Source organism: Bacillus sp. FSL H8-0547 (assembly GCA_038002745.1).
Classification (GTDB): domain Bacteria; phylum Bacillota; class Bacilli; order Bacillales; family Bacillaceae; genus Bacillus_P.
In genome coordinates this window covers 3,161,069-3,273,944 of the sequence record JBBODD010000001.1, presented here as the reverse complement: position 1 = coordinate 3,273,944, position 112,876 = coordinate 3,161,069, and the positions used below count along the sequence as shown (strand labels likewise).

The following is a 112,876-nucleotide window of genomic DNA, read 5'->3' as shown; positions in this document are numbered from 1 at the left end:
CTTGCAGCCTTCACAGAATCTGCAAAGGGCAGATACCTGATTTCAAATGAAGAGGCCTCCCTGCTTGATATGGCACGGATATTTGAAGAGAACCGCCCAAATCACTATTCTCTTCCTAAACGAGAAGTGCCAAAACCGCTCATCTGGCTGATTGCACCTAAAGTAGGTCTGACTCGGAAGTATGTCAACAAAAACGTTGGAGTAAACGCCCGCTTTGATAACAGAAAAAGCATAAATGAATTGGGCATGACTTACAGAAGCCTTAAAGAGACTTTGATTGATCAGAACGAGCAGCTTGAGGCTGACGGCCTGCTGGCATAAAAAGACCAAAAAAGATGATTTCATAATGAAATCATCTTTTTTAATTCATTATTACCCTTAAAGGAAGGAAGAGGAAATAGTCTTATCAGGTTCTATAAATCTTACATACTTTCTCAAAGTAAAAGAATACACCCCTGTACCAATCAATATAACGGAAGACAGCACAAACAGGATGGTAATGCCGTAAGCTTCAGCTATCATGCCGTACAGCAGACTGGAAATGCCGAAAACACCAGTTAAGATAGCGTCTCTGGCTGCAAACACTTTCGGCAGAAGCTTTTTTTCTGAGTGATTTTGTATAAGCGTGATTTGTCCGATCAACTTGATTTCACTCCCTATTCCCACAAGGAATGAAATCAGAAGCGCTGCGGTCCCCGCTGTTGTGAAGCCGAACAAAAGGGTTAAGATCCCCCCGGCTGTTGAACCTGCAATGATTGCATAGCGAATTGACTTTTTTAGAATGGATTCAAATCTTATACATAAAAGCCCGCCTAAAATCAAACCCGCAAAGTATGCTGAGTTCAAATACCCCCACCATGCTTCACCTTTGCTCAGCACTTCTTCCACATAAACAAGTAGAACAGCAGCAATCCATACGACTTGTGTTATAGAATCGAAGAAATCAACGACAGAAATGACCCGCAGGGACGGGGTTTTCCAAATCGCTTTCCAGCCCTCCTGCATGGAACTCCACTTCGTTTTTCCTTTCTTTTCGTTTCTGCCTTCATTGATATGCGGCATCTGTATGAATGACATCATAATGGTTGATCCGGCAAAAAGCAGCACAGAGAAATATAATACTTCTTTTCCGCCGACAAGCGAAACCGCGATACTTCCAAGCGGCCAGCTCCCAAGCTGAACAAGTTGATCTACAACCGCCATAAATCCATTCACGCGGACGATGCGGTCCTCTGGAACTAAATACGGAATGAGCGAATTTCTGATCGGCACAGCCCACCCGTCGAAAAAAGCTATGACTGAAATTAGAGGAAAAACCGTAAGGATCCTTTCCCCCGGAAACAGAGTTAAGCAAACAGCAAGCATGAGTAAGAACAACGTCTTAATCAGTTGAGAGTATACAAGAATGGTTTTATAAGAGAATCGGTCAATAATGAACGGAGCTGTCACCCCGCCTGCGAACCTTGACAGCGTTACAGCAAACGGAACAGCTGCTGTCATTGCGATTGAGCCTGAGACGGAATACATGTAACTTAACAAGGCTACGATATAGAATACATCTGCAGCATTGGCAAAACCCTGGCCAATCCACAAAAAATGAAACGAATGGTTTTTCACCTGTCAATCACCTTCACTTGTCTTAAAATATGTTTAAGTAGTAAGTGAAAGTGTGTTTACAATGGAACTCATCCTTTCCAGATAAAGAAATCCTTCTATTTTCAGCTTTTTCCGAGAAAGTAATTGACCATCGGAGACTTCCCATTTTTTCCTGCTGGCAGGTCCCCGGCAATTTGTCTGCGGTCAATCTCAAGAAAATAAGCAGCTTTACTAAGTGTGTCATAAAAAAGAGGAACTACTTCCATTTCTCTGAAAACATACACCTGTATATGCTGATAGCCCGATTTATAGGCTTCAGTCAGACGGTGGTTTCCATTTATGCAATAAGGTTTACCGTTTGTCAGCAAACTGCTTTGAAGGATCATGACAGGATTTTTGTGATTGGGCTTTATCCGCGCAGGATCAGTATTTACATTCCCTTGATCAACTGCGTGGATGATGCGGGAAGGCTCAAAAATTTCTGCTTTAAGTCCATTTTTAATTATATATGATGTTGCTCCATCTATGTCTAGAGCGTATTCAAATACTCCAGTTTCATATTCCGCATACAGTGAAAATGTTTCTTGGCCAATTGGGTGGACAACAGGGTATTCTTCTTTAGCCAGGATGCGGGTAAATACATCCAGCCATTTCTCAGCAATGTCAGCACCGTGCTGCGAGACGCCCTTCATTTCTTCCATACACAAATGAAAATGACGGGCTGGCTGGAACATCCTTGATTCTTTTTCGTACAACTGAATGTTAGATTCCACATGTATCTCCACGCGATCATTGTGATTTTTCACTTTATATTATCACATATTGACCACGTTAAATGCAGATAATTTTGAAATTTTCAGAGGTGACACTTCGCTGAATGACGCCACAAATGAGGATTCACTTCTGTATAAAGTGGCGGCACTCCGGCTGTGGCATCAGAATTAAGGGTCCAGGTCAACAACCTAAAAGTCCATCAAGACAAAAAAACGAACTAGTTACTTCCTAGTTCGTTCATCTTAACTATTTCTCAGTCTCGCTGCACAGCGCTATCATCTATTCAGCTGTGCTGCAGTTTTCTATCTTTTCGAACATACGATAAGAAAAGCACGCTTGAAGCTCCGATCAGCAGCGTCATTCCCCAAAAGATGTTCGTATAAACAGATGCAGCCGGGACATTCTGCTGCCATCCTATCAATAAACCTGACAGCGCGACTCCGAAGGCACCGCCGAAAAACTGGATCAGCTGCATGAGTCCCATGCCTGATCCAATTTCATCTTCAGGAAGAATTCGGGATGCCTCATTGGCAATGCTCGACGTCAGGCTTGAGAATCCTGTGCTCATGAACATGTATGCAATCATAATGGCATATGGTGATAATCCTGCGAATAAAGACAAAATCAGCAGTGAAATCAGCAGCATCACATGACCAAAGGAGATAAGCGGAATATTTCCGAATTTGTCAATCAGCCGGCCAATAAACTGTGCTGCAACTGCCGAGAGTATGGCACCGGGAAAAATGATCAGTCCAATGGCGGCAGGATCTTTTTCATACAGTTCCGTTAAGATCATCGGCATCATAAAGAGTGCTGAAAAGTGCAGGATAAATCCTGCAAAGGCGGATGCGGCAAGCTTTACATACTGTCTGTTTTTGAACAGCGAAGGCTGTACAAACGGCATGCTTACTTTATGGACATGCCTCCACAAGAGATACAGGACCGCAAGCGAACCGATCAGAAGAGGCACAGACAAGGTGGATAAAAAGAGCAGCAGGCCTGTTACTCCAAGACCTGTCAGCAATCCGCCGACAGAATCAAAGTGCACCTTCTGTACATCTTCTTTTGGAAGAAGATTCTTGAAAACCGGTAGAAACAGCACAACAAATGCCGTGATCACAAATAGATAATTCCATCCAAGATAGGTGGTAATGGCTCCACCGATGACCGGACCAAGTCCAAAACCAAGCGATGCGGCAGAAGAAATCAGCGACATCGCCTTGCCTCTTCTTGAAATCGGAATATATTTTCCGGCAAGAACCATGGCAAGTCCCGGTACGGCTCCCGCTCCTGCAGCCTGGAGAACCCGGGCAAACAAGAGAAGATAAAAACTTTCAGAGAAAAATCCAATGACAGAGGCTGCACCAAGCATCGCAAGTCCGATTGCGAGAAGCCTCGAAATGGGAATGAAATCCGACAGTCTGCTGTAAGTCAGCGTCGAAATGGCAAAAGCAATGGAATATCCGGAGACAATCCATGAAGCTGTAGCAGATGAGAGACTCAGATCACTCAGTACGCTCGGCAGCGCCACGTTAAACATGGTCGTATTCATGACGACAAGCCAGACTGTTAAGCTCCAGAGCCAGACAATTTTATTTTCATGTTTTAAGCCAGGAACTGCCGGCGGTCTTTCTTCAATTTTCGTTGACACACTATCCCGCCTTCAGTTTATTATTTCGTATACCTAAAGAAATATATACTCTTACAGCCTGTACAGTCAAACGATTTGCTTTAATCATTCCTGTATAAAGAAGAAAACCCTTCTTAACCAAGAAGGGCTTTCTTTTAGGCTTATTATTCGTTTTCTTTAACAGCAGATACTTGCCATTCAACACCATATTTGTCTTTAACCTGTCCGTATGCCGGACTCCAGAATGTTTCCTGTAGAGGCATTGTGACATTTCCGCCTGCAGAAAGCTTTTCAAATACATCTTTGGCTGCGTCTGCTGAATCGATATGAATCGCGATGGAAAGCTGCGAACCGAGAGTATAAGGCATTCCAGGGAACGTATCTGACAGCATCATGAGTGTATTGCCGGTCTTAAACTGTGCATTCATCACACGGTCCTTTGCATCAGCGGGAATGGGATGATTCGGATCCTCCGGCATTTCCCCGAATGTTTGAATCGAAACAAGTTCAGCATTTAATGCATCCACATAAAACTTCACTGCATCTTGACCATTTCCATTTGTTACAATGTAAGGATTTACTGATGTGATCATGTTACACCTCATCGTCATAATTTTAACAAGAACACTTGTTCGTTATTATCATAGCATGATTCCTTTTCGCTTGCCACACATTTTTTAAGGAAGCAAATTAAGCCCGCCACTCTATTTCTCTAGAGGCGGGCTAATTTCCTGCAAAGTCAGCATTTTTTTTAAGTTACCTCACTCCGTACTTTTTCATCCGCTTTTCATCCTTTGCATCCTTCACGACGAGCACGGCGTGTATGGCTCCAGGAAGATAAAAAATGAGTGTTAAAATCAGGTTAAGCAGCGCCTGAAACGGTCTGCCGACAAACAGCACAGCCACAGGCGGCAGTAAAATTGCCAATAAATAAAGCATCACTATTCACCCCGTTCTTTTCTTATCCGTAACATTTTACCCCGATTCACCGGTTTAGAAACAGTAAAAAACACGGAGCACAAGGCCCCGTGTTCTGTTTTTACTTAGACATCCATTCTGTATGGAAAATGCCTTCTTTGTCTGTACGCTGGTAAGTGTGCGCTCCGAAGTAGTCGCGCTGCGCCTGAATAAGGTTGGCAGGCAATGTAGCCGTGCGGTAGCTGTCGTAATAGGAAAGGGCAGCCGAGAAGCTTGGTACCGGAACACCCTGCTCAATAGCAACTGTCAGCACTTTGCGTAGAGCTCCCTGGTAGCTTTCTGCGATCTCTTTGAAGTAAGGGTCAAGCAGAAGATTCGCAAGCTCGCCGTCGCGGTCATACGCATCTTTGATTTTTTGAAGGAAGGCTGCACGGATGATGCATCCGCCTCTGAAAATCATCGCGATGTCGCCGTACTGAAGATCCCAGTTGTATTCCTCAGAAGCTGCTCTCATTTGGGCAAAACCTTGTGCATACGAGCAGATTTTACTCATATAAAGCGCTTTGCGGACAACTTCAATCAGTTCTTTTTTGTCGCCTTCAAATGGTGTAACAGAAGGACCCGAAAGAATGCCGCTCGCTTTTACACGCTCATCTTTCATGGCAGAGATGAAGCGGGCAAACACGGATTCCGTAATAATCGGAAGCGGAACACCTAAATCAAGGGCACTTTTGCTTGTCCATTTTCCAGTTCCTTTTTGTCCTGCTGTATCAAGAATCACATCAACAAGCGGCTTGCCTGTTTCATCATCTGTTTTTGTGAAAATGTCAGCCGTGATTTCAATCAGATAGCTGTCAAGCTCGCCTTTATTCCACTCGGCAAATACTTCATGCAGTTCCTGTGCAGATAGGCCAAGAACATTTTTAAGGATGAAATACGCTTCTGAAATCAGCTGCATATCGCCGTACTCAATGCCGTTATGCACCATTTTCACATAATGGCCGGCACCGTCCGGACCGATATAAGTTGTACATGGATCTCCGTCCACTTTTGCAGATATCGCTTCAAAAATCGGCTTTACAAGCTCAAATGCTTCCTTTTGTCCGCCAGGCATGATCGAAGGTCCTTTAAGGGCTCCTTCCTCTCCGCCTGAAACGCCGGTGCCGATAAAGTGAATGCCGCTTTCAGCAAGCTCTTTGTTTCTGCGCTGTGTATCTGTGTACAGCGTATTTCCGCCGTCGATCAGAATATCGCCTTTATCAAGATGTGGAAGAAGCTGCTCGATTGTTGCATCTGTTGCAAAACCGGCTTTTACCATAAGAAGAATTTTGCGCGGTGTTTCAAGAGACTGAACAAATTCTTCAATGCTGTATGTACCTGTCAGGTTCTTGCCGCTGTGTTCTTTCAGCATTTCTTCTGTTTTATCTGCAGAGCGGTTATATACGGATACCGAATAGCCGCGGCTTTCTATATTAAGAGCGAGGTTTTTGCCCATGACGGCTAAACCGATGACGCCAATTTGCTGTTTAGACATGTTTTTACTCCCTTTCTGTCCCAAATATCGTTGTTCGCATGAATATGCATTCCTTCTGTAAAATAACACAGTGCCCTTGCTTTTATCAAGGATAGCGCCTTGTCTCATTCCCTTAAAAAATCTTTATTGAAACTTGTCCCGCCCGTATTATCATCTTCCAGGCGGACCGCTTTCATCCCGCGTTTAATGACACTTTCTCCAAATTTTTTCTGAATGTCCTCAATCGTTTTAAATAGAGGCTCTTTTTTTGCATCCTCCTGAAAAGAAAACAGATCCAGCTGTTTATAGGCAGCTCCTTTTGGCACAAGGTCCTGGCACGTAACCCCAAGCAAACGTACGGGATCTCCCGTCCAGTGCCTGTCAAAAATCTCTTTTGCGTGAGTGTACAGCTCTTCCTTTTCACCAAGTGGATTATTGACTGTCCGGCTGCGGGTAAATGTGCTTCTGTCTGAGTAGCGGATCGTAATAAAGATCTTTGTTCCAAGCACCTCTTTCCGTTTCATCCGCATGCTGACGGACTGGGAAAGGCGGTTCAGAGTATCGTACAGGACGCGAACATCACTTGAATCTTTGGAGAGAGTGGTAGAATTCCCAATGCTCTTAAAATCATGGATGCTGTCCGGGTTGACTTCCCTGCTGTCTATACCGTTTGCCCTTTTTTTCAGCCGTTCACCGTTAATGCCCAGGAGCTGTTTCAATGAAATCGGATCAGCTTCAGCCAGATCTTTGATCGTCTGAATGCCAATGGTGCGGAGTTTTTCTGCCGTTTTTTCTCCCACTCCGTGCATCTCGCCTGCTGGAAGCGGCCACAGTGTCTCGTGAAGCTCCCGTTTTCTGAGGACGGTGATGCCCAGTGGCTTTTTCATATTGGAAGCCATCTTGGCAAGGAACTTATTCGGGGCAATGCCAATACTTGATGGCAGAAGCAGCTCTTCAAGCAATCGCTGCTGAATCGTTTTTGCCACTTGAAGCGGATTGCCTTCCTTCAGATATTCCGTCAAATCCATATACCCTTCATCAATAGAGACAGGCTCAACCAGCTCGGTAAATTCTCTTAACAGGTCGAACATCGCTCTTGATGCCTTCCGGTACCGGTCAAAATTCGGCTTCCTGACAATCAGTTCGGGACAATGGCGCTTCGCCTGCCACAACGGCATGGTTGTTTTCACGCCCCTGGCTCTTGCCTCATAACTGCACGTGACAACAATCCCCTTACGTTCTTCCACATTTCCGGCAATGGCGAGCGGTTTCCCCCTCAGCTCAGGCTCAAACGCCATCTCAACTGATGCGTAAAAACTGTTCATATCCACATGGAGAATCACTCTTGGACCGCTTCGTCCGTTCATTTCCATTCAACTTCTTTCAAGGCTCTTTTATGTTAAAAGTTTACCATAACCCTAATGAGAAGTACCAACTGAGCGTATCGTCCAGGCTGAATGCTAGTAAAAAACAATTGACAACTTGTCTGCATTCAGAGTAAATTATATCTTGTGTGATTTTATAAACAGACAAAACTTCATAATAAGCTTAATCTTTTCAGAGCGGGGGAATCATGCATTTGGTAAGGCTCTTACCTTGGGGTGAATCCGTAAATGGAAGGGAACTCTCAATCCCGAATCCGACAGTTAACCTCGTATGCTTTATTGGGAGAAAGACTTTAATTGTGTATTAAAGACCTTTCTTACTTTAGATTGGTCTTTTTTTGTATTTTCAGAATTCTTACATCAAAGAGGAGGTTCATCTATGAAGAAATTTCGTTTGGGACTGGCTTCCCAAATTTTCATTGGTTTGATTTTAGGTATTTTAGTTGGTGTCGTCTGGTTTAATGACCCTCGCCTTGCAGCTGTGCTGCAGCCGCTTGGTGACTTGTTTCTCCGTTTGATCAAAATGATCGTGATTCCGATTGTTATCTCCAGTCTGATTGTTGGAGTTGCGGGTGCCGGGAATGGAAAACACGTTGGAAGACTCGGCGGAAAAACCATTCTCTATTTTGAAATCATTACAACCGTAGCAATTGTCCTCGGTGTATTGCTTGCAAACGTCTTTCAGCCGGGACAGGGTGTTGACCTTGAATCTGCCCAAAAGACAGATATCCAGCAGTATGTCGACACATCTGAGGAGCAAAGTGAAAAATCGGTTGCCGAAACGTTCCTTCATATCGTGCCGACGAACTTCTTTAAATCCGTCGTAGAAGGCGATATGCTTGCCATCATCTTTTTCTCCGTCCTCTTCGGCCTTGGCGTAGCAGCCATCGGAGAACGCGGAAAGCCCGTCCTGCAATTCTTTGACGGTGTTTCACACGCGATGTTCCACGTCGTAAATCTCGTAATGAAAGTGGCTCCACTCGGCGTGTTTGCCCTGATTGGAGTAACCGTTTCGAAATTTGGAATTGATTCACTGCTGTCTCTTGGAAAATTGGTTCTATTAGTATACGCTGCACTGATTTTCTTCCTGATTGTCGTGCTGGGTGCAGTGGCAAAATGGGCGGGCGTCAATATCTTTATGCTGCTGCGCTACATTAAGGACGAGCTGCTGCTTGCATTTAGTACGTCAAGCTCTGAAACCGTCCTTCCCCGCATCATGGAAAAGCTTGAAAAAATGGGATGCCCTAAAGGAATTGTGTCTTTCGTCGTTCCGATCGGATACACTTTTAACCTTGACGGATCAGTGCTTTATCAGGCCATCGCTGCCTTGTTCCTCGCACAGGTCTACGGCATTGAATTAACGATCGTTCAGCAATTAACGCTGATCTTAGTCTTGATGGTTACGTCTAAAGGGATGGCTGCCGTTCCTGGAACATCCTTTGTCGTTCTGCTTGCCACTCTCGGAACGATTGGTATTCCTGCAGAAGGACTTGCCTTCATTGCAGGTGTTGACCGCATCATGGATATGGCCCGTACAGTCGTCAACCTTGTCGGCAATACACTCGCTGCCATTGTGATGTCAAAATCCGAAGGCCAGTACAACCGGATTAAAGCGGATGAAGTTATGAAAGCAAGTGCATAAATAAGTTGAGCCCCCGGAAAATGTTCCGGGGGTTTTGTTAGTTCTTATTGTACTCCTTGAAACCATATGTAAGCACTCCTCCAACAATCCCGATCATGGCAGCAACCGGTGCTGAAAACACGAAACCAAATGCCACTGCAAATCCAACTCCGGCACCTACGGACGGGTCTTCATTAGGATAAAATTCTGCAAAGAGCGCCAGGCCCAATACGATCAGGAGAAATGATCCAAACCCTGAAATTAAAAACCCCAGAAAAAAATGTTTCATGTTATACTCCTCATGATTTTTATAGACTTTAAGCAGAACACGGTTTATATATTTGCTTACCCTCGCAGATCGTTTCTCAATTTCGGAGGGTACGATTCGCCACTTTGCTTACCCACCCACATCGTTTCTCAGTTTCCGAGGGGACGATTCATCCATTTGCTTACCCACCCACATCGTTTCTCAGTTTCCGAGGGGACGATTCATCCATTTGCTTACCCTCCCACATCGTTTCTCGGTTTCCGAGGGGACGATTCATCCATTTGCTTACCCACCCACATCGTTTCTCAGTTTCCGAGGGTAGGATTCGCCACTTTGCTTACCCTCCCACATCATTTCTTGATTTACGAGGGTAGGATTCGCCTCTTTGCTTACCCTCCCACATCGTTTCTTGATTTACGAGGGGACGATTTGCCTCTTTGCTTACCCTCCCACATCGTTTCTCAGTTTCCGAGGGTAGGATTCGCCTCTTTGCTTACCCTCCCACATCGTTTCTCGGTTTCCGAGGGTAGGATTTGCCTCTTTGCTTACCCTCCCACATCGTTTCTTGATTTACGAGGGTACGATTCTCACTATAAATTGACTCGCGTTCCCGAAATTCAAAAACACACCATCCCTTACAAGAATGATGTGCTCTGCTTGCCCCTGATTACTTGCATTCTACCTTATCAAATCCAAACCGCTCCAGAAATTCATTGTAGGCTTCCATTCTGCCGAGGATTTTTCCTCTTTCCAGCTCTTCCATGTTCTCCTGGAGGAGTTTGCAGTTTTCTTCGGCTCTTGTTCTCACGTACGATGCAATGGCACTTTCATTGAATGTATTCATTGTAATCACTCTCCTTAATATGGAAAATACCCATTGCAGACCTTATACAAACACAGAGCCGAACATCGATAAAGCCCTCCGTCCAGATGAACAGAGGGCTTGCTTGCTTTATTTCTTCCAGTTGTTCCGGATAAACTCTTCTCTTCCGGATTCTTCTCGTTCCTGCTTGTATTTTTCAGGGTTTTTCGCATAGAACTTCTGATGGTATTCTTCTGCCGGATAAAATGGGGAAGCAGGCAGGATCTCTGTCACGACAGGCTTTTGAAAGCGTCCGCTTGCGTCAATTTCCTGCTTTGTTTTTTCAGCCTTCAGCTTTTGCTCTTCTGTGTGATAGAAAATGGCAGTGCGGTACTGGCTGCCGCGGTCGAAGAACTGGCCGCCGTCATCTGTCGGATCAATCTGCGGCCAATAGAGTTCAAGCAAGGTGTCATAGGAAAAGACATCCGGATCAAAGGTAATTTCAACCGCTTCCCTGTGTCCTGTTTCACCTGTTTTGATTTGTTCATATGACGGATTTTCAAGTGTTCCCCCCGTATAGCCCGAAACGACATCAATAATGCCCGGCTGTTCGTCGAACGGCTTCACCATGCACCAAAAACAGCCTCCTGCAAATGTTGCCTTTTCTCTTCTTCCCATGATCTGCACCTCTTTCTATGATGTAAAACAGCAGACACAATCTATGTGCCTGCCATTTTTTCAATTATTCGCTTTTAGCTACTTCTTTAATTATTGATACCACAAGCTCGGCTGTTTTGACAAGTTCTTCGATAGGCATCTTCTCATTTGTCGTGTGGATGTCTTCGTATCCGACAGCAAGGTTGACAGTCGGGATGTCAAAGCCGGCAATCACGTTGGCGTCGCTTCCGCCGCCGCTTGTCTGAAGTTCGCTTGTACGGCCGATGTTTGCTGCCGCGCGCTTTGCCACTTCTACAACGTGATCTCCCTCTCCAAACTTAAAGCCCGGATACATCACTTCGATTTCAACTTCTGCACGGCCTCCCATTTCAGCCGCCGCACTTTCGAATGCTTCTTTCATTTTAGCTGTTTGAGCTTCCATTTTTTCCGGAACGAGTGATCTCGCTTCAGCCAGGATATTCACTTGGTCGCACACAATGTTTGTTTGCGTGCCGCCTTCAAATCGGCCGATGTTGGCTGTTGTTTCATGGTCGATTCTTCCAAGCGGCATTTTTGCAATGGCTTTTGAAGCAATTGTAATCGCAGAAATGCCCTTTTCCGGTGCAACGCCTGCGTGGGCGGTCTTGCCGAAAATAGACGCTCTCACTTTTGCTTGTGTCGGAGCAGCCACAATAATGGTTCCTACTTTTCCGTCACTATCAAGGGCATAGCCGAATTTAGCCGTCACTTTAGATCCGTCCAACGCTTTTGCGCCTACTAGACCGGATTCTTCTCCAACTGTGATGATGAATTCAATTTTCCCGTGAGCGATGTTGTTTTCTTTCAGCACACGCACAGCCTCAAGCATGGCTGATAATCCCGTTTTGTCATCTGCCCCAAGAATCGTTGTGCCGTCTGTTACAATGTATCCGTCTTTAATAGAAGGTTTTATTCCTTTTCCCGGAACGACCGTGTCCATATGGGATGTAAAATAAATCGGATCAATGCCGTCCTGCACAGCATCCAGCGTGCAGATCAGGTTGCCCGCACCATGTCCAGTAATACTTGTTGTATCATCTTCTTCAACGCGCACGCCAAGTGCTTCAAACTTTTCAGTCAGGACTTTGGCGATTTTTGTTTCGAATTTTGTTTCAGAATCAATTTGAACAAGCTCTAAAAACTCATTCACTAAACGTTCTTGATTAATCATGTTTGTTTCCTCCTAGGCTTAAAGCGGAATGTTTCCATGTTTTTTGGCAGGACGCTGCTCTTGCTTTGTGCGCAGCATCTCGAGAGCCTGAATAAGCTTTATTCTTGTATCGCGGGGGTCAATCACGTCATCGACCATCCCTTGGCTTGCTGCAACATAAGGATTGGCGAATTTTTCGCGGTACTCCTCTATTTTGGCTGCCCGCGTTTCTTCCGGATTCTCGCTGTTTTCAATCTCTCTGGCAAAAATAATATTCGCAGCACCCTGAGGACCCATAACAGCGATCTCGGCATTCGGCCATGCAAAAACCAGATCCGCTCCGATCGACTTGCTGTTCAGCGCCACATATGCTCCGCCGTATGCTTTGCGGAGAATGACCGTAAGCTTTGGCACCGTCGCCTCTGAGTATGCATATAAGATTTTTGCCCCGTGGCGGATAATTCCCCCATGCTCCTGTTTAATTCCCGGGAAAAAGCCTGTTACATCTTCAAATGTAATAAGCGGAATCTGGAATGAATCGCAGAAGCGAATGAATCTGGATGCTTTATCGGATGAATCAATATCAAGCCCGCCTGCCATATATTTGGGCTGATTGCAGACAAGGCCCACAACCTCTCCTTTAATGCGCGCAAACCCGACAACAATGTTTTTGGCAAAGTCTTTTTGAACCTCGTAAAAAGATCCTGCATCCGCGACTTCCTCAATAACCACTCTGACATCATAGGGTCTAAGAGCATCAAACGGGATGCAGTCCGTCAGATTCGGCCTGTAGTCAGACTCTTCTTCATGCGGCAAAACCGGCGTTTTTTCCTGGTTGTTCTGCGGCAAATATGTAAGTAATTTTCGCACCTGGGAAAGCACTTCTTCCTCCGTCTGTCCGGAAAAATGGGCATTCCCGCTGATCGTATTATGTACTTTGGCCCCGCCCAGATCCTCCGAGCTGATTTTTTCTCCGGTCACGGTCTCAATGACCTTAGGCCCTGTAATGAACATCTGGCTTGTTTTCTCGACCATGAACACAAAATCGGTGATTGCCGGAGAATATACGGCTCCCCCGGCACAGGGGCCGAGAATGACAGATATTTGCGGAATGACTCCCGAATAGATGGTATTCCGGTAAAAGATCTGCCCGTAGCCATCTAATGATACCACACCTTCCTGAATCCTGGCACCTCCGGAGTCATTCAGGCCGACGAACGGCGTTCCGCTTTTTGCGGCAAGATCCATGACTGCAGCAATCTTTTTGGCGTGCATTTCTCCGAGTGCTCCCCCAAAAACCGTGAAGTCCTGTGAGAACAAATAAATCGGACGGCCGTTTACTTTACCATAGCCGGTAACGACACCGTCGCCCGGTCCTTTTTTCCCGCTCAGCCCGAAATCATTGCAGCGGTGCTCAATGAAGGGATTCATTTCAACGAACGTGCCTTCATCAACCAAAAGGTCTATTCTCTCCCGTGCAGTCAGCTTGCCCTTTTCGTGCTGCTTTTCAATGCGCTCATCCCCGCCGCCCATCTCAACTTCCCGTCTCCGGTCATACAGCTCGTTGATTTTATCAAAGATATCGATGTTCATGATATCGTTCCTCCTTTCTTTTCACATAGTTCAACCAGCACTCCATTTGCAGCTTTAGGATGCAGGAAAGCAATGGAGGCACCGCCTGCACCGTTTCTTGGAGTCTCATCTATCATTTTGATTCCGTGTTCTTTCAATTCATGAATCCTCATTCCTATATCATCTACTGCCAAAGCCAAATGATGTATGCCTTCTCCGCGCTTTTCAATGAACCTGGCTACAGCACTTTCTTTTGAAACCGGCTCAAGCAGCTCGATTTTCGTTTCTCCTGCTTTCAGAAAAGCCACTTTGACTCCCTGTTCTTCTACCGTTTCCATTCCTTCAAGCTTTAACCCGAGTGTTTCCTGATAAAAAGGAAGCACCGCTTCAATTGAATGGACGGCTACCCCAATGTGATCGACCTTTTTGACCATTTCTTCCCCTCCTCATGATGAAAACGCTTAACATCGTGAACATGACATACTTCTTTGCCAATCGACGAAATTCCTTCTTTTTCGGGCAAAAATGTCCATCTTTGTTCATATCTCCTCCCTTGTCCGTACCTCCTATCCGCGTTAGAATAGAAGGACAAACCCTCTGAAATGGAGTGAAAGACATGTCTAAACGATTTCAAAAAGTCATTATCTATCTCATGCTCTTCGTCATGCTGGCAACTACTCTTTTAGCTGGGATGAGTATGTGGTTCTAATAAGAAAAGCGGAGCCGCCCGTTCAGCTCCGAAAGTCAGATTAAAGGACGCAAAAAAGGTGATTCTCAGGAATCACCTTTTTTAATTGCCCCTTTTTCAGCTGCAATCTCTTCAAAGGACTTGCCGTTTTTTGTGATAAACACTTTGGTTCCAACCGGAATGTGTTCAAAGAGGATCTCGACTTCTTCGTTGTACATGCGAACACAGCCCTGAGTGACGAAGGATCCGATGGAATCCTCGTTGTTTGTGCCGTGGATGCCGTATATCCGTCCATCTGTGTTTTCGGCGTCAAAGCCGATCCACCTTGTGCCAAGAGGATTTTTCGGATCTCCGCCGGGGATATCTTTTTTCCGGTAATAGGGCTCTGCCGCTTTAACTGTGATTGTAAATTCTCCCTCAGGCGTCAGATCATCGTTTTTTCCTGTTGCCACATCAAAGGTTTTAATAATCTGCCCGTTATCAATGTAAGCAAGTTCGTTCGTCTGCTTATTAATGATGAGGTACGGATCGCCGACTGATGGATTTTGTCCGAGCGGCCAAAGCGGAGACAGGAACATTATGAGCAGGAACAGCATTTTCAAAGTCTATCACCCTTTTTGAATTATGATGCTCCTGCAGGCTTCATTTCATTCTTGCGGGACATGCCTTTAAATTGACTTTTTATCACAAGATATTGTTCCATCTCACGGACAAAATGCAAGAGCGCGGCCCGTGCCTCGAATTCTTCCCGGGTTTCCGGGAGCGGCATTTCTTCAAACATTTTTCTCATCTCAGCAAGCTTTATAAGAAATTTGTGAGCGGTGTTGCCGGGGTGGATCGCTTCTCTCACTTCCCGGATAAAGTCCGCCACAATCTCCGCCTGATCGACCGTTACTTTGATTGAGGCAATGATTGGGAGTACCCTCTCAATGATTTCAAACTGTTTTTCCCTCATTTTAAAATAATGATAGTAGAGGTTTTCATGTCTCATAAAATGATTTTCTACATCTCTGAACGCGAGCGTTTTTGCTTCGTTGATGATGGCGGCTGTTTCTGTGATTTCCTTTCCATCCCACGAACTGTCATGCGAAAGCAGGTATTCCTCAATCTCAAGGAAGATTTTCGAGAGGCGGTCCTCAATTTTCAGCTGATATTCTTTCAGCTTTTTATCTACACTCGGCATGTAAAGGTTCATGATAAGCGCTACTCCTATGCCGGTTGCAATCAGCGCAATCTCATTCAAGACCAGATCAAATGTAATGTGCGAGGCTGTGTAGAGATGGAGAATAATGACCGAGCTTGTGACAATTCCTTCTTTAGCTTTTAAAAGAACGGTAACGGGAATAAAAAATAAGAGTAGCAGGCCGATCACTAACGGATGATAGCCGATTCCTTCGAAAAAGACAAAGGAAAATAAGATGGCGATCAGGCAGGCAAAAAAACGTGCCCATGAGGTCTGAAGCGATTTTTTCTTCGTCACCTGGATGCATAGAATCGTCAGGATGCCGGCAGATGCAAAATTCTGCAGTCCGAAAAGCTCGGCAAGACTGATGGCGATTGCTGCACCAAGTGCTGTTTTGAGTGTGCGGTAACCAATTTTAAACATGTGTCTTCCCCTTGCGTTTCATGTGATATGAGGTTTCATATCCTTTTTTCATACGGTGCCCAATTGAAGGCACAAAGATAAAAAAGATGATCATGATGATCATCTTTTTCTAAAAAGCTATTATAGCATTTTTTCAAGAAAGTTTTGAGCACGCTGTGTTTTTGGATTCGAAAAGAACTCTTTTGGCGCAGCATCTTCTACAAGTCTTCCTTCATCAAGGAAAAGAACCCTGTCTGCAACTTCTCTGGCAAAGCCCATCTCGTGCGTGACGATCGCCATCGTCATGCCTGAAAATGCGAGGTTCTTCATGACCTCGAGAACTTCCTTGACCATTTCAGGATCAAGAGCGGATGTCGGTTCATCAAACAGCATGACTTCAGGATTCATCGCCAGTGCTCTTGCAATGGCAACACGCTGTTTCTGTCCGCCGGAGAGTCGGTTTGGATATTCATGCGCTTTTTCAGCGAGCCCGACTTTCTTAAGCAGTTCATGCCCCTGTTCCTCTGCTTCTTTTTTTGAAGTTCCTTTAACGGTAAGAGGAGCATACGTTAAATTCTCAAGAACCGTTTTATGAGGGAACAAGTGAAAATGCTGAAACACCATTCCGACATTCTGGCGGACTTTGTTGATGTCTGTTTTCGGATTAGTAATATCCTGGTCTTTAATATAGATATGGCCGCTTGTCGGATCCTCAAGCCTGTTCATGCACCGTAAAAAGGTGGATTTTCCTGAACCGGACGGGCCGATGATGGCCACAACTTCTTTTTCTGCAATGTGTGTAGAGATGCCTTTCAGCACTTCTAATTTTCCGAATGATTTATGAAGGTTGTCCACTTTAATCACTGCGCGCCATTCTCCTTTCAACAAGTTTGCCAAGAACGGTTAAAATAATAACCATGACATAATAGATGAGTCCGGCAATTAAGATCGGCTCGAAATAACGGTACGTCTGGCCGCCGACAATGTAGGAGCTTCTCATAATATCCTGTACTCCGATAATCGTCACGATGGCTGATTCTTTTGTAAGGGTGATAAATTCGTTCATTAAAGCAGGCAGAATGTTTTTGATGGCCTGCGGGAAAATAATGTCTTTCATCATCTTTGAATAAGGAACGCCAAGAGCCATTGCCGCTTCACGCTGTCCTTTATCAATGGCCATGATGCCTGCTCTTATTACTTCTGAAATATAGGCTCCTGAGTTAAGAGCGAATGTTGCGACTGCAGCCGGATATGGATCAATTTCAAATCCCAGTATCTGAGGCGCACCGTAATAAATAATCAATAATTGCAGGATAAGCGGTGTACCGCGGAAAATGGATGTATATGCATCCGCAAACCACATCAGCGGCTTGATTCTGCTGATTTTAAAGAGAGCAAGAATGACAGCCAGTGTAAAACCGAGCAGTGCAGAAAGGCCGACAATCTTAAGTGTTACCGGAATCCCCTGAAGGATAAACGGTATCGAGGGCGCTATCGCCGGAAAATCCAGATTCATTGATTTCGACACTCCTTTCTCATGTTAAACAAAAAAACGTTCAACATTCTTGTGTTGAACGTTTTCCTGAATGGACTGCTTATTCTTCTCCGCCGAACCATTTCAAGACAAGCTTTTCAAGTTCGCCGTTTTCTTTCATTTCGTTCAGCACTTTGTTGAATTCCTCAGCATATTTGCTGTCTTTCGGGAATGCGATTGCTGAACCTGCTTCTTCTGTTTCACCGTCTTCAATGACTGTGCCTTCAAGCTCTTTGTCATTTTTGAAGTAGCCTTTTGCTACAGTATCTTCGATAATCGCTGCATCAAAGCGGCCGGCTTTCATTTCCTGGATCAGCTCAGGGATTCTGTTGCGGTTTTCTACTTTGATGTTCACTGTTTCAGCAATTTCTTCTGCTTTGCCTTCTTGAATGGATGCAAGCTGTACACCTACTGTCTTGCCTTCAAGGTCTTCAACTGACTTGATGCCGCTGCCCTTTTTAGTCACAATCATGTGCTTTGCCGTGTAGTAAACGTCTGAGAAATCAACGCTCTTTTTACGTTCTTCAGTAGGCGTCATTCCTGCAAGAACCAGGTCAGCTTTGTTGGCCTGAAGCGCAGGGATCAATCCTGTGAAATCCATGTCCTGAACTTCAATTTCATAGCCAAGCTCTTTGCCGATTGCTTTTGCAAGATCGATGTCAAACCCGATAATTTCGCTTCCTTTTGCTGTGTCAATGTACTCAAATGGAGGATAATCGGCTGATGTTGCCATTTTTAGGACTTTTTTCTCCTCTTTGCCTGATGTTTCCGAAGAACCGCAGGCAGCAAGAACTCCAATCACCAAAATCGAAATCAAAAATAGTGCAAACTTCTTCATTTCTACTTCCCCCTTGTTATTTTCTTAAAATTCTAAATTTAATAATATTATCTTCTATAGAATAATAATTTACAAGACTTTTTTCGCGAATAAATATCCGAATAAATGTATTTTAACACAGACTTATAATTATGCAATATATCTTTTAATAATTTATTTTTATGCAAGATTATTATAGTAAGAAAGAATGTTAAACTATGGAAAAATATAATTACACACAAAAAAACTGCCGCATAAGCGGCAGTTTAGATTTCTTCGCAATATTGGTCAAATGCTTCCTGAAGCTTTGCTACAACACTCATCGGGTCATGTCCTTCAATTTCGTGGCGCTCGACCATAGTCATGAGTTTTCCATCTTTTAGCAGGGCAAAAGACGGAGATGATGGCGGATACCCCGTAAAAAAGTCTCGGGCGTATGCAGTCGCTTCTTTATCTTGTCCGGCAAAAACCGTTACAAGTCGGTCAGGACGTTTATCATAATGCACGGAATGCGCAGCTGCCGGTCTTGCAATTCCACCGGCACATCCGCAGACGGAGTTGATCATAACAAGCGTTGTTCCCTCTTTTTTGAACGTTTCTTCAACGTCTTCAGGTGTTTTCAGCTCTGTATAGCCTGCAGCCGTAATCTCTTTTCTTGCCTGAGCAACGACATCGTTCATAAACATATTAAAATCAATATTCATTGGTTGCATCTCCTTTATACACACTATACATCTATTCTACCAGCAGATTTTGAAAAAAACTACTGTAATGCAAGACTCACCTTTCTAAAAAGGCTGCAATCAGCTCTTTGACACTTCCAGAAACCGGGCGTTTTCCGCTGATGACCTCCTGTTCGAGGACAGGCATCGTTCCTTTAATCGAAGGATGCTGAAAAAAGTGATGCTTCAGCTGTTCCTGAATCATCTCATAGAGCCACTCTTTTTGCTGAAGCTGTCTTCTTTTTTCAAACACGCCGCTTTTCTTTGTTATGTCCAGAAAAGCCGTAACCGTGTCCCAGATTTCTTCAATTCCTTTTTCCTGAATGGCAGAAGCCGTGACAGCCTTTGTTTCCCATCCTCTTGTGTAGGATGTCAGAAAGTGAAGAATCTGATTATATTCATGTCTTGCTCTCTCTGCATTCTTTACGTTATCTCCATCCGCTTTATTGACGACAACCAGGTCCGGCAGCTCCATAATCCCCTTTTTCATCGTCTGAAGCTCGTCACCTGCACCGGTAAGGACGAGGAGAAGGAAAAAATCAACCATGCCTCTGATTGCAAATTCCCCCTGGCCGACACCCACTGTTTCGACCAGGATCACGTCATAGCCAGCCGCTTCGCAGACAATGATAGATTCTCTCGTTTTTCTGGTTACTCCCCCCAGGGTTCCGCCAGACGGGGAAGGGCGGATAAAGGCATCCGGATTTCTGGACAGCCGCTCCATTCTCGTTTTATCTCCAAGAATGCTGCCTTTGGACACCTTGCTGCTCGGGTCGACAGCAAGTACAGCCACTCTATGGCCCTTTGTGCACAAATACGTTCCGAAGGCATCTATGAAAGTGCTTTTTCCGGCCCCAGGTACGCCTGTAATCCCGATCCGGACGGACTTGCTTGTCCGCTGCTGCAGCACTTCAATCATCTCCTGGGCCGTTTCGAAGTGCTTTTCCGCATTGCTTTCTACGAGCGTAATGGCTTGGGCAACCGCGACTTTATTTCCGCTTAGCACGCCGACTGCATACTCGTTTGCACTCTTTTCAGCTTCTCCTGCCTTTTTTCTTCGTTTAGGAGCGTCGGTCATTCTTCTGCTGCCTCATAGCCAAGACGTTCATACACTTTTTCAAGCATGATTTTTGCAGCATTCGGAATCACCGTTCCAGGACCGAAAATAGCAGAAGCACCGTTGCTCAGAAGGAAGTCGTAATCCTGATACGGAATCACGCCGCCGACGATGACCATGATATCTTCTCTTCCCAAAGCCTTCAGTTCCTGAACAAGCTGCGGCAGAAGGGTTTTGTGTCCGGCTGCAAGCGAGCTCATCCCGACGATATGCACATCATTTTCAACAGCCTGTGCCGCCGTTTCTGCAGGAGTCTGAAATAAAGGGCCGATGTCAACGTCAAAGCCTAAATCTGCATAAGCGGTGGCGACTACCTTCGCTCCGCGGTCATGTCCGTCCTGACCCATTTTCGCAATCAGAATACGGGGCCTTCTTCCTTCCAGCTGTGAAAATTCATCGGTCATCCTTCTGACGCTTTCAATTTCTTCTTCATTTGAAAACTCTGAACTGTACACGCCGCTGATTGACCGGATCACTGCCTGATGGCGCTTAGACGCTTTTTCAACAGCATCTGAAATTTCACCGAGAGTGGCTCTGGCCCGCGCCGCTTCCACCGAAAGCTCAAGGAGGTTCCCCTCTCCCGTCTTAACGGCTTCTGTGAGAGCCTGAAGCGCTTGATCCACCTGCATCTGATCACGCGATGCCTTAAGCACTTGAAGTCTCTCAATCTGCTTGCGCCTTACCTCGGTATTATCAATAGAAAGAATTTCTATCGGATCCTCTTCCTCGACTTGAAATTTATTCACGCCGATTATCGTTTCTGATCCTGAGTCAATTTTCGCCTGGCGTTTTGCGGCAGCTTCTTCTATTTTCATTTTAGGAAGACCGGTCTCGATCGCTTTTGCCATACCCCCGAGATTTTCAACCTCTTCAATGTGTTCCCATGCCTTATCCATCAGCTGCTTAGTCAGTGACTCCACATAATGGGATCCTCCCCATGGATCAATCACATCGCAGATGCCTGATTCCGCCTGAAGATAAAGCTGAGTATTCCTAGCAATCCTCGCAGAGAAATCAGTAGGCAGGGCAATCGCCTCGTCAAGCGCATTTGTATGCAGAGACTGGGTATGGCCCATGGCAGCGGCATGTGCTTCAAGGCATGTCCGGATGACATTGTTAAATGGGTCCTGCGCAGTCAGGCTCCAGCCGGATGTCTGGGAGTGTGTCCGGAGCGCGAGTGATTTCGGGTTTTTCGGGTCAAACTGTTTCACAATCTGAGCCCACATTAATCTCGCCGCTCTCATTTTGGCCACTTCCATAAAATAATTCATGCCGATTGCCCAGAAGAACGAAAGCCTCGGCGCAAACTGATCGATTGTAAGACCGGCTTTCAACCCCGTACGGATATATTCAAGTCCGTCGGCAAGCGTGTAAGCAAGCTCTATATCCGCCGTTGCCCCAGCTTCCTGCATATGATAGCCAGAAATACTGATGCTGTTGAACTTCGGCATATGCTTTGCGGTGTACTCAAAAATATCCCCTATGATTCTCATGGATGTATCAGGAGGGTAAATGTACGTATTTCTCACCATGTACTCTTTTAAAATATCATTCTGAATTGTACCTGCAAGCTTCTCTTTAGAGACCCCCTGTTCTTCCGCTGTCACAATATAAAAGGCCATAATTGGAAGCACAGCCCCGTTCATTGTCATCGACACTGACATCTGATCGAGCGGAATGTCCTGAAAGAGAATTTTCATATCCAGGATTGAGTCAATGGCAACTCCCGCTTTCCCGACATCTCCTTCGACTCTTGGATGGTCAGAATCATATCCTCTGTGCGTGGCAAGGTCAAAGGCAACCGAGAGGCCTTTTTGCCCCATGGCAAGATTCCGGCGGTAAAACGCGTTGCTGTCTTCAGCGGTTGAAAAGCCGGCATACTGCCTGATTGTCCACGGTCGGTTCACATACATCGTGGAATACGGGCCTCTTAGAAAAGGAGCAATGCCCGGATAGCTGTCCAAAAATGGCATCTCTTTTCTGTCTTCTTTTGTATAGACTGGTTTAAGCGGAATCCCTTCGTTTGACAGAAACGCTTCTGTGGAGGCTGTCTGTCTTTCTGCACTCTTTTGTTCAGACCATTCTACATTTGCAAAACTGATCCGGCTCATTTACTTCACCCCCAAATAACTATGAAGATTTTTTAAAAACTCATGCACATTCATCCCCTTGTACAGGGCAGAAGCATATTCGGTCTTAAAACGCCCTGCAAGGAAGAGCGGATGTTTTTCCGACAGGCTTTTTACGTCCAGCAATCCGTATTCTTCGTCTGTTCCGCATAAGATGACAGGCTTTTCTGCCTCTGCCTCATCCATGGCCGTGATTTTTGCTTCCACGCCTCCTGCAGCAAGCAGGCCTGCTGTAAAATCAAGTCTTGCTTTATAATCAATCGGATTACCAAGCACGACCACATGGATGAAAGGAAAGCTTCCTGTTTCTTTTTTAAATCTTGACGAAGCAGCCCTGAGCTCTTCAAACGGCTCGGAAAGCCTCTTTTGAAGCAGCGGTTTTACCCCGTCCTGAAGTTCATCCCTGTACATCAGGCTATTGATTTCTGTTGCTTTGAATGTATAAGCTTCCTGTATCCATTTCGCAATGTCAGGCGCAGAATTGGTTGTGCTTATCCCAGGATTCACTCTTTCTTTTGCCTTTGCCTCGTTAGCTGATTCCTGAAGATTGGCATAAACGTTCGTTCCAATCAGCTGCACGGTCCGTTTGCTGATATCCTCCAGGCGCTTCTCAAGCAGACTGCTTAAATGGTTCTGGATATACTCGGTCTTTGCAGCCTCTGCAAAGCCTCCAAGCGTTTCAATTGCCTGAATTTCCTTCCATGATTGCTCTGCAAGCTCACTTGTCAGTTCTTCAATGTACCATGAGCCGGCTGCAGGGTCCTGCACCTTTGAAAGATGGCTTTCTTCTTTCAGCACGTAATGCGTATTTCTCGCCACCCGTTCTCCGGTTTTGCCGGGCTTGCCAAGCACTTCATCAAATGGAGAAATTGACAGGCTGCTGACTCCACCGACAGCAGCAGAAAATGCTTCTGTCGCTGCCCTCAGCATATTAACGTGAATATCGTGTCTCGTTTTCGTGATCATTGATGTGGACGCATGCAGATCAATCGGGAACTTCAGAGGATCTGTACCAAACCCGCTTAAAACAGCAGCCCACAGTTTCTTAGCTGCTCTGAACTTGGCAATTTCCATAAAGAACGGCGCCGCTGCCGAAAATGAAAATGCCGTTCTGCCGGCAATCACATCAACAGGCACACCCCGTTCTTTTAATGCATTAAACAGGTCAATGGCATTGGCAAAAGTATAAGCAAGCTCCTCTTTTGCAGAAGCTCCGGCATTCCGGTAGATCTGCCCGTCCAAAAGGATGGTTTTGACGTCCGGCAGGTTTGCTTCTTCCAGCGCCTTCATCATATCAGCCGCAGCATCCAGTTTTTCTGAAAGCGGCATATGGCTTCCCCCGCTCTCAATCCACTCCCCAAGCGGATCAAAAGCAAACCGGCCGCTTCCATTCCGGTTTTTCAGGAAGGCTGTGAAAATCGGAAAAAATCCGATGTTTTCTTTAAGCGAAATGTGAAACGGGGTTACACTTAAATCAGTGTTTTCAAACGCAATTTGAATATCTTCATATGTATTGAGAAAAGAGACATCCTCAAGATGAATGGCATCCTGCCCGCATTTCAGCGCCTCATGAATTTCCGCTTTCAGTTCTTCAGGCGTTTTTGATTTCTGAAGTTTTTGGCTCACTTCCCAGCCGTTTTGCTTCTCCTGATGCCCTGGAATCTGATGCGCACCCCGGCTGTTTTGCTCTGTATAAACAGGACGCAGTGTAATTCCTTCATATGTTTTTCTTGAAAGGGTCTCAATGCTTTTTCCTTTCAGCGCTCTTTCTGCTTCTTCCACCCACATTTGTTCAGTTGCTTTTTCAAAATCATATCTTTCCCTGCTGATTCTTTGCTTCATTCTCCCGCTTCCCTGAAGGAAGCACACCCCCTCGACGCAAAAGAATGCGTTTACATTTTTGAAAATAATAAAAACTTAGTTTCTTTTATTTTAGTACACCTTGCAGAAGTCAGCAAATGTAATTCATAATTGAAACCAGAGCTTGTTTTGAAACGTATAGGAAGAAAGATGTTTCATTTAACAGAAGAGAGGATAATTTAATGAAGAAGAGACCATTCGGATTAAAAAAGAAGCGGAAAAAAAGAAGCAGCAAATGGCTTGATTTCCTGTTCGATCTCCTTGAACTGGCCGAATTGCTGATCCTTCTTCCTTTCCGCATCATCCATTATTTGCTCCGTGCTGTGTTTAAGGCAGTCGGAGATCTTTTTAACTTTTAAATGACTTTTGCTCGTAAGGGGTTTTTTTATGGCTGAATTTAAAAAGGGCATTCTTATCTACAATGGCAATGCCGGTCAAAAAGATGCGGAAAAGACGCTTGGCGTTTGCGTTCCCATTATCTCGCAGCATGTGGAGCAGCTGTTGCTGCTGCAGACGAAAAAACCACTGGACGCCCTGGAATTCTGCCGGGAGCATGGCGAAGAAAGTGATATCGTCATCATTCTTGGGGGTGACGGAACCGTTCATGAGTGCATAAACGGTCTTGGGGGACTTGTAAACAGACCTGTCATTGCCATCCTTCCGGGAGGCACCTGCAACGATTTTTCCAGAACACTGGGCATTCCACAAAACCTGAGAAAAGCTGCAGAAAGCATGTTTGAAGGCGAAGTGCGCGGAGTAGATGCAGCCGAATCCACAAGCGGTTATTTCCTCAATTTCTGGGGCATCGGCCTGATCGCCGAAACATCCGAAAATATTAACGACACCGAAAAAGCACTGCTTGGCAGAGTCAGCTACTTTCTAAGCGCACTTAGAACAATCAAAAGCATGAAGCCATTTACCTTTAAACTGGAGCTTGATGACAGAGTCATAGAAGACGAAGCCATCATGGTCCTGCTTGCAAACGGACGGATGATCGGAACAAACGAGCTTCCTTACCCTGACATACAAATAGATGACGGCCTTGCAGATATCTTTATTATAAAAGAGGCTAGCTTCACGGTATTAAAAGAAATCTTCACCATGAAAGACAGCATCGACTGGGATCATCTCGATTCACAGCTCCAGCATTACCGGACAAGCATCATGAAAATTGAAACAGAGGACGAAATGAACTGCGACACCGACGGAGAAGTCTACTCCTCCACTCCCGAATCCATCCGCATTCTGCATAAGCATTTTCGGATGCTGGTTCCAAAAGCGGTTATTTAAAAAGTGTTCTGCAGCTTTTGCTGTTGGAGCACTTTTTTTGTAGGGTGGTTTGGTGGAGGGGTTGGGGGGTGGAACACTTTGCTGGCTTTTTGGCCTCTGCAAAGTGTTGTTAAAGCCAGGTTAGAGCACTTTCCGGGCTCTTTGTCCATTGCAAAATGTTGTTAAAGCCAGATTAGAACACTTCCTGGGCTTTCTGGCCTCTGCAAAATGTTGCTAAAGCCAGGTTAGAACTCTTTCCGGGCTCTCTGGTCACTGCAAAGTGTTGTTATAACACATTTAGAACACTTTCCGGACTTTCTAACATCTGCAAAAGAACCCTGCTGGCCTCCCACTTCTCAAAACAAAAAAACAGGCAGAAAAAACCGAAGTTTTCCTGCCTGCTTATTTTTTAATAGATCGATGTTGTTTCTTTTGATGTTTGTTCGATGATTTCTTTCACCCGCGCCAAAAATCTTCCGCATATCAATCCGTCGAGTACGCGGTGATCTAGGGACATGCAGAGGTTGACCATGTCTCTTACAGCGATCATGCCGTTGTTCATGACAACCGGGCGCTTCACGATGGATTCGACCTGAAGGATGGCAGCCTGCGGGTAATTGATAATGCCCATGGACTGGACAGAGCCGAATGATCCTGTGTTGTTAACCGTGAAGGTGCCGCCTTTCATATCGTCTGCAGACAGTTTGCCGGCACGGACTTTTCCTGCAAGCTCTGATATTTCGCGGGCAATGCCTTTGATGGTTTTTTCGTCCGCATGTTTGATGACAGGGACAAAAAGCGCATCATCTGTTGCGACTGCAATCGAGATATTGATGTCTTTTTTCTGGATGATGCTGTCGCCCGCCCACATGGAGTTGATTTGCGGGAATTCTTTCAGTGCCTGGGCAACTGCTTTGACGAAGAAGGCAAAGAACGTCAGGTTAAAGCCTTCTTTTTGTTTGAATTCGTTTTTAAGACTGTTGCGGTATTCAACGAGATTCGTTGCATCCACTTCCATCATCGTCCAGGCGTGCGGAGCTTCATGCTTGCTGCGAAGCATGTTCGCTGCAATGGCTTTGCGGATGCCAGTAACCGGAATTTCCACGTCTCCCGGCTGCGCGGAGACAGATGCACCCGGAGCAGGTTTGGCCGGAGCAGGAGCTGCCGTGGTTTCCTTCTGTGCTGAAGGCGCCTGCTTCTCTGCGGCAGCCGGAGCCTGCTTGCCTGCTTCTGCAGCTTTAGGGATATTTCCGCTTTCGATCAGCTGCTGAACATCTTTTCTTGTGATTCTGCCGCCTGCCCCTGTGCCGTTCACTTGGGAAAGATCAATGTCATTCTCCTGGGCAAGGCGAAGGACAGCTGGTGAATATCTCTTTTTATTAGACTGATCCTGTTCCTGTTCCTGTGCTGGCTCCTGAACTGATTTTTCAGCTTCAGGTGTTTCAGCTTGAGCCGGTGCTTCTGTTTCAGCACTGCCTCCGACTTCTACTTTGCAGATAATTTCTCCTACAGCAAGCGTGTCTCCCTCTTCAGCTGTCAGTTCCTTGATGACGCCTGAAAAAGAGGACGGGACCTCTGCATTTACTTTGTCTGTCATAACCTCTGCAATCGGGTCGTACTTATTAACGGTATCTCCAACGGATACGAGCCATTTGCTGATGGTGCCTTCTGTTACACTCTCCCCAAGCTGGGGCATGGTCATCTGTTCAACTGCCATGAAAGTTCCCTCCTCAACTAGAACGTTTCTTAAAACTCCGCAAGCTTCCGCATGGCTGATTCGACTTTGTCAGGGTTGATCATAAAATGCTTTTCCATTGTCGGGGCATAAGGCATCGCAGGAACATCAGGACCTGCAAGACGCATGATTGGAGCATCTAGATCGAACAGGCAGTTTTCAGCGATGATCGCTGACACTTCACTCATGATGCTTCCTTCTTTATTGTCTTCAGTGACAAGCAGGACTTTTCCTGTTTTTGATGCCGCTTCAATAATCGCTTCTTTATCGAGCGGATAGACTGTGCGCAAATCAAGAATATGAGCTGAAATGCCGTCCTGGGCAAGTTTTTCCGCAGCCTGAAGGGCGAAATGAACGCAAAGGCCATATGTGATGATGGTGATATCTTCGCCTTCCCGTTTCACATCCGCTTTCCCGATCGGCAGAACATAATCATCCTCAGGGACTTCTCCTTTGATTAGACGGTACGCCCGCTTATGTTCAAAGAAAAGAACAGGATCTTCGTCTCTGATGGCTGCCTTCAGCAATCCTTTTACGTCATAAGGAGTTGACGGCATCACAATCTTAAGACCCGGTGTATTGGCAAAAAGAGCTTCAACTGACTGGGAATGATACAGAGCGCCATGCACTCCGCCGCCGTAAGGGGCACGAATGGTAATCGGACAGTTCCAGTCGTTATTGGAACGGTATCTGATTTTCGCCGCTTCTGATACGATCTGGTTGACAGCCGGCATGATAAAATCAGCAAATTGCATTTCGGCAATCGGTCTCATGCCATACATGGCCGCTCCGATACCTACTCCGGCAATCGCAGATTCTGCAAGCGGCGTATCAATGACGCGTTCTTCTCCAAATTTATCGTAGAGTCCTGCTGTAGCTTTAAAGACTCCGCCTTTTCTGCCGACATCTTCGCCAAGGACAAACACCTTCGGGTCGCGTTCCATTTCTTCGCGAATGGCCATTGTTACTGCATCTATATAAGACATGACTGGCATTGTACTTCCCCCTTACTCTGCGTATACGTATTTGAGTGCTGATTCCGCTTCTGCATACGGTGCATTTTCAGCGTAATCCGTCGCTTCATTGACAACCTTCATAATCTGATCAAGGATCTCTTTTTCCTTTTCTTCTGTCAGGACGCCTGTCTCCTTCAAATAAGAGGCAAACGTTAAAATCGGATCCTTTTTCTTCGCTTCAGATACCTCTTCCTGACCGCGGTATGAACGGTCATCATCATCACTTGAATGAGGTGTCAGACGGTATGAAACGGCCTCAACAAGAGTCGGCCCCTCACCGCGGCGTCCTCTGTCTGCTGCTTCCTTCACCGCTGCATAAACTTCAAGCGGATCGTTTCCGTCCACTGTCACGCCAGGCATGCCGTATCCAACTGCACGGTCGGAGATTTTTTCGCACGCCACTTGCTTCTCATACGGCACACTGATCGCGTATTTGTTGTTTTCGCACATGAAAATAACCGGAAGTTTATGAACACTTGCAAAGTTTGCGCCTTCATGGAAGTCACCCTGATTGGATGAGCCTTCTCCGAATGTTACGAACGTCACGATGTCCTTTTTCTCCATTCTTCCTGCAAGGGCAATGCCGACAGCATGCGGCACCTGCGTGGTTACAGGAGAAGAACCTGTTACGATGCGGTTTACTTTTTGTCCAAAGTGACCGGGCATCTGGCGTCCGCCTGAGTTCGGGTCTTCCGCTTTTGCAAACCCTGAGAGCATCAATTGCTTGGCTGTCATGCCAAATGCAAGAACAACGCCCATATCTCTGTAGTAAGGAAGTGCGTAATCTTTCTTGCGGTCAAGGGCAAAAGCAGCTCCAACCTGTGCCGCTTCCTGGCCCTGACAAGAGATGACAAACGGAATTTTTCCTGAACGGTTCAACAGCCACATGCGCTCATCAATTTTACGGGCCATAACCATAGTTTCATACATTTCAAGAACATCCTGATCTGTCAGACCAAGAGTTTGATGACGATTTTCAGCCATTTTGCTGCCTCCTAAAAATCAGTATGTAAGGGAAGTCGTTCCCCTTAAGAATGTATTGCGCTGCCATCCACTGCAAGAGCAGCTTCGCCGATTGCTTCAGAAAGCGTAGGATGCGGATGGATCGTGTGCCCGATTTCCCACGGGGTTGCATCCAGCACCATGGCAAGACCGGCCTCTGAAATCATATCTGTCACGTGCGGTCCGATCATATGAACGCCAAGAAGGTCATTTGTTTTAACATCTGCCACTAATTTGACAAACCCGTCCGACTCTCCAAAAACAAGCGCTTTGCCGATTGCACGGAAAGAAAATTTCCCTGTCTTCACGTCAAAACCGGCATCTTTTGCTTCTGCTTCCGTGTAGCCCACACTTGCGATTTCAGGTGTGCTGTAGACACATCTTGATACGTTTCTGTACGTGATGGCAGAAGGATTTTTCCCGGCAATGTGTTCAACGGCGGTAATGCCTTCGTGTGAAGCTACATGAGCAAGCTGCATGCCGCCGATTACATCCCCGATTGCGTAGATATGTGATTCCTTCGTCTGCATAAATGCGTTTGTCTTAATAAATCCGTTTTCAATCTGGATGTCGGTGTTCTCAAGGCCGATGCCTTCAACATTTGCCTGACGGCCGACGGATACAAGAATTTTTTCTGCCGAGAAGGTTTTTACTTCTCCTTTATGCTCTGCAGATATGGAGACTGCTTCTCCTTTTTCAAGTGTTTCAGAAAGCACCTTTGCACCTGTCACGACCGTGACGCCCTTTTTCTTCAGCAGGCGCTGCATTTCTTTTGAAATATCCGCATCTTCTGTAGGGAGTATTCTGTCTGCATATTCAAGGACCGTTACGTCAAGGCCGAAATCAGAAAGCATGGACGCCCACTCAATGCCGATCACGCCTCCGCCGACAATGATGATGGACTTCGGCAAAGACGGAAGGTTTAATGCCTCATCTGAAGTAAGGACTGCTTCTCCGTCAATTTCAAGGCCGGGAAGGCTGCGCGGTCTTGAGCCTGTAGAGACAATCACATTCTTCGGGATCAGCATTTCATTTTCCTCCCCGTTGTTCATTTCTACGGAGATGGTTCCAGGCATAGGAGAAAAAATCGACGGTCCAAGGATTCTGCCCGTTCCTTCGTATACATCAATTTTCCCCTGTTTCATTAAATGCTGCACTCCATTATGTAGTGTATCGATAATGGACTGCTTCCGTTCCTGCACTTTGGCAAAATCAAGCTCGACTCCGGAAGTGATGACGCCGAATTCTTCGCTTCGCTTAGCTGTTGCAAAAACCTCCGCGCTTCTAAGCAATGCTTTGCTTGGTATGCAGCCTGCATGCAGACATGTGCCGCCAAGCTTCCCTTTTTCAACAATAGCTGTTTTTAAGCCGAGCTGGCTTGCACGGATGGCTGCGACATAGCCGCCTGTGCCTCCGCCGACAATCACGAGATCATATTCAGTTGCCATAGGGTCATGCTCCTCTCTTAAAAAGAAGATCTATTTTGTGCTCAGCCTCTGCTGAGCGGTTTCGCACTTACAAGTGAAGGGTTAGGATATTCCTTCGGCTCTTCTTCTCCCCGAAGGACGCGCAGTGCACCTTCTGTTAAAGCCTGCAGCTCATTTTCACCCGGGAATACTGTAATGTCTGCAATCCAGTCAATATAAGACGAGATTTCTTTTACAAACCTCTTCCCGTATGCGAGGCCTCCGGTAAGGATAATGGCATCTACTTTGCCTTTGAGGACTGCACTTGCAGCACCGATTTCTTTGCCGATTTGGTATGCCATTGCATCAAAAACCAGTTTTGCCCGCTCGTCACCTGCTGCAATCATGCGTTCAACCTTTTGTCCGTCATTTGTTCCAAGGTAGCCCACAAGGCCTCCGCGGCCGACAAGCATTTTCATAATTTCCTCGCGGTAGTAGTTCCCTGAAAAACACAGGCTGACAAGATCTCCTGCAGGAACCGTACCCGCTCTTTCAGGGCTGAACGGTCCGTCACCATGAAGACCGTTGTTCACATCAATCACTCTTCCCTGCTTATGGACACCTACTGTAATCCCGCCGCCCATGTGAGCGACGATCAGGTTCATTTCTCCATACGATTTCCCGTACTGCCTGGCCACTTTTCTGGCAACTGATTTCTGGTTCAGTGCGTGAAAAATACTTTTCCTTTCGATTGAAGCAACGCCTGATACTTTTGCAATCGGTTCCATTTCATCTACAACGACAGGATCCACAATGAATGCAGGGATATTAAGGCCTCCCGCTATTTCATAGGCAATGATTCCTCCAAGATTTGAGGCATGCTGGCCTGCATAGCCTATCCGGAGATCTTGAAGCATCTGCTCATTGACATGATACGTTCCGCCTTCAATCGGACGAAGCAGTCCGCCTCTTCCGCAGACGGCACTTAATTTAGAGATATTAATGCCTTCTTCATCAAGCGTCTCAAGAATCGTTTGTTTTCTAAATTCGTATTGATCAATGATTTGAGAGAAAGATTGAATCTTTTCTGCATCATGACGGATTGTTTTTTCAAAAATAGAACGCTCATTATCAAATACACCAATTTTCGTAGAAGTTGAACCAGGGTTGATGACGAGTATCCGATATTCTTTTTCTTGCAACTTTCATAACCTCCAGGTAAGAGAAGGATCTGATCAAGCAGCTCCTTCTCCTTGTATTTCCAAATTAGCGGCGGCTTAAGATATGGTGGCCGTTTTGCAGGAACTGGCTGCGTGAGTTTCTCATTCTTTCAATCCGCTCTTCTGCCAGACGGTCAGCTGCCATATAAGTAGGAATGCCGTCACGCTTTGCAATTTCAAATACACGCTCAATGTTCTGGTAGATGCCTTCTACTTTTTTCATCGCTCTTTCGCTGTTGTATCCAAGAAGTTCGTCAGCTACATTGATAACTCCGCCGGCATTGATGACATAATCAGGTGCATAAGCGATGCCCATTTCATGAATCGTATCGCCGTGGCGCGTTTCTTTCAGCTGATTGTTCGCAGCACCTGCAATGACTTTTGCTTTAATTTGCGGAATAGTATCATCGTTAATTGTCGCTCCAAGTGCACATGGTGCATAAATGTCACAGTCAACAGAATAAATCTCATCAGGATCGACAGCTTTTGCTCCAAATGCTTCAACGGCTCTTTGAACCGCTTCTTTATGGATGTCTGTTACGATCAGCTGCGCACCTTCTTCATGAAGATGTCTGCAAAGGTTAAAGGCAACATTTCCGACACCTTGTACAGCTACTGTTTTCCCTTCCAGTGAATCTGTTCCGAATGCTGCTTTAGCTGCTGCTTTCATTCCGCGGTATACACCGAATGCAGTGACAGGAGACGGGTTGCCTGAAGAGCCGAATGCAGGAGAAATACCTGTTACGTAATCTGTTTCCTCATGAATCAGGTCCATATCTTCTACTGTAGTCCCTACATCTTCTGCTGTAATATAACGGCCGTTCAGCCCTTGAATATAGCGTCCGAATGCACGGAACATTTCTTCATTCTTATCTTTTCTAGGGTCTCCGATGATGACCGTTTTCCCGCCGCCAAGGTTAAGTCCTGCTGCAGCATTTTTGTAAGTCATGCCACGTGCAAGACGAAGGGCATCTTCAATGGCATCCGCTTCAGAAGCATATGTCCACATGCGCGTTCCGCCAAGAGCCGGTCCAAGCGTTGTATCGTGAATGGCAATGATCGCTTTTAGTCCTGATTGTTTATCCTGGCAGAAAACCAACTGCTCATAGTCGTATTGTTCCATGTATTTGAAAATTTCCATCTGTAAATCCTCCTAGTGGTATCATTTTTGCTTTTTCTGTTCTCAGCTTGTGCAAATGGCAAGCGCCAGTGAATAAAGCTTGCTTTCAGCTGAATCTGCACGGCTTGTCAGTACGATTGGCGCTTTTGCTCCTGCAATGACAGCCCCAACCTTTGCCCCTGCGAAATAAATAAGTGATTTATATAAAACATTGCCAACTTCAATGGTTGGTACCAATAAAATATCCGCCTGTCCCGCAGCCCCGCTCTTTATGCCCTTATGCTCCGCAGCTTCAATGGAAACGGCGTTATCAAGAGCAAGCGGTCCGTCTACAAGACAATGTTTGATTTGCCCGCGGGTGTTCATCTGCGTTAGTGCAGCAGCATCAAGTGTGGCCTGCATGGCCGGGTTGATGACTTCAACCGCTGCAAGCGGTGCAACTTTCGGCATCTTAATGCCAATTTTCCTAGCTACCGTCACGGAGTTTTCAAGAATCTGCTTTTTTTGCTGAAGATCCGGCGCAACGTTCATAGCAGCATCTGTCACGATGGTGTACCGGTCGTAGCCTGGCACATCAAAAACGGCCACGTGTGAAAGGATGTTTCCCGTGCGGAGACCGAACTCTTTGTTCAGCACAGCTTTTAAAATCACAGCAGTCGGAACATTCCCTTTCATAAGAACATCCGCTTCATTTTGAAAAACGGCTTTTACGGCTGCTTCTGAAGCCTGTTCGGCGGATCTTGCGTGATGGATTGTGACTCTTCTGGAATCCATTTGTTTTTCAAGAAGCATTGTTTCAATGACTTCTTTGTTGCCAAACAGCATAAAATCAGCCATTTCCCGTTCTAGAGCAAGCTTCACAGCTTCAAGAACTTCGCCATCTTCTGCCGCTGCAACAGCAACCGTCTTATTTTCCAGCTGTGCCGCATTTTCCAGCAGGTCGTCTAATGTCATGTATCGTTCAACCCTTTCTTGATGTAATCACAGCACCCGATTATTTATAATGCAAGAAGCGTGCCAAATGAAAAAACGTGAAACCGCTTCATCTGTCATTTTATTACCGTGCAAAATATTGCATATCACGCAAGATATTGCATGCATTATTTTTCAATTCCGTATTTCTCCATCTTATAATACAGGTTTCTTAATGAAACACCTAATGAAGTAGCGGTTTTTGTCCGGTTATAGCCGTGTTTAATAAGTGCGTTCTGTATCAGGTTTTTTTCAACTTCTTCTACAGCTTCGGCTAGCGTGATATTTCCGGAATCTTCTATAAGGACATTCCCGGTATGTCTTTCTTTTTCAGAACTCTGGATTAGTTCAGGCAGATGGCGGGCTGTGATTCTCAGTTCATGATAATGCATAAAGATCATTGCTCTTCCGATAACATTTTCAAGCTCTCTCACATTACCCGGCCAGCTGTATCCCATCAGTGCCGCTGCTGCTGATTCATCAATTCCTTCAATGCTCCGTCCATAATCCTGATTCAGCTTTCTGATCAGGTGTTCGGCAAGCATGGGAATGTCACTTTTCCTGTTCCGCAGCGGAGGAATGGATATTGGGTACCTGTTTAATCTGTAATATAGATCCTCCCTGAACGTACCGTCAGACAAGGCTTTTTCAATATTGATGTTTGTCGCGGCAATTACCCTTACATTGATGGAAATCGATTTCGCCGACCCTACTCTGACAATTTCTTTTTCCTGAAGAACACGAAGCAGCTTTGCCTGTACACTGGCTGACAGTTCACCGATTTCATCAAGGAAGATGCTTCCGTTATTCGCCTCTTCAAAAAACCCGCGCTTTCCTCCGCGTTTTGCGCCTGAAAATGCTCCTTCTTCGTAGCCGAACAATTCACTTTCAAGCAGGGTTTCTGAAATAGCTGCACAGTTTACTTTAATAAATTTGTTGTATTTTCTGTCGCTCGCATTATGTATAGCGTGTGCAAATAGCTCTTTTCCCGTCCCCGATTCTCCCCTCAGGAGTACGGTTGCAGGTGTTTTTGCCCCAAGTTTTGCCTGTTCAATCGCAAGCTTGATTTCTTCACTTTCTCCGACAATGTCTTCAAAGGAATATTTCGCTTCGAGGGTTCTGATAATTTGCCTTGCCCGGTTTAATTCTGTAGTCAGCGTCTGAATCTCAGACATATCGTGTATGACGCCGACGCTTCCCTTTAATTTGCCGTCGACGATAATCGGGGCCACATTGACGATGACGTCTTTTTTAGAAGGGCCGACTTTCATTCTCGCTCCGCGGACAGGCCTTCTTGTTTCAAGTACTTTCATATGCATGCTCTCACCCTCTGAGATGTCCGCTGTAGCAGGCATTCCGAGGACCTCGCCCTCAGTCAGGCCGGTCATGCGGGAGTAGGCAGGATTAATCATGATGCCTCTCCCTTCTTCGTCCACCACAGAAATCGCTTCATCCGAAGACTGAATAATTGCCTGAAGCATGGTCTGAATTTCTTTCAGGTTCGTCATCTCTTCAGCAAGATTCACAATTTCCGTTATATCTTTAAAAAGCGAAAGCGCACCAATCAGAGTGCCCGAGTGATCAAAAATCGGGATTCGGGTTGTAATGATTTTCAGGCCGTTCTCAAGAACCTGCTCCTGGTTCATTTCAACTTCCTTCGTTTGGAGAATTCTCGGCAGTTTGCTTGATGGCATGACTTCCCTGACAAGCCTGCCGATGACATCCTCCTTTTTTAAGCCTGTCATTTCTTCGGCCATTTTATTAAAAAGAATGAGCCTCTCTTTGTCGTCGATGACAATCATGCCGTCATTCGTTGCGTCAAAAATGGTTTCATGCTTATATGTAATTTCTTGAAGAGCTGTAATCAGATCTTCTTTCTGATTAATCAGATTTGTTATGATATGAGCCACGCTGCCCGGTATGATGACTGTGCTCCTGCTTCTTTGCTGAAGCAGTTCTTCAAACACTTCAGAACTCCCCGTTGCTTCTATGACAATGTTAATCTGATCAGACAGAAGCGGCTTCCAGTCTGAGCTGGTCAGAATTCCTATTTTTTTGGCATATTCGATACCCGGTGCTTTTGAATCGATATCAACAACAGCCATAATTTCCATCGCTTTGATCTCAAGCAGCATTTTAAGGAGTGCAGTCCCGCCTTTGCCCGCACCAACCAGCAGCACTTTTTGCATCAATCTATCCCCTTGTTTTTTATAAAATCAAAAAATACTTCATATAAAAAGCCTATCCCATTCCCTCATTAGTGTACTCGAACAGTTCCATTTATGCAAAAAATTGCACGATTTCAACATCCACTTTTGCTCACTTGACAAAAAGGCTCATTCACTTGACAATTTAGAAAGAACAGGGAAAGGACAAGGGGAAATATGAGGATAGTTGCTCTGATTATAATGGTCATACCTGGCGTTTTGGCAGGCTATGGCATCAAACTCATGCGCGATATGCTGTTTGGCATTCTTCAGCCGCCATTTCCGGCATTATGGATGCAGTTCATAGGAGGCCTGCTATTGTTTATAGGAGGATTAAGCTTTGTCGCAGGATTCATCTTCCGCAGAGACTCAAAGAGGAAAAAGGTTCAGAAGAGGTTTATGAAATAGAAAAGCGGAGCCGACTGTTCAGACCTGACAGGCAGAAAAGAAATCACCGGAAAAGTCCGGGTTTAGACTTTTTCGGGATTTTGTTCTGACGGAAGGGCTAGGAGGCGGAGCTGGACACCACGAAAAGCGGAGCCGACTGTTCAGACCTGACAGGCAGAAAAGCGGAAGCGCCCAGTCAACCTGTGCGCTTCATCCAATCATTTAAACAGTATCTAATGATTTTCTTATCCGAACAGCCATTTCAGGGTAATCCGTGAAGAAACCTGCACAGCCGGCATTCATTAGGTCCTTCATCATTTGTTCATCGTTGACCGTATAAGGTCTGACCATGATTCCGTGCGCCTGACTTTCCGCAACCATTGTTTGATCAGCCGACAGATAGTAGGGGTGCACGGAAGCTGCAGGGATGGTTTTTGCATATGCCCAAGGCTGATACAGCCTTTCGTGAATCAGAGCCCCTCGTTCAATATGAGGTGAAATGTGATAACATTTTACTAAGCTGTCATGATTAAACGAAGAAAGGATAACGCGGCTCTCTAAGGTGTACTTTTCAATGATGCTGATAACTTTTTCTTCGATTTGCCCGTAATGGATCCGGTCATTTTTCAATTCAATATTCAGCTTGCCATTCAGCGGTCTGATCCAGACTGCCACTTGCTCAAGAGACGGCACAGATGCTTTTCCACTCCACTCAGGAAACAAATAGCACGCATCAAGCTGCTGAAGCTCTGAATACGTCAAATCTTTTACATAGCCGGTGCCGTTTGTGGTTCGGTCAACCGTTTCATCATGGATCACAACGGGAATGCCGTCTTTTGAAAGATGCACATCCAGCTCAATTCCGTCTGCACCAAGATCAATTGCCGCCTGAAAAGACGGCATCGTATTTTCAGGATGCGTGCCGGCTGCACCCCGGTGGCCAAATATTATCGTCATTGCCTTTCTCACCCGCTTAAAATAGAATAAAGGAGGATTTCCCATGAGACCACTGCCAATTTCAGCTGATACGGCTGTAAAATTAAGCGAAGCACTGAATGTTCCGGTTGAACAGCTGATGCATATGCCTCAGCACATTCTGCTTGCAAAGCTTGCCGAACTCGAGAAAAAAGAGAAATGATGCTTAAATGAAAAGAACCCCTTTCAGGCGAAAGCGGGTTCTTTCTTTATTTAAAGCTTCTTTCCTTCTCAGGAAGCCTTATGCTCAAGTCGAAGTTTATCGGCAACCATTGCGATAAATTCTGAATTTGTCGGTTTTGCTTTTGACATGCTCACCGTGTAGCCGAAAAGAGATGAGATAGACTCGATGTTTCCGCGGCTCCAGGCCACTTCAATCGCATGGCGGATCGCACGCTCGACACGGCTTGCCGTTGTGTTGTATTTTTTTGCGATGTCAGGATAGAGAACTTTTGTAATCGAACCGAGAAGCTCAATATCGTTATAAACCATTGAAATGGCTTCCCTTAAGTACAGATACCCTTTAATATGAGCAGGTACACCGATTTCATGAATGATGCTGGTAATGTTTGCATCAAGGTTCTTGCCTTTGTTTTCAGGCTGGGATCTGAGTGAGGAACTGGATCTGGAAAGAATAGGAGCGGATTTTCCGCTTACCTGGCGAATGTGGCTGACAAGGTTTTCCATGTCGAACGGTTTTAAGATGAAGTAAGATGCACCAAGGTCGACAGCTTTTTTCGTGACATCTTCCTGTCCGAACGCTGTCAGCATGATGACATTCGGCTGTTTGGATTTTTCCATCTCCCTGACTTTTTCAAGGACAGCAAGGCCGTCAAGATGCGGCATAATAATATCAAGTACAAGGACATCCGGATCTTTGTCCTTCAGCATGTTCAGACATTCCTGCCCGTTATAGGCGATTCCCAGTACTTCCATGTCATCCTGGCTCGATATAAACTCATCTAAAAGGCCGACCAACTCACGATTATCATCAACGACACATACTTTTATCTTCTTCACTAAAGTTCCTCCTCAGTCTTCATTTCTCCGCCTTAACCGGTTAGCATCTCTATTGTTTATTCTAAATGAGAATTTCGACAATGCAACATAAATTCCTCTAATTATTTTAAAAAATACCAAAAAAATGAAATATCTAATTTTTTCTCCAGTTTCCTCACATTTTCGACGATTCCCGCAACCAATCGCTTCCAAAGTTAAACAGTTTTGTCGAATAATCTTCTTCCCTCTATTCTACCGAAAAAACGGGAATAAAGAAAGACATAAAAAAGAGCTGTCAAGAATCACCTCTCAACAGCTGCCCTTTTAGCTTGCTTTCTTTGCACCTTGCGTATAGATATCAATTCCCGCTTCACTCAGCATCCACTCGATATGAACACCATACCCTGAAGTCGGATCGTTTACAAACACGTGTGTAACGGCGCCAATCACTTTGCCATTTTGGATAATCGGACTTCCGCTCATCCCCTGAACAATCCCGCCTGATTTCTCAAGCAGTTTTGGATCTGTAATTTTTATAACCATCCCTTTTATTGCAGGGAATTTCTGAGGAGTGGAACTGACCACCTGTACATCAAACTCCTCTACTTTGTCACCGTCTACAACCGTCAGAATATGCGCCGGACCTTCTTTTACCTCATTTGAAAGGGCAATTGGCATAGGCTGGTCATAAAGACCATTTGTCATATCACCGTTCAGCCTGCCGAAAATACCGAATGGACTGTTTCGTGTAATGTCCCCAATAATCTGTCTGTCGCTTGAAAATCTGGCAAGCTTCTCTCCGGGATTCCCGTTGCTTCCCTTTTCAATAGATGTGACAGTCGATCTGACAACCTGTCCGTCCTGTACGACAATTGGTTTTTTTGTATCCATATCGGAAATAACATGGCCTAAAGCGCCGTATTTCTTTGATTTAGGATCATAAAAGGTCATCGTCCCGATTCCCGCTGCTGAATCTCTGATATAAAGGCCAATCCGGTATGCGCCTTCATTTTCATCTTTTACCGGAACAAGCTTTGTCTTAAGCTCTTTGTTGTCCCTCGAGATCACTAAGTCAAGAGGCTTGCCGGTCTTTCCTGAATCCTGAATAAACGGCGTCACATCACTCATGCTCTCAACTGTGGTGCCGTTAATTTTCGTGATCATATCACCGACTTGCACTCCGGCTATTTCCCCGGGGGATTTTTTTCCTCCGGATGTTTTAATTTGATGATGTCCGACAACAAGCACGCCAAGTGAATTCAGTTTGACGCCTATTGACTGGCCGCCCGGAATCACCCGGAAATCTTCAAGGACTTTAACGTCCACTTTTTTTATCGGAATGCCGGCAAGGTCAAATACGATTTCTCCGACTCCGCTTTGCCTGCCTTCAATTTGAAGGGATTCACTCCCTGTTTTAATGGAAAATACCTGCTCTGAATCCGCCGCAGCTGCATCAGCCTGCAGGGATGTCTGCATTGATAATTGCTGATTTTCGAATACAGTTAAAGAATTTGGCAATAGAATGTATTCTTTAACAGGTTTTACAAATCCTAAACTCATTAAAGAAACAAGGAGAATACAACCAATTATTTTTCTTATTTTATCTGAGCCCAACTATACACACTCTCCTCGCTCCTACCACACCAATACATCGGCTACATTCATTAATTTTGCCTTTTGGAGGAGCATTTATAACTGATATAAAAAGAAAATGTTGCTGTTTTGGCGTATAATGCCGCAGGACAGGTCATGAGGTGTTTTTTTTGCAGGCAAAAAAAATACTGCCGGCGTGGGCAGTATTTAGAAACTCTTTGCAGCTTCTGCAAGAGCAAGCAATTCTTTGGCATGCTGTTTTGTCAAATCCGTTACTTCAACACCGGCAATCATCCGGCCGACTTCTTTTATCTTTTCTTCCTCGAGAAGAGGTTTGACACTTGTTTTCGTGCGGCCTTTAACCGTCTCTTTGGAGATGAAAAGATGCGTATCTGCCATGGCAGCCACCTGAGGCAGGTGAGTGATGCAGAGCACCTGGGACCCGACAGAAACCTTATAGATCTTTTCTGCGATGGCCTGGGCCACTCTCCCGCTCACTCCAGTATCGACCTCATCAAAAATGATGGACGTCACACCCTGATGCTTGGAGAAAATGCTTTTCATCGCGAGCATGATTCTTGAAAGCTCTCCCCCGGACGCAATTTTGGAAAGCGGTTTAAGGGGTTCACCCGGATTTGTAGATAGATAAAATTCCGTTTCATCTACTCCGTTTTCAGTGAATTTTGCAGGGACACCGTCTATTTGGACACTGTCTGCATGACCCTTGCGGACGCCGAACACAACTTCAAACTTTGTTTTTTCCATATAAAGTTCTTTAAGCTCCTGCTGGATGTTTTTTATCAGCTCGGCAGCACTTTTTCTGCGGACAGCCGTCAGGTTCGAAGCTTCAATCACCAGATCCTTCGTAACCGAATCAAGCTCGTTTTTCAGTTTATAAAGGTGGCTGTCGCGGTTTTGAATCGTATCAATCTCTTCTTCGATTCCCGCTGCATATTCAAGGATTTCCTCTACACTCTGACCGTACTTTCTCTTCAGATGCGTAATCTCCGCAAGCCTTGCTTCAATTTCATTCAGCCGCTCCGGGTCAAACTCAAGCCTGTCAAGTTCACTGCGGATCTGGAACGACAAATCTTCAAGCATGTAGTAGCAGTTGGAGACGGTTTCTGACATTTCTTTCAATGAGTCATTAATCGGAGACACTTCTTCAAGATGGCTCATGGAATGGCCGATATAGTCGAGTCCGCGCTGTTCTCCGTGAAGGGAATTATAGCTGTTCTGCAGGGATTCATAGACCTTTTCAAAGTTGGAGATTTCATTTTTTTCTTCCATGAGCTGTTCGTCTTCTTTTAGTTTCAAATCAGCCTTTTCAATTTCCTCAAGCTGAAATTGAATCAGATCAAGCCTGTGGGCCATTTCCTGTTCGTTTTCAGAAAGCTGTTTGATTTTCTTTTGGAGCGAAGCATATGTAGTGTAAATCTCTCTGTATGACGAAAGAGCATGGTTAATTTTTGACGAACCGTACTGATCAAGCAGCTTCCAGTGATTTTCTTCATTCATCAGCTCCTGATTATCGTGCTGGCCGTGAATATCAATCATGAGCTGGCCAATTTCCCTGAGAATTCCGATAGTCACAAGCTTTCCGTTCACACGGCAAATACTCTTGCCGGCTGCTGAAATATCGCGTCTCAGGACAATCATCCCGTCACTTGTATCGATTCCAAATTCCTGGCATCTTTCAAGGACCGGATGAGCGTCATCATCCAGCAAAAAAAGACCTTCCAGTTCAGCCCTTTTTTCTCCGTAGCGGACAAATTCAGATGACCCTCTTCCTCCTACCAGCAAATGAACGGCATCGATAATAATGGATTTTCCAGCTCCTGTTTCTCCTGTCAGGACCGTAAGCCCTTTTTCAAAAGAGACAGTCAGTGCTTCGATTATGGCAAAGTTCTTTATGGAAAGTTCTGCTAACACAGGGCCGAATCCCCCTTCCATTTCATTCTTTAAAGCATATCCAGGAATCGTTTGGAGATGGTTTCGGTATCATCTGGTGTTCTGCAGATAATTAAGATCGTATCATCTCCGCAGATTGTCCCTAATATTTCATTCCAATCCAGGTTGTCAATAAGTGCTCCTATGGCATTTGCATTGCCGGGCAGTGTTTTCATGATAATGTTATGGCCTGCTGAATCAATTTTTACAAAGGCATCCATTAGCGCCCGTTTCAGTTTCTGAAGCGGGTTAAAGCGCTGATCTGCAGGGAGGCTGTATTTATACCGCCCATCAAGCATCGGGACCTTTACCAGGTGCAGCTCTTTAATGTCTCTTGAGACTGTAGCCTGAGTGACATTAAAGGCAGCTTCCTTAAGCATGTCCACCAGTTCATCCTGCGTTTCCACTTCATTATGTGTGATCAGCTCGCGGATTTTAATGTGTCGTTGACCTTTATTCATTGGGCACCCCTTGTTAACTGTATGATTATACTGAATATGTTATATGAAATCGCTAAAAATGTACATGTTTTTGTCAGCCTGCATGTTCAGGCGGTTCATTGATTTACTGGTAGTATACTCAGAAATGTCAGAAGCATTTGCATTTCTCCCGGCAGAACAAACAGGAATAACGGCAGCAGCGTTATTCCTGTTCCTGTTTCTTTGTTTTCAGTTCACTGTGTGCTTTTTCGACTACTGCATCAATGCTCTCCGGCAGCAGGTTTTCACCAGGCTGGTCCATGGCGTTCTTCAGATGCAGCAGAAATTCAATGTTTCCGTCTCCGCCTGTAATGGGAGAGTAGGAAAGATTGACACAGTCATAGCCCTCTTTGAGAGCGAATTGGGTAATATCTTCAAGCACCAGTCTGTGTGTTTTCGGTTCTCTGACGATGCCCTTTTTGCCTACAAGCTCTTTGCCTGCTTCAAACTGAGGCTTGACGAGCGCGATGCAGTCTCCCCCTGCGACTAATATTTTCTTAAGTGCAGGGAGAATCAGCCTCAAAGAAATAAACGAAACATCAATGGATGCAACTTCAGGCAGACCTTCTGTAAAATCAGCAGGCTCTGAATAACGGAAATTCGTCCGTTCCATCACCGTCACCCGTTCATCCTGCCGGAGCTTCCATGCAAGCTGGTTATACCCGACATCAAGCGCATAGGAGCTTTTTGCCCCGTTTTGGAGGGCACAGTCTGTAAAACCTCCGGTTGATGATCCAATGTCCAAAAGAATTTTGCCCTCTACCGTTAAGTCAAATTCTTTCAATGCTTTTTCAAGCTTTAAGCCACCGCGGCTGACGTACGGCATGACATTTCCTTTTACAGTAAGCTTTAGAGAAGTGTCGACCTTTTCACCCGGTTTTTCCACTCTCTCTTCATTTGCATACACAAGCCCTGCCATAATGGCCCGCTTCGCTTTTTCTCTTGTTTCAATTAACCCTCTTTCTACAAGGAGGATATCAATTCTTTCTTTTTTTGAACTCATTCATTAAACCCTTTTCTCTTTTTCTTTTGAAATGCTGATGATCCGGTCTTCTGCATGCGCCGCTGTCATCCCGATCTCATCAAGCAGCTTGCCTACACTTCCGTGTTCGATAAAACGATCCGGGATTCCCATTCTGTCAATGACAGCATCTGAATAGCCGTTTTCCTGCGCGAATTCCAGAACGGCACTGCCGAATCCTCCTTGAAGGACAGCTTCTTCTATAGTAAGAACAGGAAGCTTTTCTTCAAAAATCTCTGACAGCATGCTCTCATCAAGAGGCTTGATGAACCTTGCGTTGACCACTCTTACAGAAAGGTCTTTATTGGCGAGGCTTTCAGCAGCTTCAAGCGCCATTTCAATGGTCGTTCCAAAGGTCAGGATCACAGCATCGGTTCCAGGTCTGATCACTTCCCATGTGCCTATTGGAATCTCCTTCAGTTCGGCGTCCATCTTGACTCCGATGCCGTTTCCGCGCGGATATCTCAGGGCAATCGGCCCGTCATTGTATTTGATGGCTGTATTAACCATGTGCTGGCCTTCATTCTCATCTTTCGGCATCATCAGCACAATGTTCGGCAAGTGTCTCAGGAAGGCAATATCAAAAACACCCTGATGCGTTTCGCCGTCTGCACCAACCAGGCCTGAGCGGTCGATCCCGATAAAAACGTTCAAATTCTGGCGGCAAATATCATGCACGACCTGATCGTACGCTCTTTGTAGGAACGTTGAGTAAATGGCAAGAAACGGCTTCATATCCTGGGCTGCAAGACCCGCGGCCATTGTCGTTGCATGCTGTTCGGCGATGCCCACATCAAACATGCGGTCAGGAAATTCCGCTGCGAACTTCTCAAGCTTGGAGCCGACAGGCATGGCAGGAGTAACGGCAACAATCCGCTTGTCTTCCCGGGCAAGTTTGCGCACTGTTTCACTGACTAAAGCGCTCCATGCCGGACCGGCTGCCTCCCCTTTCACAAAGTCGCCTGTTTCAATTTTATACGGCCCTGTTCCGTGCCAAGTGCCGATTTTATCGGTTTCAGCAGGCTGATAGCCCTTCCCTTTTTTCGTAATGACGTGCAGCAGCACAGGACCTTTCGTCTTCTTCGCATACTGCAGATTTTCAAAAAGGTCATCATAGTTATGTCCGTCGACAGGACCTAGATAAGTAATGCCGAGCTCCTCGAAAAAGATGCCTGATACAAGCATGTATTTAAGACTGTCTTTCACGCGTTCTGCAGTGGAAGCAAGCTTGCCGCCTACAGCAGGGATCTTCTTCAGGATATATTCGAGTTCATCTTTCACCCATTGATATTTTCCTGCTGTCCGAAGCTTTCCAAGAACGTTGTGCAGAGCACCGACGTTTGGCGCGATGGACATTTCGTTGTCATTCAAGATGATGATCATGTCCTTTTGCTCATGACCGATATGATTCAGGGCCTCAAGTGCCATTCCGCCTGTCAGCGCCCCATCTCCGATAATCGGCACAATGTGATCCTTTGTGCCTTTTAAGTCTCTTGCAATTGCCATTCCCATAGCAGCAGAAAGAGAAGTCGAGCTGTGGCCGGTTTCCCAGACGTCATGTTCGCTTTCGTTGCGTTTTGGGAATCCGCACAATCCCTGGTACTGTCTGATTGTATCGAATTCGCACGCACGGCCTGTCAGAATTTTATGTACATAAGACTGATGGCCAACGTCCCACAAAAATTTATCATTCGGACTGTCGAAGATTTTATGTAAGGCAATTGTCAATTCAACCACACCTAAATTCGGTCCGATGTGCCCTCCTGTTACAGAAAGCTTTTCAATCAAAAATTTGCGGATTTCCGCACCCAGCTGTTCTAGTTCAGGGTTTGAAAGCTTCTTAAGGAAGGACGGGTCTTTAATGGATAATAGATCCAAATGGATCACTCGCTTTCAGTTCATTTTCAAGGTCTTTTGCTAAAAAAGAGCCGCTAACACAGCAAGTGATAACGGCGCCATTGTTTAATTATCGCTTTATTTGCAGTCTTTACCGCGCTGTCTGCTTAAGATATGTATAAAATATGGTGATAGTATACCATACCGTATGAAAAACCTCAATTTGACGTAGGTTTATAACAAAAGCGGAAGCGCCAAGACCCGCTCCGACAGGCAGATAAGAATCCGGCAGAAAAGTCCGGGTCCCGCCTTTTTTGCCGGATTTGTTCTGACAGAGGATCTGGGCGCTGGACGAGGTTATCTTTTTCATGCGGTAGCCTTATATAATTTATTATCCCTTTTCCAATAAAAAAACGCGACCTGGCGTCGCGTTTTTTAATGGTCTCTTGAAGCAATCAGATCGCAAAGCTCCTCTAGAAGAGACGAATCTATCTTCATTTCTGAAAGGATGCCTTTTGCTTGTGCAATATGGCCTGCAAGCTTTTCTTTTGCTCCCTCGAGGGTGAGAAGAGCAGGATAGGTTGTTTTTTGATTTCCTTCATCTGAACCGACAGGCTTGCCGATCTTGGCCTGCTGTCCTTCAATATCCAGAATATCATCCTGGATTTGAAAAGCGATACCTAAATGATAGGAAAACGTTCTGAGCATTTCTTTTTCATCCGCTTCTGCTTCTGCAAGGATTGCTCCTGCCATGATGGAAAAGCCAAGAAGCTTTGCTGTTTTATGCTCATGTATGTATTCGAGCTCCGTAAGGGAAAGAGTTTTCCCCTCACCCTGCATATCAGCAACCTGCCCTCCAACCATCCCTTCTGCACCCGATGCGCGCACAAGTTCACTGATTAAAGACAGACGCATTTCTGCAGAGATGTCCTGCTGGTCTGATATGACGCCGAAGCTGTGTGTCAATAGACCGTCACCCGCAAGAATCGCCATTGCTTCGCCAAACACTTTATGGTTTGTCGGTTTGCCTCTTCGCAAATCATCATTGTCCATCGCCGGGAGGTCATCATGAATGAGAGAATAAGTATGGATCATTTCAACCGCGCATGCAGCAGGAATGCCCATTTCTTCTTCTTTTCCGAAAGCTCTGAGAACCGCGAGAACCAGCGCGGGACGCAGACGCTTGCCTCCTGCTGTCAGGGAATAGGACATTGCCTCTTTAATAACAGCGGGAGCATGAAGGCTGCTGATGTACTCAGGCAGCCTTGCTTCAATCATTTCTTTTCTCGAAGAAAGAAACTGGCTGAGGTTCATCATTCTTCCTCCTGAAGGTCAAACGGCGCAAGCTCCCCGTCTTCGCGGAGAATAAGGTCCATTTGCTTTTCAACCGATTGAAGCTTATCGTGGCAAAGCTTTGACAGCTTCATGCCGTCCTGAAAGTAGGCAATCGCTTTTTCCAGCGGAACATCGCCTTCTTCAAGCTTTTCCACAATTTCCTCAAGCTCTTCCATAGCCTGTTCAAACGTAACCTCTTTTTTTTCACTCATGTGACTTTCGCTCCTCCACTCCTGTAACTTGGCAGATGACTTGTCCGTCCTGCAGATGAATGTTCAGACCGTCGCCTTTTTTCACCTGCGAAATGCTTTTTACAAGACTGTCATCTTTATAAGCAATACTGTAGCCCCGGTCCATGATTTTAAGGGGGCTGAGTGCATTAAGATTTGCAGCCATTGCCCCGAACGCAGCCTGTTTTTGTTTCAGAAGCACAGACATATCACGCGTCATTTTTTTGACAAGCTGCTGGTGGCGTTCTTTTTCGCGGCTGATCTTTTCATCCGGAAGAACCCTGAGCAAACGGCTGCTCAATGCTGCAAACCGCTCTTTTTTCATCTGGATGTTGCGGATGCTCTCCTTTTGCAGGGATTCAACGAGAACATCAAGCTGCTGCTCTTTTTGCTGATACAGCTGCTTCGGGTATTTAAACGCATATGATTTCTGGTAATAGGCAAGCTGCTCTTTCTTCGCCGTAAGCTTTTCCTGCATCGCTCTCAAAAGCCTGGTCTTTTTGTTTGCCGTTCTCTCAAGAAGATCGGCAAAATGGGGAACAGCAAGCTCCGCAGCACCTGTCGGCGTCGGCGCGCGCAAATCAGCGACAAAATCGGCAATTGTGTAATCCGTCTCATGTCCGACAGCCGAGATAATCGGCACTTTTGAGCTGAATATTTCACGCGCGACGATTTCTTCGTTGAACGCCCACAGTTCTTCTATGGAACCTCCGCCCCTGCCTGCAATAATCACATCAAGTGTTCCTAGGCTGTTTGCCTGCCGGATTGCTTTCACAACAGACGGGCCTGCGTTTATTCCCTGTACAAGGGCAGGAATAATGATTACCTTTGCAGACGGGTAGCGGCGTTTGATTGTTGTTAAAATATCACGCACAGCAGCGCCTGTAGGTGATGTAATGACACCTATTTCAGAAGGATATTTCGGGATCGGCTGTTTGTGCCTTTCGTCAAAAAGCCCTTCCTTTTCAAGCTTCTTTTTCAGCTCTTCATAAGCAAGATACAGACTTCCGATGCCGTCAGGCTGCATTTCTTTTACATAGACCTGATAATTTCCGCTTGGTTCGTACACGGAAATTTCACAGCGCAGCAGCACCTTCATCCCGTTTTCAGGCATGAATTTTAAGGAAGCGTTCTGGCCTGCAAACATAACAGCCGCAATACGCGCTCCCTCATCCTTCAATGTGAAATACATGTGGCCGCGGCTGTGCATTTTAAAGTTGGAAAGCTCGCCTTTGACCCAAATATCCTTTAAATGCGGATCGGCATCAAACTTCCGCTTGATGTATTTTGTGAGGGCGGTTACCGTCACATGTTTGATTTCACTCATCCGCCTGAACTCCTTTATCTTACTTGGAAGGCTGTTTAACAGCAGATTTTTTGGCTGATTTTACAACGTTATGCGCAAGCATAGTGATTGTCATCGGACCAACGCCGCCTGGAACAGGAGTAATATGGCTGGCTTTGTTCATTGCATCCTCAAAGACAACATCTCCGCACAGCTTTCCGGTGTCCAGTCTGTTGACTCCGACATCAATGACAGCAGCGCCTTCTTTAAGATGGTCTCCTGTAATGAAGTTCGCTTTTCCAACAGCAGCAATCAGAATATCTGCCTGACGGGTCATTTCTTTTAAGTTTGGCGTTCTTGAATGGCAGTACGTTACTGTCGCATGCTCATTAAGCAGCAGGATGCCGGCAGGTTTTCCGACAATGTTGCTTCTTCCGACAACAACGACATGCTTTCCTGAAATTTCAATCCCGGCAGATTTAATCATTTCCACGATTCCTGCAGGGGTACATGGAAGAAAAGTGTCCTGTCCGACCATCATTTGTCCGACATTAAGAGGATGGAATCCGTCAACGTCCTTTTCAGGAGAAATTTTTTCAATGACTGCTTTTTCGCTGATGTGCTCAGGCAGAGGCAGCTGTACAAGTATGCCATGGCAGCTGTCGTCCTCATTGTAGGTATCAATCACATTAAGCAGTTCTTCTTCCGTCATCTTTTCTGAAAAATGTTCAAGTTTAAAAGCAACCCCGATTTCTTCGGACGCTTTCTGTTTCCCTTTAATATAGGAAAGAGATGCGGGGTTGTCACCGACAAGAATAATCGTTAATCCAGGAGTAATTCCCTGTTCTTTTAATCCTTTTACTTCCTCGGCAAGCTGTCTGCGTTTTTCCTGTGCCAATTCTTTTCCGCTGATGATTGAAGCTGTCATTGTTTTGTTCCTCCTCAGGTGGTGTTTGACAGAGTTATCTGTCGAGTGCTGATTTAATGTTTGAGAGGACTCCGTTGATAAATTTCGGCGATTGATCATCCCCGAACGTTTTGGCGAGTTCGATGGCTTCGTCAAGGGTAACGTTAAGAGGAATTTCCTCCATAAACATCATTTCAAAAACAGCTAAACGAAGAACAGAGCGGTCAACGTTTGCAAGCCGTTCAAGCTTCCAGTTTACGAGGTGAGGCTTAATTTGCTCATCAATTTCTTCTGTATGTTCCACTGTCCCAAGAACGAGTGCCGTCATGAATTCATCCATCTGTTCTCCGTCCAGGGCATGATTCATAGCTTCCTTTGGATCAATCTCGCTTACGTCTATCTGAAAGAGTGCCTGAAGTGCTTTTTCTCTTGCTAATCTTCGTTTCATTCTTACTTGCTCCTTTATGTACAAAAATGTCGAAATGTCATAGAACGATCATACCATATTTTACGGACAGAAGCACACTGCAGTTGTTGTTTTTCGGCCAAATAACGAATAAAAAACTGCCTTCTCTTTAAAACATTCGTAGTTTGTGGAATCTTCGCTCTATTCAGTCTGGAATATGGCAATTTTTTAAAAGACTGCTTGGCAATACCCGTTCCCTTTCGCTCCAGTCACAAGATTACCGCGGGGAGCTCCGGAAGCTTCCTCGCTGCGCTTGCGGGATCTTCCGTGCCCTCTTCATCCCGAAGAAAAGCGGAAGCGCCCGTTTTGCTCCGGGAGTCAGATAAGAAATCACCCGAAAAGTCCGGGTTTGACTTTTTGGGGGATTTTGTTCTGACAGTGGAGTTGGGCGCTGCAGCTAGACAAGGAGTCAAGTGCCTTCCGCTACAGTCCACTCGGTTTGTAAGCAATACAATTTGATGCTCCATTCGAAAATATCCTTCTTCCAAACTTTTTAAGAAAAAAAGCCAAAGGAAGAACTCCTCTGGCTTTACATTTCCTGGTCGATTTCAATTTCCTGTGATTTTGTTTCGAACTGAATTCCGACTACATGGATATTTATCTCGTTGATTTCAAGAGCGGTCATGTTGAACAGCGCCTGGCGTGTGTTGTCCTGGATACGCTGGGCGACAGTCGGAATGGAAACCCCGAACATCATGACGCAGTAGACATCAATTGTGATTCCGTCTTCAGAAAGATCAACCTTTACGCCTTTGCCGTGGTTTTTCTTGCCGAGGCGTTCTACAACGCCTGAAGCGAAGTTTCCGCGCATTTGTGCAACGCCTTCTACTTCAGATGCAGCGATTCCGGCAATCACTTCAATGACTTCCGGGGCAATTTCAACTTTGCCGAGACCATTTTCTTCATGGGTCATTTCAAGCAGCCTGTTTTCTTTCAAGAGTCAGCACCTCCGTGTATTTTTAAGATTCCATAACCTTATGGATTTCTAAGAACTTCGTATTAAAATCTCCGGAAACAAACGTTTCGTGTTCAAGCAGTTTTTGATGGAAAGGAATCGTTGTTGAGATCCCCTCGATAACAAATTCACTCAGCGCCCGTTTCATTCTCGCAATCGCTTCCTCGCGGGTTGCTCCATAAGTGATCAATTTGGCAATCATGGAGTCGTAATAAGGAGGAATAGAATAACCAGGGTATGCTGCTGAGTCTACTCTAACACCAAGGCCACCGGGCGGCAAGTACATTTCTATTTTACCAGGAGAGGGCATAAAATTCTTCTCCGGGTTCTCTGCATTGATGCGGCATTCGATTGACCAGCCGTTAAAGACAACATCTTCCTGCTTTACAGAAAGTTCTTTGCCTGAAGCAACCATGATTTGCTCCTTGATCAGGTCGATGCCTGTGACCATTTCCGTGACAGGATGCTCAACCTGAATCCGCGTGTTCATCTCCATGAAGTAAAACTTATCTTCGATGTGATCGAAAATAAATTCGACTGTGCCTGCTCCGGTATAATTGACGGCTTCAGCAGCTTTAACTGCAGCTCTTCCCATCGTCTCGCGCATTTCAGCTGAAAGGGCAGGAGACGGAGTTTCTTCAACCAGTTTTTGAAGTCTGCGCTGAATGGAGCAGTCTCTTTCTCCTAAATGGATCACATTGCCGAGAGAGTCGGCCATGACCTGAATCTCCACGTGTCTGAAATCCTCGATATACTTCTCAATATAGACACCGGGATTTCCAAATGCAGTGGCAGCTTCCTGCTGGGTGATTTGGATGCCTTTGATCAGATCCTGTTCTGTTTTTGCAACACGTATTCCTTTTCCGCCTCCGCCTGCCGTTGCTTTAATAATGACAGGGTATCCGATGTCATTGGCAAGTGAAACAGCATCGCCCGTATCCTTGATGATGCCTTGAGATCCCGGAACAATCGGAACACCGGCTTTTCTCATCGTTTCCCTGGCAACGTCCTTTGTTCCCATTTTAGAAATCGCATCTGCGCTTGGTCCGACGAAGATGATGTTGCACTCTTCGCACAGCTCTGCAAAATCAGCATTTTCCGCCAGGAATCCGTAACCCGGATGAATGGCTTCACTTCCTGTAAGTTTTGCCACGCTGATGATATTTGTGAAATTCAGATAGCTGTCTTTTGAAGCTGTCGGTCCGACACAATAAGCTTCATCAGCGAGCTGAACGTGCAAAGAATCTCTGTCTGCTTCTGAAAAGACGGCAACCGTCTCAATACCCAGTTCTTTGCAGGCCCGAATGATCCGTACCGCAATTTCTCCTCTGTTTGCTATAAGCAATTTCTTAATCATAGTTTCTCTCCTTACTCTGGTCTGACAAGGAATAAAGGCTGTCCGTATTCTACTAGCTGTCCATTTTCAGCCAGGATTTCCACGATCTCGCCTTTTACTTCTGCTTCAATTTCGTTAAACAGCTTCATCGCTTCCACGATGCAGACAACCGAATCATTTGTTACCTTTGAGCCAACGCTCACATAGTTGTCTGTTTCAGGAGATGAGGCTGCATAGAATGTGCCGACCATCGGCGAAGTGATTTTATGTAGATTTTCTTCCTGGGCAGGAGCCTTCGCTTCTTCCTTTGGCACTTCTTTTACTTCCTGAAGGGCTGCAGGAGCCGCAGCCGGCTGTGCTGCTGGCATTTGAGGAGCTGCTTGTACAGGAGCTGTCTGCACAGCTGCTTTCTCAAGCTCTTCCATGCGTTTCTTTAATTTAATTTTAGAACCTTCATGTTCATACGTAAATTCGTCGATTGAAGACTGGTCAACAAGCTTGATCAGTTCTCTGATTTCTTGTATTTTCAACATCTGCTGGCACCCCTATTCAAATTCTTGATGATTGTGTTTCCGCGTTTTAAGCAAGGCAAAGCTTCATTTAAGGATAATGGACTATGACAGAAAAACGCCAAAAAAGCATTACCCGTACTCTTCGGGTGATTTCTTATCTGACTCCCGGAGCTAAACGGGTGCTTCCGCTTTTCGCATTGTCTAGCTTCAACAGCCAGCTCCTCTGTCAGAACAGAATCGTCGAAAAAGGCAAAACTGGACTTTTCCGGTGATTTCTTATCTGACTGCCGGAGATAAAACGGGTGCTTCCGCTTTTCGCATTGTCTAGCTCCAGCACCCAGCTCCTCTGTCAGAACAAAATCCCCCAAAAAGTCAAACCCGGACTTTTCGGGTGATTTCTTATCTGACTCCCGGAGCTAAACGGGTGCTTCCGCTTTTCTTATAGCCTAGTACTAAAACGAAGTCCTATGTCTATCTTACGACATTTGGGTCCTTAAATTCAATATGTATTCTTGCCCGCCCCCGGTGATCTTAAAATAAACTGTTCTTTTCAATTATAAGGGATAATTGAAAATTTTGAAATGACAGGCAGGTAAAAGACAAAACCCCGCGCCATGGACGCGGGGTTTTACGATTATTGATTTGAAGGTTCAAGCGTAACAGCTACATCTTCCATGCCTTTCATCTCGCCGCTGACTAGCTGGATGATTTTATTGGCTTCTGAAGCCGAACTTTCTTTTGCTTTTACTGTTACTTTGACTTTTTCGCCTTCAATTCTAACAAGGGCATCATCGTAGCCGTTTGATTTGATGAACGTCTCAAGGATTTCCTCGTTGGCAACTGCTTCGTCAATAGCATTCATTTCATCACGGGCAGCGCTTTTTTCTGCAGCACTCGCCTCTTTGCTTGCTACAACGTCTTCAAGGCTTTCTTTCTTGGCGTTTCGGGAATCTTCAAGCTGCATGCGGATCGTTGCAAAAAGTTCATCATTTGAAACAGAAACAACCGTTCCTTCTTCTGCTTCTTCAACTGTCACTTCAGCCTCTCCATCCTTCTTTGCTTCTTTCGCAGCTTCCGCTTTTTCTGCTTTTTCAGCACCTGTCATGGCCACATCATTTTTGATTTCTTCAGGTGTCGTGATGTAGTACACTGAAAGCACAACCACCAAGCTTAACATTGTTAATAACCAAACCGTTTGTTTTTTCAGCATCATTCAAGAATCCTCCTCTATTTCCCTTTTTTCGCCGCTACTGCTACGCGGTGGCTTGGAACTCCAAGCACTCTCGTTACAGCCTCAACGATTGATTTTTTTATTTGAATGTTGTCAGCACCCTCAGCTACCACAAGCACACCCCTGATTTCCGGTTTTTTCGTCTGCAGGATGATGGGTGTCTCCTGATCTCCCTTTCGAATAATAACAACGGATTCTTCTGTTGAACCATCTTCCACTGTCCGCTTGCCGCCCTGAGGATCTGTCTCTTCAGTTGTCTGATTCTGGCTCACGCTGTTTCTCTCAAGAATTTGCTCGGAAGTCGCTTCTACGTTGACAACGACCATGGCATTGTTTATTCCGGACATGGAATCAAGCGCTTCTTTTAATTGATTCTCGTATTCTTGCTCATATTTCTCGATCGAACCTGAGCCCCCGCCTTCATCAGCTGGTTTAAACACTTCTTCGTCTTTTGCAGATGTAGAAGACAACCCGGATACTTGAGATACGTCAGGCATGGCCGTCTGACCGGACAACAGATTGCTTACGAGCATAAATCCGATGCCAAGCGCAAGCGCGATCAGGAGGTAGTGGTACTTGTTCGGTTTTTTGCCGTTTTCAGAGTTTAGCAGTGTTTTCAATTTTTCTAGCATTTGTTTGGGACTATTCATCTGTGCTGCCCTCCCCTCCTTCCATTTTCAAGGAAATCTTCTCAGGGTCGACTCCCCAGATACTGGCTAAATAAGTTTTAATCTCAGATTCAGAAGCAATGGAATCTTCCTCTCCCCTATTAGTACCGCTGATGTCAACCGGCTGTACGGCTTCAACGGCTCCGGTTTCTTTTGCGCCGGCCTGAAGCGTTACTTCAATGCTCTGCAGACTGGTTTCTATTTTTTCAAAAGGCGCTTCTGCAGATAGACGGATGTCTTTTATCGCTAGATCATAGCTTTTCACCAGCTCCTCTTTTGCCTGCGTTTTTAATTGGACAGCCATGTTTTCTAAAATATATGCATCATTTGAGGCTTGTATTTCTTTTTTTTGTGAATCTATGGATTTTTTTATTTCTGCTTCTTTTGCAGATGAATAGCTGCCGATCCCGGCTTCCTGGACCATTGCCGGGATATCGGCGGACAAGAGCTTAAAGATCGGCGACAGGATAATCACGATTAGCAGAAGGCTGATCACCATTTTGGCGTACTTTTGCATGGCCGAGTTCGGCAAAAGCAGATCCAGTATGACAGCCAGCATGATGAAAAGAATAATGTTTGCAATCCACTCTGTCAGAAATGACATGCTGACTCCCTCCTAACGAACCATCATGGTTATATTGCCAGCCGCAATAATGACTGTAAGACTGAGGAAAAACATCAGTGACACGATGGCAAGCGCCGCAAAAATATAGATGACACTTTTGCTGATGATATCCAGGCATTTGATGATCGGACCGCCGCCAAGGGGCTGAAGCAGTGCAGCTGTAAATTTATAAATAAAGGCCAGAGTCAGCACTTTTATCGCCGGGAAAGCGGCGATGAACAGCAGAATCGCCACACCGAGAATGCCCACTGTGTTCTTCAGAAGAACAGAAGCGCTGATGACCGTATCGGTTGCATCGGTAAACATCCGCCCGAGGACAGGTATAAAGTTTCCTGTGACAAACTTGGCCGTGCGGATGGCCATCCCGTCAGAAACGGCAGCTGATGCCCCCTGAACGGAAATCACTCCGAGAAATACCGTCAAGAACGTACCAAGCAGCCCGATCCCTATGTTTCTTAAAAGCTGGGCTAGCTGGGTGACTTTATACTGATCTGTGAGCGTGCTGACAATGCTCAGCAAGGCGGAGAGAAACAATAGCGGCAGAACAATTTTCTCAATCAGCACTCCGCTTGTATTCATGAGGAAAAGGATGACCGGGTGAAAAAAGGCGGCTGATATCAGCCCTCCGGAAGCCGCCATCAAAGCGAGAAGAAGCGGAATGAGTGCGAGTATGAAGCTTGACATCGTACGGATCGCTTCAACCGTATATTCAATTGCAATATGAAAGCTGTTCAGAGCGATGATCATTAAAACCATGTAAACGAGAGCATAAGCGACTTTGCTGACTGTGCTCTGACTGAACGCGTCCTGAAGGAGCTGCAGCAGCATGCTGAAGATCGTCAGCATAATCAATGTCCCGAGCAGTTTTCCGTTTGCAATGATTTCATGGAAAATGTAGCTAAGGAAAGCTTTTGACCATTCTTTAAAGGATAATTCTTTCTCGCCGTTTAAAAATTGAAGCAGACTTCCTTTTTGGCTTTCAGGAAGATACCCTCCGTATTCTGTCATAATGTCGTCCCAGAACGTTTTAATTTCCTGGATCCCAAGCTTGTCTATCTGCTGATCAACCAATTCCTGCTGCGGCGGAGGGGGAGAAGCTTGTACAAGTGCCGGAAATGAAAAAAAGAAAAGAAAAAAGACAGCTGCGATTCCCTTTTTAATAACTCTCACCCCTTATCCATCACGCCGGTATCAGGCCGATGATGGTTTCAATTATGACAGTCAGGATCGGAACGGCCATCGCAAGAATAATGATTTTTCCGCCAAGCTCAATTTTCGAAGCAATGGCTCCCTGACCTGCATCCTTTGTAATCTGTGCGCCAAATTCGGCAATATAGGCAATTCCGATAATTTTCAGGATCGTCTCCACATACATCATGTTGATGTTTGCATTGAGCGCAATTTTTTCAATCATGGTGATGATCTGAGCAACGCCGTCAACTAAAAACAGAAATATGACGCAGCCGACAAAAACCACGAGCATGAATGCATATGTGGGCTTTTGTTCTTTTACAATCAGCGCGAGAAAGGTAGCAACTAAACCAAGTCCGACAATCTGGATAATTTCAATGGCTGAGCCCCCCTATCCCTGAAAAAGGAAGACTGATTTAATTTTCTGAAACAAATCTTCCACAATGGAAGCCACCATAAACAGAATATAAATAAAGCCCAGGAGCGTGACCCATTGCGCATACTCTTTTTTGCCCATCTGATCAAGGATTGTGTGAAGAAAAGCGACGACAATTCCGATGCCCGCTATTTGAAAAATGATATTTACATCTACTCCCATTGCATGTAATCCTCCTGACTGCTACATCAATAAAATAACCAGCAATAAACCAGATAAGAATCCGAGGCTTTTCAGCATCTTTTCATAGCGGCTCTGTCTGTCGAGTGCATCTGCTTCCTCTCTTTCAAGATGGGCAAGTGCGAGGCGAATATGTTTCTGCTGCGAGATCAGATCATGCTGGCCGAGTGTTTCGCCAAACTGCTTCATAATCTCGTACTCTCCCTGTTTAAAGGCAGTCATCCTCCACACTTCCTGCATGCTGTTTTCCCAGGCTGCCCTGACGCTTGTATGCCCTGCAGACAGACGCTTTGAAAATACCTCAAAAAACCAGGAAAGCGGCTTTGGCATTTGCTTTGAAAGGGTGGCGGCTGCTTCTTTTAATGGGGTATGTGCATACATAATTTCAGCTTCGAGCGCCTGCAGAGCAACCTTCAGCTGTCTCAGCTGGCGAGGGCGTTCACTGATGTGTTTTGCCGTTTCAAAGCCGGCCCATGTTGTAGCAAGCAGGATAAATACAGCTCCAAGCAGCTTCAGCATAGCGGGACACCTTCTTCCGTTCTGACAATCCGCCCTTGTGCATCAATGACTCTCTGAACCGTTCCGGGGCCGCTCACTCTTGACAGCTCTATGAATCTCTTAAAAACATGATGGTTTAATAGAGGAGCAATAGTCGGCCGCATTTTAATATCCTCAAGAGAGCATCCGTGAACGGATATAAACAGTCCGACACCCGCATGAACAGCCTCAAGAATCGCTTCTGTATCTTCCATTCTCCCCGCCTCATCCACGACGAGAACATCGGGACTCATAGAGCGGATCATCATCATCATGCCTTCTGCTTTCGGACATGCATCAAGCACGTCCACTCTTTCGCCGAACTCGTGCTGGGGGATGCCGTTTATGCATCCTGCAATCTCTGAGCGCTCATCTACAATCCCTACTTTTCTTGATGGAATCTGTCCATGACCTGTACTCATGATTCGTGCAAAGTCGCGGAGCATCGTCGTTTTACCAGTCTGAGGCGGGCCGATAATCATGGTATTCAGCCACTCTCCGCTGTAGCAGCAAGGGATGAACCGGTCAGCAATCCCGCGTTTTTGACGCGCCACACGAATGTTGAAAGACGTGACATTCCGGATGGCTTTTACACGTCCGTTCTCTGTAATGACCCGCCCCGAAAGCCCTACACGATGGCCGCCCTGAATGGTGATAAAGCCGCGTTTAAGCTCTTCTTCAAGTGCGTAGATGCTGTACTGGCTCAATTCGCTCAGAAGAGAAATTCCGTCCTGATGTGTAGCGATGCACGAAAGGAAAACAGGTTTTCCCGCCGCTGTCACTTCAACCCGCTTTGAAATTCTGATGCGAATCTCTTCCATTTGCTGCAGCACATGCGGCGGAAGGTCCAGTATATGCTGTCTGATCGGCTCAGGAAGCATAGCTGTAATCTCATTCACATGGCTTCCTCCTTGCATAGTCTCTTAATACTCCTATGTGTATGCAGGCTTGGACACATTATGACTGTGACCTCATTTATAAACGCCAATTAAGATAAAGGCTACGCCGATTGAGATGAAAATCAGTTTTGCATAAGACAGCTGTTCTGCAATTTGGAAAATGCCGATCGTCATTGTCAAAATAAAAATGACCGGCCCGACAATAGCCAGCATGGAGTTAATCAGTACAGCCTTCCGCACATCATTAAAGACAAGCATCAAAACAGCAGCCGTCATTTCAATGCTTGCAGACAGCAGCCTCAAAAGGGCCATGGATCTGACAGCAGGATCCAGACCGGCAAGAAAATGCTTCATCTTCTTCCTCCCCTATTCTTCTAATCACAAAGCTGCGGATTTTCGCTTGTCCATTCCCAAAAGAACGAAACCGGAGCCCGCAAACGGAGTTATAGTCCAGTCTATGAGAGAAAAAGGCCGTTTAGACAAAAAGAATTCTTGACAGAATTTTCAGATTTTATAATAATAGGTACAAAGGGGGATGTGTCATGGGATTTGGAATAGAAGCTTATGAGGTCTATCACTATTTGCAGTGGGCCATCGGGATTGCCGTATACATACTATTGCCGGCCGCACTTCTTTTCAAAGCGGGGAAAAAAAGAGAGCAGGAGCCGCGTACTTTCCAGGCGCAGACAATGATTGAGGAAGGAACAAAAGCGCAGGCGCCTTGAACAGATCCGATAGGCAGATAAGAATGCGACAGAAAAGTCCAGGCTAGACTTTTAAGGCGGATTTGTTCTGACAGAGGATCTAGTCGCTGAAGCTGCAAGAAGAAAACTTTATAAAAATATACACACCCGAGAATTTTTGATGAATGAATAAACAAAAAAAACTCCATCTGATGAGATGGAGTTTTTTTATGCTGGTTACGCGCGTGACACGTATGAGCTGTCTGTTGTGTTGATAATCAGAACGTCTCCTTCGTTAACGAAGAACGGGACGTTGACGATCAGTCCTGTCTGCACTTTAGCAGGCTTTGTTCCGCCGGAAGCTGTATCACCTTTAATGCCAGGCTCTGTTTCGATAACTTCAAGTTCCACTGTGTTAGGAAGCTCAACACCAAGCGTTTCGCTGCCGAACATCATGATGGATACTTCCATGTTTTCCTTAAGGAATTTAAGTTCATACTCGATTGAAGCTTCAGGCAGTTCCACTTGATCATAAGACTCATTGTCCATGAACACATGCTGGTCGCCATTTGCATAAAGATACTGCATTTTGCGGTTTTCAATTTGAGCTTTTGCTACTTTTTCACCAGCACGGAACGTTTTTTCCTGAACAGCTCCAGTACGGAGGTTGCGCAGTTTAGAGCGTACGAATGCAGCGCCCTTTCCCGGTTTTACATGCTGGAAATCCATAACGCGCCAAATGCCGTTATCTACCTCGATTGTTAAGCCCGTACGAAAATCATTAACTGAAATCATATTTGTTCCTCCTATGTAAATAACACTTTTTAGCCTTCCGGAAGCTTTTTATAAGATAATAAGCTCTTTAGGGGAGTGTGTCAGAGATTCATTGCCGTCTTCCTTAACCACTGTATCGTCCTCGATCCTGACTCCGCCAAGCTTAGGAACATAAATTCCCGGCTCTACTGTAACAATCATGCCCGGCTCAAGAACCGTTTCTGATTTTGCGGATAATGACGGACTTTCGTGAACTTCCATTCCAAGGCCGTGTCCGGTTGAATGGCCAAAATACTCGCCATAGCCGTTCTCTGAAATATAATCCCTTGTCAAAGCATCAGCTTCTTTTCCGGTCATACCTGCTTTAATACCATTCATGCCGCGCAGCTGGGCTTCAAGAACAATGGAATAGATTTTCTTCAGCTCATCACTTGGATTGCCGACTGCAATCGTGCGTGTAATATCTGAACAATATCCTTTGTAGTATGCTCCAAAGTCGAAGGTTACAAAATCGCCCTTTTCAATTTCTTTTTCACTTGCCACACCGTGCGGAAGAGCTGACCTGTGGCCGGATGCGACTATGATATCAAATGATGAAGAAACAGCGCCCTGCTTTCTCATAAAGAATTCAAGTTCGTTTGAAACCTCAATTTCCTTCATGCCGGGCTGTACTACTGTAAGAATATGCTTAAATGCAGCATCGGCGATCTCCGCAGCTTCCTTTAATATCTTAATCTCTGCTGCAGACTTAATCAAGCGTAACTTTTCCACCGCCTCAGACACCGGAACAAACTCAATTCCCTTCAGTTTGGAAGCATAAGCGGAATACGTTGCAAAGGATAAATGATCCTGTTCAAAGCCAAGACGCTTGATTGAAAGCTTTTCTGCCTGTGCAGCCACTTCGTCAAGAATCGGCCCCTTGTGCTGAACAATGTCATAGCCTTCAACCTGCTTGGCTGCCTGCTCTGTATACCTGAAGTCCGTGATAAATACGGCTCCTGACAGAGAAATGAGCGCGACACCCGATGAGCCTGTAAAACCGGTCATGTACCGTCTGTTATAGTCGCTTGCAATAAGAAGTCCGTCAACATCAAGCTCCTTAAGCCTTTTTCTTAATTTCTCAATCTTCAGCATGCTGTTTCTCCCCTATCTTTGTATGTATTGCCTGCAGGGCAAATTGGTACCCCTGAAATCCGAGTCCGACCACCTGTCCGGCAGTGACCGGCGCAGTGACAGACTGATGCCTGAACGGCTCCCGGCTGTGAACATTGGAGATATGCACTTCAATCACAGGAAGAGGAACGCTTGCAATGGCATCTCTCAATGCATAGCTGTAGTGGGTAAACGCCCCCGGATTCAGCACAATGCCATCGTAGTGGCCATCTGATCCATGAATGGCATCAATCAGGTCCCCTTCATGATTGGACTGAAAGCAAGTGACCTGAAACCCCTGCTTTTCAGCAAAAACCATCAGCTCACGCTCAAGATCTGTCAGCGTTTTGCTTCCATAAATATCAGGTTCACGCAACCCAAGGCGATTTAGATTTGGGCCGTTAATTACCATATAGTGTCTCATCTTTCGACCTCCAAGCACTATGAGGACTCTTCTTCATGTGACAGATGTTTTCGTCAAAAACACTCCCTTAAACAAAAGCCGCATGAATAAAAAGCCGACAAAAAATAGAATGTTCATTTTAGAACATTCTACCATACTTCATTGTGCGTTACCTCCATTGTTACGTGGAAGCGCTGCCCTTTTTTTTCGATTGAAGCTCATTTTGTTCAAAGGAAATGGAATACCCGATAAAGACCCCATATAAAATGTATAAACATATCATCGTAACCGTTGTCAGGCGCTCGAGTTCAAAGACTGTTTTGACGTTTGGAAAGATCGGATTCAAGAGGAAAAAGACAAGCGCCCATAAAGCCGCTCCATATATCATGCCGACGAAAATAGACGAAAACCTTTTTAAAACTAAGTAATAGACGAGTGCCGTTCCTACAGAAAGGAATCCGATGACCAATACTCCCGCAAAATTTCCGATCGTGCCGTTTTTCCAGTCACCAAGCAGAAACGGCTGCAGCAGCATGTTCGGACTGATTTCTGTCATGTTCAGCACATAAGCCAAATAGCCGATTAAACTCCAGAAAATACCTCCTGCAAATCCGGTAATCATAGCTCTTGCGATAAACGGGAGACCCTCGCCCTGCTTATCATCCTGTTCATCTTTCATTCCAGCAGAATTAGACTGAAAATCATCTGTCATATGTACACCTCCTTCTCCTAGTATGTACAGTCATCCCGAAAATTGATGCAGAAAATGTCTAACTGGCCGGTAAAAGGATATACTACATACGTACTTTCACATCGAACCTTTCCGGCCTGCATAAAATGAAGAATAAAATACAACTGCCTAGAGGTTTATCCTGTTTTTATGTAGAATATAAACATAACATTCTCTTCCGTTTTGTTTAAAATCCGCTCAAAAAGAGAATAGATAGGTAGGTTGGTGAAAAATGTCAAAGCAGAACAAGCCCGCATATGGCGGGCAAGCAGTAGTAGAGGGCGTCATGTTTGGCGGCAAGCATCACTACGTTACAGCCATCAGACGGAAAAACAAGGAAATTGATTATTTCCGGCTGCCGAGAAAATCAAACAGCACACTGACAGCCCTTAAAAAAATACCATTTATCCGCGGGATCGCAGCAATCATAGAAGCAAGCGCAAATGGTACGAAACATCTCAACTTTTCAACAGACAGGTACGACCTTGATCCAGAAGATGACGAGCAGCTGAACGAGCCGAAAAAAGAATCAAAGCTGACGATGATACTCGGTGTTGCAGCAATCGGGGTTCTGTCCTTTTTATTCGGAAAATTCATCTTTACACTCGTCCCGCTTTTTCTTGCAGAGCTTACAAGACCTGTTTTTGCATCGGATTTGTCACAGATCCTGATTGAAGGTCTTTTCAAACTTATTCTCCTGCTTGCCTATATTTACGCGATATCCTTTACTCCGCTGATCAAGCGTGTATTCCAGTATCACGGGGCAGAGCATAAAGTCATTAACTGTTATGAAAACGGTATGCCGCTCACAGTTGAGAACGTTCAGAGCAACAGCCGCCTTCATTACAGATGCGGAAGCAGCTTCCTTCTTTTCACCGTGATTGTCGGAGTTTTTGTCTACATGCTCGTTCCGACTGAACCGCTTTATGTGCGCGTTCTGAACAGACTGGCCCTAATTCCCGTTGTGATCGGCATTTCATTTGAAGTGCTGCAGTTTACAAACAAGCTGAGAGACGTGCCTGTCCTGAAATGGCTTGGGTACCCGGGCTTATGCCTTCAGCTTTTAACCACAAAAGAGCCTGACAACGAACAGACCGAAGTCGCAATTGCAAGCTTCAATGAAATGCTCCGCCTGGAAAAAGAAACAGAAGAAGGTATAAAAACAGAACAAATTGTATAAGCTAAAACTTCATTAACTCATTTTCATCTTGGGAGGTGGACTCATGAAAAATCGAATGAATCCATTTGTGATGATTGTGTTAGCTCTGGGAGGAATCGGGTTTTTAGTGACTCTCATCAGCAGGCCTGGCTTCCTCTTCAGAGAAATGCTCGTGTTTGCTGCTGTTCTAGCCATCATCTATTTTGTTGTCCGTTACTTTACAAAACAAAGAATGGGAAAAGATTCTTCCTCTTATTCCAAAGCTGCTAAACAGTCCAAAAGGCGTTTCAGCGACCGCAATCAGAGCAGCTCCCATTTGAAAAGTGTGTCGGCTCCAAAAAAGAGCAGCAAAACAAGCGCTCTTAAAAAGAAGCAGGCTTCACACCTGACCGTGATTGAAGGCAGAAAAGGCAAAAAGAAAAGCAGGGCTTTTTTCTGACCTGCTTTTCTTTTCGCCTTAATAAGTCCACCGTTTGAGAAACTGTTCCGTCCGGCTTCTTCCTAGCTCAATCAGAGCTAGTTTTTTTTGTTCTGAGAGATCAAATTCTGTCGTGAGAATGCTTTCTACCGGAAGAAAAATGATGTTTCTCTCATGCCTGCTTGATATATGCCTGGCATCATGGGCATCTTTCATCGTTTCAAACAGCGCTCCGTACATTTCAATCGCATTTTTAATCTGATTCCTCGGCCTTTCTTCATCTCTCGGACTGAGCTTGATTCCAATTACAGGCCTCGCCTTTTCCTTGAAAAGCCAGATTGGAAAGTTACTTAAAACTCCCCCGTCTACCACTATGTTCGTCCCTTCAGCACTCGTCAGCTTAACAGGCTCAAAGAAATACGGAAGACTGCAGCTCATCAGCACAGCGCGGGCAACTGAAAACCGCTCGGGAACAAGTCCGTACCTGGGGAGATCATCAGGCAGCACAATAATCCTGCCGTTTGTAAGATCAGAGGCTACAATTTTTAAAGATCCGGGCCTCAAATCACCAAAGGTGGAAACTCCCCTTTCCTTCAGCCTGGCTGCGATCCATTCCTCAAGCTTCCCGCCTTTGTACAGACCGAGGCGCCAATAGAGGTTAAGCCATTTCATCAATTTAAATGGAAGAATGGAAGGGTTTTTCTCAAGAAACTTTCCAAGCTCCATATCGTCCATCATTCGGATAATTTCATCACTTTTGTATCCTGCTGCGATAAAGGATGCCACAATCGAACCCGCGCTTGTGCCTGCCACTCTTACAAACTGCAGCCCTCGCTGTTCAATTGCCTGATAGGCTCCAATCAGCGCAAACCCTTTTATGCCGCCGCCAGAGAAGACACCATCAATGTACACAGAAGCTCCTCCCCTCTTCTCCTATCCTATCCTTATAGTGTAAGATGAAGGCCGAGGAAATAGACCTTTTCCAATTTTGCGCAAGAAAAAAACGAAAGCAGCTGCTTTCGTTTTTTCAGGACTCATTATCCTGTTCATTTTGTTTTTGTATTGCACGCAGGGTATCTACACGCGCTTCATCACTTTCAAAAAATTGCACGAGATCTCCAATACGGTCAATGGCATTCCAGCTGAGGTGATGCTCAATGCCTTCAACATCGTTGTAAATCTTTTCTTCATCCACGCCGATCAAACGCATGAACTGCTCAAGCAGCTCGTGACGGTAGACAAGGCGCTTTCCGATCTTCTTGCCCTTAGGCGTCAAAATAAGTCCACGGTATTTTTCGTATATGAGATATTCATCTTTGTCTAGTTTTTGGACCATCTTTGTCACTGAGGAGGGATGAACGGATAATGCTTCCGCGATATCTGAAACACGGGCATATCCTTTTTCTTCTATTAAAATGTAGATTTGTTCAATATAATCTTCCATACTTGGTGTTGGCATGCGGTCCCCTCCAAAAAAACGTTCAAAACATAGGAAATCATTACAAGTGTACACTAGTTTGCAGGTCATGACAAGAAAGCTTGCGGGAGAAGCACAAGAAAAGAGCCGGATGTCCCGGCTCTTCCGTTTCTTATAATCCGCACTTCAGCTGTGCACCGCAGCTTGTGCATGTGTTGCAACCGCCAATGTCTTCAACTGTACCTTCGCGGCATACAGGGCATGTATTGCCCACTTCGTTTCCGATTGTTACATTTGTCGAGCGCAAAGCCTGGATTGTATCCACAAGAACAACTTTGCCTTTTTCTTTCGGTGCTTCTTCTGTTTCAGAGAAGGTATTCTCCTCCGCTTTTAATGTAAGGACCTGAGTGTCCCGGCTTCCGTCAACGTAGACTGTTCCGCCTTTTGCTCCGCCTTTATATAGACGCTCATACACTTTTTGGACCTGGTCCACCGTATATCCTCTAGGAGCGTTAACCGTTTTGCTGATTGAACTGTCAATCCAGCGCTGGATGACGCATTGTGCATCTGCATGCGCTTCTGCACTCAGTTCCATAGCTGAGATAAACCATTCCGGAAGATTCTCCGGATCTGCATCAGGATTTTTATCCAGATACTCCTGTACGATATCTGCTTTTACTTCAATGAATTTGCCAAGTCTTCCGCTTCTGTAGTAAGAGAAGGAGAAGTATGGTTCAAGTCCGGTTGAAACCCCGACCATTGTTCCAGTGGATCCCGTGGGAGCAACAGTCAGCAAGTGTGAATTGCGGATACCGTATTCTTTGATATCTTCCCGGATATCAGTCGGCATTTTGCTCATAAAGCCGGTCTCAGTAAATGCTTGGCGCAGTCTGTTCGTTTCTTCAGCCGTTTCGCCAGTCAAGAACGGGAAGCTGCCTTTTTCTTTTGCAAGCTCTACAGATGCTTTATAAGCAGTGACAGCGATTGTTTCAAAGACTTTGTCAATCAGCTCGTTGCCTTCTTCAGAACCGTACTGTGTTTCACAGTAGATCAGAAGGTCGTGAAGTCCCATAACACCAAGACCTACACGGCGTTCGCCTAGTGCCTGTTTTTTATTTTCGTCAAGAAAGTACGGTGTTGCATCGATTACGTTATCCTGCATGCGGACACCGACTTCAACCGTTCTTTTCAGTTTTTCGAAATTAACTGTTTTCGTTTCTTTGTCTGCCATTTCTGCAAGATTTACGGCAGCAAGGTTGCAGACAGAATATGGTGCGAGAGGCTGTTCCCCGCAAGGATTCGTTGCAACGACCTTCTGTCCATACGCTTTAGCGTTTGTCATGTCATTGGCGTTATCAATGAAGAAAATGCCCGGCTCTGCAGAGTATGTCGCGCAGATGTTGATCAGGTTCCAAAGTTCTTTCGCCTTGATCGTACGGTACGTGCGCACTTTGTAGCCGAGTTTTTCCCACTCGCGTACATCACCGTGGTTATGCCAGTCTTCATTATAAGCCTTCATTTCCTCTGCATTGTAGCTTTCAACATCAGGGAAGCGCAGGTCGTAATCGGCATCCTTTTCAACAGCATCCATGAAATCCTTTGTCAGCGTGACAGAGATGTTGGCTCCTGTAAGGAATTCGGAATTGTGAACTGTATAAGTTCCGCCGACTGCAAGCTTCACTTCAGCGTCTTTAATGATTTTCTCGTTAAATCCGCCGTAGCCCGGAATCTGCTTGTAATTGACGATGCTCTGATACATGGCTTCTTCGTCCTGTGTAAGCGGCTTGAACTTCAGCTTTTCCTGGGCGTATTTCTTAATTGTTTCATCATTTGTATTTTCAATCAGGTAACGCAGGATACGGGGATTCTGCATTTTGGAAATAATGAATTCAATAATGTCAGGATGCCAGTCGGCAAGCATGATCATTTGTGCGCCACGCAAGTTGTTACTCCTCCATTAAGAGGGGTCAGGTCATTTCTGCCTGACTCTCATGCTTTCACATGAGATCGGACTCTATCATCAAAATCAGTCGTATGATTTTGTCTCGTGCCCCGGATACTAAATCCGGTTTACTCGCACCATCTTACAGGTGCTTTCAATAGTCTCTGAACGTTCATCTCCGTTTCCAAAGATGCTTCGCTGCTGATTGCCCATTGTGTCATCTTTTTCATTTTCAGGCCTTCACGCTCACTGTTGCCAGTCACGTTGTGGCTGAAAAAGCTTTAGGGTGTTCCAGCAATTCACGAGATTTTTATCCCGCCGTGTGGACTTTGTATTTAACGGGATCCGCCCTGCTCAACCAGATGAGTCAGCTTCGCGATGTCATCAAGCCAGGATACGGAGCCTGATGATTTGCCGTTGACTCCTCTTGCAAGGGTGTTTCTCGGACGCAGCGTTGAACCGTTTGTCCCGACGCCTCCGCCGCGGCTCATGATTTCCATGACCTGCTTGCGGTGTTCGGAAATGCCTTCGCGTGAATCCTGCACAAACGGCATCACGTAGCAGTTGAAATACGTCACATCTGTTCCCGCTCCCGCTCCGTATAACACGCGTCCTGCAGGAACAAAGTTCAGGCCGACAAGTTCATGATAGAACTTCTCAAACCATTCCTTGCGTTTTTCTTCTGTTTTCTCAACAGATGCAAGACCTGTCGCATTCCGTTTGGCTATTTGTTCGTAATATACTTCAAGCGGTTTTTCTATAACGTCAAGAGAGCGGTGAATGACTCCTGATTCTACTTCTTCAGGCTTCTCAAGTGAAAGGCGGTACTCTTCTTCCACCTGTACATGCGCCATTTTTGCCTGCCAGTCTATATCTAAGATGTACCCGAGGCCTCTTGCCGGGAATTTCGGATCTTCTTTAATTGTCAGAACGACAAAATCGCCTTTGGATAGCGTCAGCTTTTCAGTGTCTTTAAATGTGTACCGGTCAAGCATGACTAAACGGGATACACCTTTGTGTGTAAGCTTCATATCTTCTGTAATCGGATGAACTTGGGGAAAAAGTGAAATATCGTGGTTAAGCTTGTCCACATCAAGTTTCAGATTTTCATTCAGTGCAACGGTCATTCAAACAACTCCCCTATTATCTTTGTACTTGATTTAATTTATCACACAGCCATCCGTTTATCAATATATAGTGTTTCTTTTTTGTTCGACAATACTATATATGGATAAAAAGTCAGTCTGTTGTAATTTTGTCAAATTGAAAACTTCATAATTGAGTGTGAAAAAAAGAGAATAAAGAAGATAGGAGATTGTAAATCACTTTTTTTGAAGTAATTTGTCGGTTGCAAATTTAAAAGAGAGCAGAAACCTAGAAAAATAAGGAACACATAGAAATAAATAGAAAAATAAAAATAAACGAAAGCGACTTATTTCAGCCGCTTATCGTTTATAATTCCACTCATCCGATTCATATTTTTCAGCTGCCAGTTTCATGGCTGCAGCCTGTTCTTTTTCAGTCAGTTTATACGGTTCGAGCTTAATGTTCAGCCCTTTTTCAAACCCTCTTATAAACGCCTCTTTTGCCTCTTCAATTGTTACTTTTGTTTCTCTGAGAGCATTCACTGCAACTGCTTTATTTTTAAAGTTCTTCTGCATTCGTTCTTTTACCCTGTCACTTGGGTACTTAAACAGGCTGAACAAAAGATCTTCATCAAGATCAAGCAGAATCGAGCCGTGCTGGAGAATCACGCCTTTTTGACGTGTCTGGGCACTGCCTGCCACTTTCCTTCCTTCAACGACAAGCTCATACCAGGATGGGGCATCAAAGCAAACCGCTGAACGCGGATTTTTAAGCCCCTGCTTCTCTTCCTCCGTTCTTGGCACAGCAAAATATGCATCTAGGCCAAGCTCTCTAAATCCCTGAAGAATTCCTTCTGAGATCACACGGTATGCTTCTGTAACGGTCTTCGGCATCTCAGGATGGTCTTCTGAAACAATGACACTGTATGTAAGTTCTTGATCATGCAGGACACCCCTGCCGCCGGTTGGCCTGCGCACAAAGCCGAGTCCGTTCCGTTTAACAGCTTCAAGATCAATTTCTTTTTCCGCTTTCTGAAAATAACCTACAGAGAGTGTCGCAGGGTTCCATCCGTAAAAACGGATTACAGGCGGAAAGTTCCCTTCGCTGTTCCACTCAAGCAGCACCTCATCTAGCGCCATATTGTAAGCAGGAGAGCAATTGCCCGAATCAATAAATCTCCAAATTTCTTTCTCCATGTTCATACCCCATTTTTCATGCTTAGGCTGTTTGTTAAATTCATTCCGCTATCATAGTCTATCAAAAAGAATTACCGGATGAAAATAAATAACTCTGATTCATGGATGACAATTTGACCCTGCTCTTATATAATTATATTTGTCCAATAAACAGAGGTTTACATGAACCAGCCCGCATAAAGGGTATAAAAAAGGAGTCGGGTCAGCTTGACAACATGGGTTTTCTTATTAATTTTAGTCGGCGCAATTGCAGCCTACACTATCTTCTCTTATTTTTACCAGCGTAAAATCATGAAAACATTAACGGAAGAGGAATTCCGTGCAGGATACAGAAAGGCTCAGCTTATCGATGTACGCGAGCCGAACGAATTTGAAGGCGGCCATATTCTTGGCGCAAGAAACATCCCAATGTCACAAATGAGACAGCGCCATAAAGAAATCCGCAAAGACCAGCCTGTTTATCTGTATTGCCAAAACACAGTAAGAAGCGGACGCACAGCTCAGATGCTTAAGAAAAAAGGCTATTCGGACCTTTACACATTAAAAGGCGGCTTTAAAGGCTGGAGCGGAAGAATTAAAACGAAAAAATAATAACAAAAGCGGAAGCGCTGTGATCAGATCCGATAGGCAGATAAGAATCCGGCAGAAAAGTCCGGGTTTGACTTTTTTGACGGATTTGTTCTGACAGAGGATTTAGGCGCTGGAGCTGGACGCAGATGACTTTATCAGGTTGTCCACATCACTGAACAATTTAACATTCTGTAAATAACCAAAAAGGATTCGCCACTTGGCGAATCCTTTTTCTTATTGCTTCTGATAACGGAGAATCGGCTTGCGTGCTGCCGTTGTCTCATCAAGACGTCCAACAACGGTTGTATGAGGAGCTTCCTGAACCATTTCAGGGTTTTCCTCTGCTTCCTTCGCAATTTGAAGCATGGCATCAATAAATGAATCAAGTGTTTCTTTTGACTCGGTTTCCGTCGGTTCAATCATGATGCACTCCTCAACATTGAGCGGGAAGTAGATCGTCGGCGGGTGGTAGCCGAAATCCAGAAGGCGCTTCGCGATATCAAGCGTGCGCACGCCAAGTTTTTTCTGACGTTTTCCTGATAAAACAAATTCATGCTTGCAGTGTCTGTCAAACGGCAGATCATATGCTTCTGAAAGTCTTCTCATCATGTAGTTTGCGTTTAAAACAGCATACTCTGTCACAGCTTTTAATCCGTCCGGACCCATTGTGCGGATATACGTATATGCACGCACATTGATTCCGAAGTTGCCGTAAAACGGCTTGACTCTTCCGATGGACTGCGGTCTGTCATAGTCAAATGCATATTTGTCATCACGTTTCACTAAAACAGGCTTCGGAAGGTACGGAATAAGATCTGCTTTTACACCGACAGGACCTGAACCCGGTCCTCCCCCGCCATGCGGCCCGGTGAAGGTTTTATGGAGATTTAAGTGAACGACGTCAAATCCCATATCTCCGGGACGGGCCTTGCTTAGTACGGCGTTCAGGTTGGCTCCGTCATAGTACAGCTTGCCGCCTGCATCATGCACGATCTTTGCCATGTCCAGAATATTTTCCTCGAAAAGACCCAGCGTATTCGGATTTGTCAGCATCAGCGCAGCGGTATCATCTCCTACCACACGCTTCAGATCTTCAAGATCGACGAGTCCGTGTTCGTTTGATTTTACAGTAATCGTTTCAAAACCCGCCACTGTGGCAGATGCAGGATTGGTTCCGTGGGCAGAATCAGGTACGATGACCTTTGTGCGTCCGGTGTCGCCGTTTGCTTCGTGATAGGCACGGATCATCATAAGTCCGGTCCACTCTCCGTGAGCACCTGCTGCCGGCTGAAGCGTGACTTCATCCATTCCTGTAATTTCTACAAGATGCTCCTGCAGGTCATACATCAGCTCAAGGGCTCCCTGTACGGTGCTTTCATCCTGAAGCGGATGAATATGGGCAAGCCCTGCCATGCGGGCAACATTTTCATTTATCTTCGGGTTATACTTCATCGTGCATGAACCAAGCGGATAAAAGCCTGAGTCCACTCCATGATTGCGCTTTGAAAGAGCTGTATAGTGCCTCATGATATCAAGCTCTGATACCTCCGGCAGTTCAGCTTCCTCTGTGCGGAGATAGTCAGCGGGAATGAGTTCATCTGCTGATCGTTCTGGAATATCCATTTCAGGCAGGCTGTAGCCTGTTCTGCCAGGCTTAGTCAGTTCAAAAATCAATGGCTGATTCTCGTTATTCATGTCCATCCCCCAATTCCAAAACAAGTTGATCAATTTCTTCTTTGGTGCGAAGTTCAGTTACAGCAATAAGCATGTGATTTTCAAGTTCCGGATACACGCGTCCAAGATCGAAGCCTCCGATGATGCCCTTTTCAATCAGGCGGGCATTCACTTCTTTCACGGGCTTAGTTAATTTAACGGCAAACTCATTAAAGATCGGTCCGTCAAACGGCACGTCGAATCCTTTTTCCTTTAATGCTTTTTTGGCATAGTTTGCTTTTTGGATATTCTGAAGAGCCATTTCTTTGACTCCTTTTCTTCCGAGCGCTGTCATGGCAACAGATGCTGCAAGTGCATTCAAAGCCTGATTTGAGCAAATGTTTGATGTCGCTTTATCACGTCTGATATGCTGCTCGCGCGCCTGAAGCGTCAGAACAAAGCCTCTGCGTCCCTGGTCGTCCTTTGTCTGTCCGACAAGACGGCCGGGCACTTTGCGGATCAGTTTCTGCGTGACAGCAAAATAGCCGCAGTGCGGGCCTCCAAATGCCGTTGGAATCCCGAACGGCTGGGCGTCTCCAGCAACAATGTCGGCACCGAATGCACCCGGTGGTGTCAATGCTCCAAGTGCAAGCGGGTTGGAAGAGACGATAAACATGCTTTTGCCTGTATGGGCAATCGGCTCAATGTCCTTAAGAGGTTCAATCTGGCCGAAAAAGTTAGGATACTGAACAACAACTGCCGCCACATCATCAGACATTTCTGCTTTCAAAGCATCAAGGTCCGTCACGCCGTTTTTGACAGGCACTTCTACAACCTCAATGTACTGTCCTTTAGCATACGTTTTCAGCACATCTCTGCTTTCAGGATGAACGGCTCCTGACACAATGACCTTCTTCTTTTTCGTCTGTCCGCAGGCAAGCATAGCCGCTTCAGCAAGTGACGTTCCGCCATCGTACATAGAAGAGTTGGCTGCATCCATGCCGGTAAGCTCTGCGATCATCGTCTGAAATTCGAAGATAGCCTGCAGCTCGCCCTGTGAGATCTCAGGCTGATATGGCGTGTAGGCCGTATAAAATTCTGATCTTGAAATCACATGATCCACAATGATCGGCATGTAGTGGTCATAAACACCAGCTCCAAGGAAAGATGCGTTGCTTCTTAAATCTTTATTTTTAGCAGCAAGCGCGCTCATCTCTTTCATTAGCTCTGTTTCGGATTTCGCTTTCTTGATGCTGTATTCGCCCTTAAATCGCACGCTTTCAGGAATGTCTTGAAAAAGCTCATCAATCGATGCTACTCCGACAGCTTGAAGCATCTCCTGCTGATCTTGCTCTGTCATCGGCAAGTAACGATGTTTCATGGATGTATTCCCCTTTCAACCCGGTTTATTTTTTTGGTCGTTTATAAAAAGGCGTCTGCACGACAACTGCTTTTAAGCGTTTCTTTCGTACTTGAACAAACACTTCAGTGCCGGGCTCAGCAAATTCTTTCTTAAGCAGTGCCCACCCGATATTCTTTTTAAGTGTAGGAGACTGTGTGCCGGTTGTAATTTCCCCGATCTGTTCTTCTCCTGCGAACACCTCATAGCCGTATCGCGGTATGCCTTTATCGATCATTTCAATTCCGGCAAGCTTTCGGTCCGGTCCGTTTTCCTTTTGTTCCTTTAATACTGCTTTGCCGTTGAAATCACTTTCCTTGTTCGGTTTCACCGCAAACCCGATGCCTGCTTCTATCGGTGTAATGTCTTTGGAAAGTTCCTGGCCGTAAAGCGGCAGGTTCGCTTCAAAGCGAAGCGTGTCACGGGCGCCGAGTCCGCATGGCAGAAGACCATCTTCTTTTCCGGCTTCCAAAATCGCCTTCCAAAGCTTAGGTGCTTCAGACGCGGCGCAGTAAATCTCAAAACCATCTTCACCTGTATAGCCTGTTCTTGACACAAGAGCATCAGCTCCTGCAATTTTTACGTTATCTTTGAATTTAAAAAACCTGATTTCACTTAAATTTGTATCCGTGAGTTTTTGAAGGATTGACTCAGCAAGCGGTCCCTGGATAGCGAGCTGGGCAACATCTGACGATACATTCTGCAGTTCCGTGTCCCCGAACAGCTGGGAATTCAGCCACTCAAAATCCTTTTCAATGTTGGATGCATTCACTACAAGTAGATAATGCGCATCTGATTTTTTATAGATTAATAAGTCATCCACCGTTCCGCCGTCTTCATAGCACATAGCGGTATACTGTGCTCCTCCGTCTTTCAAAAGAGCAACATCGTTTGTCATTGTTTTTTGAAGAAACGCAAGGCTGCCTGTGCCTGTTACTTCAATTTCCCCCATGTGGGATACATCGAACAAGCCTGCTCTTTCGCGAACAGCTTCATGTTCTTCTTTAATAGAAGAAAACTGCACTGGCAAGTCCCAGCCGCCGAAATCAATCGTTTTTGCACCCTGCTCTTTGTATAAGTCAAAAAGCGGTGTCCGCTTTAAATCCGCCATCTCATCGCCTCCCGGTATGATCCTCTTTTTTTCATCAAAAAAAGGACAGAGAACTCCCTTTAATGGAAGTCTCTGTCCCTGCACCTGAAAGTTTACCCGGCCAATAAAATGGCCGAGCTTTCCCCTTTGGTGGTCTGCCGCTTTCACAAACTCTCTCCAGAGTTGCGTCAAGCAAGAGTTCTTTTGCCTGAGAGATTCACATCAGTTTGCTCCTTCGGCGCTGCATGCGTATGCTGCAGTCTCTCCCCTTGCTCTCATCCGCTCATATTTTTTCATTAATTGGTGATACTGATAAGTAGACATTTTAGACATTATGACATTTTTGACATAAGAAGCCCGCTGACTGAAAACTGAGTAAGTTAGCAACTTTCTTACTTATTAACATCCTACCATTAAGGTCTTTATTCATCAATCACTTTTTTCACAAATGTTTCGTTTAAAACACATTGGAATGTTCGTGTTTTACTGTCATTTCATCTAATCCATCGTGATAACCTGCTATTTTACCACTTAACGTGAACAATAGAGATAGATCTATTCTTTTTTGAAAGGGCTGTCAATCATGAACGTAAAACTGAAATTTGACTCCGCGTGGCAAGATGCTTTTCTTAAAAAACTTGATGATGACGGCCCATGGGCCAGCTGGGAGAATTACAAATTGGCATGCGCCGTGCAAAAGCACCTGATTGTTCCATCCTTTGAAGGGCTTCAGGCTCCAAATCACCTGACAGACTTCACTCCTCTTCCCCATCAATTGGAGGTCGCGAGGCAAGTGGTGGAAAACATGAACGGAAAGGCTATTCTTGCAGATGAAGTGGGCCTTGGAAAAACGATTGAAGCAGGACTTATCGTCAAGGAATATATGATTCGGGGACTGGCTAAGAAAATTCTCATTCTTGTTCCGGCCTCTCTTGTCTCCCAGTGGGCAAAAGAGCTTCATGAAAAGTTCTATATTCCAGCCGTTGAGCAAAAGAAAAGCTACGTATGGGAAGCCTGCGATGTCGTCGTTTCTTCTATTGATACGGCTAAAAGAAGCCCTCACCGGGAAATTGTTCTAAACCAGCAGTACGACCTGGTCATCATCGATGAAGCTCATAAACTGAAAAACAGCAAAACAAAAAACTATGAATTTGTTCAGAGCCTGAAAAAGAAATACTGCCTGCTTCTTACTGCAACGCCCATTCAAAACCGCGTAGAAGAGATCTTTAATCTTGTCTCTCTGCTGAAGCCCGGTCATTTAGGCAACGAAGCTTACTTTTCAGAAGTATTTTCTGCCAAGAACCGCTCTTTGGAACACCATGAGCATCTTCAGGAACTCGTGAACAAAGTCATGATCCGAAACCGCAGGGGAGATACGGGCATTGAATGGCCTAAACGGCATGTTGAAACCGTTCCGATTGAACTGTCTGAAAGTGAGCGCCAGCTGTATACGGCTATCTCACGTCTCAAAACATTCGGCGCCTCTTCAGCCAGCACGTTTTCAATCATGACGCTGCAAAGAGAGGCATGCTCAAGCAGGGAAGCAGTCTACATGACGCTGAAAAAAATGGCGGAGCGTCCTGAAGGTGAAGCATCCCCTCTTCCAGACTCTGCCATTGAAGAACTGATGAACTGCATTAATGAAGTTGACGGAAATTCCAAAGCACAGCGGACCGTTGAACTGATTCAGCAAATCAACGACAAAGTCATCATTTTCACAGAATACAGGGCCACCCAGTTTTATCTTCAATGGTTCCTTCAGCAGCACGGCATTTCATCTGTTCCATTCAGGGGAGGATTCAAGAGAGGCAAAAAAGACTGGATGAAAGACCTTTTCAAAAACCGTGTTCAAGTCTTGATTGCGACAGAGGCTGGCGGGGAAGGAATCAACCTGCAGTTCTGCAATCACATCATCAACTATGATCTTCCCTGGAATCCAATGCGGCTTGAACAGCGGATTGGACGGATTCACCGTCTCGGGCAGGAAAAAGATGTCCACATTTATAATATGGCTACAAAAAACACCGTTGAAGAGCACATTCTGAAACTTCTCTATGAAAAAATCAACCTGTTTGAAAAGGTCATCGGCGAGCTTGATGAAATTCTGACAAAACTGGAGATATCCAATTTCGAAGATCACCTGCAGGACATCCTGTTCAAATCAAAAAGCGATGGAGAAATGAAAATTAAGATGGAAAACCTGACATCCATCCTGCATTCTGCAGAACAGGAACACACAAAACAGAGAATGGAGGGATAAACGATGCAGCAGCAGCAGATCAGCGAGTTCCTTGAAACCTTTTTCACGGCCAATTCATGCGACATTACAGAAAAACAGCCTGGCTATATGACGATCCAGCTGACGGTGGACATGGATAAAGAATTGATGAACAGGCCGTTTTACTGGACATATCTTGAGAAAACAGGCGGCGTGCCAAATCCGATGCAGCTGACTTTAATAACAGATGCCAAACGGGCCCCAGCTGATTTGAAAGGGGAAATCATGCACTTCGGAGCACCAAGACTGCACCAGATTTTCCGGACTGCCCAAAAATTCGGAGGCCATATCCGCCTATATGAAAACCCGCCAAACACAGGAAGCTCCCAGTCCCTGCATCCATGGCTCGGTGTGAATGTCATGGTATCCTATCAGAGCGACAAGAAAAAAGATCATCTCTATTCAATCGGACTTCACCTGATCAGCGGAGCAATCATAGAAGATTTTCAAGATCATCTGGAAAACATGGCCCTTACTCCGAGAATTCCTGATTTGTGTTTTACAACATCGCCAATGATCAAAGTACAAAGCGGCCTTGTTCGGATTCAGAATTATATACAAGCTAAATTTGAACAGGACGACCACTCCTGGGCAGATGATGCAAGACAGCGCTGGAATTCGGACATGATGCTGTTAAGCCACTTTTACGAAGATATTGAAGTAAAGCCGGAATCTTACCATCTTGAAAAAGAAGCCTTGAAAGAGCTGTATGATCCTCACATTCATGTCTCGATTACAAACGGCGGTTTATTCTACTTATCCCGGACTGCCCTCGCTTAATGTCAAAATTTACGCAAAAAATGATTTTAGTGTCAGAAAATCATTTTTTGCCTTTTTATTTTTGCCGAAGAATGGCTGTCGAAGAAAACAGGTGAATCAAGCCAAAATACCTACACAAAAGGAATATACTTCTAATTATTAGTATTTTTTTGAAAAAAATGAAAATATTTTTTTCTATCGACATATTTCAGCACAATCAGTGAAAATGTAATTTTATAATAGTAGTAAATTAGATAGACAGCAAGAAGTGACAAAAGAAATACTTTGTTATTGATGCAGTGTCAGAATTGCACATAATCAGACAAAGGCAAACCTGCTGAAAAGCCGGGACGCAAAGTCACAGGTCTACGGTTCTCCGGAGCTATGATGGCTGGACTGCCTGAAATACTATCGCGTATTTTAGGAGGAGTTACAATGGAAGTGTTAATGCAGGATGTTCAAATGCTGGATCAGGAATGGAAAGAGTTAATTCTGTCAGCCTTGGAAATGGGAATCAGCAAAGAAGAAATCAGAGAGTTTTTGAAAACGCAAACAGTTAAAAGTTGACAATCTCCTGCATGACGTAATTTTTTTTCGTAAATTCGTTCTATATATATAACAACCCCTTCGCTATATGCTATAATACCTCTGGGAAGGTGATTATATGATTGGTGAACGCATACGAAAATACCGCAAAGAGCGGGGACTGTCACTATCAGAGCTTGCCGATCGGGCCGGAGTTGCCAAATCATATTTAAGCTCAATCGAACGGAACCTGCAGTCAAATCCTTCTGTTCAATTTCTTGAAAAGGTCTCTACTGTTCTCGGGGTCTCGATGAATACACTTATTCTTGAGGAGCAGAACACGAAACAGGCTAACCTTGATCATGATTGGGCAAACCTGGTCAAAGAGGCAATGGATTCAGGTGTTACCAAGGATCAGTTCAGAGAGTTTCTGGAATTCAACCGCTGGAAAATGAATCAGGAAAAATAACAGCACCATACAAAAGGTCTTTTGGTCCCTTTTGTATGGTGCTGTTTTCATGCAGCTATCCTTTTCTGTCAAATCCGTAAGTTGCGGCCCTTATTGGCTGATAGGCTGACAGCGGTATTTTCTTTACAGCGTGAACAGCCTGTATCGCTTTATGGGAGGTAATATCATTCGAGCAGACAGGACAAATCCACTGGTTTGTTTTGCTGCTGCTGAAAGATGGCTGATAGCACTGACTGCAAAGTTTTTTATACATCGCTTTTCCCCTTTTCATCCAATCAGCAGCCGAATCCAGTGCAAATGAGCCAAAAGAACAGCCGAATACAGAAATGCAGCGGCAATTGAAAGGACTTTAATTGTCGGTGATGACGGTACACGCCCCGTGAATACAAACAAAAGCAGAAATAATGAGAATGACAGCTTAGTACATGTAAATACCGCAGGATGCATCTCATACAGAATCCTCATAACAGGATTGGCTTCTGTAATCAGCTCAAAGTGCAGACCGGCAAGGGTCAATGCTGCGTCCATACTGTTTAAAGCTGCTAACATCAAAAAGAGGGCCTTCAACACATTTCCGCCTTTATTCTTAATAAAGAACAAAAAAGCAAACTTAATTCGTCTACTAAAAGTATATACCTCTTCAGCGAATAAAAACAGGGTCAAATTCCGCTATATTTCTTTTTAAAGAACGTTTACCGCCGGTTCCCTCCAAATATCTTCAACAATCTTACTATATTGTAACATTATAAAGAACGTCCAATACAACGCTATATTCTTTATAGAAAACAAAAAAGCCTGTGTCTGCAGGCTCCCTCTTTCTCAATCTCCTCCGCCGCCACCGCCGCCGCAGTCTCCCCCGCCTGAATCCCCTCCGCCGAAGAATCCTGAATCAGAATGACAGTCTCTGCCGTTGTCTGAACCCGTATACGTAAAACCAGAGGAGTCCCTGCGTCTGCTTCTTTTTCTGCTGTCACCAGCAATCCCCATCACTGCCAAAATTCCGACAAATACAATAACCATAATAAATTCCATTTCGAATCCCCCTTTGAATAGCAGCATGATTTTTGGAAAAAATAACTAACAAGGACGGTGAATATCATGAGGAAAACCATATTGCTTTTGCTGCTTCTCCTTATATACGGTTTGCAGCCGGCTTTGGTTTCACAATCAGCAAATGTTTATGCGGAAAAGCATACAGACTGGAAAAACGTAGCGGTTAAAGAAACGAAAAAACGTTATCCGCTCTCACAAGTACTGTTTGCCCAGAAGATCTGGGACAACACCAAGAAGAATCAGACGGTCAAACAATACAAGGTGACATTGCGCGAGGGAATGAAAGACATCGGGGTGTTTGTCACCATCTCTTACGATGCAAAAACAGAAAAAATCAAAAAGATACAGGTTCTGGAAGAAGCGGATTAAGCAGATGAAGAACATGAAAGAAGGTACCTCTCTATGAGGTACCTTCTTTCTATTTTCTCTTTTTTAAGAAAAACATAAAAGCAAAGGGAAGGATGCCGAACCACCTGCTTGCAAACGGCGACTTCTCCGTTTTCCGCATTGTTTTTAGTGCCTTCCGCTCTTCTTTTGGAGTATCCATATATCTGACCAGCTGCTGAGTCATATATTTCACATAATCATTCGTAGACACTGCAAACACACCTCATACGCACTTTTTAGCTAGTATGCCGCGTTTCCAGCTCTTTTATACGTTCAATCAATTCATCTGCCAGCTGTTCTATGGTTTTTCCCTCTGTTTTGATTTTTATTGTACAGTCCTCATAAGCATTTATGCGCGACTCATACAGGGATGAAAGCTCTTCTTTTGAAGCCTTTGAGGCAAGCGGGCGGTTTTCATCCTGCTGCACCCGTTCAAAAATGACATCAAGATCGGTTTGAAGGAAAATCACAATGCCGTTCTCTTTCATATTGTCCCTGTTCACTTTTCGCACAGGCAGCCCGCCGCCTGTCGTGATTACAGCATTTTCTGTAGGCGCACGCTCAATCATCTGCGTTTCAAGTGAACGGAACACCTCTTCCCCGTCTTCTTTAAAGATGTCTTTGATCTGCTTCCCTGCTGCACGTTCAATCATTTGATCAGTATCTAATACAGGGTATCCGAGTTTTTCGGCAAGCACCTTGCCTACAGTCGTTTTACCGGTCCCCATAAATCCCGTGATAAAAATTGGCTTCACTGCTGTTCACTCCGCTTGTTTTTCCATTACCTTACCACAGAATCAGTATGCAGGGAACTGCTCTTCACTTATATCAGTAGACCGTCCAATCAGTCATTACTCCTGAATTCAGATTGTACGTATATTTTGCTGATGAAAAATGGCCCGTATTCAGTTTTGCAGCAAGTGATACCAGCAATTCGCCTTCACCTTTTTCAGCAGCCGTATAAGTGATGGAACCATCGTCCGTCTTTATTTCATAGTGGTTTATCCCTTCTTGATCCGCAATGGACTGCATGGAATGCTGAACACCGCAAAGGAGCAGATTCTCAAGAATCATTGAACGCTCTCTCTCGCTGTAAAACTTTTTTTCAGCTGTGAACACGGCTGTCTGGTGAAGAAGAATCAGTAAGATAAAGAACGCGATCATTGAAACAGACGGCAGGATAAATCCTTTTTCATTTCTCATCCTGATCGCTTCAATCCTAAAAAGCTTCTGAATGTGCACCTGTAGGTTTTGCCTGAAGTACTGACAACTGTGAGCAGCGCTCCGCCTTCAATTTGGGTAAAATGCATATCCTTCACATGTCTCAAGCAAATAATGTGGCCGGTGTTATTCACCTGTCTCCGAATCATCGTTCCGTACTTTTCAAATTCAATGCTTCTTCCCGTTTTTGAGGTAAATGAAAGCTTTTGGTCCTGGACTTTGAAGCCGGTGCCTTCTCTGAACTCAATGGCAGCCTGCTGCTGAAAGATCTCCCATTCCAGCGGATTTATGTCCCGTTTATCTTCCGACACTCTGTAAAGATGGGGAATGAGCAGAGCTGACGATGCTGTAATCACAGCGAATATACTGAAAGAAAACAGCATATTCAAGAATGTGAAACCGCTATGGGCTGAAAGAATAGAGGCATTCCACTTCGAGCGTGCCTTTGAAGCTCCACTCAATGCATGCTTTTTCAAGCTCTCCGGAAACACTCCAGCTGATATCCTTTCCTTCTTCATTTTGTTCTCCTTCCTTATACGCGCGCTTTTCAATGATTGTCTGCAATTCAGTGACAGCTTCATGTTTAAGCCGCGTTTTTTCCCGTTCCTGACTGATATACATAGAGGCAGGGAGCAAAATCAGCGAAATCATAGACCAGATGCTAAAAGCCATAACCGTCTCAGCCAATGTAGTGCCTCTATTGTTCCTCAACACCCATCCTCCCCATCCCCATGTAAAAAATCATATTGTATCTTTTTTTACGGTACTGCACGACAATCGTGCCGCTTTCAGAGAGCCTCCCGTCAGGAGTAAACTGAACCCTCGCTTCCATAGTGGAAGGTGTTAGAAGAATAGCCGAATCATAAGAAACGGTATAGAGCCTATCCTTGGAAATTCCGCCTTCTGTACCTATATACCTGTGGTTAGCAGGGTCAAATAACAGGACAATCGTTTTTTTATTTGAAATGGCATACTGCTGGGCATATAAAAGATCCTGTTCAAGCGCCTTGAAGAAAAGCTGAGCAGGCTTTTGACTTTGAAATGGCTGAAGGATGAAAACAGCGGTCCCTGTCATCACAGTAACGATGCTGATTACGATGACTGTTTCCATAAGCGTAAACCCTTTATTCGACTGCAGGCGCCTCACCGACTTTGCCCTCAGCATCAATGGTAAGCGCCGTGCCATTAGGACATGCAGGTGCTTCTTCAAGGTACCCTGCCGTCACAAGTGCTTCGATCGTCGCAGTCTTTTTCGTTTCAATCTGATAGGCGGAGGCTTGGGCCTGAACCGTGTTTTTCAGTCCTTCACACCCTTTGCTCTGGATGTTTGCATGATGTTTTGTAATATTGGGAATGGTGATCAAAAGCAATACGGATATGACAAGAAGGACAATAAGCATTTCAATCAGTGTAAACCCCTTTTCATTTTTAACCATAATCAGACTCCTTTCCCTTTATAAAGCTTCCATCATGTGATACATGGGCATGATCATTGACAGGTACATGATCAGCACTGTAATTCCCACTGTGATATAGGCTGCAGGCTGAATCATCAGCAGCCATTTCATTGTTTTGTCTTCAAGTCTTTCAAGGACAAACTGGCTGTATGTATACAGCTCTCTTGCAAGCCTTCCGTTTGCTTGTCCATGGCCGACGACCTGACTCATTTCCTTTTCGTAAAAACAGTTAAGGCTTATGAGGGTTTCAAATCTCTCCCCTTTTTTTAAATGTTCAATAAACCATTTCGCTTCATCTCTGTAAAACGGAAGAAAATTCTGATGTTCAAAAACCTTGAGTGATTCATAAATCGATAAACCGCTTTTCAGAAGATTGCTCAGCTGCAGGGAAAAATAGTAGCTGTTAATAAGGACAATGATTTTTTTCCAGATTGGAATTTTCAGCATAACCCTCATTTTCCTCTGAGGTTTAAAGGCTCTCAGCCGGACCATATAATAAACACCGAAAAGCATCAGGAAGACGAGGCTTCCTATCATCGCTAATTTTACTGCTTCAAACAGGAAAAATAGAAAATGTGTCAAAAAACTGGGCTCAAGGTTCATGGAATGGTAGATCTGCTGAAACTGAGGGGCAATAACAGATTGTGAGAGGTAAAAGAGAATTCCAATTGTAAAGAAGAGAAAAAGAGGATATTGCATGACCTTCTTCCATTTTTCGTGCTGTACGACTTTTCTGCTGAGCATATCTCCCGCCTCTTTAAAGGCGGCATCCAAATCCCCGTGCTTTTCAGCAAAATACAAATAGCTCAGGACTTCACGGTGAAAGGATAATTCTTCAAAAGCCGACCGGATGGACTGGCCTGCAGAGAGCCTCCGCAGACAATGAGCCACATCCCCGCTTTTGTCTGCCCGAAGATCAATTGAAGTAAATGTTAGTGCTTCATTTAATGTGTAGCCCTTTTCTAAAAGACTGCTCATCCTCTTCAGAAATTGAGATTGCTCCTTAAGGCTCCATCTTTTTTTAGTCTTCATAGGCATACATCCATTTATGAAGAGCATATGAGGGCAAGTACCCAAGGGCAATTCCCTTTTTTATCGCATCCCTTAAGGTGGCATAATCACATTCGACCTTTTCTCCTCGGGCTTCTTTTATGGCAAGAGTAAGATTTTTACCGTACAGCATTTCAAAGATTCCAAGTCTCCTGACGTTCCTCATTTTTTTACACTGCGGTGAGCATTCGCCCTCGCAAAATGGACATTTAACCCCGACAAGCCTCTGAGCAACGACCGCGAGAAACGTCTGCTCAATTTCAGACAGGCTTACATCAAATTCAAGCATTCTGTATATGGCGCCTTTGGCATCTCTTGTATGCATCGTCGAGAGCACCAAGTGCCCGGTTAGCGCTGCCCTGATTGCAATTTGTGCGGTTTCCCTGTCTCTTATTTCACCGACCATAATAATATCCGGATCGTGCCTCAGTATGGCCTTCAGCCCGACCGCATACGTGATCCCCGCTTTTTCATTAACCTGTACCTGCAGAACCTCGGAGCTTTTCGTTTCAACCGGATCCTCAAGCGTTATGATGCTGCGGTTAAAATGTTTTTTTGCATAATGAATGAGAGAATATAGAGTCGTTGTTTTTCCGGAACCGGTTGGACCGGTGAAAACCATTAAACCGTGGGAATGATTTAGAAAAGAGAGAAGTTTTTGTGCGGACTGCGGAAAAAGCGACAGCTTGGCGACGGAAGGGATACAATCATTCGGGAGGATTCTGATCACTAGACTTTCTTCAAAAACGGTAGGAAGAGTGGACATGCGAAGCTGAACATTGATTGCCTGATTTGACAGAGCAAGTGAACCGTTCTGGGGTCTCCTCCTCTCGCCAATATCCATGGAGGCAAGAAATTTAAAATGGGCAATGATCCTGCCGCAGACTTCTTTGCGGATAATCCTCTTTTCAATGAGATCATCATCGATTCTGTATTGAATGACCGCGTCTGTTTCCCTGGGAACAAAATGAATATCAGAAGCGTTAAGCTCACAGGCTTCTTCTACAATTCTTTCACTGAGCAATTCGATGGAATTCATGATTTCCTCCTTTCTGTGCGGCTACTGAAAGCCTACCTCATTTAAGGAGATAACGCACATGGCGAAAAGTGAATTTTCGGGACGATTCATGAGTTCTATAAGGGTGAAAAACTCATTTTCTCCTGGATGAAAAACAAAAAATAGAGCGGCAATGAATAATTTTACAAGTTCTGCCCATACTTAATAAAGTCTTTAATGGGCTATAGCCAAGCGGTAAGGCAACGGACTTTGACTCCGTCATGCGCTGGTTCGAATCCAGCTAGCCCAGTCAGAAATGCGGAGCCGACTGTTCAGCCCTGACAGGCAGAAAAGAAATCACCGGAAAAGTCCGGGTTTGACTTTTTCGGGGATTTTGTTCTGACGGAAGGGCTAGGAGGCGGAGCTAGACACCACGAAAAGCGGAATCGCCCGGTTAGCTCCGAAGGACAGAAAAGGATCCGACGGAAAAAGCCGGGTTTGCTTTTTGCGGCGGATCCGTTCTGGCCGAGGAGTTGGGCGATGGAGCTGGACACTACGAAAAGCGGAGCCGACTGTTTAGACCTGACAGGCAGAAAAGAAATCACCGGAAAAGTCCGGGTTTGACTTTTTCGGGGATTTTGTTCTGACGGAAGGGCTAGGAGGCGGAGCTAGACACCACGAAAAGCGGAGCCTTACGTTTAGCTCCGGGAGTCAGATAAGAAATCACCCAAAAAGGCCGGTTTTGCCTTTTTGGGTGATTTTGTTCTGGCAGAGGAGTTGGAAGGCGCAGCTGGACACCACGAAAAGCGGAATCGCCCGGTTAGCTCCGAATGACAGAAAAGGATCCGACGGAAAAGTCCGGGTTTGACTTTTTTGACGGATTTGTTCTGGCCGAGGAGTTGAGCGATGGAGCTGGACACCGCGAAATGCGGAGCCGACTGTTCACCCCTGAAAAAAGAAGGATCGGGATGTTCAACCTTTGCACAATCACCAAACACCAAAAAACCTGCGGATATTGTATCCGCAGGTTTTTTAAGCGTTTCTTTTCGCATAATAAATATATGGCTTCCTCTTTGATTTGAGCAAGGACGGTTTCAGATAGTAAACCCTGTACCCGCTGTTCAGGATTTCATATTCAATATATTTCAGCTTGTTCTTTTTAGCAAACTCTTTGGAAGCTTTTTCGATGCTTGCCTCATCTGTAATAAAATTCGGGCTGGAGTAGTCTGTTGCTACGTTCCGGTTGCCAATGCCTTCTAGGAAAAATTGAATTTCTGTCATCATCATTCCACCCTTTTCGTTCTTTATAATGAACTATCTATATTCACTATACAAAGAAAAGGCTGAAATGAAAATCTTCAAATTCGGGCATATTTTTAAGTTATCACATCATTACTAGGTATTTCTGCATAATTCTAATGAATTCTTATTATTTCGTTCCCTATAAAGAACATGTGGGCTTTTTATGAAACGGATTTTTGTACTTCTTTCTTTTTAGAAAGCTTTGTAAGGGCTTGAGGATTATAGCCGACGACCAGTTTTTTTCCGTCTGTGATAATAGGCCTTCTAAGAAGTTTGGGCTCGTCGATGATCAGTTTTATCACATCTGAAAGCGGCAGTTCATCTATATCCAGGTTCAGTTCCTTGTATGTCTGGCTGCGGGTCGCTAGAATCTCATCCATGCCGTCTGTTGTAAGCTGAAGGATTTTTTGAAGTTCTGAATAAGTAGGAGTTTCGCGAAACAAATGTTTTTCATTGAAATCAACGTTATGTGCCTTAAGCCAATGCTTTGTCTTTCTGCATGATGTACAGCTCGGATAACTATAAAAAACCAATTCGTTCATTGTCTTCATCTCCCATTTCATATTGTTTTTTTATGATCAATTTTGCTTAGACGACAACTGTTCAACTTGTATAAACCGATTGTACAGCAATTGTTTAACTTTTGTACAGCAATAAGCCTTGATTTCAACAAACTTTTTTTTAGGTTTGTTTACACTTTGTGACATAATTGGTACTTCTAGAATGTAAACGCTATTTACAAGGGTGTTGGACGTACATTATAATAAAAAAAGTGATGGACTTAGGGACTTAACAAAGGAGGGATTGACATATGGATCGCATGTTCCGAGTATTAGGCTTCTGGACTGGCATCTTCGCTGTCATGTTTTACCTGGGAGATATGAAAACGACTTCATTATTATTCTTCGGTCAGACGGGATTTTTCGTGTTTTTATCTTATCTTAAACTTTCTGAGCGCATGTACATTTACGTGTTCGGCGCATATTTAACGATTTTCTTCGTGGGCTTTACATATTGGACTACATTTATGATGGTACCTGGGCAAGGCGGTCACTAAGAAAAGCGGAGCCGACTGTTCAGCCCTGACAAGCAGAAAAGAAATCCCCGGAAAAGTCCGCTTTTGACTTTTTCGGGGATTTTGTTCTGACGGAAGGGCTAGGAGGCGGAGCTGGACACCAAGAAAAGTGGAATCGCCCGGTTAGCTCTGGGAGTCAGATAAAGAAACGGCGGTATAGGCGCTTTTTGCCTATACCGCCGTTTCTGTTCTGGCAGAGGAGTTGAGCGATGGAGCTAGACACCACGAAAAGTGGAATCGCTCGTTTAGCTCCGGGAGCCAGATAAGAATCCGGCTGAAAAGTCCGGGTTTGACTTTTTTGACGGATTTGTTCTGGCAGAGGAGTTGAGCGATGGAACTGGACACTAGGAAAAGCCAATTCGCGCGCCCCCTCTATCGGACTTATCAGACAAAAAAATGGTGATCTGCAAAATGCAGGTCACCATTTTTTATAAATGTCTTCAGTCAGGCGTTCAATTCCTTTGCCATGCAGATACACATGAAACGCAGAACTGATACCGCCCGGCATGATCAGGTCTCTTACAGCTCTGTTCTGTTTGGCAGACGGGCTGAAAGGATCTCTGTGGGAATGCTCATGAAGAAATGAAAGGATTCCCGCATTCATCAGAAACTGATCCTGCCTTTCTTTCACGAGCAGGTTCCACCCAAGCTCTTCCGCTTTTTTCTCATAAGCATCAAAATGGATATGGGTTGTGATATCCATTTCAAACGGGTGCAGAAGCGGCGGCATCATTTGATGTTTGAAATATCCCCTCATGCTCCCCTGCTTTCTTGCAGGAGTGTGCCACTCTGCGTTTGTGTAGCCATAGTCCGCCATTGCGATGACAGCAGCCTCACAAGCATGATCCAGCATCCGCATATAGCTGAGCATAGACAGCGGCACTTCAAAACGCTGGCCTTCTGAGAGCTGAATATTCTGCCACAGCAGGAAAGAAACAATCTCTTCATTTTTGAGAGGCTCGAATTCTTCAACGAGCAAGCCTTTTTTATAAGCCACTTTCACTTCAGCAAGCTGTGAATCTATTTTGGCAACTACATGTACAGGAAAGGCATCAAACAGTTCGTTTGAGAAGATGATCCCTCTGAAATTATCCGGAAGCTGCTCCTGAAAAGAAACGGCAAGGTGTGCACACCTTTGCATTTGAAGGTTTCTGTGAAACCCGCTTCCTTCAACAGAAATAACCGTTAATGCCTCATAAGTATGAGGTGAACACTTTTTCCATTCCAAAAGGAGTGCTTCCAGAAATCTCCCTGTGCCCCCGCCGATTTCACAAAACGCCGGTTCAGCAAGCCCTTTTTCAACAATCCTGGAAAAAAAGGCTGCAAATACTTTCGCATAAACATCCGAGACATTACTGGATGTGTAAAAGTCCCCGCCTTTTCCTATCTTTTGCCCAGGTCTTGAATAGTAGCCGTGCTCTGAATGATAGAGGACAAGGTTCATATACTCCGCATAGGAAATAGAGCCTCCCTGCCGGTCAATCAAATCGAAGACAAGCTGTTTCATGGCACTTCCTAAAAACCGTTTAAAAATGGATTGCTGTCCATTTCGGCTCCTATCGTTGTATCCTGTCCGTGTCCAGGCAGCACGACCGTGTCTTCAGGAAGGTTCAGCAGTTTGTCATGAATGCTTTTAATCAGCTGGCGATGATTGCCTTCAGGAAGATCCGTCCGGCCAATGCTGCCCGCAAAAAGAGCATCTCCCGATACGACAAATCCGCTTTCCTCAAAGTAAAAGGAAATGCTTCCCGGTGAGTGGCCCGGCGTTTCCAGCACTTTGCAGGAGAAAGACCCCGCATTCAGAATGGTTTCCTCATCAATCAGATAGTCGGCGTCTTCAGCTGCAATAGATTGTCCAAGAAAAGCATTTGACCCGTTCTTAGCTGGATTACCAAGCCACTTTTTTTCAAGTCTGTGTATGTAGACCGGAACTTTGTATTCATTGCGCACGTCGTCAACTGCGCCGATATGATCGAAATGGCCGTGTGTCAGAAGCACAGCTACTGGCTTCAGGCCGCGTTTTTGCAGGTGCTGAATCAATTTATTTCCTTCGCTCCCCGGATCAATGACCAGGCATTCCTTTTCGCGGTTAGAGATTATGTAGCAATTTGTTTGGAGAGGACCTAAAGGCAGCTGCTCCCAATTCATATAAACACCCCGTTGCATGCATTTTCTTTCTATTCTACACTAAAAAGGGAAACAACTAAAAGAAGGAGAGGCTGAAAAGGGTGAAAAGATTATGGGGAATTGAATGGACCAGTGATGCCTGTGCTCAAGCTATTCAGGAATATGACTGGATAGACAGAGCGGATATGATCACGGTAACAGACTGCAGCCGTCTTGTCACACAGCTGAAAGAAGAAAAACATACTCTGATAGAAGATGTGCACGAGCTGCTGCAGACAGACCTGAGTGTGCTGTACGATACATTTACTGACTATGGTTTTACAAGTGAAGCGGGCCGCCATTATTTCCTTTCAGAGATGATCCTTTCGTTCAGACTCACAAGCGGCGATCCTCTCCAGAAACACATGTGCAGACTTCAGACAGAAGAGCACCTGATTGCAGAGAATGGCAGCGTTTTATTCACAGACGCAGACAATTTGGAGCTCATGAAAAAAATGGCTGAATCATATGGCGTCTGCATAGAATTCGGGCCTCGACAAACAGAATGAAAACGTTTAAACTATTAAAAGGAATATTTTGCTTTTCTTCATGATTTTATGAAACGACTTACATACGTCAGGGGGCTACAAATATGGGGTTAGTTATTATTTTTGCTCTTGTTACATTGCTGTCTGTGCTCGGATTGCTGCGCTCGTTTAAAGACAAAAATGTAATGGGCATTGTTTTCGCCGGCGGAACACTTGCTGTTTTCGGATGGTTTACTGTTATGACCATTCTTCACCATGGATTTCCAACTGCTCACTAATAGGCAGCAAAAAACGGCCATACCGGGTGCACATGCACTCTGTATGGCCGTTTTTGTTTTTTACTCCTGATGGGCGTTTACACTTTTAAGCTTGCTTTCCATTGTAGACGTTTTGTCTCTCCGGTCATCAATGCGGATATTGGTGGCTACTCGTTGAATCCCTTTCTCAAAAGGAGACTCGTGAATCGCCTGAATGACTTCAAATAAATCCGGCAGCTCCCCTTCGATAAGCGTATTCATCGGGGTAAGCTGAAATTTAATCTTGCCTTCCGCTTCATATCCTCTGAGGATTTTTTGAACCGCTGCTACATATTGGCTTACACTTGCCGTTTCGGTGCCTATTGGTATGACGGTTACATCTGCTATAGCCATGTTCGTTCCTGCCTTCTTTTTTCATTTAACGATACTCTTAATTTCACCATCTTTCAAGTGAATAAGCTTTTCCCGGTACGATCCGTACAAGGCATATTTCCCGTCAGGTGAAAGGCTGATCGGACTGTTATCGACATTCCGGGTGATGACCTCCATTGATGCTTTTTCCGGGTCAACAGCAGTCAAATCGAACTTCCCTTCCATATCTCCCGGAATAAAAGTATAGAATACACCTTCCGCAGTGTCATATTCAGGAATAAGCCACTCGGAGTATAAAGGAGTTAATGGAACGTCAAATGAATAGAGAAGTTCTCCGTTTTTGAAAAATAAATACGTGCCGGTTGATTCCTCTTCGTTCTCTACTTTTATTGAAAATGTGTATTCCCCAAAATGCGCATGTGAAATAATGTGTTCATCAAGAATCCGCTCTTCCTTTGTCTGCAGAGAATAGGCTGCAAGAGGAGCTGTGAGCTGCGGTTCTGCTTCATTCCATTTCAGATAAGTGACTTCATCATCAGTGAGCCACTGAATAAAGGGAAGCTCGACCGGGTTTTTTTCAAGCGAATAATCACTCATTGAAAGGAGAAATGTTTCAAAAGACCAGTTTTCATCAAAAGCTGTGATGAAAAGTTTTTCTCCTGATGGACTCCATGACAGATTCAGTTCAGTTGACGGGAATGACCGCTCTGTTCTGATATTTCCTGATTGATCAAGGATCGTGATGTTTGCCTCATAGCTTGAAGGGCTGGAGTGAACGGCGAGCAAGCCCGTCTCCCGGTTGATTGACAATTGAACGATGGATGCCTTTGTTTCAAAAAACGGTTTTCTTTCTCCTGTGAACAAATGATATTGGTAGACGACTGATCCGCCGGCATTTTCGCTTAAATAATAAATACTGCTCTCATTTGCCCAGTCTTCAGCAGAAAAGAATTCTGCATCCGAAAGCGGGACGACATCTTTTTCTGGTGCCTTGTCTGCAGACTTATCTTTCTCATTCAATTGCTCTGATTTTACTTCCTTTTCGTCCGGAACATCCCGAGATTGATGAGGCTGCTGCGAGCAGCCGGCAGCAAGCATGACAATAAATAGTACAGCGGTAAATAGTCTGGCTCTCATCATCCCGTCTCCCCTCTTCTTATCTTGTATTACGTTCAGACTTGCTGAAAAGTTTCAGGATTTCAGCATATATAATGAAGCCCAGAAAATGCCTCTGCTTTTTTTGTAAATTTCATCGAACTGACTGAGCGGAAGAGGATTCACTCCCGTCCCAAGCTCTATAGTATACCCGCATTTCTTCTGCTCCAAAACAAACCAGTCCCTGAATCCAGCGTGACTGTCAATGGTTCTGATCGCTTTATAGCCGCTCTGCCTGCTGAATTCTTTCACGATGATGCCCGCTTGTTCAGGCTCGCAGTTCATATATCCCCAATAGATTTCTTCTCCCTGGGTATGGACAGCGACAACCATATCAAAATTCTCTGTATCCGCAAGCTTTGCCATCATAATGGATTCCGGTTCAGTCAGCGGCGCGTCACCCGGGTAGTCCCTTGAAGACGGTGCTTTCGGAATTTTCCTCTCCTTTTCAATCTCCCAGTTCGCAGGATATTGATTGTTCAGATCAATTCCGTTTATATTCGCCTTCCACTGTTCAAAATCAAGGCTGTTATTGTTCATCTGAAGCGTCGAATGATAGTGCGGATGATCAGACGGCAGACCGTTCAGTACAAGCTGTACACCGTCAGGATTGACCATCGGGACAAAAGAAAGCGATACTTGCTGATATAAATCCATTGCGGAATGACCTTCAAATGACCCTCCGTCAACAACCGCTTCTAAATATTCATGAAGCCAGTTCATCAGAACAGATGTTGTAATCCATTCATTTGCATGAAAGGAGCCGTTCATATGGACTTTTTTGGGTCCGTTTCCAATTTTAAGCTCATACACCGGCAGCCCCAGAACACTGTGTCCAATGGTCCGTTTTTCTACAAAAGGATATGCATGAAGGATTTTTTCGAGATCTTCAAGCAAAACAATGTAATCATATGCTCTCTTCTTTTGGATAAACTCAGGTGATGGCGGCAATGGAATCTGACCCTCATAAAAGTCTATTATATTCCTAATATGAGGTGCATTGAAAGTGGACGATATGTGACAGTTTACATTCTCGGTAAAAGGTATGCGGAGCGTCTCTCCTGAAAGGATGCAGGCTGCAGAACAGGCAGGATTTGCCTCAAACAGGAGCTGTTCATGTATATTCAGCAGATGGGACAGTTCTTTTAAATGTGTATCCCTTTTTACTCTGACAATCATTTCAATCCCCCCAAAAAATGTGCTTATATTCAGCATATGATTGCATGCGTGCTTTCTTGTTAAAGCATTTTCCAAAGGGGATCAAAGAAAATGAAAAAAAGCTTTGGCACAGGGCCAAAGCTTTTGCAGGTTTATTCTTGTTTTTCATTTTCCTTTTTCATTTCATCATAGAAACGAAGCAGGTCACCATAGATGATTTTATCGGAGTAGTTAAGCTCCTGTTTCGCTTTATCCATATATGGTTCACATGCATCCTTGTCTTCAGCAGGCTCCTCTGTTGATTTGTCGTAGCATGTGCCGCTTGTGTAGACAAATTTGTCTGTGATGAAGCTTCCATCACGCAGAACCGTAAACGGAAGTTTATCTTTTGAGAAAAGATCCTTGCCGAATTCAATCTCATCTTTCGTCTCTACGCCAAGCAAATGCATGAGTGTAGGACGTATATCAATCTGACCTGAAACATCAGAAATGGTTTTAGGATTCTGATCTGTCACACCAGGGATGTGAATGACAAAAGGCACTCTCTGAAGCTGAATTTCATCGTACGGCGTCACTTCTTTGCCTAGGAATTCGCCCATGGCTGCATTGTGGTTTTCAGAAATGCCGTAATGGTCGCCATAAAGGACAATAATGGAGTTCTCGTAAAGACCTTCATCTTTTAGTTTTTGAATGAAGTGTTTTAAGGCCTCATCCTGGTAGCGCACAGTCGGGAAGTAATTATTCAGCGTTTTGCTGTTTGAGTTAAACTCATCCACCATTTTGTCTTCTTCGTTCAGTTCAAACGGGAAGTGGTTGGTAAGCGTGATATGCTTGCTGTAAAACGGCTGGGGAAGTTCTTTCATATGGTCAACAGACTGTTCAAAGAACTCTTTGTCTTTTAATCCCCATCCGACAGAATTTTCTTCATTTACCTCATAGTCATTTACATCAAAGAACCTGTCATACCCGAGTGTCTGATACATGATGTCGCGGTTCCAGAAGCTTTTATTGTTGGCATGGAAAACGGCCGAATAGTATCCTTGCTCTTTAAGCAGCTCAGGAGCCGCTGCATATTCGTTGTTGCTGTTTGTAAAGAATACTGCTCCCCGCCCAAGCGGATACAATGAATTCTCTACGATAAATTCAGAATCGGACGTTTTACCCTGTCCTGTCTGATGGTAAAAGTTTTCAAAGTTATAGCTTTCACCGATAAAATCATTTAAAAATGGCGTGATTTCTTTGCCGTTAATGGTTTCGTTAATGACAAAGCTCTGAGTTGATTCCAGTGAAACCAGGATAACGTTTCTGTCTTTTGCGATTCCGAACATGTCTTTATTCGGTTCTTTTTTATTTGCTTTTACATAGTTCTCTATTTCAGTAAGACTGTTGCTGTCTGCAAGAGCACGCTGTGCAGATGTTTTGGACTGCAGCACGCCGTCATAAATGTGGAAATTATAGACGCTGATGTTTTTCACAAGCATCTCACGGTCAAAGGAACGTGTAAGCAGCTGCGGACGTTCTGTCTCAGCCAGTCCAAGGTTAAAGAAAAAGATTCCGGCAACAAGCAGATAGAAGGCCGATTTTTCTTTTCTTGTGACGGTGGCATCTGCCTGAAAGTGCGGGCGCTTCATAAGCCAGGCAAGAATGACAATGTCAACAAGCAATAGCAGATCAAGCGGTTCGAACAGGGAAGAAATGCTGCTTCCCAGGTCACCCATATTGCTTGTCTGAAAAAGAACCGGAATTGTCAGGAAGTCATTGAAAAACCGGTAAAAAACAATGTTGGCAAGCAGGACAAACGTAACGATCATGCTTGCAGCAAGGATATAGCGGTTGCGGTTCTTCTCTTTCATGAACAGGCCAAAGCCGAAGATAAACAAAAGAAAGCTCAGGGGGTTAATAAACAGGATAAACTCCTGGGTGAAATTTTCAATTTTGATATCAAAGCTAGTTTTGTAGACAACGTATGTTTTGATCCACATGAACAATGTCGCGATAAGCAAAAATGAAATTTTTGAAAATGATTGGATACGCATTTCATAACCTCCTCATTCGTTAGAACCTGCGCAGTCAAGATTTCGTTTTTTTTTTATTTTTTTAAATTCTCTTTAATTTCCATAAATTAGGCAGATTAAACAACTAAACCATATCTTAATACTTCTTTAACAAAAAATCAATCGTTTTTAACACTTAGCTTACAATAGGATGATAGAATTGTAATGTTGTTCAGCTTATTCGTTTTACCCTATAGTTAGACGTATAAAACCCAAAAAGGTTTCAAAAATGCCAAAGTAAATATCTTCTGAATATTCTTTAAAATAAGAAAGGAGCCTTATCTGCTTTGATAAGGCTCCTTTTAGTATTGCTTGCCCGGGTTTTTATATGCGATTAAACCGCGGAAAGTTTTGTTTTTACAAGCCACGCTCCGCCAATAACGCCCGCATCATTGCCAAGAGTTGCAATGGATATAGACGCGCCTTCAGCCACACGCGGGAATGCATAACGCTTGAAATACTTTTCTGTGTTTTTTCTTAAGTGCTCTCCAGCTCTTGAAACTCCTCCGCCGATTACAATCTTCTCCGGATTCAGACCGTTTGAAAGGTTTGCAAGTGCAAGACCAAGCTGTTTCGTAATATACTCAACAACTTCCGTTGCAAGAGCATCACCCTGTTCAGAAGCTTCAAAGACATCTCTAGACGAAATGCTGCCATTTTCAGCATAAAGGGTTCTGAGGCTGCTATGCGCATCACTTTCGCTCAGTTTTTCAACGGCAAGTCTTACAATGCCCGTTGCAGATGCAATTGTCTCTAAACAGCCTTCTTTTCCGCAGTTGCAAGGTGCTCCGCCTTCAGTCACAGAGGTAATGTGCCCTATTTCTCCCCCTGCACCGTTTACACCATGCACAACAGTTCCGTTTGAAATGATGCCGCCGCCGACTCCTGTGCCAAGCGTTACACAAATAACATCCGTCGCTCCGTCTCCGGCTCCCTTCCACATCTCGCCGATCGCTGCGATGTTTGCATCGTTGTCAATAACGGCTCTAAGGCCTGTTTCAATTTCAAGATGATGTTTTAGCGGGTAGTTCTTCCAGCCAAGGTTCACAGTTTCATACACAAGTCCTGTTTCTAAATTCACAGGTCCGGGTGCACCCATTCCGATGCCGGCAAGCTTTGCTTTTGTCTGGCCAAGTTCTGCAAGTTTGGCGTCAATGGCCTTTGCAATATCTGTCGTAATGGTTTTTCCGCTTTTATCTGTAGGGATCTCCCACTTTTCAATCATTTCGCCGTAATGGCTGATAAATGCCATTTTAATTGTTGTACCGCCAAGATCTATTCCAACCAGCCATTTATCTGTCATAATATGTCATCCTTTTTTGTTGTAGTCTTTGAGAAACCGTTTGCACAATCATTTAAAACAACAGGAACTATTTCTTTTCAAGAACCCGCTGCCTTTCCTGCCTCAGAAGCAGGATCGCCATTTGGTAGTCCTTTACGTCCATTAGGTTTGATTCATATATTTGCCTGATTTCCATTTCCATCAGTTCAAGATCAGCTGCTCTGTCTCCAATATATATGATTGTTCCCATTTTTTTTAGAAACTGCTGAATATCGTAAATCGTTTTCATCAATACACCTGCTCATTTCAAAGATATTCTGCATGAACCTACATAAAAGTATAAAGGAATGTCACTTTCCGTCAAGAGGATATTTTAAAATTCAAAACTAGAACATATTTTTAAGGGAACAAAAAAAGAGCGGAACCGCTCTTCGCTACAATCCATTTATCAGAAGTGAACCGTAAAGATACAGCCCCCCTGTAAAAAACAATGCAAGAACAGCTCCTGTCAGCCGCAGTCCCCATTTCTTCTGTTTGGGCAGCTGCACCATCAAAGCTGCAAGAAATCCTCCTGCAAGACCTCCGATATGACCGGCGTTATCCACTCCGGGAAATACAAAGCCAAAGAGAAGATTCAAAACGATAATGAAGATGACATTTGTTCCAATTGTCCTGAAAAACAGCTTAGGCTTGGCAATACCCATATAGAGCAAGGCTCCGAAACAACCAAAAATGGCGCCTGAGGCCCCGGCGGATATAGAAGGACTGAATGCAAAGCTTGCGAGCGTTCCTGATGCTCCCGCAAACAAGTAAATAAGCAGAAACCTTACAGACCCGTACATCCTTTCAACCGCACCCCCTATATAAAGAAGCGCCAGTGTATTCATCAGCAGATGAAGGATTCCGATGTGAAGAAGAATGGGGGTGAACAAACGCCACCATTCCCCGTCAGCAAGCAGCGGGTTGTATTTCGCCCCATAGTCAACAAGCGTTTGAGGGTTTTGGCTGCCTCCTGAAGCTTCAAGAAGCATAAACATGCCGACCTGCAAACCGATAAACAAATAGGTGAAAAGAGGTTTTCCATAACGGAAAAGCTGCCTTTCTTCATTCGCTTTCTTGTTTGAATGAAAGATGGCCTCCTTCTTTAACAAGCTTATGTCTGCTTCTTCTGCATCTTCTAAAAACGACAGCCTTTTCCCAAGCAGCGCTCCAAGATAGTCAATCATCTTCTGCTCATTGTCTTTATGGATAACAACCGATTTAATGGTTATTTTTCCTTCCTGATGCGGTTTTTGGGTCCGGTGTTCCCAATCATCGACAGGCGGATAGGGAGAGAGATAAATATTCAGAAGCTGGACAGGGTGCTTGAATGTTTGCGCGCGAAGCCTATCCATTCTGAATGCGGTTCTCTCGATATCCTGCTGAAGCTGACTGCCCCAGTCCAGGTCAATCTGCAGGATGCGGATAAGCTGAAACTCTTTATTTTTATTTGGAGCAAGCAGCACTTCTTGATCATCGTCCGAAAGACGGATGATCTGATCGTTATGCCGCGTGACAGCATCATGAACATATTTCCAGAAAAACTGTTCCTGCCTCATTCCCATATGCTTCTCTCCGACCTTTTTAAATATAGTATACCAACTCCATGCATCCCTGTTAAGAAAAGCGCCTGTTCCTTAATCTGATGAAGCCTGCAAATCCGCCTGCACAACAGGTGTTCCAGAGGTCTTTCTGATGCCTGTGATTAAGTATATGTCTGCAAAAAGACAAAAAAGCACCTGCAGGAGGCGCTTTTCAGCGGAAAACACGGAACATAAACTTATTTCGGATAAACGGTATCCTCATCGACAGCTGTATAAATTGGTGCCGGATGGCCGGGCTGCTCAGAACGGCATTCATCAGCCTGTAGCGGTACTGATAAAAGACAAGAGCTCCGAGTATAGTCAAAAGTACAGAATTCACCTTTCGCATGATCATCCCTCCTGCTATTACTCTCTGCGGGAGATCACGGTTTTATCCATACATCATTCACTTTCGGTCAATAAAAAAGAAATACAAGCACAGCTGCACCAAGGATCGCGGTGAAATTAACGGCATCATTATCAAGAAAGCCGCCGGTTTTCACTCCTTCCGTACCGCAGTGCATCTTTTTTTCTGTTACTTTTCCGCATGAAGGGCATTGAAACTGTACCTGAACTGCCGCACCGAGAAAAGTATCCAGCAGATTTCCGGCAAAGCCTATAAGAAAGATCAGATAGAATTCTTTAGGCTCAAGGGCAAAAACTGCATATGCGCAAAGCGCTATCAGCCCGGATCCTGCCGCTGCGGCTGCTGTGCCGAGAACGCTGACTGCGCCTGATGTTCCTTTCTCCACTTGTTTAAAGGAAAAAATCATTCTCGGCTTCTTTCTGCTCAATGTTCCAATCTCTGAAGCCCAGGTGTCAGCATTTGCAGCAGCAATTGCAGCGCTGTAGACAGCAAATCCCCCCTCAAACGGAAAAAATGCATACAGAATACTTAAAAGTGAGGCAGCACCTCCATTTGCAAACACTTGAACGGCATCCCTTTGGTCTCCTTTAAAAAGCATCTCTTCAACACTCGCTTTTTGATTCCGCTTGTACTTGCTCCATAAGCTTGAGCTTCCAAAAAAGACGCCCAGCAATATCAGTCCCGGATATCCAAAGCCTGCATAAATGGAGACGCCGGTACAAGCCGCTGCCGCTGCACCGCCAAGCGTTAAAGACTTCAGCTTAAATCCTGCAGCAGAAATGCCCAGAATAAACAGAATGGCAATTGAAAGATCAGCCACTTGTCATGATCACCTCATCTTCAGTTATGATCTTCCTGACCGGAATATCATGATGTTCAGCAGGAAGCTCAGGCAGAATTTGTTCAGAAAAGGCAAGAGAGACCGTCATCCCGCCAAATGAAGGAAGATACCGGTCATAATAGCCTCCACCGTAGCCGATCCGGTACCCCAATTTGCTAAAACAAACCCCGGGAACAAATAGAAGATCCATTTCGTCAGGCGTCACTAAGGATGTTTTTGAAACAGCGGGTTCCTTCAAGCCGTAATAAACAATCTCCAGCTGATCTTCTGATGTATACGTGCGAAATTCCATTTCCCTGGTTTTCGGCAAGCATCTCGGAATAGCTACACGCTTGTTCATCTGCAGCGCTTTTTCAATGATACTATTTGTGTCAACTTCCATGCCGCGTGAGATTGTAATGCCAATCGTCTTGCTGTCTTTCCAACAGGAGGATTGAAAGAGTTGTTTATGTATACGCCCGCAAAGGCTCCTGTATGTATCAGGGTTCATCTCCGACATTTGGTCCAGCATTTGTTTTCTCAATGTTTTTTTCAGCATCAGCCATTCTCCCTTTGCTAAAATTCGCGTAAAAAAAAAACAGCAAGGAAAAAATTCCTGCTGCTTACTTTGTTTCGCGGTGCAATGTAACCTTTTTCTCTCTAGAGCAGTATTTTTTAAGCTCCATACGATCAGGGTTATTACGTTTATTCTTTTTAGAAATGTAATTACGTTCGCCGCATTCTGTGCAAGCCAATGTAAGATTAACGCGCATGTTGATTTCCCTCCAAACTGAAAAAACTTATACTAAATCAGACTTAACTATAATAGCATTTTTAAAAAATAAATGCCACATTATTTTCATATTTTATTTCATACAGATGTTAGGAATTTTTTTTCGTGTACTCCTGCCAGGCATTTGCCGTCTCTTCATTCATATCTGCGAGAGCTGAGTGATCCTGAATCTGGCACTGCCCGATCATCCCGCCAAGACTGCACGATTTTCCTACATAGCTGTTTTCCCACAGAATGGAATGTGTAACGGAAGATTTTTCGTGGATGATGGCTGATTCAGACAATACAGTGTGAGGACCCACTGTAGCCCCTTCATGTATAATCGTATTGCTGCTGATATAGATTGGTCCCTTCAAGGTTACATCATCGTGAATGGTAACACCGTCCTCCATCCAGATGCCCTTGGCAATCTCTTTTCCTTTTGGGGCCAGGTTCACCCGATGTTCAAGCATATCAAATTGTGCTTCGCGGTAATTTGAGAGAGTTCCAATATCCGACCAGTACCCATCCGCTCTGAAAAGGGAGATGGTTTCTTTATTTCGGATCATTTCAGGAAATAGATCATTGCTGAAGTCACTGCATGCAAACTCTTCCAGATAAGAGAAAATGCTTGGATTGAAAATATAGATTCCCGTATTGATGGAGTGGTCCGAAAGGTCATTCCATTTCGGTTTTTCAAACATCCTGCTGATATGGGCTTCTTTTGAAAGCAGCACTCCGTATTCAATCGGGAGATCCAGCGGCTTTGTGAAAATCGTCGCAGCGGCACCGTGTGACAAATGATGATCAATGCCTGCTGTTAAATCAAAATCGGTCAGAATGTCCCCGCTGATGACAAGAAAGGGTTCTGTCAGAAGCTCTTCTGCAAGCTTGACGCTCCCTGCTGTGCCAAGAGGCATTTCCTCTTCACTGTATGTGATTCTGATGCCCCACTTCGAACCGTCTCCAAAATAGGACCTGATGGCTGATGACAAGTAATGCACGGTCATAATAACATCATCTATACCATGCCTTTTGAGAAGCTCAAGGCTATATTCCAGTACGGGCTTATTCAATATGGGCACAAGCGGCTTTGGACAATGATTTGTAAGCGGTCTGAGCCGGCAGCCTTCTCCGCCTGCGAGGATAACAGCTTTCACTTTATTCAGCTCCTTGTCTTTATGGAATTCAGCACTTCATATACTTCTATCACTTGCTCTGCAAACAGATCATAGGAAAAACGCCGCGAAACGTCAGACAATCCTTCCTTCGCAAGGCGATCTGCCCATATTTTATTTGTTAGTGCCTCTAAGATAGCTGATGTTAAAGCTTCCGAATTCCCCCGCTCAAATAAAAGACCGTTTTCTCTATGCCGGATGATTTCTTTAAGCCCGCCGGTATCAGATGCAATTGTAAGCTTCCCCGCTGCCATGCTCTCAAGGGAGATCATTCCAAAGGGTTCATACAAACTTGGCACAACGGTCATCTCACAGTTCTTAAAAAATATATGAAGAGGTGCATCGTCTAAAAAACCAAGAAATATGACATGATTTTGAACGTTCAATTCTTTCGCTAGTTTTTCATATTCGCTGCGGAACGGCCCATCTCCTGCAATCATAAGCCTAATTTCAGGAAAACGCTTTAAAATTTCCGGCATGGCTGCAAGCAGCACGCCGAATCCTTTTTCGGGGACCAGCCGCCCCGCTGCAAATATATATGGCTCTCCAGAGAAAAAAAGAGGTTTTTTGTTTTTAGAATTTTTATCATTCATATTATTTTTCAGCGGATTTATTCCATTATAGATGACCGCAGACTTGCCTGGGGCCATTTCTAATTGGTCTTCAGCCTGTTTCTTCATATATTTGCTGCATACGATGACCCTGTCAGAATCTTTAACAAGTCTTTTTTCTTCCATAGTAATGTGTTTCTGCAGCCGGGTGCATGCGGACCCGTTTCGCCCTATTTCTGTCGCATGTATGGTCGCTGCAAGCGGAACTCCCCATACTTCCTTTACAGCCCGTCCGGCTCCGGCAGTCAGCCAGTCATGTACATGAACAAGATCAAATGAGAGGCATCTGTTTTTTTTCAAAAACTGAACGAAAGCAAAGTTCATGTTCAGCACCCACTCTTCAAGGCTATTGCTTGTTTTATGCAGGGGTTTTAACCTGAATATGTGCAGAAAAGGCGCCGGGTTCTCATAGCCTGCCAGAGCGTGATCTGCTGCAGCAGTTAATAGAATGACTGTTTTCTTTTTTTCAGCGAGGGCTTGAACAAGGACATGCACATGACGGCCAAGCCCGCCAATCAGATTTGGCGGATATTCTGTTGAGATCATAAGAACAGAAGCGTGAAGTTTGTGGAGCGTGCTTTTGATCTCCTCCACATCCTGCATATTCGTGTTTATGTCCTTAAACTTTAGCGGATCTATTTCATCTGGAACATTCCCATAGGAGGTGTATCCGGAAAAGCAGCGTTCCCAGTTCGTCCTGGGAGAGGACGATCGCCAATCTGAACTGCTGCCGCTGCCGGTTTCTCCATCAACGGAGTCTGATCTTGCAAGTGTAAGTTCCTTGTTTTGATCATAAATGACAAGATCGGCAAAGTAGGTTGCTTCCGTTCCGCTGTATGAAATGAATGCGTGCCATTCATGTTGCAGTTCTATATCCTTATAAGCAAGAAACCCTTCTGCCTGCCTGAAAAAGCGAATCTTAATTCCAAGGAGGGAAAACGCTTTGCCGAATAGAGCGGACACAATCCTTTGATCCGGCTCATCAATATGCAAGCTTGCATACAAACCTGACCGTTTTCTGGCGAGACTGATTCCTGTCCCCTTTTCATGAATGATTTCCACTGCTATTCCCCCTCTCTTCACTTGATTCATTGGCATTTCCCGCACACCCATTTTTTCTCCTTATTATGACATAAATCCGGCAATGGAAAAAAGCTGATCCAATAGGGACAATTTTCGACAATATCTACGAATTTCCTTTAGTCCTTAAGCTTTTTGTGGTATAAAGAAAAAGGGAAAAAATATTAGAAGGTGAATAAAATGGAGATTATGATTATTGCCCTTTTTGCCGTAAGCATCCTTTTAATTGGCGTCTCATTTTTTCAGAGAGATTCCGTTAAAGACATTGAACAGGAAGTAGAGCACCTGTCCGTATCATCTATGCAGGAGATCTACAAGCTGAAGAAAAAAGTCAGAGTTTTAGAAGAAGAAATTCTGCAAAACGGCCTTCAGCTTTCAGATTATGATTCAATTGATCCTCAAACGCTTCAGCGCATTGTTTTAAAGCATAATCAAGGATTATCCACTGAAGCCATTGCACGTTCTGAATACTTAAGCGAGGACGAAATCAGAGACATTCTTAAAAAGAATGAGAGGGTCCTAACATGAGCAGAAAAGGATTTCAATCGTTCGCAGCAGGAATGATTCTTTCCACATCTGTACTCGCTGCCACTCACTTTTTCGGAGAAACCAACGATAAAGCGACTGTGACTGTCGATAGAGAAGTAACTGAAAATGACATCAAAGAATACTTAATTAAAAATGGCCAGACAGCTGTTGATACGAAAGAATATGACGAATTGATCGCCTTTAAAGAAAAGGCTTTAATCGAAAAGCAAAAACAGGCTGAAAAACCTGCAGAAGAAAAACCACAGCAGGAAAACTATACCCTTAAAATTGTAGACGGCATGGCGACATCTGATGTTTCGCGCATTCTCGAACAGGAAGGCGTTATCGAATCAGCAAGCGAGTTTAACGATTTTGTCATAAACGGAAATTATCATACAAAAGTACGCATGGGAACATTCCAGCTAAAAAAAGGCATGAGCTTCAGCGAGATTGTAAATGTTCTCGTAAAATAACAAGGAATGAACGCCAGAGAATTCAAGGCGTTCATTTTTCTATTTGGGATTTCCGTACATAAAAAAGCTTGCCGCATATGCGGCAAGCTTTTTTGATGGTTTAGGCGTTAAGGTCGTATCTTCTGCCTTTTACGAGGTAAAGGACGCTTTCAGAGATATTTGTCGCATGGTCAGCCGTGCGTTCGATGTATCTGCAGACAAACATCAGCTGAGTAAGCTGCTGCATAAGCTCTTTGCGCTCAGGCATGATTTCAAGCAGTTCACGGATTGTCTGGCCGTATAAATCATCTACCTGATCATCCATCTCCGCTACTTGTTTGGCAAGGACAACATCTTCGTCGTTATATGCCTTTACAGACAGGGACAACATTTCCACAGCAATCGCATGCATTTTTTTAATGCTTTCAATCGGTTTAAATAAAGGCTCGTCCCCGATTCTGATTGTTGATTTTGCAATATTAACGGCAAAGTCAGCCATTCTTTCGATGTCGTTGGAGATTTTAATGGCAACGATAATTCTTCTCAGATCAATGGCAACAGGCTGCTGCTTGGCAATCAGGAGGATGGCCAGGTCATTGATTTCTTCATCCAGATCATCAATTCTTTCATCATTTTCGATAATTTCAAGCGCTGCTTCTACATTTCTTGTTTCAAGAGCACTGATCGCATCCGACAGCGATTTTACGGAAAGGCTTGCAATTTCATTTAGTTTATCCTGAAGAATTTTAAGATCATATTCAAACTTCTCTCTTACTACCATGTCGCTTCCCTCCAATAGTATCATCATTCAGCAGTGTGTGTTTATTCTAGTAAATCATACAGGAATAAGCCGTGCAAACTGATCGTTTTGCACGACTTACCTTTATTAACCGAAACGTCCTGTGATGTAATCTTCTGTACGTTTATCAGACGGGTTTGAGAACAGCTTGTCAGTATGAGCGTATTCCACAACTTCGCCGTTGAGGAAGAATGCTGTACGGTCGGAAATACGTGCAGCCTGCTGCATGTTATGAGTAACAATCACGATGCTGTACTGCTTTTTCAATTCCTGAACAAGCTCTTCCACTTTTAACGTTGAGATCGGGTCAAGTGCAGATGTCGGCTCATCCATCAGGATCACGTCCGGTTCAATTGCAAGACAGCGCGCGATGCACAGACGCTGCTGCTGTCCGCCTGAAAGGCCGTATGCATTTTCTTTTAAGCGGTCTTTCACTTCATCCCAGATGGCTGCGCCTTTTAAGCTTTTTTCAACGATGGCATCAAGCGTCTTTTTATCGCGGATACCATGTATTCTTGGTCCGTATGCCACATTGTCATAAATAGACTTAGGGAACGGATTTGGCTTTTGAAACACCATTCCGACTCTTGTGCGAAGGTCTTCAACCCCATAGCCCTTATCAAAGATATTTTTTCCGCGGTAGATAATCTTGCCTGATGTGCGGACTGTAGGGATCAGTTCAACCATGCGGTTCAATGTTTTAATGTAAGTTGATTTACCGCAGCCTGAAGGTCCGATAATCGCTGTTACTTCATTTTCATAGATATTAAGGTCAATATTTTTCAATGCCTGGTCATTTCCGTACCAAAGATTCAGGTTGTCTGTTTTATAGACGATGCTTTTTTCTTTTTCAGCATTCGCCGCAAACTCCTCATTTTCCTTCCGCTCTTTCACAACTTTTGTCATTTCCATCGTGTGAAACCTCCTTCATCCATTTCAAAGCATGTTTAATAATTTTTCTGGAACTTGTTTCGAATCAAGACAGCCACGGAGTTCATGACAATCAGGAAGATAAACAGAACGATAATTCCGGCAGCAGCTACATCCTGGAAATCAGCCTGTGGTCTTGAAGCCCAGTTAAAGATCTGAATTGGCATAACGGTAAATGTACTCATTACACTCTCAGGCAGATAGTTAACGAATGCAAATGCACCTACAACTAGAAGAGGCGCTGTTTCGCCTATTGCCCTTGAGAAAGCAAGTATGCTCCCTGTTAAGATACCTGGTATAGCAGCAGGCAAAACAACCCTGCGGATAGTCTGCCACTTAGTTGCCCCCATACCGAAAGAAGCTTCACGCAGCTCTTTAGGTACTGCTCTAATGGCTTCCTGAGACGCAACTACAATAACTGGAAGAACTAGAAGCGCCATTGTAAACCCTCCGGCTAAAATGCTTCTTCCAAGTTCAAAGTAACGGACAAATACAGTAAGACCCAAGAGTCCAAAAACGATCGACGGAACTCCGGCAAGGTTTGCAATATTTACTTGCAGGAAATTCGTGAATTTATTTTTCTTAGCGTATTCTTCCATATATAATGCCGTTCCAACACCTAGAATTAGTCCAGTCGGAATGACAACAGCCATAACCCAGAGAGAACCGACCAAAGCTGCTTTGATTCCTGAGGCAGATGGTCTTCTTGATGCGAAATTCTGAAAGAACTCCGGTGTTAAAAAGCTAAATCCTTGAGTGAATATCCGATATAAGAGAATTCCGAGAACAACGAGAGCAAAGCTTGTGGCAATCATAAAGATTCCTTTATATATTCCGTTAACCGCAAGCCTGCTGCTCATTTTCTTTGCGACTTTATCTTTATTAATGTAGTTCATCTTAGTATTCCTCCCTGAAACGGCGGGAAATAAACTGTGCAAGCAGGTTCATGATTAACGTGAACAGGAAAAGTGTCATCCCTACAGCATAAATACTGTAATAAATTGTAGTTCCGTAACCTGCATCACCTGAACTTACTTGAACAATATAAGCTGTCATTGTCTGAATCGATTCCGTCGGATCAAATGTCAGCTTAGGTGTAGCACCGCCTGCAAGTGTAACAATCATCGTTTCGCCGATTGCACGTGAAATAGCCAGTACGAATGAAGCAATGACACCAGAGATGGCAGCCGGAAGCACTACCTTGATGGCAACTTCAAATTTTGTTGATCCAAGTGCAAGAGCTCCTTCTCTCATTGCTCTTGGAACAGATGTCATGGCATCCTCAGATAATGAAGCAATCATCGGTATGATCATAATTCCTACCACGATACCCGGGCTCAGAGCATTGAAAAATCCAAGATCAGGCATGATCGAACGAAGCAGTGGTGTAACAAATGTCAGGGCGAAGAATCCGTACACAATAGTCGGTATCCCGGCAAGTACTTCAAGAATCGGCTTTATGATTCTTCTTACCCGGTCTGATGCATACTCACTCAAATAAATAGCAGATGCCAAACCAATAGGCAAAGCAACAACCATTGCAATCACTGCTACAAGAACTGTTCCAGAAATCAGTGTAATAATCCCATAGGATGGATCACTTTCAAAAAACGGATACCATTCCCGCTGTGTTATAAAATCAAGCAGAGGCACTTTACTGAAAAACGTGACCGTTTCAACAATAAGAGTCAATACAATTCCTACTGTTGTAAGGACAGAAATGACAGCTGTAAGCAATAAAAATGCAGGTACCATTTTCTCGGTAGATCTCATCCAGGATCTTTTCTCTTTTTTTTCTCTGATCAGCTCGCTGACAGAGCGGCTTGTTTCTGTTGCCATAATGCGAAAACCCCTTTCCAAAACATGGGAAGATGAGAAGCAGTTTTATGCTTCTCATCTATTAGATTTTAAATTATTTTAAACCTTCGATTGTTTCAAGCTGCTCTGTGTACTTTTCTTCTGGAAGGCTTACGTATCCAACTTCTTCAGCAAGAGCGCCAGCGTTTTCCAAGTAGAACTTCACATACTCAGCAACTTGAGGCTTTTCTTTCATTGAAGCATTGTTTACATAGATGTAAAGAGGACGTGAAAGCGGGTTGTATTCGCCAGACTCAACTGATTCATTTGTCGGCTCAACTGCTTTGCCTTCTTCGTTTACAATCGGAACAACTTTAAGTGTATCTTTGTTTTCAAGGTAATACGCATAACCGAAGAATCCCATAGCAGTTTTGTCGCCCTGCACACCTTTAACTAGTACATTGTCATCTTCAGAAAGTGTTGCTTGCTTTGCTACTGCTTCATCTTCAAGGATTACTTCATTGAAGTAGTCATATGTTCCTGAATCTGTTCCAGGAGAGAAAAGCTTGATTGGCTCGTTCGGCCAGTCAGGGTTAATATCAGACCATTTCTTTTCTTTTCCGTCTTCAACCCAGATCTTTTTAAGGTCTTCAACCGTTAGTTCTTTAATGAAATCATTTTCTTTATTTACAACAACTGAAAGTCCGTCAAAGGCAACTTGAAGTTCTGTGTATTCAATGCCAGCGTCTTTAGCTGCTTGTGCTTCTTCATCTTTAATTGGACGTGACGCCTGAGAAATGTCCGTTTCGCCTGCTACGAATTTCTCAAATCCGCCGCCAGTTCCTGAGACGCCGATTGGAGCTTTAACACCTTGATGTTCCATAGCGAATTCTTCAGAAACTGCTTCACCGATAGGAGCAACAGTTGATGATCCGTCGATTCCAACTTCACCTTCTAATTGAGCTGCTTCTTCAGAAGTTTTGTCTTCAGAACCGTTTCCTTCTGTGTTGTCACCATTTCCGCATGCTGCTGCGAATGCAAGCAAAGACGAAATCATAATAGTCATGGCTAAAAATTTGAAGCTTTTCATATTTCTTAATTCCCCCTACAAAGTGGTGTTTTTGTCCTACAAGTAATACAATAACGCCTAAGTGTTAACATGGTTTTAATCGAATGTTAAGGTTTTGTAAATGCATGAACCTTTTTGTCGAATGATGAAAAGATGCCGGCTTCATGATTGCTCCAGCAGACTTTCAGCCAATGTAACACAAAAAAAGCACTCTCATTTGAGTGCTTTTATTGTCCTCTTTATCCCATGTTTTTATTCAGCTTCTTCTAATTCCCTTGCATTTTCAGGCTGGCCGACGCCTTCTTCAATGCCTTCTTTGCTCTGTTCGCTTTTCAGTTCGAAATACTTATCCATGATTCTTCGTCCGATCAGGTTATTGATTGGGTGAGAATTGCTTGCTTTATCATAGGCCCATGGTACAACCACTGAAAAGGCAATTTCGGGATTGTTATGAGGCGCATAGCCGACAAGGGTCAGATTATAAGTAGGCGAAAGGAACTGGTCTTTATTAGGTCCATCGTAAAATGCCTGCGCTGTCCCTGTTTTGCCTGCAGGAAGATAATCCGCTCCCATAAAATAACCGTAGGCAGTCCCTCTTTTCTCCTGCATGACCTTTCTGAACCCTTCTTGAACACGTTCAACATACTCAGGCTTCATTTCAACCTTGTTAAGTACTTCAGGATTAATGGATTCAATCACTGATCCAAGATTGTCTTTCGGAGAAGGTTCTCTGATTTCCTTCACTAGCTGCGGCTTCATCCGATAGCCGCCATTTGCAATAGTAGAAACATACTGCGCAAGCTGAAGCGGCGTATACGTGTCATATTGTCCGATTGATAAATCAAGAAGCAGTCCGGGGGTAACATCCCTTCCTTTAAAGCCTGTTGCTTCATTTGGAAGGTCTATGCCCGTTTTTACGCCAAGGCCAAACTGGCTGTAGTAGTTTCTAAGCACGGAAAAGGCTGATGTATCAAGAGGCAGTGATTTATTTCGTCTATACTCTCCATCAGCCATAGCAATGGCTGTTTTGAACATGTATACATTGGAAGATCTCTGAAGCGCTTCAAGATCATTGATGTTTCCCATTGTCTGATAGGACTTTTTAGGCGGTGAGCCTTTAATGTAAAGAGGTTCGTCCAGCTGTATGCTTCCAGGCTTAATCACGCCTGATTGAAAACCTGACAGGACAGTGGCCCCTTTTACAGCCGACCCCATTGTGTATGAGCTTGTCATCGTGCCCAGGGCATAATCATCAATGACGGTTTTTCCATTTTCATCTTTTTTAATTTGTTTTCCTGCCATAGAAAGCACTTCACCGTTTCTTGGGTCCATCATGACGACAAACGCCCGGTCAAGAAGAGCAGTTCCTGATTTCTTTTTGGCAGCTGTCAATTCTTCTTCGATGATTTTTTCAACTTCCTGCTGAAGCTCTACATCGACTGTCATGATCAAGTCTTTGCCGCTCTTTCCTTCAGTAATGATTTCTGTATCAAGGATGTTCCCCGACTTATCTGTGATGTTGCGGGCCTTTGCTTTTTGGCCCTGCAGAATGTCTTCATATTGATATTCCAGATAGCTTTTCCCTACTCTGTCATTTCGGCTGTACTCACGGGAAGTGAAATAGTCCAGTCTGTCCTGGGGTATCCCCTCTTCAGAAGAAGAGATGCTGCCTATAAGGGTTCGGAGTGTTTTATCAAATACATAGTTGCGCTGCCAGTCTGTTGTAATGTCGATACCCGGCAGTTCATCAAGGTTCTCGCTGATAAAAGCGAATTCCTTTTCAGAAATGTTGTCTTTTTTTATAATCCGGGGCGTCAGGGCATAGCCGCTGTCCATTTCCCGTTTAATCGCAAGGACTTTAAGCTCTTCCTGGGTGATTTCCTTCAGCTCGTTTTCCGTTATTCTCTCAAGCTGCAGATCATACAGATCCTCATCGCTCATTACACCGTCGAGCACCTTCTGACGGTCCGCTTTCGTGATTTTCTTTTCCGCCTTCTCCGGACGCGTTAAGATCCAATAATCTTTTTTATCTCTTTCCGTTATTTTCTTTAACTCGTTCTCCAGAGCTTCCTGGTCCTCTTTTGAGTCCGTTCTGTCCTGGTCAAAAATCTTGGCAAGTTTGGCTGCTGTTTCAAGTCGCTCCTCTTGATCAGAAGAAGCCGATCTTGTATATGTAATCGCTTTGATCGGCTTATTGTCTACAATGGTATTGTAGTTTCTGTCAAAGATTTTCCCCCGCGGGACAGAAGTGCTGATCGTTACTTCTTCCGTGCGCTCAACTTCTTTGCGGTAATCTTCTCCATATACAATCTGGACAATGCCAAGCCTTAAAATCATTCCTGAAAATAACAGGAAGATAAGAAAAAACAGGATATTCAAGCGAAGCGGGACTGTCCGTTTCTTTTTCTTTGTCATGCTGCACCGCCTTATTGTCGATATCAGGTTCCGAAAATTGAAATAGACACCATAACATGGTGTCTATCCTCTAGTTTATGAAAAAAATCGACTAATTTCTATTATTTTCGACAGTTGTAACACGATTGTCATATGCCGTGTCAGCTGCTTTCTCCATCTACAAGGTTCGGCTCAGGCATTTTTTTCTGTCCGTTAACTTCTTTTTTATCAATGGGTTCATTTGTTTCAGGCAGCGAAACCTTCCTGATGAAAAAATAAATACAGCTGTGCCCTGCCCCTATGATGGCAAGCAGAAAAGGAATGCTCTGTTTCTCATCGAATAGCGTGACAGAAAGAATAAACAGCAGAATGGATGTAATTCTTCCCATGTTTAAAAACAGTTCTCTGACGACAATGTATTCGATCCTTGCTTCTCCCGCGTTCCATGACCGACCAATCACATCGTAGGTCAATGAAATGTAGGGAACAAGCAGAAGCGGATAGGCGACCGCAATGGAAATCGCATAGATGATGAGCTTTGCATAGGTCAGATCAAACAGGAGCAGGAAAATGGAGGCATAAAGCAGAATTCCCCCTGCCAGGATAAATTTCTTCCTCATTTTCTTCGTAATCATCCTTGTAGCCAGATAATAAAAAACGAAAGCAACCGCAGAGTTAATCAGCCCATACTTCCCCAGAGCAAGTTCGCTGCCGGTCGTGATAAAAACAAGGACTCCAATGACAAAAATAAATGTCCCTTCCCTGAGCCCCTGAAAGAAGTGAGCGTTCGTAATCATGCGCCAGTTCATATTCCGCTTTCTCTCTTTTAAAACATCCATAAGCAGAAAACGCCCGTTTGCATGCCTTCTTTTTAAGAAGAGACTTAGAATCACTGCACAAAAAAACAGGGCAAGCGACAGGGAAAAGATTGTTTTGTATCCCGTGTCTCCTGCAAGCCTTGAGATGACAAAACCGGCGACAATCGGGCCGATCATTCCAGCAGAGGAAGTCATGACCCCTAAAAATCCGTTAAAAAAGTCCCTTGTCTCAGGTTCTGTAATTTCAAATGTCAGTACATTAAAGGAAAGCCAGTAAAAACCTGAGCCTATCCCAAGAAGACCTCCAAGCAAAATCAAATTGTCTGCTGCCCTGTCCCCAATTAAGAGAACAGACAGATAAAATACAGCCAGGAATGCAACACCAAGACGAAACACAATCACCCGGTCAATTTTTTTTGCCCATCTCCCGGCAATAATAAATGTAATGGGCTGCATGATTACAATCGTCAGATTATAGATCCCTAAATCCAAAAAACTGCCGGACTGCTTCCACAAATACACATTAACAAAAGCATTCGAGAGGGCAATCCCTAAAGAATACATGCCCCCAATCGTCAGAAGCAGAAGCAAATCACGGTTAACTTCCACATTACCAAAGACTTTCTGCAGCTTAGACATACCTAAAACTCCCCTTCATCAGCTACTAATTAGTCTGTGTAAAGGGGGGGGAGATATGCACCGAAAAGCGGAATCGCCCGGTTAGCTCCGAAGGACAGAAAAGGATCCGACGGAAAAAGCCGGGTTTGCTTTTTGCGGCGGAGCCGTTCTGGACGAGGAGTTGGGCGATGGAGCTGGACAACACGAAAAGCGGAGCCGACCGTTTAGCCCTGACAGGCAGAAAAGAAATCACCCGAAAAGTCCGGGTTTGACTTTTTGGGGGATTTTGTTCTGACGGAAGGGCTGGGAGGCGGAGCTGGACAACACGAAAAGCGGAATCGCCTTCTTACGCTATCTTGCACCTGCACTCTTCTTATACCATACGATTCCATCCCTTTCTTACACTATCTTGCATCCGCACTCTTTTTATACCGTACGATTCCATCCACTTCTTACGCTATCTTGCACCTGCGCTCTTCTTATACCGTACGATTCCATCCCTTTCTTACACTATCTTGCATCCGCACTCTTTTTATACCGTACGATTCCATCCACTTCTTACGCTATATTGCATCCGCACTCTTTTTATACCGTACGATTCCACCTCTTTCTTGTTCTATCTTGCACCCGCACTCATTTTATACCGTACGATTCCATCCACTTCTTATGCTATCTTGCACCCGCACTCTTTTTATACCGTACGATTCCACCTCTTTCTTGTTCTATCTTGCACCCGCACTCTTTTTATACCGTACGATTCCATCCCTTTCTTATGCTAACTTTCGCTCTTTTTTCCGTAAGATGCCTGCTTTGTTACTTTCAGCTCAAAACCAATTCTGAATGGTGTAAGGACTATTATACCTGCCTGATATACACTTTCAGCTGATGAAGGCAAATAAAAAAACAGGAAATCCAAGATTCCCTGTTTTTTCACGTCTATTATTTTGCTTCTTCGTAGCGTCTGTTTACTTCATCCCAGTTTACAACGTTCCAGAAAGCTCCGATGTAGTCAGGACGGCGGTTTTGGTAGTTCAGGTAGTAAGCATGCTCCCAGACATCAAGACCAAGGATCGGCGTTTTGCCTTCCATTAGAGGAGAGTCCTGGTTTGGAGTGCTTGTTACTTCAAGCTCTCCATTGTTTACAACAAGCCAAGCCCAGCCTGATCCAAAACGCGTAGCGCCGGCTTTGGCGAATTCTTCTTTGAATGTTTCAAAGCTTCCGAATTTGCTGTTGATTTTGTCAGCTAGTTCTCCTGATGGAGCTCCTCCGCCGTTTGGTGAAAGGATTGTCCAGAACAGGCTGTGGTTCGCATGGCCGCCGCCGTTGTTGCGTACAGCTGTGCGTGCAGATTCAGGCACTGCGTCAAGATTTGAAACAAGTTCTTCAACACTTTTGCTGAGAAGATCGTCATGACCTTCTAGAGCAGCATTCACGTTCGTGATGTATGTGTTATGGTGTTTCGTGTGGTGAATGTTCATTGTTTCCT

At 44.7% G+C, this 112,876-nt stretch carries 122 protein-coding genes, 1 tRNA gene, 3 pseudogenes and 3 riboswitches (2 of these 129 cut by a window edge); of the genes and pseudogenes, 23 read left to right on the top strand and 103 right to left on the bottom strand.

Annotation, left to right across the window (positions count from 1 at the left end):
- A protein-coding gene (locus tag MHB63_16210; protein ID MEK3808064.1) for an aldehyde reductase crosses the window boundary here: on the top strand, positions 1 to 321 show its 3' portion. 711 nt of this gene lie to the left of the window's left edge; only the last 321 of its 1,032 coding nucleotides appear in the window; its start codon lies beyond the left edge, outside the window; it ends in the stop codon at positions 319 to 321.
- Positions 322 to 378: 57 nt separating this feature from the next.
- Here the strand turns inward: MHB63_16210 and MHB63_16205 are convergent, their stop codons facing one another.
- The 7 genes from MHB63_16205 to MHB63_16175 form a co-directional block, all read right to left on the bottom strand.
- A complete protein-coding gene (locus MHB63_16205) occupies positions 379 to 1,617 on the bottom strand; it encodes an MFS transporter (protein MEK3808063.1) in 1,239 nt (412 codons plus the stop codon).
- A 101-nt stretch (positions 1,618 to 1,718) separates the two neighbouring features.
- A complete protein-coding gene (locus MHB63_16200) occupies positions 1,719 to 2,369 on the bottom strand; it encodes a hypothetical protein (protein MEK3808062.1) in 651 nt (216 codons plus the stop codon).
- A 284-nt stretch (positions 2,370 to 2,653) separates the two neighbouring features.
- Positions 2,654 to 4,021: an MFS transporter gene (locus MHB63_16195; protein MEK3808061.1), complete on the bottom strand. Its 1,368-nt coding sequence runs from the start codon at positions 4,019 to 4,021 to the stop codon at positions 2,654 to 2,656.
- 143 nt (positions 4,022 to 4,164) lie between these two features.
- Complete coding sequence (locus MHB63_16190) at positions 4,165 to 4,593, bottom strand: VOC family protein (protein ID MEK3808060.1); 429 nt, start codon at positions 4,591 to 4,593, stop codon at positions 4,165 to 4,167.
- 163 nt (positions 4,594 to 4,756) lie between these two features.
- Entirely contained in the window at positions 4,757 to 4,939 is a 183-nt protein-coding gene (locus MHB63_16185) for a YqaE/Pmp3 family membrane protein (protein ID MEK3808059.1), read from the bottom strand.
- Positions 4,940 to 5,039: 100 nt separating this feature from the next.
- Positions 5,040 to 6,452, bottom strand: a complete 1,413-nt coding sequence (gene gndA / locus MHB63_16180) for an NADP-dependent phosphogluconate dehydrogenase (protein MEK3808058.1) — start codon at positions 6,450 to 6,452, stop codon at positions 5,040 to 5,042.
- 104 nt (positions 6,453 to 6,556) lie between these two features.
- The gene (locus MHB63_16175) at positions 6,557 to 7,798 is read right to left on the bottom strand and encodes a DNA polymerase IV (GenBank protein MEK3808057.1); all 1,242 of its coding nucleotides are present in this window, start codon (positions 7,796 to 7,798) and stop codon (positions 6,557 to 6,559) included.
- A 168-nt stretch (positions 7,799 to 7,966) separates the two neighbouring features.
- Positions 7,967 to 8,107: riboswitch (cyclic di-AMP (ydaO/yuaA leader) on the top strand.
- Positions 8,108 to 8,195: 88 nt separating this feature from the next.
- Between MHB63_16175 and MHB63_16170 the strand changes: the two genes are divergently transcribed.
- Positions 8,196 to 9,458: a cation:dicarboxylase symporter family transporter gene (locus tag MHB63_16170; protein ID MEK3808056.1), complete on the top strand. Its 1,263-nt coding sequence runs from the start codon at positions 8,196 to 8,198 to the stop codon at positions 9,456 to 9,458.
- A gap of 37 nt (positions 9,459 to 9,495) precedes the next feature.
- Here MHB63_16170 and MHB63_16165 read toward each other — a convergent pair whose 3' ends face one another.
- From MHB63_16165 to mce, 6 genes are all read right to left on the bottom strand, one after another.
- Complete coding sequence (locus MHB63_16165; protein MEK3808055.1) at positions 9,496 to 9,726, bottom strand: hypothetical protein; 231 nt, start codon at positions 9,724 to 9,726, stop codon at positions 9,496 to 9,498.
- 646 nt (positions 9,727 to 10,372) lie between these two features.
- Positions 10,373 to 10,549, bottom strand: coding sequence for a hypothetical protein (locus MHB63_16160; GenBank protein ID MEK3808054.1), 177 nt, complete (start codon positions 10,547 to 10,549; stop codon positions 10,373 to 10,375).
- Positions 10,550 to 10,657: 108 nt separating this feature from the next.
- Positions 10,658 to 11,185, bottom strand: a complete 528-nt coding sequence (gene msrA / locus MHB63_16155) for a peptide-methionine (S)-S-oxide reductase MsrA (protein ID MEK3808053.1) — start codon at positions 11,183 to 11,185, stop codon at positions 10,658 to 10,660.
- Positions 11,186 to 11,249: 64 nt separating this feature from the next.
- Positions 11,250 to 12,374: a M20/M25/M40 family metallo-hydrolase gene (locus tag MHB63_16150; protein MEK3808052.1), complete on the bottom strand. Its 1,125-nt coding sequence runs from the start codon at positions 12,372 to 12,374 to the stop codon at positions 11,250 to 11,252.
- An 18-nt stretch (positions 12,375 to 12,392) separates the two neighbouring features.
- A complete protein-coding gene (locus MHB63_16145) occupies positions 12,393 to 13,940 on the bottom strand; it encodes an acyl-CoA carboxylase subunit beta (protein ID MEK3808051.1) in 1,548 nt (515 codons plus the stop codon).
- 2 nt (positions 13,941 to 13,942) lie between these two features.
- The gene (mce, locus tag MHB63_16140) at positions 13,943 to 14,359 is read right to left on the bottom strand and encodes a methylmalonyl-CoA epimerase (GenBank protein ID MEK3808050.1); all 417 of its coding nucleotides are present in this window, start codon (positions 14,357 to 14,359) and stop codon (positions 13,943 to 13,945) included.
- 182 nt (positions 14,360 to 14,541) lie between these two features.
- Here mce and prli42 point away from each other — a divergent pair, with 182 nt between their 5' ends.
- On the top strand, positions 14,542 to 14,634 hold the full coding sequence (gene prli42, locus MHB63_16135; GenBank protein ID MEK3808049.1) for a stressosome-associated protein Prli42: 93 nt from the start codon (positions 14,542 to 14,544) through the stop codon (positions 14,632 to 14,634).
- A 65-nt stretch (positions 14,635 to 14,699) separates the two neighbouring features.
- Here prli42 and MHB63_16130 read toward each other — a convergent pair whose 3' ends face one another.
- The 9 genes from MHB63_16130 to MHB63_16090 form a co-directional block, all read right to left on the bottom strand.
- On the bottom strand, positions 14,700 to 15,215 hold the full coding sequence (locus tag MHB63_16130; protein MEK3808048.1) for a L,D-transpeptidase: 516 nt from the start codon (positions 15,213 to 15,215) through the stop codon (positions 14,700 to 14,702).
- Between the two features lie 20 nt (positions 15,216 to 15,235).
- Positions 15,236 to 16,219: an aromatic acid exporter family protein gene (locus MHB63_16125; GenBank protein ID MEK3808047.1), complete on the bottom strand. Its 984-nt coding sequence runs from the start codon at positions 16,217 to 16,219 to the stop codon at positions 15,236 to 15,238.
- A gap of 120 nt (positions 16,220 to 16,339) precedes the next feature.
- A complete protein-coding gene (locus MHB63_16120) occupies positions 16,340 to 17,062 on the bottom strand; it encodes an amino acid ABC transporter ATP-binding protein (protein ID MEK3808046.1) in 723 nt (240 codons plus the stop codon).
- Entirely contained in the window at positions 17,055 to 17,714 is a 660-nt protein-coding gene (locus MHB63_16115; GenBank protein ID MEK3808045.1) for an amino acid ABC transporter permease, read from the bottom strand. The genes MHB63_16120 and MHB63_16115 overlap by 8 nt, the downstream gene beginning before the upstream one ends.
- A 79-nt stretch (positions 17,715 to 17,793) precedes the next feature.
- A complete protein-coding gene (locus MHB63_16110) occupies positions 17,794 to 18,570 on the bottom strand; it encodes a transporter substrate-binding domain-containing protein (protein MEK3808044.1) in 777 nt (258 codons plus the stop codon).
- A 245-nt stretch (positions 18,571 to 18,815) separates the two neighbouring features.
- Positions 18,816 to 19,253, bottom strand: coding sequence for a BrxA/BrxB family bacilliredoxin (locus MHB63_16105; protein MEK3808043.1), 438 nt, complete (start codon positions 19,251 to 19,253; stop codon positions 18,816 to 18,818).
- 76 nt (positions 19,254 to 19,329) lie between these two features.
- Positions 19,330 to 20,349 (bottom strand): methylmalonyl Co-A mutase-associated GTPase MeaB, encoded by a 1,020-nt coding sequence (gene meaB, locus MHB63_16100; GenBank protein MEK3808042.1) that lies wholly within the window; start codon positions 20,347 to 20,349, stop codon positions 19,330 to 19,332.
- On the bottom strand, positions 20,346 to 22,499 hold the full coding sequence (gene scpA / locus MHB63_16095; GenBank protein ID MEK3808041.1) for a methylmalonyl-CoA mutase: 2,154 nt from the start codon (positions 22,497 to 22,499) through the stop codon (positions 20,346 to 20,348). Before scpA ends, meaB begins: the two co-directional genes overlap by 4 nt.
- Positions 22,500 to 24,359 (bottom strand): methylmalonyl-CoA mutase family protein, encoded by a 1,860-nt coding sequence (locus tag MHB63_16090; GenBank protein MEK3808040.1) that lies wholly within the window; start codon positions 24,357 to 24,359, stop codon positions 22,500 to 22,502.
- 200 nt (positions 24,360 to 24,559) lie between these two features.
- Between MHB63_16090 and MHB63_16085 the strand changes: the two genes are divergently transcribed.
- Both MHB63_16085 and MHB63_16080 read left to right on the top strand, forming a co-directional pair.
- Positions 24,560 to 24,736, top strand: coding sequence for a hypothetical protein (locus MHB63_16085; protein ID MEK3808039.1), 177 nt, complete (start codon positions 24,560 to 24,562; stop codon positions 24,734 to 24,736).
- A gap of 28 nt (positions 24,737 to 24,764) precedes the next feature.
- Positions 24,765 to 25,667: a YegS/Rv2252/BmrU family lipid kinase gene (locus MHB63_16080; GenBank protein ID MEK3808038.1), complete on the top strand. Its 903-nt coding sequence runs from the start codon at positions 24,765 to 24,767 to the stop codon at positions 25,665 to 25,667.
- Between the two features lie 388 nt (positions 25,668 to 26,055).
- Here MHB63_16080 and MHB63_16075 read toward each other — a convergent pair whose 3' ends face one another.
- From MHB63_16075 to MHB63_16040, 8 genes and pseudogenes are all read right to left on the bottom strand, one after another.
- On the bottom strand, positions 26,056 to 27,363 hold the full coding sequence (locus tag MHB63_16075; GenBank protein MEK3808037.1) for a dihydrolipoamide acetyltransferase family protein: 1,308 nt from the start codon (positions 27,361 to 27,363) through the stop codon (positions 26,056 to 26,058).
- A 29-nt stretch (positions 27,364 to 27,392) separates the two neighbouring features.
- Complete coding sequence (locus MHB63_16070) at positions 27,393 to 28,376, bottom strand: alpha-ketoacid dehydrogenase subunit beta (GenBank protein ID MEK3808036.1); 984 nt, start codon at positions 28,374 to 28,376, stop codon at positions 27,393 to 27,395.
- A 12-nt stretch (positions 28,377 to 28,388) separates the two neighbouring features.
- Complete coding sequence (locus MHB63_16065; protein ID MEK3808035.1) at positions 28,389 to 29,381, bottom strand: thiamine pyrophosphate-dependent dehydrogenase E1 component subunit alpha; 993 nt, start codon at positions 29,379 to 29,381, stop codon at positions 28,389 to 28,391.
- Positions 29,382 to 29,425: 44 nt separating this feature from the next.
- Positions 29,426 to 30,847, bottom strand: a complete 1,422-nt coding sequence (gene lpdA / locus MHB63_16060; GenBank protein ID MEK3808034.1) for a dihydrolipoyl dehydrogenase — start codon at positions 30,845 to 30,847, stop codon at positions 29,426 to 29,428.
- A 41-nt stretch (positions 30,848 to 30,888) separates the two neighbouring features.
- Complete coding sequence (gene buk, locus MHB63_16055; protein MEK3808033.1) at positions 30,889 to 32,007, bottom strand: butyrate kinase; 1,119 nt, start codon at positions 32,005 to 32,007, stop codon at positions 30,889 to 30,891.
- 64 nt (positions 32,008 to 32,071) lie between these two features.
- A complete protein-coding gene (bcd, locus tag MHB63_16050; GenBank protein ID MEK3808032.1) occupies positions 32,072 to 33,166 on the bottom strand; it encodes a branched-chain amino acid dehydrogenase in 1,095 nt (364 codons plus the stop codon).
- Between the two features lie 42 nt (positions 33,167 to 33,208).
- Positions 33,209 to 34,102 (bottom strand): annotated as a pseudogene (gene yqiS, locus MHB63_16045) (phosphate butyryltransferase).
- Positions 34,103 to 34,245: 143 nt separating this feature from the next.
- Positions 34,246 to 36,306, bottom strand: a complete 2,061-nt coding sequence (locus MHB63_16040) for a sigma 54-interacting transcriptional regulator (protein MEK3808031.1) — start codon at positions 36,304 to 36,306, stop codon at positions 34,246 to 34,248.
- Between the two features lie 195 nt (positions 36,307 to 36,501).
- On the opposite strand from MHB63_16040, the gene MHB63_16035 reads away from it, so the two are divergent.
- On the top strand, positions 36,502 to 36,732 hold the full coding sequence (locus MHB63_16035) for a DUF2627 domain-containing protein (GenBank protein MEK3808030.1): 231 nt from the start codon (positions 36,502 to 36,504) through the stop codon (positions 36,730 to 36,732).
- Positions 36,733 to 36,933: 201 nt separating this feature from the next.
- On the opposite strand, the gene MHB63_16030 is transcribed toward MHB63_16035, so the two are convergent.
- On the bottom strand, positions 36,934 to 37,668 hold the full coding sequence (locus MHB63_16030) for a glycerophosphodiester phosphodiesterase (GenBank protein ID MEK3808029.1): 735 nt from the start codon (positions 37,666 to 37,668) through the stop codon (positions 36,934 to 36,936).
- Positions 37,669 to 37,711: 43 nt separating this feature from the next.
- Between MHB63_16030 and MHB63_16025 the strand changes: the two genes are divergently transcribed.
- Entirely contained in the window at positions 37,712 to 37,849 is a 138-nt protein-coding gene (locus tag MHB63_16025; protein ID MEK3808028.1) for a YycC family protein, read from the top strand.
- A 68-nt stretch (positions 37,850 to 37,917) separates the two neighbouring features.
- On the opposite strand, the gene spo0A is transcribed toward MHB63_16025, so the two are convergent.
- The 14 genes from spo0A to accB all read right to left on the bottom strand — a co-directional run bounded on the left by spo0A (position 37,918) and on the right by accB (position 52,611).
- On the bottom strand, positions 37,918 to 38,706 hold the full coding sequence (gene spo0A / locus MHB63_16020; protein ID MEK3808027.1) for a sporulation transcription factor Spo0A: 789 nt from the start codon (positions 38,704 to 38,706) through the stop codon (positions 37,918 to 37,920).
- Positions 38,707 to 39,009: 303 nt separating this feature from the next.
- Positions 39,010 to 40,299: a SpoIVB peptidase gene (gene spoIVB, locus MHB63_16015; protein MEK3808026.1), complete on the bottom strand. Its 1,290-nt coding sequence runs from the start codon at positions 40,297 to 40,299 to the stop codon at positions 39,010 to 39,012.
- Positions 40,300 to 40,485: 186 nt separating this feature from the next.
- On the bottom strand, positions 40,486 to 42,210 hold the full coding sequence (gene recN, locus MHB63_16010) for a DNA repair protein RecN (protein MEK3808025.1): 1,725 nt from the start codon (positions 42,208 to 42,210) through the stop codon (positions 40,486 to 40,488).
- A 29-nt stretch (positions 42,211 to 42,239) separates the two neighbouring features.
- Entirely contained in the window at positions 42,240 to 42,689 is a 450-nt protein-coding gene (gene argR / locus MHB63_16005; protein ID MEK3808024.1) for a transcriptional regulator ArgR, read from the bottom strand.
- Positions 42,690 to 42,870: 181 nt separating this feature from the next.
- Positions 42,871 to 43,710, bottom strand: coding sequence for a TlyA family RNA methyltransferase (locus tag MHB63_16000; protein ID MEK3808023.1), 840 nt, complete (start codon positions 43,708 to 43,710; stop codon positions 42,871 to 42,873).
- A 3-nt stretch (positions 43,711 to 43,713) separates the two neighbouring features.
- The gene (gene dxs / locus MHB63_15995) at positions 43,714 to 45,606 is read right to left on the bottom strand and encodes a 1-deoxy-D-xylulose-5-phosphate synthase (GenBank protein MEK3808022.1); all 1,893 of its coding nucleotides are present in this window, start codon (positions 45,604 to 45,606) and stop codon (positions 43,714 to 43,716) included.
- A gap of 393 nt (positions 45,607 to 45,999) precedes the next feature.
- On the bottom strand, positions 46,000 to 46,881 hold the full coding sequence (locus MHB63_15990) for a polyprenyl synthetase family protein (protein MEK3808021.1): 882 nt from the start codon (positions 46,879 to 46,881) through the stop codon (positions 46,000 to 46,002).
- A complete protein-coding gene (locus MHB63_15985) occupies positions 46,878 to 47,111 on the bottom strand; it encodes an exodeoxyribonuclease VII small subunit (GenBank protein ID MEK3808020.1) in 234 nt (77 codons plus the stop codon). The genes MHB63_15990 and MHB63_15985 overlap by 4 nt, the downstream gene beginning before the upstream one ends.
- Positions 47,104 to 48,456 (bottom strand): exodeoxyribonuclease VII large subunit, encoded by a 1,353-nt coding sequence (xseA, locus tag MHB63_15980; GenBank protein MEK3808019.1) that lies wholly within the window; start codon positions 48,454 to 48,456, stop codon positions 47,104 to 47,106. Before xseA ends, MHB63_15985 begins: the two co-directional genes overlap by 8 nt.
- 19 nt (positions 48,457 to 48,475) lie before the next feature.
- The gene (gene folD / locus MHB63_15975; protein ID MEK3808018.1) at positions 48,476 to 49,342 is read right to left on the bottom strand and encodes a bifunctional methylenetetrahydrofolate dehydrogenase/methenyltetrahydrofolate cyclohydrolase FolD; all 867 of its coding nucleotides are present in this window, start codon (positions 49,340 to 49,342) and stop codon (positions 48,476 to 48,478) included.
- Between the two features lie 34 nt (positions 49,343 to 49,376).
- Complete coding sequence (gene nusB, locus MHB63_15970; protein MEK3808017.1) at positions 49,377 to 49,769, bottom strand: transcription antitermination factor NusB; 393 nt, start codon at positions 49,767 to 49,769, stop codon at positions 49,377 to 49,379.
- Between the two features lie 547 nt (positions 49,770 to 50,316).
- On the bottom strand, positions 50,317 to 50,724 hold the full coding sequence (locus MHB63_15965) for an Asp23/Gls24 family envelope stress response protein (protein ID MEK3808016.1): 408 nt from the start codon (positions 50,722 to 50,724) through the stop codon (positions 50,317 to 50,319).
- A gap of 22 nt (positions 50,725 to 50,746) precedes the next feature.
- On the bottom strand, positions 50,747 to 52,099 hold the full coding sequence (gene accC / locus MHB63_15960) for an acetyl-CoA carboxylase biotin carboxylase subunit (GenBank protein MEK3808015.1): 1,353 nt from the start codon (positions 52,097 to 52,099) through the stop codon (positions 50,747 to 50,749).
- Between the two features lie 11 nt (positions 52,100 to 52,110).
- A complete protein-coding gene (gene accB, locus MHB63_15955; GenBank protein MEK3808014.1) occupies positions 52,111 to 52,611 on the bottom strand; it encodes an acetyl-CoA carboxylase biotin carboxyl carrier protein in 501 nt (166 codons plus the stop codon).
- A gap of 83 nt (positions 52,612 to 52,694) precedes the next feature.
- Between accB and MHB63_15950 the strand changes: the two genes are divergently transcribed.
- The gene (locus tag MHB63_15950; GenBank protein MEK3808013.1) at positions 52,695 to 52,862 is read left to right on the top strand and encodes a hypothetical protein; all 168 of its coding nucleotides are present in this window, start codon (positions 52,695 to 52,697) and stop codon (positions 52,860 to 52,862) included.
- Between the two features lie 362 nt (positions 52,863 to 53,224).
- On the opposite strand, the gene MHB63_15945 is transcribed toward MHB63_15950, so the two are convergent.
- From MHB63_15945 to MHB63_15905, 9 genes are all read right to left on the bottom strand, one after another.
- On the bottom strand, positions 53,225 to 53,800 hold the full coding sequence (locus MHB63_15945; GenBank protein MEK3808012.1) for a SpoIIIAH-like family protein: 576 nt from the start codon (positions 53,798 to 53,800) through the stop codon (positions 53,225 to 53,227).
- Between the two features lie 17 nt (positions 53,801 to 53,817).
- The gene (gene spoIIIAG, locus MHB63_15940) at positions 53,818 to 54,471 is read right to left on the bottom strand and encodes a stage III sporulation protein AG (protein ID MEK3808011.1); all 654 of its coding nucleotides are present in this window, start codon (positions 54,469 to 54,471) and stop codon (positions 53,818 to 53,820) included.
- Complete coding sequence (gene spoIIIAF, locus MHB63_15935) at positions 54,464 to 55,093, bottom strand: stage III sporulation protein AF (GenBank protein ID MEK3808010.1); 630 nt, start codon at positions 55,091 to 55,093, stop codon at positions 54,464 to 54,466. Before spoIIIAF ends, spoIIIAG begins: the two co-directional genes overlap by 8 nt.
- A gap of 12 nt (positions 55,094 to 55,105) precedes the next feature.
- On the bottom strand, positions 55,106 to 56,275 hold the full coding sequence (spoIIIAE, locus tag MHB63_15930; protein ID MEK3808009.1) for a stage III sporulation protein AE: 1,170 nt from the start codon (positions 56,273 to 56,275) through the stop codon (positions 55,106 to 55,108).
- A gap of 19 nt (positions 56,276 to 56,294) precedes the next feature.
- Complete coding sequence (gene spoIIIAD / locus MHB63_15925; GenBank protein MEK3808008.1) at positions 56,295 to 56,684, bottom strand: stage III sporulation protein AD; 390 nt, start codon at positions 56,682 to 56,684, stop codon at positions 56,295 to 56,297.
- Positions 56,685 to 56,696: 12 nt separating this feature from the next.
- Positions 56,697 to 56,903: a stage III sporulation protein AC gene (spoIIIAC, locus tag MHB63_15920; protein ID MEK3808007.1), complete on the bottom strand. Its 207-nt coding sequence runs from the start codon at positions 56,901 to 56,903 to the stop codon at positions 56,697 to 56,699.
- Between the two features lie 21 nt (positions 56,904 to 56,924).
- Positions 56,925 to 57,440 carry a stage III sporulation protein SpoIIIAB gene (gene spoIIIAB, locus MHB63_15915; GenBank protein MEK3808006.1) on the bottom strand — a complete coding sequence of 172 codons (516 nt, stop codon included), beginning with the start codon at positions 57,438 to 57,440 and terminating at the stop codon, positions 56,925 to 56,927.
- Entirely contained in the window at positions 57,434 to 58,357 is a 924-nt protein-coding gene (spoIIIAA, locus tag MHB63_15910; protein ID MEK3808005.1) for a stage III sporulation protein AA, read from the bottom strand. Before spoIIIAA ends, spoIIIAB begins: the two co-directional genes overlap by 7 nt.
- A gap of 72 nt (positions 58,358 to 58,429) precedes the next feature.
- A complete protein-coding gene (locus tag MHB63_15905; protein MEK3808004.1) occupies positions 58,430 to 58,711 on the bottom strand; it encodes a YqhV family protein in 282 nt (93 codons plus the stop codon).
- A 188-nt stretch (positions 58,712 to 58,899) separates the two neighbouring features.
- Here MHB63_15905 and MHB63_15900 point away from each other — a divergent pair, with 188 nt between their 5' ends.
- Positions 58,900 to 59,082: a hypothetical protein gene (locus MHB63_15900; GenBank protein MEK3808003.1), complete on the top strand. Its 183-nt coding sequence runs from the start codon at positions 58,900 to 58,902 to the stop codon at positions 59,080 to 59,082.
- Positions 59,083 to 59,277: 195 nt separating this feature from the next.
- On the opposite strand, the gene efp is transcribed toward MHB63_15900, so the two are convergent.
- The 4 genes from efp to MHB63_15880 all read right to left on the bottom strand — a co-directional run bounded on the left by efp (position 59,278) and on the right by MHB63_15880 (position 62,081).
- Complete coding sequence (efp, locus tag MHB63_15895) at positions 59,278 to 59,835, bottom strand: elongation factor P (protein ID MEK3808002.1); 558 nt, start codon at positions 59,833 to 59,835, stop codon at positions 59,278 to 59,280.
- Between the two features lie 48 nt (positions 59,836 to 59,883).
- Positions 59,884 to 60,948, bottom strand: a complete 1,065-nt coding sequence (locus MHB63_15890; GenBank protein ID MEK3808001.1) for a Xaa-Pro peptidase family protein — start codon at positions 60,946 to 60,948, stop codon at positions 59,884 to 59,886.
- On the bottom strand, positions 60,935 to 61,390 hold the full coding sequence (aroQ, locus tag MHB63_15885; GenBank protein MEK3808000.1) for a type II 3-dehydroquinate dehydratase: 456 nt from the start codon (positions 61,388 to 61,390) through the stop codon (positions 60,935 to 60,937). Before aroQ ends, MHB63_15890 begins: the two co-directional genes overlap by 14 nt.
- Positions 61,391 to 61,550: 160 nt before the next feature.
- Positions 61,551 to 62,081 (bottom strand): YqhR family membrane protein, encoded by a 531-nt coding sequence (locus tag MHB63_15880; protein MEK3807999.1) that lies wholly within the window; start codon positions 62,079 to 62,081, stop codon positions 61,551 to 61,553.
- Positions 62,082 to 62,331: 250 nt separating this feature from the next.
- Between MHB63_15880 and MHB63_15875 the strand changes: the two genes are divergently transcribed.
- Positions 62,332 to 63,279 (top strand): DUF1385 domain-containing protein, encoded by a 948-nt coding sequence (locus tag MHB63_15875; protein ID MEK3807998.1) that lies wholly within the window; start codon positions 62,332 to 62,334, stop codon positions 63,277 to 63,279.
- 43 nt (positions 63,280 to 63,322) lie between these two features.
- Positions 63,323 to 63,697, top strand: coding sequence for an SA1362 family protein (locus MHB63_15870; GenBank protein MEK3807997.1), 375 nt, complete (start codon positions 63,323 to 63,325; stop codon positions 63,695 to 63,697).
- A gap of 18 nt (positions 63,698 to 63,715) precedes the next feature.
- Here MHB63_15870 and MHB63_15865 read toward each other — a convergent pair whose 3' ends face one another.
- The 5 genes and pseudogenes from MHB63_15865 to MHB63_15845 all read right to left on the bottom strand — a co-directional run bounded on the left by MHB63_15865 (position 63,716) and on the right by MHB63_15845 (position 69,317).
- Positions 63,716 to 64,588 carry a patatin-like phospholipase family protein gene (locus MHB63_15865; protein ID MEK3807996.1) on the bottom strand — a complete coding sequence of 291 codons (873 nt, stop codon included), beginning with the start codon at positions 64,586 to 64,588 and terminating at the stop codon, positions 63,716 to 63,718.
- A gap of 115 nt (positions 64,589 to 64,703) precedes the next feature.
- The gene (gene mntR, locus MHB63_15860; protein MEK3807995.1) at positions 64,704 to 65,135 is read right to left on the bottom strand and encodes a transcriptional regulator MntR; all 432 of its coding nucleotides are present in this window, start codon (positions 65,133 to 65,135) and stop codon (positions 64,704 to 64,706) included.
- 130 nt (positions 65,136 to 65,265) lie between these two features.
- Positions 65,266 to 67,032 (bottom strand): annotated as a pseudogene (locus tag MHB63_15855) (vitamin B12-dependent ribonucleotide reductase).
- 341 nt (positions 67,033 to 67,373) lie between these two features.
- Positions 67,374 to 68,162 (bottom strand): annotated as a pseudogene (locus MHB63_15850) (ribonucleotide reductase N-terminal alpha domain-containing protein).
- A 318-nt stretch (positions 68,163 to 68,480) separates the two neighbouring features.
- Positions 68,481 to 69,317: a biotin/lipoate A/B protein ligase family protein gene (locus MHB63_15845; protein ID MEK3807994.1), complete on the bottom strand. Its 837-nt coding sequence runs from the start codon at positions 69,315 to 69,317 to the stop codon at positions 68,481 to 68,483.
- Between the two features lie 231 nt (positions 69,318 to 69,548).
- Here MHB63_15845 and MHB63_15840 point away from each other — a divergent pair, with 231 nt between their 5' ends.
- On the top strand, positions 69,549 to 69,908 hold the full coding sequence (locus MHB63_15840; GenBank protein ID MEK3807993.1) for a rhodanese-like domain-containing protein: 360 nt from the start codon (positions 69,549 to 69,551) through the stop codon (positions 69,906 to 69,908).
- A 213-nt stretch (positions 69,909 to 70,121) separates the two neighbouring features.
- Here MHB63_15840 and gcvPB read toward each other — a convergent pair whose 3' ends face one another.
- Genes gcvPB through gcvT form a run of 3 tightly spaced genes read right to left on the bottom strand, consistent with a single transcriptional unit; the run spans position 70,122 to position 74,050 of the window.
- The gene (gene gcvPB / locus MHB63_15835) at positions 70,122 to 71,582 is read right to left on the bottom strand and encodes an aminomethyl-transferring glycine dehydrogenase subunit GcvPB (protein ID MEK3807992.1); all 1,461 of its coding nucleotides are present in this window, start codon (positions 71,580 to 71,582) and stop codon (positions 70,122 to 70,124) included.
- Positions 71,575 to 72,921 (bottom strand): aminomethyl-transferring glycine dehydrogenase subunit GcvPA, encoded by a 1,347-nt coding sequence (gcvPA, locus tag MHB63_15830; protein ID MEK3807991.1) that lies wholly within the window; start codon positions 72,919 to 72,921, stop codon positions 71,575 to 71,577. Before gcvPA ends, gcvPB begins: the two co-directional genes overlap by 8 nt.
- Positions 72,922 to 72,946: 25 nt before the next feature.
- Positions 72,947 to 74,050 carry a glycine cleavage system aminomethyltransferase GcvT gene (gcvT, locus tag MHB63_15825; GenBank protein ID MEK3807990.1) on the bottom strand — a complete coding sequence of 368 codons (1,104 nt, stop codon included), beginning with the start codon at positions 74,048 to 74,050 and terminating at the stop codon, positions 72,947 to 72,949.
- Positions 74,051 to 74,215: 165 nt separating this feature from the next.
- Positions 74,216 to 74,308: riboswitch (glycine riboswitch) on the bottom strand.
- Positions 74,309 to 74,612: 304 nt separating this feature from the next.
- On the opposite strand from gcvT, the gene MHB63_15820 reads away from it, so the two are divergent.
- From MHB63_15820 to MHB63_15805, 4 genes are all read left to right on the top strand, one after another.
- Entirely contained in the window at positions 74,613 to 76,289 is a 1,677-nt protein-coding gene (locus MHB63_15820) for an SNF2-related protein (protein MEK3807989.1), read from the top strand.
- Between the two features lie 3 nt (positions 76,290 to 76,292).
- Complete coding sequence (locus tag MHB63_15815; protein ID MEK3807988.1) at positions 76,293 to 77,087, top strand: YqhG family protein; 795 nt, start codon at positions 76,293 to 76,295, stop codon at positions 77,085 to 77,087.
- A gap of 296 nt (positions 77,088 to 77,383) precedes the next feature.
- Positions 77,384 to 77,470, top strand: a riboswitch (cyclic di-GMP riboswitch).
- Between the two features lie 31 nt (positions 77,471 to 77,501).
- Positions 77,502 to 77,633: an anti-repressor SinI family protein gene (locus MHB63_15810; GenBank protein ID MEK3807987.1), complete on the top strand. Its 132-nt coding sequence runs from the start codon at positions 77,502 to 77,504 to the stop codon at positions 77,631 to 77,633.
- A gap of 97 nt (positions 77,634 to 77,730) precedes the next feature.
- Positions 77,731 to 78,060: a helix-turn-helix domain-containing protein gene (locus MHB63_15805; protein ID MEK3807986.1), complete on the top strand. Its 330-nt coding sequence runs from the start codon at positions 77,731 to 77,733 to the stop codon at positions 78,058 to 78,060.
- 55 nt (positions 78,061 to 78,115) lie between these two features.
- On the opposite strand, the gene MHB63_15800 is transcribed toward MHB63_15805, so the two are convergent.
- From MHB63_15800 to MHB63_15790, 3 genes are all read right to left on the bottom strand, one after another.
- Positions 78,116 to 78,313 (bottom strand): hypothetical protein, encoded by a 198-nt coding sequence (locus MHB63_15800; protein ID MEK3807985.1) that lies wholly within the window; start codon positions 78,311 to 78,313, stop codon positions 78,116 to 78,118.
- Between the two features lie 14 nt (positions 78,314 to 78,327).
- Positions 78,328 to 78,609, bottom strand: a complete 282-nt coding sequence (locus tag MHB63_15795) for a DUF5658 family protein (protein ID MEK3807984.1) — start codon at positions 78,607 to 78,609, stop codon at positions 78,328 to 78,330.
- A 270-nt stretch (positions 78,610 to 78,879) separates the two neighbouring features.
- Positions 78,880 to 79,092, bottom strand: a complete 213-nt coding sequence (locus tag MHB63_15790) for a hypothetical protein (protein MEK3807983.1) — start codon at positions 79,090 to 79,092, stop codon at positions 78,880 to 78,882.
- Positions 79,093 to 79,158: 66 nt separating this feature from the next.
- Here MHB63_15790 and MHB63_15785 point away from each other — a divergent pair, with 66 nt between their 5' ends.
- Positions 79,159 to 79,482, top strand: coding sequence for a DUF3889 domain-containing protein (locus tag MHB63_15785; GenBank protein MEK3807982.1), 324 nt, complete (start codon positions 79,159 to 79,161; stop codon positions 79,480 to 79,482).
- Positions 79,483 to 79,531: 49 nt separating this feature from the next.
- Here the strand turns inward: MHB63_15785 and MHB63_15780 are convergent, their stop codons facing one another.
- The 9 genes from MHB63_15780 to comGA form a co-directional block, all read right to left on the bottom strand.
- Positions 79,532 to 79,711 (bottom strand): YqzE family protein, encoded by a 180-nt coding sequence (locus tag MHB63_15780; GenBank protein MEK3807981.1) that lies wholly within the window; start codon positions 79,709 to 79,711, stop codon positions 79,532 to 79,534.
- A 25-nt stretch (positions 79,712 to 79,736) separates the two neighbouring features.
- Positions 79,737 to 80,255 (bottom strand): shikimate kinase, encoded by a 519-nt coding sequence (locus tag MHB63_15775; GenBank protein ID MEK3807980.1) that lies wholly within the window; start codon positions 80,253 to 80,255, stop codon positions 79,737 to 79,739.
- Positions 80,256 to 80,328: 73 nt separating this feature from the next.
- Positions 80,329 to 80,703, bottom strand: coding sequence for a competence type IV pilus minor pilin ComGG (gene comGG / locus MHB63_15770; protein ID MEK3807979.1), 375 nt, complete (start codon positions 80,701 to 80,703; stop codon positions 80,329 to 80,331).
- Complete coding sequence (gene comGF / locus MHB63_15765) at positions 80,700 to 81,239, bottom strand: competence type IV pilus minor pilin ComGF (GenBank protein MEK3807978.1); 540 nt, start codon at positions 81,237 to 81,239, stop codon at positions 80,700 to 80,702. Before comGF ends, comGG begins: the two co-directional genes overlap by 4 nt.
- Entirely contained in the window at positions 81,124 to 81,432 is a 309-nt protein-coding gene (locus MHB63_15760; GenBank protein ID MEK3807977.1) for a hypothetical protein, read from the bottom strand. Before MHB63_15760 ends, comGF begins: the two co-directional genes overlap by 116 nt.
- A complete protein-coding gene (comGD, locus tag MHB63_15755; protein ID MEK3807976.1) occupies positions 81,419 to 81,886 on the bottom strand; it encodes a competence type IV pilus minor pilin ComGD in 468 nt (155 codons plus the stop codon). The genes MHB63_15760 and comGD overlap by 14 nt, the downstream gene beginning before the upstream one ends.
- Positions 81,846 to 82,157: a competence type IV pilus major pilin ComGC gene (comGC, locus tag MHB63_15750; protein MEK3807975.1), complete on the bottom strand. Its 312-nt coding sequence runs from the start codon at positions 82,155 to 82,157 to the stop codon at positions 81,846 to 81,848. The genes comGD and comGC overlap by 41 nt, the downstream gene beginning before the upstream one ends.
- An 18-nt stretch (positions 82,158 to 82,175) precedes the next feature.
- Positions 82,176 to 83,210, bottom strand: a complete 1,035-nt coding sequence (gene comGB, locus MHB63_15745; GenBank protein ID MEK3807974.1) for a competence type IV pilus assembly protein ComGB — start codon at positions 83,208 to 83,210, stop codon at positions 82,176 to 82,178.
- A complete protein-coding gene (gene comGA / locus MHB63_15740) occupies positions 83,200 to 84,267 on the bottom strand; it encodes a competence type IV pilus ATPase ComGA (GenBank protein MEK3807973.1) in 1,068 nt (355 codons plus the stop codon). Before comGA ends, comGB begins: the two co-directional genes overlap by 11 nt.
- Positions 84,268 to 84,463: 196 nt before the next feature.
- Between comGA and MHB63_15735 the strand changes: the two genes are divergently transcribed.
- A tRNA-Gln gene (locus MHB63_15735) sits at positions 84,464 to 84,535 on the top strand.
- 722 nt (positions 84,536 to 85,257) lie between these two features.
- On the opposite strand, the gene MHB63_15730 is transcribed toward MHB63_15735, so the two are convergent.
- On the bottom strand, positions 85,258 to 85,506 hold the full coding sequence (locus tag MHB63_15730; GenBank protein ID MEK3807972.1) for a hypothetical protein: 249 nt from the start codon (positions 85,504 to 85,506) through the stop codon (positions 85,258 to 85,260).
- A 182-nt stretch (positions 85,507 to 85,688) separates the two neighbouring features.
- Positions 85,689 to 86,069, bottom strand: coding sequence for a Spx/MgsR family RNA polymerase-binding regulatory protein (locus tag MHB63_15725; protein ID MEK3807971.1), 381 nt, complete (start codon positions 86,067 to 86,069; stop codon positions 85,689 to 85,691).
- Between the two features lie 269 nt (positions 86,070 to 86,338).
- On the opposite strand from MHB63_15725, the gene MHB63_15720 reads away from it, so the two are divergent.
- A complete protein-coding gene (locus MHB63_15720) occupies positions 86,339 to 86,584 on the top strand; it encodes a DUF2626 domain-containing protein (GenBank protein MEK3807970.1) in 246 nt (81 codons plus the stop codon).
- A 436-nt stretch (positions 86,585 to 87,020) separates the two neighbouring features.
- Here MHB63_15720 and MHB63_15715 read toward each other — a convergent pair whose 3' ends face one another.
- Positions 87,021 to 88,109, bottom strand: a complete 1,089-nt coding sequence (locus MHB63_15715; GenBank protein ID MEK3807969.1) for an SAM-dependent methyltransferase — start codon at positions 88,107 to 88,109, stop codon at positions 87,021 to 87,023.
- 8 nt (positions 88,110 to 88,117) lie between these two features.
- A complete protein-coding gene (locus tag MHB63_15710; GenBank protein MEK3807968.1) occupies positions 88,118 to 88,750 on the bottom strand; it encodes an MBL fold metallo-hydrolase in 633 nt (210 codons plus the stop codon).
- 80 nt (positions 88,751 to 88,830) lie between these two features.
- Between MHB63_15710 and MHB63_15705 the strand changes: the two genes are divergently transcribed.
- Both MHB63_15705 and MHB63_15700 read left to right on the top strand, forming a co-directional pair.
- Entirely contained in the window at positions 88,831 to 89,277 is a 447-nt protein-coding gene (locus MHB63_15705) for a hypothetical protein (protein MEK3807967.1), read from the top strand.
- Positions 89,278 to 89,360: 83 nt separating this feature from the next.
- Positions 89,361 to 89,534, top strand: coding sequence for a DUF2759 domain-containing protein (locus tag MHB63_15700; protein MEK3807966.1), 174 nt, complete (start codon positions 89,361 to 89,363; stop codon positions 89,532 to 89,534).
- Between the two features lie 60 nt (positions 89,535 to 89,594).
- Here MHB63_15700 and MHB63_15695 read toward each other — a convergent pair whose 3' ends face one another.
- From MHB63_15695 to MHB63_15635, 13 genes are all read right to left on the bottom strand, one after another.
- Complete coding sequence (locus MHB63_15695; GenBank protein MEK3807965.1) at positions 89,595 to 89,906, bottom strand: MTH1187 family thiamine-binding protein; 312 nt, start codon at positions 89,904 to 89,906, stop codon at positions 89,595 to 89,597.
- Between the two features lie 21 nt (positions 89,907 to 89,927).
- Positions 89,928 to 91,022: a hypothetical protein gene (locus tag MHB63_15690; GenBank protein MEK3807964.1), complete on the bottom strand. Its 1,095-nt coding sequence runs from the start codon at positions 91,020 to 91,022 to the stop codon at positions 89,928 to 89,930.
- 54 nt (positions 91,023 to 91,076) lie between these two features.
- Complete coding sequence (locus tag MHB63_15685) at positions 91,077 to 92,219, bottom strand: M14 family metallocarboxypeptidase (protein MEK3807963.1); 1,143 nt, start codon at positions 92,217 to 92,219, stop codon at positions 91,077 to 91,079.
- 131 nt (positions 92,220 to 92,350) lie between these two features.
- Complete coding sequence (locus MHB63_15680) at positions 92,351 to 94,234, bottom strand: LTA synthase family protein (GenBank protein MEK3807962.1); 1,884 nt, start codon at positions 94,232 to 94,234, stop codon at positions 92,351 to 92,353.
- A gap of 352 nt (positions 94,235 to 94,586) precedes the next feature.
- Entirely contained in the window at positions 94,587 to 95,555 is a 969-nt protein-coding gene (locus MHB63_15675; GenBank protein MEK3807961.1) for an ROK family glucokinase, read from the bottom strand.
- A gap of 67 nt (positions 95,556 to 95,622) precedes the next feature.
- Positions 95,623 to 95,823 carry a YqgQ family protein gene (locus MHB63_15670; GenBank protein ID MEK3807960.1) on the bottom strand — a complete coding sequence of 67 codons (201 nt, stop codon included), beginning with the start codon at positions 95,821 to 95,823 and terminating at the stop codon, positions 95,623 to 95,625.
- Between the two features lie 145 nt (positions 95,824 to 95,968).
- Positions 95,969 to 97,138: a rhomboid family intramembrane serine protease gene (locus MHB63_15665; protein MEK3807959.1), complete on the bottom strand. Its 1,170-nt coding sequence runs from the start codon at positions 97,136 to 97,138 to the stop codon at positions 95,969 to 95,971.
- A gap of 190 nt (positions 97,139 to 97,328) precedes the next feature.
- The gene (locus MHB63_15660; protein ID MEK3807958.1) at positions 97,329 to 97,505 is read right to left on the bottom strand and encodes a hypothetical protein; all 177 of its coding nucleotides are present in this window, start codon (positions 97,503 to 97,505) and stop codon (positions 97,329 to 97,331) included.
- 67 nt (positions 97,506 to 97,572) lie between these two features.
- Positions 97,573 to 98,343 carry a DUF92 domain-containing protein gene (locus MHB63_15655; protein MEK3807957.1) on the bottom strand — a complete coding sequence of 257 codons (771 nt, stop codon included), beginning with the start codon at positions 98,341 to 98,343 and terminating at the stop codon, positions 97,573 to 97,575.
- Positions 98,336 to 98,902 (bottom strand): 5-formyltetrahydrofolate cyclo-ligase, encoded by a 567-nt coding sequence (locus tag MHB63_15650; protein ID MEK3807956.1) that lies wholly within the window; start codon positions 98,900 to 98,902, stop codon positions 98,336 to 98,338. Before MHB63_15650 ends, MHB63_15655 begins: the two co-directional genes overlap by 8 nt.
- Before the next feature lie 64 nt (positions 98,903 to 98,966).
- Complete coding sequence (rpmG, locus tag MHB63_15645; protein MEK3807955.1) at positions 98,967 to 99,116, bottom strand: 50S ribosomal protein L33; 150 nt, start codon at positions 99,114 to 99,116, stop codon at positions 98,967 to 98,969.
- A gap of 109 nt (positions 99,117 to 99,225) precedes the next feature.
- A complete protein-coding gene (locus MHB63_15640; protein ID MEK3807954.1) occupies positions 99,226 to 100,275 on the bottom strand; it encodes an NDP-sugar synthase in 1,050 nt (349 codons plus the stop codon).
- Between the two features lie 5 nt (positions 100,276 to 100,280).
- Complete coding sequence (locus MHB63_15635) at positions 100,281 to 101,966, bottom strand: glycosyltransferase family 4 protein (protein MEK3807953.1); 1,686 nt, start codon at positions 101,964 to 101,966, stop codon at positions 100,281 to 100,283.
- A 198-nt stretch (positions 101,967 to 102,164) separates the two neighbouring features.
- Here MHB63_15635 and MHB63_15630 point away from each other — a divergent pair, with 198 nt between their 5' ends.
- Both MHB63_15630 and MHB63_15625 read left to right on the top strand, forming a co-directional pair.
- Positions 102,165 to 102,512 carry a hypothetical protein gene (locus MHB63_15630; protein ID MEK3807952.1) on the top strand — a complete coding sequence of 116 codons (348 nt, stop codon included), beginning with the start codon at positions 102,165 to 102,167 and terminating at the stop codon, positions 102,510 to 102,512.
- Positions 102,509 to 102,985: a hypothetical protein gene (locus MHB63_15625; GenBank protein ID MEK3807951.1), complete on the top strand. Its 477-nt coding sequence runs from the start codon at positions 102,509 to 102,511 to the stop codon at positions 102,983 to 102,985. Before MHB63_15630 ends, MHB63_15625 begins: the two co-directional genes overlap by 4 nt.
- Positions 102,986 to 103,085: 100 nt before the next feature.
- Here MHB63_15625 and phoU read toward each other — a convergent pair whose 3' ends face one another.
- The 8 genes from phoU to sodA all read right to left on the bottom strand — a co-directional run.
- Positions 103,086 to 103,745 carry a phosphate signaling complex protein PhoU gene (phoU, locus tag MHB63_15620; GenBank protein MEK3807950.1) on the bottom strand — a complete coding sequence of 220 codons (660 nt, stop codon included), beginning with the start codon at positions 103,743 to 103,745 and terminating at the stop codon, positions 103,086 to 103,088.
- A 105-nt stretch (positions 103,746 to 103,850) separates the two neighbouring features.
- The gene (gene pstB, locus MHB63_15615; GenBank protein MEK3807949.1) at positions 103,851 to 104,675 is read right to left on the bottom strand and encodes a phosphate ABC transporter ATP-binding protein PstB; all 825 of its coding nucleotides are present in this window, start codon (positions 104,673 to 104,675) and stop codon (positions 103,851 to 103,853) included.
- A gap of 35 nt (positions 104,676 to 104,710) precedes the next feature.
- Complete coding sequence (pstA, locus tag MHB63_15610; GenBank protein ID MEK3807948.1) at positions 104,711 to 105,589, bottom strand: phosphate ABC transporter permease PstA; 879 nt, start codon at positions 105,587 to 105,589, stop codon at positions 104,711 to 104,713.
- A gap of 1 nt (position 105,590) precedes the next feature.
- Positions 105,591 to 106,532: a phosphate ABC transporter permease subunit PstC gene (pstC, locus tag MHB63_15605; protein MEK3807947.1), complete on the bottom strand. Its 942-nt coding sequence runs from the start codon at positions 106,530 to 106,532 to the stop codon at positions 105,591 to 105,593.
- A 73-nt stretch (positions 106,533 to 106,605) separates the two neighbouring features.
- The gene (locus MHB63_15600) at positions 106,606 to 107,580 is read right to left on the bottom strand and encodes a PstS family phosphate ABC transporter substrate-binding protein (protein MEK3807946.1); all 975 of its coding nucleotides are present in this window, start codon (positions 107,578 to 107,580) and stop codon (positions 106,606 to 106,608) included.
- 231 nt (positions 107,581 to 107,811) lie between these two features.
- Entirely contained in the window at positions 107,812 to 109,974 is a 2,163-nt protein-coding gene (locus MHB63_15595; protein ID MEK3807945.1) for a penicillin-binding protein 2, read from the bottom strand.
- Positions 109,975 to 110,114: 140 nt separating this feature from the next.
- On the bottom strand, positions 110,115 to 111,410 hold the full coding sequence (locus MHB63_15590; protein ID MEK3807944.1) for an MFS transporter: 1,296 nt from the start codon (positions 111,408 to 111,410) through the stop codon (positions 110,115 to 110,117).
- 918 nt (positions 111,411 to 112,328) lie between these two features.
- Positions 112,329 to 112,876, bottom strand: the 3' portion of a protein-coding gene (sodA, locus tag MHB63_15585; protein MEK3807943.1) for a superoxide dismutase SodA. It continues 61 nt past the right edge of the window; 548 of the gene's 609 nt are visible here — the last part of the coding sequence; its start codon lies beyond the right edge, outside the window; the stop codon is at positions 112,329 to 112,331.

Excerpts from the sequence above, each read along its gene's own strand:
- MHB63_15845 (MEK3807994.1), bottom strand. The coding sequence starts at position 69,317 with ATGGAGAAAGAAATTTGGAGATTTATTGATTCGGGCAATTGCTCTCCT.
- MHB63_15950 (MEK3808013.1), top strand. The coding sequence starts at position 52,695 with ATGACAGAAAAACGCCAAAAAAGCATTACCCGTACTCTTCGGGTGATT.
- MHB63_15595 (MEK3807945.1), bottom strand. The coding sequence starts at position 109,974 with ATGACAAAGAAAAAGAAACGGACAGTCCCGCTTCGCTTGAATATCCTG.
- nusB (MEK3808017.1), bottom strand. The coding sequence starts at position 49,769 with ATGAAACGAAGATTAGCAAGAGAAAAAGCACTTCAGGCACTCTTTCAG.
- MHB63_16070 (MEK3808036.1), bottom strand. The coding sequence starts at position 28,376 with ATGCCAGTCATGTCTTATATAGATGCAGTAACAATGGCCATTCGCGAA.
- msrA (MEK3808053.1), bottom strand. The coding sequence starts at position 11,185 with ATGGGAAGAAGAGAAAAGGCAACATTTGCAGGAGGCTGTTTTTGGTGC.
- bcd (MEK3808032.1), bottom strand. The coding sequence starts at position 33,166 with ATGGAAATTTTCAAATACATGGAACAATACGACTATGAGCAGTTGGTT.
- MHB63_15660 (MEK3807958.1), bottom strand. The coding sequence starts at position 97,505 with ATGCGAAAGGTGAATTCTGTACTTTTGACTATACTCGGAGCTCTTGTC.
- mntR (MEK3807995.1), bottom strand. The coding sequence starts at position 65,135 with ATGCCAACACCAAGTATGGAAGATTATATTGAACAAATCTACATTTTA.
- MHB63_15630 (MEK3807952.1), top strand. The coding sequence starts at position 102,165 with ATGGAGATTATGATTATTGCCCTTTTTGCCGTAAGCATCCTTTTAATT.
- MHB63_16115 (MEK3808045.1), bottom strand. The coding sequence starts at position 17,714 with ATGAATCTGGATTTTCCGGCGATAGCGCCCTCGATACCGTTTATCCTT.
- MHB63_15875 (MEK3807998.1), top strand. The coding sequence starts at position 62,332 with ATGTCAAAGCAGAACAAGCCCGCATATGGCGGGCAAGCAGTAGTAGAG.
- xseA (MEK3808019.1), bottom strand. The coding sequence starts at position 48,456 with ATGAGTGAAATCAAACATGTGACGGTAACCGCCCTCACAAAATACATC.
- MHB63_15600 (MEK3807946.1), bottom strand. The coding sequence starts at position 107,580 with ATGAAAAGCTTCAAATTTTTAGCCATGACTATTATGATTTCGTCTTTG.
- MHB63_15730 (MEK3807972.1), bottom strand. The coding sequence starts at position 85,506 with ATGACAGAAATTCAATTTTTCCTAGAAGGCATTGGCAACCGGAACGTA.
- comGA (MEK3807973.1), bottom strand. The coding sequence starts at position 84,267 with ATGAATTCCATCGAATTGCTCAGTGAAAGAATTGTAGAAGAAGCCTGT.
- MHB63_15710 (MEK3807968.1), bottom strand. The coding sequence starts at position 88,750 with ATGAATTGGGAGCAGCTGCCTTTAGGTCCTCTCCAAACAAATTGCTAC.
- MHB63_15785 (MEK3807982.1), top strand. The coding sequence starts at position 79,159 with ATGAGGAAAACCATATTGCTTTTGCTGCTTCTCCTTATATACGGTTTG.
- argR (MEK3808024.1), bottom strand. The coding sequence starts at position 42,689 with ATGAATAAAGGTCAACGACACATTAAAATCCGCGAGCTGATCACACAT.
- MHB63_15815 (MEK3807988.1), top strand. The coding sequence starts at position 76,293 with ATGCAGCAGCAGCAGATCAGCGAGTTCCTTGAAACCTTTTTCACGGCC.
- pstA (MEK3807948.1), bottom strand. The coding sequence starts at position 105,589 with ATGAACTACATTAATAAAGATAAAGTCGCAAAGAAAATGAGCAGCAGG.
- efp (MEK3808002.1), bottom strand. The coding sequence starts at position 59,835 with ATGATTTCAGTTAATGATTTTCGTACGGGCTTAACAATCGAGGTAGAT.
- MHB63_15590 (MEK3807944.1), bottom strand. The coding sequence starts at position 111,410 with ATGTCTAAGCTGCAGAAAGTCTTTGGTAATGTGGAAGTTAACCGTGAT.
- MHB63_15795 (MEK3807984.1), bottom strand. The coding sequence starts at position 78,609 with ATGTTAGCAGCTTTAAACAGTATGGACGCAGCATTGACCCTTGCCGGT.
- folD (MEK3808018.1), bottom strand. The coding sequence starts at position 49,342 with ATGACAGCTTCAATCATCAGCGGAAAAGAATTGGCACAGGAAAAACGC.
- aroQ (MEK3808000.1), bottom strand. The coding sequence starts at position 61,390 with ATGAGACACTATATGGTAATTAACGGCCCAAATCTAAATCGCCTTGGG.
- MHB63_15900 (MEK3808003.1), top strand. The coding sequence starts at position 58,900 with ATGGGATTTGGAATAGAAGCTTATGAGGTCTATCACTATTTGCAGTGG.
- MHB63_15820 (MEK3807989.1), top strand. The coding sequence starts at position 74,613 with ATGAACGTAAAACTGAAATTTGACTCCGCGTGGCAAGATGCTTTTCTT.
- comGD (MEK3807976.1), bottom strand. The coding sequence starts at position 81,886 with ATGCTGAGGGCAAAGTCGGTGAGGCGCCTGCAGTCGAATAAAGGGTTT.
- MHB63_15695 (MEK3807965.1), bottom strand. The coding sequence starts at position 89,906 with ATGGCTATAGCAGATGTAACCGTCATACCAATAGGCACCGAAACGGCA.
- MHB63_16150 (MEK3808052.1), bottom strand. The coding sequence starts at position 12,374 with ATGATTAATCAAGAACGTTTAGTGAATGAGTTTTTAGAGCTTGTTCAA.
- MHB63_16000 (MEK3808023.1), bottom strand. The coding sequence starts at position 43,710 with ATGAGTTCAAAAAAAGAAAGAATTGATATCCTCCTTGTAGAAAGAGGG.
- meaB (MEK3808042.1), bottom strand. The coding sequence starts at position 20,349 with ATGACCGACGCTCCTAAACGAAGAAAAAAGGCAGGAGAAGCTGAAAAG.
- MHB63_16035 (MEK3808030.1), top strand. The coding sequence starts at position 36,502 with ATGAGGATAGTTGCTCTGATTATAATGGTCATACCTGGCGTTTTGGCA.
- MHB63_15670 (MEK3807960.1), bottom strand. The coding sequence starts at position 95,823 with ATGAAAACGATTTACGATATTCAGCAGTTTCTAAAAAAAATGGGAACA.
- MHB63_15985 (MEK3808020.1), bottom strand. The coding sequence starts at position 47,111 with ATGAGTGAAAAAAAAGAGGTTACGTTTGAACAGGCTATGGAAGAGCTT.
- gndA (MEK3808058.1), bottom strand. The coding sequence starts at position 6,452 with ATGTCTAAACAGCAAATTGGCGTCATCGGTTTAGCCGTCATGGGCAAA.
- gcvPA (MEK3807991.1), bottom strand. The coding sequence starts at position 72,921 with ATGAAACATCGTTACTTGCCGATGACAGAGCAAGATCAGCAGGAGATG.
- MHB63_16160 (MEK3808054.1), bottom strand. The coding sequence starts at position 10,549 with ATGAATACATTCAATGAAAGTGCCATTGCATCGTACGTGAGAACAAGA.
- MHB63_15700 (MEK3807966.1), top strand. The coding sequence starts at position 89,361 with ATGGGGTTAGTTATTATTTTTGCTCTTGTTACATTGCTGTCTGTGCTC.
- MHB63_15800 (MEK3807985.1), bottom strand. The coding sequence starts at position 78,313 with ATGTATAAAAAACTTTGCAGTCAGTGCTATCAGCCATCTTTCAGCAGC.
- MHB63_16125 (MEK3808047.1), bottom strand. The coding sequence starts at position 16,219 with ATGTTTAAAATTGGTTACCGCACACTCAAAACAGCACTTGGTGCAGCA.
- scpA (MEK3808041.1), bottom strand. The coding sequence starts at position 22,499 with ATGAGCCGGATCAGTTTTGCAAATGTAGAATGGTCTGAACAAAAGAGT.
- mce (MEK3808050.1), bottom strand. The coding sequence starts at position 14,359 with ATGGTCAAAAAGGTCGATCACATTGGGGTAGCCGTCCATTCAATTGAA.
- MHB63_16065 (MEK3808035.1), bottom strand. The coding sequence starts at position 29,381 with ATGGCTGAAAATCGTCATCAAACTCTTGGTCTGACAGATCAGGATGTT.
- MHB63_15790 (MEK3807983.1), bottom strand. The coding sequence starts at position 79,092 with ATGGAATTTATTATGGTTATTGTATTTGTCGGAATTTTGGCAGTGATG.
- MHB63_16025 (MEK3808028.1), top strand. The coding sequence starts at position 37,712 with ATGAGACCACTGCCAATTTCAGCTGATACGGCTGTAAAATTAAGCGAA.
- MHB63_16175 (MEK3808057.1), bottom strand. The coding sequence starts at position 7,798 with ATGAACGGACGAAGCGGTCCAAGAGTGATTCTCCATGTGGATATGAAC.
- MHB63_15880 (MEK3807999.1), bottom strand. The coding sequence starts at position 62,081 with ATGACAGATGATTTTCAGTCTAATTCTGCTGGAATGAAAGATGAACAG.
- MHB63_15990 (MEK3808021.1), bottom strand. The coding sequence starts at position 46,881 with ATGATGAACCTCAGCCAGTTTCTTTCTTCGAGAAAAGAAATGATTGAA.
- phoU (MEK3807950.1), bottom strand. The coding sequence starts at position 103,745 with ATGGTAGTAAGAGAGAAGTTTGAATATGATCTTAAAATTCTTCAGGAT.
- accC (MEK3808015.1), bottom strand. The coding sequence starts at position 52,099 with ATGATTAAGAAATTGCTTATAGCAAACAGAGGAGAAATTGCGGTACGG.
- comGB (MEK3807974.1), bottom strand. The coding sequence starts at position 83,210 with ATGAAGACTAAAAAAAGATGGAGCCTTAAGGAGCAATCTCAATTTCTG.
- accB (MEK3808014.1), bottom strand. The coding sequence starts at position 52,611 with ATGTTGAAAATACAAGAAATCAGAGAACTGATCAAGCTTGTTGACCAG.
- comGF (MEK3807978.1), bottom strand. The coding sequence starts at position 81,239 with ATGAAGAAGGAAAGGATATCAGCTGGAGTGTTTCCGGAGAGCTTGAAA.
- MHB63_16170 (MEK3808056.1), top strand. The coding sequence starts at position 8,196 with ATGAAGAAATTTCGTTTGGGACTGGCTTCCCAAATTTTCATTGGTTTG.
- MHB63_15690 (MEK3807964.1), bottom strand. The coding sequence starts at position 91,022 with ATGAGAGCCAGACTATTTACCGCTGTACTATTTATTGTCATGCTTGCT.
- MHB63_15720 (MEK3807970.1), top strand. The coding sequence starts at position 86,339 with ATGGATCGCATGTTCCGAGTATTAGGCTTCTGGACTGGCATCTTCGCT.
- MHB63_15870 (MEK3807997.1), top strand. The coding sequence starts at position 63,323 with ATGAAAAATCGAATGAATCCATTTGTGATGATTGTGTTAGCTCTGGGA.
- MHB63_15945 (MEK3808012.1), bottom strand. The coding sequence starts at position 53,800 with ATGCTGAAAAAACAAACGGTTTGGTTATTAACAATGTTAAGCTTGGTG.
- MHB63_15680 (MEK3807962.1), bottom strand. The coding sequence starts at position 94,234 with ATGCGTATCCAATCATTTTCAAAAATTTCATTTTTGCTTATCGCGACA.
- pstB (MEK3807949.1), bottom strand. The coding sequence starts at position 104,675 with ATGGAAATGACAAAAGTTGTGAAAGAGCGGAAGGAAAATGAGGAGTTT.
- gcvPB (MEK3807992.1), bottom strand. The coding sequence starts at position 71,582 with ATGAATAACGAGAATCAGCCATTGATTTTTGAACTGACTAAGCCTGGC.
- MHB63_16110 (MEK3808044.1), bottom strand. The coding sequence starts at position 18,570 with ATGAAGAAGTTTGCACTATTTTTGATTTCGATTTTGGTGATTGGAGTT.
- lpdA (MEK3808034.1), bottom strand. The coding sequence starts at position 30,847 with ATGGCAACTGAATATGATCTCGTGATTGTCGGCGGAGGCACAGGCGGC.
- MHB63_15715 (MEK3807969.1), bottom strand. The coding sequence starts at position 88,109 with ATGAAACAGCTTGTCTTCGATTTGATTGACCGGCAGGGAGGCTCTATT.
- MHB63_16040 (MEK3808031.1), bottom strand. The coding sequence starts at position 36,306 with ATGCAAAAAGTGCTGCTGGTTGGTGCGGGCAAAGGCGGGACTGCACTC.
- spoIIIAC (MEK3808007.1), bottom strand. The coding sequence starts at position 56,903 with ATGGGAGTAGATGTAAATATCATTTTTCAAATAGCGGGCATCGGAATT.
- MHB63_16080 (MEK3808038.1), top strand. The coding sequence starts at position 24,765 with ATGGCTGAATTTAAAAAGGGCATTCTTATCTACAATGGCAATGCCGGT.
- MHB63_15725 (MEK3807971.1), bottom strand. The coding sequence starts at position 86,069 with ATGAACGAATTGGTTTTTTATAGTTATCCGAGCTGTACATCATGCAGA.
- pstC (MEK3807947.1), bottom strand. The coding sequence starts at position 106,532 with ATGGCAACAGAAACAAGCCGCTCTGTCAGCGAGCTGATCAGAGAAAAA.
- MHB63_16190 (MEK3808060.1), bottom strand. The coding sequence starts at position 4,593 with ATGATCACATCAGTAAATCCTTACATTGTAACAAATGGAAATGGTCAA.
- MHB63_15625 (MEK3807951.1), top strand. The coding sequence starts at position 102,509 with ATGAGCAGAAAAGGATTTCAATCGTTCGCAGCAGGAATGATTCTTTCC.
- comGG (MEK3807979.1), bottom strand. The coding sequence starts at position 80,703 with ATGAGAAATGAAAAAGGATTTATCCTGCCGTCTGTTTCAATGATCGCG.
- prli42 (MEK3808049.1), top strand. The coding sequence starts at position 14,542 with ATGTCTAAACGATTTCAAAAAGTCATTATCTATCTCATGCTCTTCGTC.
- spoIIIAF (MEK3808010.1), bottom strand. The coding sequence starts at position 55,093 with ATGTCATTTCTGACAGAGTGGATTGCAAACATTATTCTTTTCATCATG.
- spoIIIAG (MEK3808011.1), bottom strand. The coding sequence starts at position 54,471 with ATGAATAGTCCCAAACAAATGCTAGAAAAATTGAAAACACTGCTAAAC.
- spoIIIAB (MEK3808006.1), bottom strand. The coding sequence starts at position 57,440 with ATGCTGAAGCTGCTTGGAGCTGTATTTATCCTGCTTGCTACAACATGG.
- MHB63_15805 (MEK3807986.1), top strand. The coding sequence starts at position 77,731 with ATGATTGGTGAACGCATACGAAAATACCGCAAAGAGCGGGGACTGTCA.
- MHB63_16075 (MEK3808037.1), bottom strand. The coding sequence starts at position 27,363 with ATGGCAGTTGAACAGATGACCATGCCCCAGCTTGGGGAGAGTGTAACA.
- MHB63_16085 (MEK3808039.1), top strand. The coding sequence starts at position 24,560 with ATGAAGAAGAGACCATTCGGATTAAAAAAGAAGCGGAAAAAAAGAAGC.
- MHB63_16185 (MEK3808059.1), bottom strand. The coding sequence starts at position 4,939 with ATGCTTTATTTATTGGCAATTTTACTGCCGCCTGTGGCTGTGCTGTTT.
- MHB63_15665 (MEK3807959.1), bottom strand. The coding sequence starts at position 97,138 with ATGGGAATGAGGCAGGAACAGTTTTTCTGGAAATATGTTCATGATGCT.
- MHB63_15685 (MEK3807963.1), bottom strand. The coding sequence starts at position 92,219 with ATGATTGTCAGAGTAAAAAGGGATACACATTTAAAAGAACTGTCCCAT.
- MHB63_16165 (MEK3808055.1), bottom strand. The coding sequence starts at position 9,726 with ATGAAACATTTTTTTCTGGGGTTTTTAATTTCAGGGTTTGGATCATTT.
- MHB63_15810 (MEK3807987.1), top strand. The coding sequence starts at position 77,502 with ATGGAAGTGTTAATGCAGGATGTTCAAATGCTGGATCAGGAATGGAAA.
- gcvT (MEK3807990.1), bottom strand. The coding sequence starts at position 74,050 with ATGGCGGATTTAAAGCGGACACCGCTTTTTGACTTATACAAAGAGCAG.
- MHB63_15890 (MEK3808001.1), bottom strand. The coding sequence starts at position 60,948 with ATGCTGAAGATTGAGAAATTAAGAAAAAGGCTTAAGGAGCTTGATGTT.
- MHB63_16090 (MEK3808040.1), bottom strand. The coding sequence starts at position 24,359 with ATGAAGCAAAGAATCAGCAGGGAAAGATATGATTTTGAAAAAGCAACT.
- MHB63_15675 (MEK3807961.1), bottom strand. The coding sequence starts at position 95,555 with ATGACAGATAAATGGCTGGTTGGAATAGATCTTGGCGGTACAACAATT.
- MHB63_16030 (MEK3808029.1), bottom strand. The coding sequence starts at position 37,668 with ATGACGATAATATTTGGCCACCGGGGTGCAGCCGGCACGCATCCTGAA.
- rpmG (MEK3807955.1), bottom strand. The coding sequence starts at position 99,116 with ATGCGCGTTAATCTTACATTGGCTTGCACAGAATGCGGCGAACGTAAT.
- MHB63_16105 (MEK3808043.1), bottom strand. The coding sequence starts at position 19,253 with ATGAATATTGATTTTAATATGTTTATGAACGATGTCGTTGCTCAGGCA.
- MHB63_15650 (MEK3807956.1), bottom strand. The coding sequence starts at position 98,902 with ATGCTGAAAAAAACATTGAGAAAACAAATGCTGGACCAAATGTCGGAG.
- MHB63_15905 (MEK3808004.1), bottom strand. The coding sequence starts at position 58,711 with ATGAAGCATTTTCTTGCCGGTCTGGATCCTGCTGTCAGATCCATGGCC.
- comGC (MEK3807975.1), bottom strand. The coding sequence starts at position 82,157 with ATGGTTAAAAATGAAAAGGGGTTTACACTGATTGAAATGCTTATTGTC.